The organism is Roseburia rectibacter (genome assembly GCF_014287515.2).
GTDB lineage: Bacteria > Bacillota > Clostridia > Lachnospirales > Lachnospiraceae > Roseburia > Roseburia rectibacter.
This window is the reverse complement of the sequence record NZ_CP092473.1, coordinates 227,844-343,186: the sequence shown is the minus strand read 5'-3', so window position 1 is coordinate 343,186 and position 115,343 is coordinate 227,844. Positions and strand designations below refer to the sequence as shown.

Genomic DNA, 115,343 nt, shown 5'->3' with positions numbered 1-115,343 from the left:
AACCGAACCACCCACAAATTCTGACACTGCATCTCTTATTGGAAATTTCATGGACTGTTCCACAGGATACTCTGTATTTCCCATTACGATCGTATCCTGCTCATATACAGAATCCATCATCACTGCCACACTTCCATCCGGTATATCCGGGATCGTTTCCTGCATATATTCCTCAAAGCCGTCTTTTGTCATAATCTCCAGTACATACATATTAGAAAAATCCATAGCAGATCGATCCAGTGCCGTAATTTTATTTCCGGTCATCGCCACCGCAGTTCCTACATAGCTTCCTTTCTGTTTTCCTGTGATAACTCTTCCATTCTCTTTTATCACACGCTCAATTTCATCTGCCATCCGGTTAAATGTCTGTGCATCCTGCTGTCCATCCGGATCATAAAATATCAGTTCAAGCTCTGCCGGATACTGTGTTTTCAACTCATCTTCGATTCCTGCATACATGCACACTGTCATCGAGATCACAACAAGTACCATTGTAGATAAAATACAGATATTGGCAAGTCCCACTGCATTCTGCTTCATCCGGTAGATCATGCCGGAAACCGTTGTAAAATGTCTGGTCTGATAATAATAACGTTTATTTTCCCGCAGCAATTTTAAAAATGCAATACTGCCGGCATTAAAAAGGAAATAGGTTCCGACAATAACTAACATAACCGCCACAAAAAACAGACTGACCGCTTTTACCGGATTATCCGTTGTAATCGCGATATAATAACCGGTTACAATACATAAAATTCCAAGAACCGCCTGAATGATTTTTGTTTTTGGTTCACGTTCTCCAGTGTTTCCGCTGTGAAGCAGTTCTACCGGATTCGAAAGCCGGATCTGCATCAGGTTATAAAGAAGGATACACACATAAATAGCACCAAACATCTCAGCGGTATGAAGGCATCCCCATCCTGAAATATAAAATGGAATCGCCGCCTCAAGACCGGTCAGCCGGTATAAAAACATGGTAAGTAATTTTTGGAATACGATTCCAGTTATCAGACCTCCGCCAACTGCGATCAAAAAGGAAAATACTGTTTCCCACGCCATAATTTTGGCAACGTGGATTTTTTCCATACCAAGAATATTATAAACTCCAAGTTCTTTTTTTCTGCGTTTCATAATGAAACTGTTCGTATAAAATAAAAAGATGCTGACAAACACACCGACAACGACCACACCAAAATATAGAACTATCTGGACACTGCTGCCCCCGCGCATTTTCGAAAGTCCATCATTTCCCTGGATCGCACACATCGTATAGAACATCATGGCTGACAGCATCCCAGCGATCACATACGGCAGATAAAACTGTCTGCTGTTTTTCAGATTGCTCCATGCAAGCCTCAGATAAAGTCTATTCATGACGCTCACCACCTGTCGTTAAAATGGTAAGTGTATCAGATATTTTCGCATAAAGTTCTTCGATACTCATATCTCCCCTGTACAACTGATGAAATACTTCCCCATCTTTAATAAACAGCACACGTTTCGCATGACTTGCCGCTTTGATGCTGTGTGTCACCATAAGGATCGTTTGTCCGTCCTCATTGATCTGATTAAACAATGACAGAATACTGTCTGTCGCTTTTGAATCAAGTGCCCCGGTCGGTTCATCCGCTAAGATCAGCTGCGGATCTGTGATAAGTGCACGTGCAACTGCCACGCGCTGTTTTTGCCCGCCGGAAATCTCATATGGATATTTTTCCAAAAGTTCTTCAATCCCAAGTTTTTTTGCAAGAGGGTATGCTTTCGGCTCCATCTGCTCCGGTTTTACTCCTGCAAGTACCAGTGGAAGCAGAATGTTATCTTTCAGGCAGAATTGATCTAATAAATTAAAATCCTGAAATACAAATCCAAGATGATCCCTTCTGAATGCAGAGATTTCTTTTTCGCGAAGCGTTACGATATTTTTTCCATTCAAAAGGACCTCTCCTGCAGTCGGTTTATCCAGTGCGGCAAGAATGTTAAGAAGTGTTGTTTTCCCTGATCCGGACTCTCCCATGATCGCCACATACTCTCCTTCTTCCACAGAAAAATTCATGGATTTCAATGCCTCTACCTGGTTTCCTCCAAACCGCGTAGTATATATTTTCTTTAAATTGTTTACCTCTAAAAGTGCCATTTCAGACTCCTCCCTGTCTTTTCTATGCTCAGATTGTTCCTGCAGTCATCATTATTTTTATCACAGCAGTCTTGTTTCATTTCCTTAAGGACTGTATCAAGTATAACAAAAGAGGGAAATGCAAGCTATCGAATCAGCTTACATTTCCCTGCTGTATCTTACATTATCGTAAGATTGCATTTTCTGTTATATGATACTGCTTTATTTTTTGAAATAATAGTTTTAACCGATTTTTACGACTGTCCCAACACCCTCTTTTGATGTGATCGCAAATGTATGTCCCAGTTTTTTCAAAATACGACTGCACAGATACAGACCGATTCCGCTCGAATGCTGCCCTTCATGTCCATTACATCCGGTATATCCCATCTCACAGATACGGGGCAGATCTTCTGCACGGATTCCGATTCCGGCATCTTCGATGACAAGGCAAACCGAACTTGTACTGCCGTTTCCCATTTCTGTCTTTTTTGCATGGGCGATTTCAGGCAAAGGCACCGACATGGTTCCATCTCCATCTTCCAGATAAATCTTAATGCTTCCTGTCTTTGTGTATTTAACTGCATTTGATATTACCTGTTCTATAACAAATGAAAGCCATTTTTTATCCGTAACTACGCTTGTTTCAACCGGTTCATAACATAGACTGATTTTTTTTGCAATAAACTGTCTTGCATATTTTTTTACAGCCCCCCGTATGATCTCATCCAGATCGGTCTCTTCAAATACAAAATCCGTTGTTTCTGAATCGAGACGCTGATACTGCAATGCCATTTCCACATACTGTTCAATATCAAACAGTTCGGAAAGTTCCTCTGTCATCTTTCCATCTTCATTTTTATTCTGAAGCAGAAGACGCAGCGCAGCGATCGGCGTCTTGACCTGATGCACCCACATGGCATAATATTCCTGCATATCTTTCTGTCTGGCAGCCGCCTGACTCTGCAGTCCCGTATATTCATCTGCCAGTATCCGAAGCAGCTTCTGATACTCATTTCCCAGCAGATCTGCAGTTTCCGGCATTCCATCTGTGGAAAGCATGATGCTATGTTCCAATTCTTTTATTTTCTGATAATGCCTGTAATACCTTGCTGCATCAAAGACCAGAAGGATCAGCAATAAAAATAACGAGATAAATATCCCATAGAGGATCTCTGCAAATGCTATTTCATTGAGCATCATCGTTGCGATCATGATCACTTCACACACAATGACAATGCACAGCCAGCCAATACTTCTTTTTATATAAGCAATAATACCTCTCATCCGATCTGATACCCGATTCCTTTTCTCGTTACAATAAAATCATAAAGTCCAACAGATTCTAACTTTTTCCGTAACCGGTTGACATTAACAGAAAGTGTATTTTCATCCACAAAACTGTCACTCTCCCACAATTTTACCATCAGAGTATCTCTTGAAACGACTTTCTGCTTATTTTCCATAAGTACCTGTAAAATCTTAAATTCATTTTTGGTCAATTCTATTTTTTTCTGTTCATAAAACAATGCTGCCTCTGTCAGATTCAGCATAGCTCCCTTATGCTCTAAAACAGCACTCTGCCCGGTAAAATCATAAGTTCTCCGAAGCATCGCCTGCACCTTTGCCGTCAACACTTCAAGGTCAAATGGTTTTGCAATAAAATCATCTCCACCCATACTGACCGCCATCACAATATTCATATTATCCGATGCGGACGATAAAAAAATAACAGGTACTTTTGAAACTTTACGGATCTCACTGCACCAGTGATAGCCATTAAAAAAAGGAAGTTTGATATCCATCAGAACAAGCTGTGGATCAAATACCGCAAATGTGCCGGTCACATTTGAAAAATCTTCGGCACAGCATACTTCATAATTCCAGCTTTCCAGATGGGTCTTTACACTTCGTGCTATACTTTCATCATCTTCTACGATCAAAATCCGATACATATTTTTTACCACAGTTCTGCCAGTTCATAAATGAGTTTTTCTGTTTTCTCCCAGCCAAGGCAAGGATCTGTAATTGACTTTCCATAGCAGTGTCCTCCGACTTTCTGATTTCCATCCTCTATATAACTCTCGATCATAAGTCCCTTGACAAGTTTATGAATATCAGCAGACATCTTACAACTGTGCAGTACATCCTTACTGATTCTGATCTGCTCCTCAAATTTCTTGCCGGAATTAGAATGGTTGGCATCAACAATCACTGCCGGATTGGCAAGCGGATTGCTGGATGAGTTTGCATCCTCATAATGCTCTAACAGGTTCTGCAGATCTTCATAATGATAATTCGGGATATTTCTTCCAAATTTATCTACATAACCTCTTAAAATAGCATGTGTATATGGATTGCCCTGCGTTTTTACCTCCCAGCCACGGTATAAGAATGTATGGCTGTTCTGTGCCGCAATGATGGAATTCATCATAACAGCAATATCACCGCCTGTCGGATTCTTCATACCTACCGGTATCCCCACACCACTTGCTGTCAGTCTGTGCTGCTGGTTTTCCACAGAACGTGCACCTACTGCTACATAAGAAAGCAGATCTGATAAATATCTGTGATTTTCCGGATATAACATCTCATCCGCACAGGTAAATCCTGTCTCCTCCACTGCACGTTTATGCATCTGGCGGATGGCTATGATTCCTTTTAACATATCAGTCTCTTTCTCCGGATCCGGCTGATGCAGCATACCTTTATAACCGATTCCAATTGTTCTTGGTTTATTGGTATAAATACGCGGAATCATAAAAATCTTATCAGCAACTTTGTCCTGCACTTTACGAAGTCTTGATATATAATCAATTACCGCATCCTCATTGTCTGCGGAGCACGGTCCGATCACCAGAATCAATTTATCTTCTTTTCCCTCAAATATTGCGCGGATCTCATCATCACGCTCTGCTTTCGTAGCAACGACCTGTGCACTTACCGGATACTCTTCCTTCAGCTCTGCCGGTGTCGGAAGTTTCCGTAAGAACTCCATTTCCATTTCCATATTATCCTCCGTTTCTGCGCCTTCTCTATCTTCTTTTATGTCACTGTTATCCTCACAGGACTTCTTTGTTATCTGCGCACTGCTTTTTTCACATTAGTTTTGCCCGTAAAACTTGCAATCTGTTTTTCATGCCGCTTTTTCTTTTTCGCTTTAAAGCATTGCAGTATGAAGTTCCTTTAAATAATACTGTGTTCTCTCTGATCTGTCAATCCCTTTTAGGGATTTTCATGAGCTGCCCGGAGGGCTTTTTAATTCATAGGACATAATTTCCTATGAATTAAAAAGGGCAGGTATCTCATTAAAATACCTGCCTGAAAATAAATATCTATATCTTAGTAAAATACATGATTTCCGATCACAACACCAGCGCGTCCGGAACTTGCTCTTGAAAAACAGGTTGCACCGCCTGTATTATCGGAACCACCTAATGCCTGCTGTGCTGCCTGTACGCAGCTGCTCTTTGGTCCGTTTGCTGCAATGCTTGCAACCATTCCCTGCCCTGCTGGTGGGAACTGTCCGCTCTGGTAAATAACACCGGAAATACTTGATGGATATGCACCTGAACGAAGTCTGTTCATAACAACTGCTCCAACTGCAAGCTGTCCCTCGTAAAGTTCGTTACCTGCTTCACACTGGATCAGTGCTGCAAGAAGTGTTACATCATCATAAGATGCTGAAACTGAAGCATTCTGCACAGTAGTTGTCTCTTTTGTCTGTGCTGCTTTTGCTGCTGCCTCTTCCTCAGCTTTCTTTGCTAATGCCGCCTTTTCTTCTTCTATCGTAACTGCCTCACCGAGTGCAAGTTCTGTGGTAACATAATCCGCACTGACATATGCAGTCTGTCCTTTATATTTAACAGCAACCCATCCATCCTCTGTCTCAGCGTCTGTATCAACTGTCAATGTTGTTCCCTCTGAAACAGCAGTGATAACAGATGCATCCTCCGATGCAGCATTTCTGACACGAAGTCCATTCGTATTAACCTGTGCCTCTGTCTCAACGTTTTCCTGTGCATAGGCAAGTGCATCCTCGCCGGATACACAATAATCGTTGTTTACATATCCATCAACATCGCCGGATACGACATGGATCCATGTATCTCCATTCTCAACGACATCTGCCACATCACCTTTATATAATTTACCGATAATCTCTGCATCCGCATCCCCAGATGCTCTGACATATAAAAATTCATCAACATCTGCCATCAGACGATTCTGCCACTCGGCATTTTCGGTATTCTGAATATTTTCTGTATCTTCTATATTTTCCGTCTCTTTTGTATTTTCTATATCTTTTGTATTTTCTACATCCACTGTATTCTCAGTGTCTGTTTCACTATCCACATCTGCATTCTGCACATCTTCTACGGCATCAGCTTCCTGCGTCGTTTCATCTTCCTTAGAATCAGCCTGCGCAGATTCCTCTACGGATACTGTTTCTTCCTGTACTGCTGATGTTTCTTCTGTATCTTCTGCTACCTGCGCTTCCTCATCTGCCGAAGCAACAAGTATCGTCTGGGAGTTCTCAACTCCTGCTGCTGCCATCTCTACTGCATCTGTACTTACCTGATTTAACTGTGCAACAACACCTGCTGTCCCATCTGTAGCTAAGTCCGTCCTTGTGTCTGCTACAACCGATACTGCTTCTGCTGAAACTGTACTGGCTGCATCTGCAATCGCGCACATCACTACCATAGAACCGGCAAGCATGATTCCGCTGATTGCTCTTTTTCTTAAATTCATAGAAAACCTCCATCAGTGTTTACCATCTTATGTAAATAGTATTACACCTTTGTTTCGTTTTATTCATCTTTGTTACAATTATTACGGATTTATTACAATGGGGATTATAGCAAAGCAATACTAAAATGTCAAGTGTTTGACATTTTCTTCCTTTTTTAAGAAAAAACCTCCTCTATAACATCACGGATTACTGTCACGGACTCAGCATCCTGATCACTTTCCTGTTTTTCCTTTTCTAATGTATTTTGTGCCCTGCTTTCTATTTGCTTTTCTGCCTGTTTCTCTGTTTGTTTCACACATCTATCATTTTCTATCTGCTGCAGTTTTTTTTCGATTTCTTCGTTCATCAAAAAGCTTTTCCGCTCCACTTTTTTTATCCTGTGTAATACATAAATCAGCAGGATCAGCATCAGTATACCGCTTCCTATATAAAGCCATTCTGCATATTCTGCTATAAAGATTCCTATCTGTTCCATGTATACCACCTCTCTTTTCCGGACTTATCGATAGATCATACTGTCCTTTTTCTTATTAATTATAGAAAGAACAAGTCCGTTTGAAAAGGTCTTCTGACTGTTTTTTGACCGCAACTTTTGACATTTTCGGTCATTTACCCGCCTGCTTTTTATGCCCCTTTTGTCTGCTGTTTTCTATTTTATAAGTCTTTTCTTGACTTTTACGCATAAGGGTATTATAAATAGGGAAGTGCAAAATGTTACAGGAAAGGGATTATTCTATGAAAAAAATCGTAATGACCGGGGGCGGTACCGCAGGGCATGTCACACCAAACATCGCATTAATGCCAGCCTTGCGAAATGAAGGTTTTGAAATTTCTTATATAGGTTCATATGAAGGGATTGAAAAACGGCTGATTGAGGAACAGGGTGTTCCTTACTATGGCATTTCTTCTGGAAAATTAAGACGCTATTTTGATCCTAAGAATTTTTCAGATCCATTTAAAGTATTAAAAGGGTATACACAGTCGATCCGGCTTTTAAAGAAGATAAAACCAGATGTAGTTTTTTCCAAAGGCGGATTTGTCTCTGTTCCGGTAGTTTTAGCAGCAAAACACTGTAAAGTTCCTGCAATTATACATGAGTCAGATCTGACTCCGGGACTTGCAAATAAACTTGCTATTCCAAGCGCAACAAAAGTTTGCTGTAATTTTCCTGAAACACTTTCTTATCTTCCGAAAGAAAAAGCTGTACTGACCGGTTCCCCAATCCGTCAGGAGCTTTTAACAGGCGATGCTGAGCATGCTTTTTCACTCTGTCATTTTAAAGATCACAGTAAACAGACAATACTCATCGTTGGCGGAAGCTCAGGCTCCCGTATAATAAATACAGCGATCCGTGGTCTGCTTCCTGAACTTCTGAAAAATTACAATGTTATTCATCTCTGTGGAAAAGACAATCTGGATGAAACATTAACCGAAACGACCGGATATGCACAGTTTGAATACGCAAACAAAGAGCTTTCCGATATGTTTGCTCTTGCAGATCTTGTTATTTCCCGTGCAGGTGCAAATGCAATCTGCGAACTTCTGGCACTGCGCAAACCAAATATTTTAATTCCTCTTTCTGCCGCTGCCAGCCGTGGAGATCAGATTCTGAATGCAAATTCATTTCGTTCCCAGGGATTTAGTTATGTGTTAGAGGAAGAAGATCTGTCAAATACGACACTTCTTGAAGCAATTGAACATGTTTTCCAGAAAAAGGAAGAATATATTAAGGCAATGGAAAACAGCAACAGCCGTAATTCCATTGATACGATCATCGGATTGATCTTAGACGCATCTAAAAAATAATTTCTGATATAAGAGGAACGGATATGTACTTTATAATATCTGTTCCTCTTTCATTTTGTGATTATAAGCTAGAAAGCTGCTTTTCCGGCAACATTCCCTACATCTTCAGAGAATCTCTGATCTCTGCCATTTCTTCTGGTGTAAACTCCTCATGATCCCAGATCAGAATATCATTATTTTTTGCATTTTTATAACGTGGGATCAGATGCATATGAAAATGAAATACCGTCTGTCCCGCAATTTCATGATTATTTTGTACAATATTAAATCCATCACACTTTAAAACGTCCGTCATATGTTTTGCAAGTTTCTTCGCAAGCTGCATTGCATGTCCTGCTGTCTTTTCATCGATCTCATAAATATCTGCATAATGTTCCTTTGGCAGGATCAATGCATGTCCTTTTGATGCCGGACTCGCATCCAGAATCACTTTGAATTCATCATCCTCATAAATCGTATTGGATGGAATTTCTCCTCCAATAATTTTACAGAAAATACAATTTTCGTCTCTCATATTATCCTCCATTTTCTGTGCATTTGCACTCCTTTTTATTTGCGCAATCGACATATTTACTACAACATCCTGCAGATTTTCTATATCAATGTGTAAACTTAAACATGGTATCTAACATACGCAGAATCTTAAAATTTCCTTTTGCCGTCATTTCTCCTGTCATGAATGCCCTCTGAAATGTCATCCTTCCATCTACGATACCATCCATAACTTCCGGTTTTAATTTCGCATAGACATCAATATTTTCTTCCTGTCCATAGTGAATTGTAAGTTCACCTTCATTTACTTCTAAAAACAATGGCTTTTTTCTGCCTTCTATGATAAACAGGTATCGTGCCTTAAATTCAGGCTGCGGTGCAAACTGTTCACGGAATGTCTCAATATAAGCCTCTTCATCTTCTTTTTCTGACTTTCCAAGCATCCCCTTAAACATTGTTGCAAGTTCTTCGATATCTTCCTTCTGCTTTTTCACATACGTATCATCTGACACATACTTTGACAACTGCTCGCTCTCCTGTGGTGTAAGTTCTAACTGCGGAGTTCTTAATATTGTCTGCTTTACCGCCTGATTGCTGGTCGGAAGACATTTTACTTTCTGTGAAATCGTCCGGTAAAGATTCTCCGCCTTCTTCTCTATTAAAACGGTATAATCTTTATTCATCTCAAAACTGACCAGATCCTCAACGTAACCACAAAGTCCCGGACATGGCTGACCACCTAAGATCTCCCAGGCACTCTCTAATGTCAGTTCACCTTCCCGTTCTCCATATGTCGTAGACATAACAATTGGCTGCATATAGGTTGTTTTTATCTTTTCCTTATCGCCATACAGCCAGCAGGCATCCAAAAACTGCTGCATATAGCCACCTATTCCAAGCCACTCAACAGTTGTTGCAAGAATGATACCATCGGCATCTTTCATCGTCTGCGGAAGCGTGGCAATCTCGTTTTTATGCTCATAGATATTAATACGCTCCACCGTCACGCGAAGTTCCTGCAATACTTCTTCCATTTTATTCAACACATATAATGTAGGATCATCTAACAATCCCCGTCCACCATAATAAATGTTTACTTTCATATTCTACCTCTTCCTGCATGTTCACCAAATACTGTTTTCAGTATATAAACTTTTATTCTTATAATCAACAATTTTCCACTTTTTTGTGGTATAAAATCATTGCCGCAAGAAATCCGGTAAGGATTCCACCTACATGACACCAGTTATCAATTCCAATTGTGGAAAAACCATAATACAAACTTAACGCTGCCATAAGCATCATCCCTTTTACTGTTAAACCTTCAAATCTGCCCCGGTGTCTTATCACTACCCAGATCAGACCGCCAATCATTCCAAACACTGCACCTGATGCGCCTGCAGATACAGCATAATCTCCACTATACAGCATCATAAAATAGGACAATATTCCTCCACCTATTCCTGACAGCATATATATTACAAGCATCTTTAAATGGCCGACTGCCCTCTCAAGTCTCGATCCAACACAGCAGAATATTACCATATTATTTACCAGGTGCGGCAATCCGAAATGGATAAACATCGCCGTAATGATCCGCCACCACTGATGATTGACCTGTAGGAATTCCGGATACATCCCACCATGTGATGCAATATAAAACGGATCCTGCGTATCTCCCAAAATTTCCAATATCAAATATACGATCACATTTATGGCAGCAATCGCTATTGTCGTATAGGAAAGTTTCTTCCATTCAAAACCGGTATTTATATTTCGGGTAACTTTAGAATCAACCCTGCAATTCTCCAATGCACTTTTGAGTCCCCAGAAATCTCCCGGCTGATTTTCATAAATTATCAGTCCCCCCTGCTTCGTCTCATACCCCCATACATTCTTTTGTACACTGCATAACTGATGCATCATATCCGTATTTCTTCCAGCCAGCAGTGTAAGCAGTTCCACATGATAAACCGGATAACCTTCCGGGAAATCTGCAAGCCTTCCCTGCGGATGATAAAAAAGATCCATAACTCGTTCCTGCATTACCTGATGCTGTTCTATGGTCAAAGTTTTTGTATCGTCTAATGATATCATCATCACAACATGAAATCCCTGCTGATAATATTTATAAAATACTCCGACATTCTCCGGCTGCACCGTACAAAATCGATAACCTTGTGCAAGTATCACCTGTTCTATCTCTCTGTTCATATATTTGCCCTCTGATTTGATTATAACGTGTTTGTTGTGCAGGATTTCTGCACATAATATGAACTCGTCAAAGTTCATTATAACGTAGCAAAATAAGATTGCAAATATGTATGCCTCTTTATTTTCTTAAATAAATCTAAACTTCTCATCCGCAAACATAACTGTTTCCTGCGTCTGAAGACTCATTTTTACCCTGCAATTCAACAACTCCCCACCTACCATGGTTCCATTGGAAGAATTCAGATCTTCTATAAAGTAAACCTCCCCTTTCCTGGTAATCCTCGCATGATGTCTGCTTACGGTTCCACTTGGTATCACACCGTCACAATCCGGTTCACTTCCTATAATATATGGAGTATGATCTATTGAAAGCTCACTGCACGCACCATTTCCCTCATATTTTAATATTCCATATTCCTTTTGGGGAAGATTAGAAAGTAAAACGGTTGGATTCTGCTGATGTACGGCAATCTCTGGTTCCGGTTCAAACACAAAAGGTTCCAATTTTTTTTCCTGTTTTTTCACCCCGCGTAATAAATCTCGCATTTTTTCAACCATATTCTGTTTTTTTCCGCTCCATAAATGCCTAAACCCTGTTTTTTTATTTTCTAAAGGTAATGTTCCTTCTTCCTGTTCCTCTTCCTGCCACATTGTATCCGGAATCTTTTCCGGTACATCCTCTAAATATTCGGACTTCCTTAATATCCTTTTTATTTCTGCAATACAGTACCCTTCCATTCTGGTATATTCAAATAGCTCATACGCCATTTGAACCCCATCTGCACTTTTATGATCTAATTTTGCCAGAAGATACTCTAACAGCTCATGAAACGATTTTCCTATATCTTTTTCATTCCCAAAGTAACAGCAAAAGCTGATATTTCCAGTCTGATTATCGAAAAAAATACATTCCGGTCGCAGTAACAATATATCAGGGGATATTAACAACCCATCGAGTATCTCCGACATTGTAACAACAGATTCACATATTTTCATAAAAATATCATGACCAATATCTGATAATTCTGCCAACATGTCTACCGCCTGTTTTCCAGTTATGTCATACCATAGCTGTAACTGCCCATTTTTACTATTACATTCTGGTAATATCAGACCTTTGGGTGTATTTCTCCAGAGCATTTCTTTTTCCCATTGTTCTCCTTCCAATGCCGGCATTAAAACCATATGGCTGGAATGAATATTTCTATAGTAGCTAATCTGAATACTCAAAATAATCCTTTCACCCTTTCTATCTCATAAAATAACTTTAGTGCATTTAAAGTTTCCTCCTTTATCACATCTTCCGCAAGTGTTCTTGTCTCACCATACAGTTGCAATCCCAGTTTCATGACGATCAAAAATAACAGCATCGCCATTGACATAATGATTGCAGCCTCAATAGTAATAGATGCTTCTTCCCATTCTTTCATCCCATTACCATCACGAACAGATAACCCACCAGCAAAAAAGGTGCAAAAGGAATCCTGTACGTTCGTCCTTTCTTTTTGAATACCGATAAAAATAATGACGTTATTCCTATTAAAAATAAGCCGGCAAAAAATACCTCCATATTTTTTTCAAATCCAAGGAATATACCACTAACGACCAGGATCATTCCATCTGCAAATCCAACACCCCCACCTAACAGAAAACCCCAAAATAAGATCATAACTCCAATTCCCATGCCAAACAAAATCTCTACTATATCTAACTTCATGCTATACAAATGAAGTAAAAGCCCTATAATGCCTCCTGTCAGTAAAAAATATGTATTTATTTTTCTTTTTTTATAATCCTGGTATGCAGATATTGAAAAAATACCCAGCATTAATGTATTTTGTAGCATTTTCCCCTACCTCTCCTGTTTTCTAATTTATGCATCTACTGCATTGTTTCCTGTTTCCCACTTCCGATAAACGTATCATATAAATCGTGCGCTTAATTCCACTGCAATTTAGATCATAATGAAATCTGTTTCCCTGATCGGTAATAAACACGGTGTCCTGTTTTTGTTTTTCCGCACATATTTCACATTCGCGGTACTTTTCTCCATATTTATTCCGTTTTTTCTCTAATTCTGTACAACTAACAGAAGATACTGACAATGCTAAATATGTACACTCTCTTGATGTATGATAAACACTCCCTCTTTCTGCCACATACACCCATACTTCCTGATCAGCACTATTTCCCGTCCACCCGGTCCATTTACGGCATACTGCATGCTGGCTGATTTTAAGTTGTGATTTTCCAGACATCCACACTGGTATTTTTATACGATAAGATGCTACCAGATTTATCTGATCTCCTGTAAATTTTGACTTCGCCAGACTAATACCTGCCGCTTTATTAACTACATAGTGGTTAATATTATCATTTTCTTTTATATTTTTCTTAAAAAGAACATTTGCGGCAGCAATGCCAATCTTTGCCGCATCTTCTTCATTTTCAAGAACAGCCAGTACTGCCATCCTGCGCCCGGTAACATCTAATGCCTTCTGGACTTCCATCTGTACCTGCATAACCCGGAAAAACATTAAAATCATCACAAAAAACAATGTCATAACCGGCAGTATCACAGCCGCCTCTAACGTAAATGAGCCTTCCAGCCAGGAACATGGCGGTGTCTCCTGACAGCGGCAGGCCTCCGCCTGATGAGAAAGAATATTATCATTTTCCGGGAGAGATCTTTTTTTGTATATTGTATTTTTTATATTCTCTTTCTCAGTAAGAAACACCGCCACATCCCCTCCTTATTCATTGCTATATGACATTTTCTGGTGCTTAACAAAAGTATATCTGCCTAATTTCTGCCCTCCATGCGAATTGCTTTTTGCAAACAAAGGCTCCGCTTCAAATCGCATCTCACAGGTCATGTTCCCTATCATATGATCCATTCTGGCGTTTTTACTATTCTCTTCCTTTTGTATGGCAAATTCCATGATATCCATCATACGGTATGCTATTTTCTTTTCTTTCACTGCAAATAACAATTGCTTTACATAGCCCTGATAATTCAGTCCATCTTTACATTCTTTGGCTTTTCCCCCATCAGTCACGAGTTCTCCAATCTTTTTTATATCAACATTCCATTCTGATGAACTTTTCATCAGTGCAATTTTCCCGCCAGAGAGAAGTGTGCGCAGATCAAGTATACTTTCTACATATGCCCACGCAGCCACGACACCGATCTGTACAATCTTAACGATCACCGGATTACCGGAAAAACCGGCAAGTGATGTTGCAATAATTAACGTCTGATTTAATTTTTCTCTGTCTGCTATAATGTGAGCAACGTTTGCGGCTTCCCTCATAAGCATCAGACGTTCCACTGACGACTCTAAGTTTTGTCTGTCTGTTTCTTTCCCACACAGAATATACTCCATTTCATATGCCAGATCTCCCTTCCCCGGCTCTGTATAACTTGAAAAATACTTTTCAATATACTCCAACACCATAACACGGTCAAAAACATTAAGTTTTTCTGTCTTTTTTGCGTGATACGTTCCGGTTTCACACTGCCTTTTCGAAACTGTATCTTTTAGTTCAACCGCATTTGATGACACTGATGACATATCCGGTATCGTCATGCCAAGAACAGCATTCTGCTTTAATTGCAAAACGACCTGAATAGGACTTTCTGCTTTCTCTTTTTCTGCATCCTGTACCTGATCTTCATTCGCTTTATCCTGTACAATGTTATCTTCTTCCTTCTCCTTTTTTGCATTTACGATTGCCTGATCCGCATCTTCCACACTGTAATCTGTTTTTCCATTCTCCTGTGCCTGTTGTCCATCCTGATACTGCTGATACATTTTCTTTGCAATGTCTTCAGGCAGATGTTGCTTCATGTATGCTGCCGCCTGACGCAGCATCCCTGTTCCTTCATTATCTGTTGCCAACATATATTCCATCAGCGCAGCCTCACATAACTTTGTCCGAAACATGCTGTTTTCTCCGGATTTTGACAAATTTCCAGCAACATATTCCATTACACGTGAACTCACTTTATGTTCCTCAAACTGCTCTGATCCATATGCACCATCCAGATACAGCAGATGATATTTATTCCACAACACAGGCTGATATTCTGCTGCAACACAATCCATCCCTGTTTCTGCCGCGAGAGTGTCCATCATCTTTAATCCTGATACCCTCGCCCCCTCTAATAGTGCAAGCAGAAACGATAAGATCAGCAGCAGACTTAAAGCAGAAAATATTGTCAGACTTCCTTCTGCCTCTGTTTTCATAATATCTTATTACTTTCCGTTGTGATCCTAGTAAGAATTTTGTTATTTAAAATCGTAATCTTATTCTTGAACACAACTACAAGTCCGATCAGTATAACCAGTATCAACACGATCTCGATAATAGCTACTCCCTCTTCTTCCCTGAAAAAATCTTTAAGTCCCTTCATAAAAACCTCCATTTCTGCGCTGTACTTTGCGCGATCCAAGTTTATGTGCAAACACGAATCTATTTGCAGGAATCATAATTCCATAGAATGATAATTCTATAGAGTCATAATTCTATAGAATGCATAGCTGGAAATGCCAGTATCAACATAACTGCACCAAGCATCAGAATCATTGGAAACAACATTTTTGTCCCCGCTTCCTCTCCCAGCTTGCGTGCCATACTTTTTCGTTCTTCAAATGCCTCTTCTGCTTCCTGCTCTAAAAGGTTTGTCAATCCTCTGCTCCCTTTTCTTAAATTCTGTGCCAGAAGATTACCAAATTTGCGATAGCGGTATCCTCCACACCTCTCTCCAAAACGCTCATACGCACGTTCCTCCCCCATTCCATTTTTTATTTCATATACCGTTTTTTGCATTTCCTCATAGATTTCTTTTTTATAAATTGCTTTTTTATGCCGCTCATTAAAATAATTCGTTGTTAGTCTGTTCCATGCAGAAGAAACAGTCATTCCTGCCCCCAACAGAAGCGCCAGATTGCTTACCATATCCGCATACTGTAATTCCAGTACTGCTTTCCGTTTCTTTTCTTTTTCTCTTTCACGCGACTGATCTACAAATGGAAGAAGAATTACAATCACGATTCCAAGAAAAAGGATTTTTTCCGGCAAATACTCTTTTTTCGTGCTCCAGACCAGTTTTTTCCCATCAATCTGATTTGGGAGTTTCAGTATATTTTCTGTGCTCTCTGTCTGTCTTTGCAGATAGTGTTCAATTTCCTGAAGCATTTTCTGTTCTTCATTAAGAGCCTTTGGCATTACCCGGAAATACCGTTCACTAAAGCACTCCGAAGATTCACACTTTAACGTCACTTCAGCTTTTACCAAAATTCCCTCATCTGGTATATTTTCTGCAACCACCACGCCCTCATCATCAACTACATCATACGGTTCAAATATCCATTCTGCACTTACCTTTCCTTCCTGATAACTTCTTTGAATTTGTACTTTTTCCTGCACTTTGTCACTATTTTTTGCAAATTCTTCATCAATCTCCTGCTGCGCAGCCTCTAACATTCTCTGCTCATCCTGCTTTGAAAGTATCTGTTCCGGAACCACTACATGATAGGAATACTCTTCTAACACATCTTCTACATCAAGGGTCATTTCTTCCTCATAATCACCTTCTCCATATGCCGGACGCACAAATTCTGGTTTTACATCACTATTTTCATCCATTACCTCTGAAAGATGCACAAAAATCGCCAGGACAGATACCAAAATCATCACCCCTGCTGCACGGCTTGTCTTAGGCGATGCTCTTTTTCCCCCTATAATTGCCACAAAAACTGCTGCACACAAGACTCCAATATACAAAACCATTCTTTTCTCCTTATACTTTAATATCTGAAATTCGTCTGTTTATTGCCATTGCCCCTGCAAAAATCAATAATGCTGCACTCATGACAAATACCCCTGACAGATTTCCATATAAAGGATCGATAAATTCTTTCGATGCAAGGTTCAGATATGTAAGAATGAGAAATGGCATTACGCTCATAATCTTTCCTTCCAGTTTTTTCCCGGCAATAACTGTGTCCACTTCCCTCTCCACTTCTATTTTAGCTGAGATCCGCATTGCAGTCGTCCTTATAATTCCTGCAAAATCTCCTCCACTTCTTTTCGCAAAACCAAAAATCTCTGCAAAACTTTCAATTTCTTCCACCCCGCTCCGCGTTGCCAGATCATGTAAAATTTCTTCCACATTCCGGTTCAATTTAATTTCTGTATTCATCCGGATCAATTCCTGTGTGATCATTGCCTCTTTTCCATACAGCCCCATAACTTCCCGCTCTGCTTCTTTCCATGCATTCTCAATGGAATATCCTGCAAGCAGTGCTGCTGCAACAGACTGAATTGCATCCCGAAATTCTATCATTAATTTTTTTGCGCGTTCATCTTTTTTCTTTTTTTTGTAATATGAAACGATCAGATAATTTACAGGTATGACTAACACCATGCCATACCATGAACGGTAAAACAGCCATGAAATTGCTGCTGTTAATATTATTCCCGCTACAACACACCCCAGTCGTTCCCACAGATTGCACTGGTATTTACGATAATCCATTTATTCCCCCGTATCTGTAAGCGTAATTCCTGCCCTTTTACATTTTTCCTGGTTAAATAGTGTTCCCATCTGCTGTAATTTTCCACAAGCCATTTCCACATCCGGTGATTTTTCCACATAACGATACAGGTCTTTCAACACAATCTCCCCATCCTGCATGCCGATTACTTCTGTAATTGCCAGCACTTTACGGCTTTTATCTCTCATTCTTCCAAGATGGACCAGAATATCTAACCCTGATGCAATCTGACTTCGTATCGCAGCAAGTGGCAGCTCCATTCCCATCAGCACCATTGTTTCGAGCCGACTCAACATATCCCTGCATGAATTTGCGTGCCCTGTTGATAAACTTCCATCATGCCCGGTATTCATTGCCTGCAGCATATCAAGTGCCTCTTCTCCCCGGCATTCACCAACCACAATTCTCTCGGGACGCATTCGAAGAGCCGTCCTTATCAGATCCCGTATAGTAATGGGCTTAACCCCGTCAAACATCTGATTTCTTGTCTCAAGTCTTACCAGATTGGGTTTATCAACAAGCCGGAGTTCTGCAGAATCTTCAATTGTGATGATTCTTTCTTCCCGCGGAATATACTGTGACAGTGCATTTAAAAATGTCGTTTTCCCAGAACCTGTCCCTCCTGATATAAATATGTTATATCCTGCTGCCACAAGCACCTTTAAAAATGCTGCCGCTTCCTCTGTAATCGACCCTATCCGTATCAGATCCTCCATCAGAATAGGCGTTTTGGGAAATTTCCGGATAGATACAGCGGCGCCATCTATGGAAATTGGTGAAAGAACAATATTTACACGTGATCCGTCCGCTAATCTTGTATCCACGATCGGAGATGCCTCATTTACCATACGATTACTGTTTCCCGCCATCTGTTGTATCACATCACTCAATTTTTGTTCGGAAGAAAAATGTGTCTGTGCCTGAAACAATTTTCCTTTTTTTTCATAAAAAATATGTGATGCTCCATTGATCATAATCTCCGTTACATCTGCGTCCTCTAATAATTCCTGGATTGCATCATACTTTCTCAAAGAATTAAATAGTAAATGTTCTAATTGCTCCCTTTCTTTCAATGTCAGCAGGTTATTTTGGGAATATTCCTCCACTTCTGTTTCAATAAACCGGTAAATCTCTTCATCATTTTGCTCTCTGGACAAGTCCAGCGCAGCCATGATATCTGACCTCAGTTTTTCAAATATCTCTTCACTCCACCTATATTTCTCCATAAACATCCCCTGCCAGATATTCTCTTATATAGTCACCAAATTCACTCCATATAAGCTGTTCCAACATATTTCCACCACCACGGATTCCCTTCGCAGTAAAAGGAAGATTTACAAATTGCAATCTTTTGAACAGTTCTCCTTTCTTTGCCAGTTCCAGGTAATGAACAAATTCTTCTTTCTGACACTCATAGAAATACCCTTCTTTTACCGGACAATAAATGCTGCTGCAATGTTCCAGAAAAACTGCAATGGAATAAACCCCGGTTCCAAGATCAAACACAACCGTATCAAACTCCGTGTTCTCTTCCAAATATTCCAACAACTGCAGGTAATCGTTCATCTGAAACTCCCCAAGCTGTTCCGGATTACGAAATGGTGCAACATATGAAAAATCTCCCATTTCATATACATTCCGCAAAAACTGTCCAGATTCTATTATCCCTTTTCTCAGTCGAAGAACCAAATCCCCCATATCGTATTCTGCCTGACTGTCAAACAGCTTTAAAAATCCGGTACTCTGCATCAGATTGATATACAATACTCTCCTTTGTTTTGCCAGTATAGAAGACAGTACCATAGAAAACGGCATCTGCATTTCATGACGGATAGGAGAATATACTCCTATGATCTCCAATTTGCCAAACCTGTCTGTAAATATCTCCTTTCCTGTTTTTTTTCCTCCTGTCACTGCCATTATTTCATGAAGAATCATCTCCATCGGCTGATATTTAAAAATAACAGTCCGCTTTTTTCCCGGCTGCAGATAAGTATTATCCTCTGCCAACTGTTTCGGCATATTTTCTGACAGAATCAGTATCGCCATTTCCAAAAGCTCTGCCTGTTCTCCCAGTTCCAAAAAGCCACTTCCAAGTATGACCAGATCATATTTTTCACTCTTTATCTTCTGTAAAAACAGTTCCGGCTCCCGAAATAAATGAACCGTAAATTCTTTTGCCTTATGTTCCATCAGATATGTAGCAAATCTTTCCCCATACGTTTCATTCGTATCACAGAATGCCACATCAAGTTTATGCAATAGCCCACCCCCAGACCACGATAAAATATCCAATTAAAATTGCTGTTGAAAAATGCATGAATGTCTTTGTTCCAATTGCATAACCAACCGTTAATTTTTTATAAACGATCTTTCCTGCTCCTATGACAGCCCCTACCACAAACGCTGCAGGTATCAGATAACAAAGCTGTGTCAGTGTCAGAAAACCTCCTGCAATGGAAAATAACTTGATATCGCCTGCCCCCATTATGTGCAGACTAAATAAAAGAAATAATAAGATAACCGGAATAGAAATATTCATCAGAAAATGAACTGCACCTGCACTTCCTTCCCCCAGCAGTCGAAATGCAAGTCCCCAAATTAATCCGGAAACAATCAGCCGGTTACTGATCCTGCCGTTTCCGAAATCCATCACCACCGCCATCGTAAGATGCGTCAGCAATGTAAGATTCATTAGTCCCCCAATTCATCACCTCTTTCGTAGTTTGTAAGTCGAATTATAGCAACGCTTTTTTTATTTGTCTACACTTTTCTCAAAAATAGCCTATCTTTGTAGACTATTCACAAAAATTTACATGCCAAAATTCCGTAAAGCAGCGCAAACCCGCCTATACCAAGGATTCCAATTGTCAAAAGGCTGACCGGATTTAATCCAACACTAATTGCAATTTCCTGCGACGCCAGAAAATCATTTGCATAAATAATTCCAATTCCACCTAAAACAACACGAATCATAAAGTTTAGTAACATCTGCATTTTTTTCCCAATCACAACGATAAAAAGTACAATTCCAAGTGCCCCTATAATTGCCCATTCTCCCTGTATCTGTGACATATATATATTTCTCCTTTTTAGCACGATCAGCTCTCAAAGGCTGTCTCTTCTTTTTATCAAATTTATTCATCCAGACACATTTTATGCAAATAGTTTTTTACAATTTTTCCGTTTTTTGTATAGAATGGAAATTTTGTGATTATACTAAGAATAAAGAATATTTCAGACGGAGGAATACTATGTTTCGTTTTTTTCAACCAGAAAAAACAAATGATGCGCATTATACGGTGCTAATGAATGACCTCCATCAGACTGCGCAGGATCTGCAGGATGCATACCGAAATTTAGAAAATGTAATTGATCCGGATATGATCGACTGCTGCATCTATGAATTATATTCTGTGCAAATGCGCTATAAATTTTTACTTGCAAGCATAAAAAAAATAGAGGATTCCTATACTAAGAATCCTCTGGAAGTATCTAAATCCTGATAAGTCTCAACCAAATCATTTTTTCCGTACGTATATCCGGCGTAAACCTGCTGTGTATTACGCATAAGCGGCGCGGAGGTATCTTCTTTCATTACCTCCGCAAATGCCGTATAAAGTTTGTTCATCAGGCTCTCTGCAAGTTCGATCTCTTTCAAGTCCCTTTTATACATCGCTTTTGCAAGTGTTTCCCTGCAAAATACATAAATACGGTATAACTCTCCCGCAAGTTCATAAGAAAAATCAAGCGACGACATCAATTCGCTGACAGCCTTTGTGGCATTCCGTAATGCCGTCTTATAATTTTCCCATTCCTTGTTATCATATGCCTCTTTTGCATCTTCAATATACGCGAAAAAAATATCATAAATTACAATGACCAGGCCGCCTCTGTTACTCTGGCTGATCCTTCTTGTAAAATCCATTATCTGTTCTTTTTTCAAAACAGATCCCTCCTGTTACTGCAGAATCTGCAATACCTGCTGTGGCAGATCATTTGCCTGTGTCAAAACAGAAATTGCTGCCTGATTCAATACATTCTGATGTGTATAATCTGTCATCTCTGACGCCATATCCGCATCCGTCAGACGTGACTGGGCTCCTGTCATATTTTCCTCAAAAGTATCCAGACTTGATACTGTACTCTCAAGGCGGTTCTGGTATGCACCAAGTCTTGAGCGCACTTCGCTGACCTTTGAAATAGCATCATCAAACTGTGTAATACCTCTGCCGGCACCATTTACAGTTGTTACATCTACATCATCAATATACAGACTCTTGCAGGATACTTCCGGAATGCGCACTTTTGTCTCCTGATCCTCGTTTGCACCGATATGAAGTGCCATTGTTCCAATATCTGTAACATCAAAATCCAAATCACCCGTATAACCTGCATCAGCAAGAAATGACATCTCAAATCCGGCTCTGTCTGTAACCGTAATCTTATTTCCATCCGTTTTTACCGTAGCTGTATCACCAAACCCGGTTCCATCACCCGGTTTTGTGAGCGTTACTTCGGCATCCGTACCGGAAGGTACGATCACTTTGCCATTCTGAATCTGTCCGTATACATAGCTGCCTTTATTCTCTGGATCTTCTACAACACTGTTTCCTCCGGCTGCTGTAAATCCAAGTGCATTAGCAAGCTGCTTATCATCAAATGCGATCTCTAAGATGCTTGACATTCCGTACTGTTCTGCGGTAAATGAAAGTGCTCCATTCGTTTCAATCTTAACGGTTGTTTCACCAGTCTCTGCAGCATTCCGGATCTTCTCAAAAGCCTCCGCATAAGTGTCAGTTGCCTCTATCTCTACTTTAGAACCATTAATACTCATCGTTCCGGATGCGCCGATCGCTGCTGTGGAATTATAATTCTGATTTGCTGTCACCGGTCCGGCCTGTGTAGCTGCAGTATCAATGGAAAGCTGATACTGTCCTGCTTTCACATGATCAGAAATGTCCACTCTTGTTGCATTTTTGGTGTAAACCCTGGTATCTAATGAACCATCTAAAAGTGATTTGCTGTTATATTCTGTATCTGTAGAAATACGGTCAACTTCATCTTTTAATGAAGTGATTTCTTTCTGGATTGCTTCTTTATCCGCCGGTGCCATTGTTGCATCACTCGCTGCCTGCACGGAAAGTTCTCTCATACGCTGTAAAATACTGGTCGTTTCACTCAGAGCACCATCCGCAATCTGAATAACAGAAATACCATCCGATGCATTCTGGGAAGCCCGGTTTAAACCATCAATCTGTGCTTTCATCTTGTTGGAAATAGCCATTCCTGCCGGATTGTCCTTGGAATGGTTGATCTTAAGTCCCGATGAAAGCCGTTCCATCGATGCACTTAAATTATCCTCAATGCCAAGTAAATGTTTATTCGCAATCGCTGCCGACACATTGTAATTAATTCTCATTTCAAATTCTCCTTCTACCATCTCTGTCAGCATCCATGCTGTATTTCCGACACTCCATGTCCCAATTCTCTGCTGTATATATCGGTTTCAACACTCTTTCTCTAAAGAGCGAATTGGTTTTTTCCATGTTTATTTTTTCATACTTCCCCCCGAACTGATTGCAATCCCCGCCAATTCGTATTATAATGACCACATCCAGGCATAATAAGCTGTGATAAAACTAAAAAAACCTATTTTTATAAGGAGGACTATATGACACAGGTAACAAAATCTACTATGATCGGCGAACTGCTTCAGATTGACGAAAACATCGCGCCAATTCTTTTAAATATCGGTATGCATTGTCTCGGATGCCCATCTTCCCAGATGGAGACCATCGAAGAAGCTGCCATGGTTCACGGAATTGAGCCGGATGCTCTCGTAAAAGAGATCAATGATTTCCTTGCAAAAGATCTTGCATAGTCATTCCCACTTGCGGGAAAACACTCAAAAAGGATCGCGAAAATGTCATCATTTTCACGATCCTTTTTGATATCAACCCGAATCTGCAACCCGGGAAAGTACAGTCTGCCATTTATAATGCTGCAAGCATCTGCAATGCTTTTCCTTTTATGACCAGTCTGTAATGTTCACCAAAAAATGCCTCTGTCGCAGGTGAATATGCCTGCTGTGCTCCATACTCAGATAAAATATTGCAGACTTTATTGAATTCCTCTGGTGACTGGCTGCTTTTACTTACCAGAAGATAGTATCTGTGTGTCGCAGCATCCTCGTACAGATCATTTTTTCCCTTATAAAAATCACCTAATACAGCAGCAAGTTTTGAGAGTTCCTTAAGATTCTGGAACATAAATAATTTCGTAATGTCTACAAGGACTTTGACCGGATCTTCTTTTTCTTTCTGACCGCCATCTGACGGTACGAAATTGTCATTCTGCTTTGCTTTTGCTGCATTTCTTAATTCCTGCTGTTTTTTAAATATTCCAAGTATATCATCTGCTCCTTCGGAAATCGGAGCATTCGCACCAACAATGGCATCGTCATATAAATCCTCTGGATCCGGATCAGAAAACTTGGAAAATCTCGTATCAAGCTCCTCCGGATACTCTACCTTCGTAATGACTAATATAATGGTATCTGCCGACAACGGAATCGCTTCTATCATCAGCGGAATATCATCTGCCTCAAACCCAAACTCGTATGCAGCCTGCTGCATCATATCACGGAACAGCATCTTTGCCTTCTCCGTACCGTATGCCAGCTCACTTAACTTAATCTGGCGCTCTGCTAAATCTTCTCTCGTCAGTGTGCAACGAATCTGATTATCATTTACTTTTTCAATTTTCATACAATCACTTCCTTTTATCCGGGAAACCCTGTAAACTGTACATCTATTATAAACAAATGCAATATCGATGTAAAGTATACCATTATTAAAACTTTCTAAAACCATAACGACCTTTTACGCATGAATAACAACTCTTTTTTCTGTAACATATGCTGTATTATAAGCATTAATCTTTGTCTATATTACACAAACATTACAAAAGAAGTTGCAATGTAAAACAATTCATGATATAAACTATGCATGAGATGCGAATATGACACGCCCGGAAAGGAGCGGATATCGCATAGATACCAATTTATTGTTTGGCAAATACCGCATTATTTCGACTCTTGGTGCCGGCAGCAGCGGCACTGTCTATCTTGCCGAACATCTCAAACTGAAAGTTTATCGTGCCATTAAGTGTATCCCCAAAGACACTGCACGAAACACTTCCAACTTTTCAGAAGAACAGCTTTTAAAAGAGGCCTGCCTTCTGAAGAATCTTAATCATCCTGGCATCCCCCTCATATATGATATCGACGAAGATGATCATTTTTTTTATATGATAGAAGAATTTATTCAGGGTGATTCATTGGAGGATTTTATTCTCCATCAGGAAATAATTCCAGAGGAACAATTAATAAATTACGGACTGCAGATTTGTGCCGTTCTTGATTACCTGCATCATCTATCTCCATACCCTATCCTGTATCAGGATTTAAAACCGGAGCATATTATATTATGTGGAAATCAGATAAAATTAATCGACTTTGGAATCGCTTCATTTATTACCGTTTTTGGTAAAAATTTCCAGTTATACGGAACAGATGGATATGCTGCCCCGGAAGCTCTTAATGGAAATACTGTAACTACTGCTTCCGATATCTATTCTCTTGGGAAAGTGTTAGAAATACTTTCCAGAACATGCACACCAGACTGTTCCGAAGCACTCACGCATATTATAGAAAAAGCTGCTGATCCAGATCCAAACACCAGATATCAGACAGCCACTGATCTTATGTCTGCACTGTCAGAACCAACTGGTCAGGAAACTCCAGCCAGGAAAAATTTTATTTTCAGACAGGCATTCAAAAAAAGAGATTCTGCGTGTCATTCTTTTACACATCTCATAAAAAACATAGCCGTGATCGGCAGCCGTTCCGGTGCCGGTGCAACATTTTTTTCAGTATCACTGGTAAACACTCTGAATCACAAACATATTCCCTGCTGTTATATACCAATGGACCATTCTGACAACCTTATATCCATGACACAGGCAGGTTTTCTGCCCACAGAAAATCAGGGCATATTTCAGTCAAAAAATTTTTCTGCCACTCCCTGTTACGGTCCCGGAATAGAAGATCCTGTTTTACCATCTGTAATCCGGGTAAGGGATTTCGGTATCCATACCAGTGAATACCTTGACTTCGGTCACTTTGACCTGACATTTATCCTGTTAAGCGGCAGTCCATGGGATATTGCAGATACACTTGCTTTTACCAGCCAGCTGAAAAGTGCCGGCACTCACGTATATATCTGTAATCATGGCAATAAAAATGCTGCCAGAAAGTATGCCAGGTATCTGAAAAATCCGGTCTATTGTTTTCCTGAAGACACTGATCCTTTTCATGTGACTTTAGAGAAGGAACGTCTCATTATGCAAATCCTACAACGAAAGGAGCTGATACATCATCCGGAACATCGGAAAAACTGATTTAAATAAGAGACTTACCATAGGCATTTCAGGCAGTACAGCCGGTGCCGGTGTTACACACCTTGCAATTGCGCTTTCAAACCTGAGTCATTCAAAGCTGCATAAAAAAACTGCACTGTTAGAGCTTCATAAAAGGAAAAATCTTTCAACGATTCCTTCTGAAACCACGCTCCCGTGCAGATGTGGATTTATGGACAGCCGTACCATTTTTAACATTCACGGAGTGGATTACTATCCGGATGTGACACCGGACGAATTGCCGGGTCTGTATAATCAGGGATATCAGATCCTGCTCTTTGATTTTGGCAATTTTGGTGAATGCTGTATCCATGAATTTCTACGCTGTGACAGAAAGCTTGTCATCGGAAGTCTCGCACCATGGAATATCAGGCAATATCGGGATCTATTAGAATCGCTCAGTCACTATACAAACCTTGGGGAAGGTTTTTACTGTCTAACGCGAACGGAAAGTCCAAAACAGATTCGTGATTTTTCCCGTTTTTACCAGATTTCTGTAAGCAGTATTCCGTCTATTCCGGATCCATTTTATATAAAAAAAGAACATTTTTCCATCCTGCAGAAATTTATCTGCTGAAAAGTTTCTGCAGAAATTATTTTATAATATATCACACAATTGCAACCAGCGAATTTCCTTTTGGGAATAAAGGATTTTAATCCGCTTTGTCATACAGAAATTGAAAACGGGGGATAACAATATTGGATTCTGAACATATGAAAAAGCTTTACTTAGAGCTCTCTTCCTTAGAACATATGGGAACAACCATCTGGTTTGAAGGTGTGCCGAGCAATTCAAAAGAGGTCACAAAGGAGCTTTCTGTCACAGAAGAAAATTCTTATATGAGAGATTATGTATTCAACGAGGGGGTGCTTACAGAATTACATTTTGATAAAATCAAAAAAACAAATATATGATGATCTGAATAATTGACAGGGATGGAGTACCTCAATGCCCACCCAGTCAGAATATAAAACGACTATCTAAGGCAACATACAAATCCGAAAAAAAGAAACGGCAGGGTTTTACCGAACATAAACCCTGCCGTAAGGAAAGCCTTCCGTATGCGGGAGTTTTTCCTTACGGCAGTTTTTTAAAAATTCTAATTCTTTAAAATAAAATGAATGATTCCTTAAAATAAAGCAAATAACTTTGAATTTACATATCGTTATGCTACAATAGGGGCACATACGATAATTCTTAAGAAGAAGAGGGTTCTTTATATGAAAAAAAAATTTGTCCCTGTTTTAGCTGCCGGTGCTCTGATCGTCGTCATTATCTGTTTTATGCTTCTCGGAAGCATCATTGAAAAATATACACCTTCCAAGGAACATATGAACTTATCTGATTACTATAATCTGTCCAGTGAACAGGACGTAGCCCTGATCCTGAATAACCAGGTTCTTGATGCAAAAGGAAAACTCCTTAACGGAACTGTCTATCTTGATTATGAAACAGTACGTTCTAATCTTAATGACCGTTTTTACTGGGATCACAACGAAAATAAACTTCTTTATACAACTGCGACAGATCTCATTTCTGCAGATGCAGACAGCACCAGTTACTATGTAACAAAGGATTCCCATTCCTTAGATCATGCAGTTGTCAAGGCAGATGCACAGACTGCATATATTGCAATTGACTTTTTAAAACTGTACTCTGATTTCTCATATGAAGTACTTGAGTCTCCAAACCGTGTAATTCTTACAACTGCCTGGGGCGATTACACAACTGCACCGGCTAAACAAAAAACGCAGGTCCGGCAAAAAGGCGGCATTAAGAGTCCGATCCTTGCAGATATCGATAAAAATACGGAAGTTACTGTCTTAGAGACAGGTGATACCTGGACAAAAATATCCACCGCAGATGGCATCATTGGATACGTCAAATCAAAAGCACTTGGCACCACATCTGCCAAAACACTGACCAGCGATTACGTTTCAGAAGAATTTACACATATTAAAAAGGATTTTAAGATCAACATGGCTTGGCATCAGATCACAAATGCGGATGCCAATACAACCATTGCATCTGTGCTCCAGAATACCAAAGGGATCAATGTTATCTCCCCTACCTGGTTCTATCTGAATGACAATAACGGAAATATTGCTTCTCTTGCAAGCTCCGACTATGTAAATTACTGCCACCAGAATGGTATTGAAGTGTGGGCACTTGTAAGCAATCTGGAAAACAAAGATGTCGATACCACATCCGTTTTAACTTATACTTCCAAACGCGAAAATCTGATTAATAACCTGATCTCCGCAGCCATTCAGTATAACTTTGACGGTATCAACGTCGATTTCGAGGCATTAAGTTCCGAAGTCGGCGACTCTTACATTCAGTTTATCCGTGAACTCTCATTGAAATGTGCAAACAACGGAATCGTCCTTTCCGTGGATGATTATGTTCCTACCAGCTATACTGCGTTCTATAACCGTGCAGAGCAGGCGGTTTTTGCAGATTATGTTGTTGTCATGGCATACGATGAGCACTATTCCGGTTCTGAAGAAGCAGGATCTGTAGCTTCCATCAATTTTGTAAAAGAAGGGGTTGCCAATACCTTAAAAGAAGTTCCTGCAGATCAGTTGATCTTAGGTATGCCGTTTTATGCCCGTGTATGGTCTGAGACACCTGCTGACGACACTACAGATGCTGACGACACTACAGATGCTGACGACACTACAGATGCTGACAGTTATCAGCTCTTTACATTAGACTCCTATGCAACCGGTATGTCAGAGATCCAAAAACTGATCAGTGCCAATGCAGCCGAGCCGGTATGGTCAGATGCAGATGGTCAATATTATGTTCAGTATGAAAACAATGGGGTCACTTACAAAATATGGGTGGAGGATGCTGCTTCCCTGGAAGAGAAGTTAAAAGTTCTTCAGGAAAACCAGCTTGCCGGTGGTTCTTTCTGGAAACTTGGTTTAGAGCTGCCTTCTACATGGGACACTGTTATAAAATATATTAACTAAATACATGCATGAACTATATGATCTAAATGCATAAACTAAATACATACATGAGATCATGACATAAACCCTGGAGATCGTGAATATTTTATAAAAACGATACTCCGGGATTTTTTATGAAAAAAAAGATAGAACTTATAATGGCTGTCTGTCTGGTGATTGCTGCTTTTTTTCTTGGAAGCCAAAGTGCCATACTGGTACAAAACAGTCACGCGGACACAGGAGAACTACCCGATACGCCAGGCACAGATTCCGTTTCTGATACAGAACTTGCCGGAAACGGGCAAAATGAATCATCTTCCGATGGTTTATCGATCGTGATCGATGCCGGACACGGAGGTATCGATCCCGGCAAAGTCGGCATTAATGATGCATTGGAAAAAGATATCAACCTTGCACTGGCACTGAAACTGCGCGATAAATTCAGTCAGGATTCCATCCGGATCATTTTAACACGTGACTCTGACACCGGTCTTTATTCTGAGGGAAGTACAAACAAAAAAGCGGAAGATATGCAAACCCGCTGTAAGATCATTTCAGATGCCTCACCCATTTTTACCGTCAGCCTGCATCAGAACAGCTACCCCTCTCCGGAAGTCTGCGGTGCACAGGTATTTTATTTTGGTCAGTCACAGGACGGAAAAAAACTTGCCGATATGATTCAGGACAGTCTGATTTCAAATGTTGATCCCGATAATCACCGCGTTGCAAAGGCAAATGAAAGTTATTATCTGCTCAAAAAAACACCCACACCTACTGTTATCGTAGAGTGTGGGTTCCTAAGCAATCCGACAGAAGCGGATCTTCTTTTGACAGATGATTATCAAAATCAGCTTGTCGATGCCATATATAACGGTATACAGAATTATCTGTCGGAATCAACATAGTTCAAAATAATAGCATCGATCCTGCATCTATCTCTAAACTTCTTTTGTGAGTGTTCCTTTTACCGCTTTGATAAAATGTTCCGCAATTCCATACAAACGTGAAGTCTGCACACGATAAGTATCACGGTTCTCAGCTTTCTGAGAATCGGAAAGCTGCGTTTCCTCCTTTGCATCGACTCCAAATGCCCCCATGGAAAAATGATTCAGATCAAGATCCGGAATATGCGCACAATGTAACTCTGTGACATCATCATTTTCTCCCCCAAGCAAATCCGAAAGATCCTGTGTCTGTCCCTTAAAAAGTTCTGCCGTCTCCTCTGAATCTGTGGCGATCAGTCCATGTATGCCATCTTCTTTTGCCTGGAATGTCGCCGCAATTTTTCCGCGCAGTTCACTTTCCATCATGATATCGACAATACCTTTTTTGTCCACGCCGCGCACGATCTTAACAGAAACATTCATGAGTTCATCATTGACCATCACCGGAACAGCATACTGTTCTTCTTTTGCAAGGATACTGTTTACAGAAAGCTGTGCAGAAAGCATTTTCATATCCCGTACATCAAGGCTTGTCACATGATCGCTGTTTATCATTGTTTTCATCACATTTTCCGCAAGCTCTCCTAGCTTTTCCTGCGCAACCGCCATATCTGCCGGTTCCGAAACAGCCTCTCCAAATTCTTCCAACAACTCCTGTTTAATTGCCTCTAAGTCCTCTGCATCTACCTGATCATCCCCATTGTGGTCTGACGTACTGCTTCCAAAAATCTTCCGGAACATCTGGTTTCGCTGGTTCAGCATAGATTCCATTGCCAGTACATTCGACACGGTATTTGGGATATCATATTTATCCAGAATACGATAAATGCTCTCATCTGCATTTGCTGCCTGTTCTAACTGTGCAAGCTGCTCTTTTGCGTAATCCGCATCGATACTGCTCTCATCCGCCTGTTCACCTGCCTGTGTCAGTACTGCCTTCAATTCCTCCGGTGTCATATTCTCCCATTCCATATCCTGCTCAAATAGAACTTTTGCACGCTCCGGCGTCAGTAATTCGGATGCATCTTTTAAACAATTATTCTGATATGCTGCCTCAATCTGATCCGTAATAGAGCTGCCTTTCGATGTACCGGATACACCCTCGAAATTGTAATCTACGGAATAATCCATCTTACTGCTGCGTTTTTCGGAACGCACAGCTGTCAGGAGATTTTTCATGGTAAGCGGTGCTCCCTGCTGTATCAATGCACCGATCGCTGCACCGTCCGTATTTTCCACCTGTCTGATCAGACGATAGATTCCTATATAAGAACTGCGTTCTTCCTCGCTGATCTCATGATTCTGTTCCATTTTCCAGAGATATTCACTAAATTTACGGTTATCTTCCCCGCCAAGCTCCTCGCTTTTGATACTCTCTGCCTCCTGATTCAGCGATGTAAAATCCATTTCCAGTGGATTTATTCCACGTTTTATCATCTGTGTAACAACTGCCGGTGTCATGTTTTTAAAGACACGCTGCACTTCTTCATCTGCCGCTTTCATCGTAAGCACAGAATCCTGCGTAATATCGATACTATTATATCCAAGGATACGCACTGCGCGGCGGTTCTCATCCGTCAGTTCCATGCCAAGATCATTTAAAATATCATCCACATTGCGAAATGCCTTCTGGATGGAATCCCCCAGATCAGCTCTCGGTGCTGTCATCAGTGTCTCATACTGCCGGCTTGCTTTTTCAAAGGAGGTCTTCAGTTCCGTTCCTGCCTCATGGACACCATTGATCGTCGACACGTCAGCATCTTTCATTCCGAGCACATATGCCGGGACATAACGCATGTCGGTAACTTTTTTATCAACCTCTCCAAAGAGTTCTACCTGCTCCTTAGTCGCATCCACACCCTCAGACATTAACAGATTTCTGTAATATTCATTTTCCTGATCCTTTAACTGCTCCACCAGTTTTACCAGCGGCTCTGTGTCAATGGAAATACCCTGTTTTAACAAACGGTAATTTGCTTCAGCAGTCATGGCAAGACGGATCTCCTCTAACTGCCTGCGTGCAGTCAGAAGCTGCTGCCCTTTTTGTGTATAATTTCCGTCTGCATCCTGTACTGTGCTTCCTGATACCCTGTTTGTCGCAGCTTCCCTTAAGCTGTCTAATGTGAGAGGAAGTCCTTTTTCCACAATATAAACAAGGTCTTCATCCGTTGCATTTTCTACAGTATCCACAGCATTTTGTGCCTGCTCCATCCATGTGTAACCGGAAAGTATCACCGCATCCTGTGCGCTTTTTCCTTCACTGACCGCCTCCGCTGCAAGTGCAGCAACATTTTCTGCACTTGTAGTAAGTTCTGTCTGACGCAGTGCCTGCGCATAGGTAAGATTTTCTTTCGTCAACGGTATATCGTTTTCTAACATCCACTTACTGGTTGCGATTGTATCATCATTTACTTCCAGCCCTGCTGATGCGATCACATTCTTCACCTGTGGAAGGAAAGAAGAAATATCCTGCTGTTCTGCCGGCATATAGCCTGCGCTGGCAGAATGTCTGGCAAAATAAATATTCTGCACAGTAGGTTCTAACTGGTTATCAATCAGATATTTTACGGCTCCATCATCCAAGGACGATAAAGAGTCTGCCATATCTACTGTCTCTGCGATCTGTTTAAAATTATCATCTGTAAGCGGCAGATCTGCCTCCCGCAGACTGTCTGCAATCTGCGCTGCAAGTTCCGGGCTTCCCGTGATCTGCGCAAGCTGTTCAAAATCAAGATCATCTCCGAATGCAGAAATATCCACCCCTGCTTTTGCAAGCTGTGCTTTGATCTTATCCGTCACGGTCACGATCTTATTACTTGTGGTATCATCCAGTGAAAAACCTTCCTCCTGCATTTTTTTATAGTCTTCCGGTGAAGTAGTCTCCGCAAGCACTGCCATCTGAGCTTTTCTCTCCCCTGCATCCATAGAGCCTGACTGCTCGATCTCATCTATGATCGTCTTTTTCTCTTCTTTTGCCGGATTCAGATAAGTAACCTCTTTTGCCTGAAAAGACGTGGTTCCTGTCGCTTTTTTACTGCTCTCCGTCTTTACCGCATCCGCAAACAACTGTATCCCGTTTTTTTCTTCCACCGCTCCTGTCTGCGGCATCAGATCCATTACTCCCTTATTCTGTTGCTGTTGGTTATCTATTCTCATGATCCGACTCTCCTTGTTATCTCTGTCATTTTGCACCGGCTGATGTAAATTCCTTCATTCATCTGTATCCGTTTTTTCAAAACATTTGTCCCATAGTCTCTGATATCAGGACAAAAGAATGGCGCATACTTTCATTTCCCTGAAATATCTGCGCCATCCATAGCTGATGTATATATCGGATACATCAGCGTATTTATTAAGTTTTTCGATATAATTCCAGCTTCTGTCCTGCTTTTTTACAGAATCTCAATAACGGAATACCGCTACACCAAAACCCGGAAGCGGATATGCGAACGAATAAGGTCTTCCGTCACATTCCTGCCGAACAGCTTTATAACTTACCGGACATTCTTTACCATTTCCACCAAATTCCGCATCTTCACTGTTTAAGATCAGTTTATAAGTCTTTCGTTTTGGTACGCCGACACGGTAGTCCTTGCGTTCCACCGGTGTAAAATTACATACAAAGAGCAGATTATTCTTTCCATCTTTACTCTTTCTGATAAAACTGAAAATACTGCGGTCAGCGTCGTTGGCATTGATCCATTCAAATCCGCCCCAACTGCTGTCAAGCTCGTAAAGTGCCGGGTTTTTCTGATAAATATGTAATAATTTCTTTACCCAGTTCTGCATATGTTGATGATCCGGATTTTCCAACAGATACCAGTCTAATTCTCTTGCCTCACTCCATTCCTGAAGCTGCGCAAATTCCTGTCCCATAAAAAGAAGTTTTTTGCCTGGATGTCCCATCATAAATGCATAACCGACCATCAGATTTTTAAATTTATCTTCCATCTCGCCAGGCATCTTATTGATCATGGAACATTTCAGATGTACCACCTCGTCATGGGAAAGCACAAGGATATACTTCTCGCTCTCATTATAGCTCATGGCAAAGGTCAGCTTGTGATGATTGTCCTTACGGAAATATGGATCAAGTTTCATATAATCCAGAAAATCATGCATCCATCCCATATTCCATTTATAGCTGAAATTAAGCCCATCGTCTTCCACGCGGCCAGTCACCTTCGGCCATGCTGTAGATTCCTCTGCGATCATGACTGCCCCCGGATTTCTTCCAAGGATCAGCGTATTGACATGCTTAAAAAACTCCACTGCCTCAAGATTCTTATTATCGCCATACTTATTCGGAACCCACTGTCCCGGCTGCTTTCCATAATCCAGATATAACATGGATGCCACCGCATCCACACGCAGTCCGTCAATATGATAATGCTCGATCCACATTAATGCACTGCCGATCAGGAAATTCTTGACCTCATTCTTGCCATAATCAAATATCTTTGTACCCCAGTCCGGATGTTCTCCTTTTCTCGGATCTGCGTATTCATATAGACATGTCCCATCAAACTCAGTCAGTCCATGTGCATCTTTCGGAAAATGTGCCGGCACCCAGTCTAAGATCACGCTGATCTTATGTTTGTGACATTCATTGATAAAATACGCAAAATCCTGCGGTGTTCCATAACGGGAAGTCGGCGCATAATAACCCGTCACCTGATATCCCCAGGAACCATCAAATGGATATTCCGAAATACCCATCAGCTCAATATGTGTGTATCCCATTTCTTTTACATATGGGATCAGATACTTCACAAGATCCCTGTAACTGTAAAATCCGTCATCCTCTCTGCCCGGATGTCGTTTCCAGGAACCCGGATGCACCTCATAGATTGCCATAGGTTTTGCATAGATATCTTTGGTCTTAGCACGCTCTTCCATCCATTTTTCATCAGTCCATTTAAAATGATCTATATCTGCGACTGCAGATGCTGTTCCCGGACGAAGTTCCGCATAATTTGCATATGGATCTGCTTTATAAAGCCGCTTTCCATCTTTCGTCTCGATCAGATACTTATACAGAGCCCCTTCCTCTATACCAGGAATAAACAATTCAAATATTCCCATCGTATCCGGCTCAAGCCTTGTCATTTCATCTGCCGTTTCATCCCATCCGTTAAAAGAACCGATTACCCAGATTCTCGCGGCATTCGGAGCCCATACATCAAAACATACACCACGGATTCCATACTGATCCGTAAAATGTGCCCCCAGTTTGCGGTAAATCTCATAATGCGTCGCCTGTCCAAATAAATAGCGATCCAACTCTGAAAAATTAGCCATACCCTTACACCCCTTTATTTTTATGTCATGATTATAGCCTGTATATTTTAGATTCCAAAATCTTTTTCGCGAAGAATCACATAATCTTCATCATCATATCTTCTGGATGTGATGATACTAAATGCTTTTCGTAAACCGCCCTTTTCAGATTTACTGATCGCATCATCCACGATTTCCTTTACCTCTGTGAGTGTTGTTGCCCTGTCATACTTCTGAATATTGCTGATACTGTTGTAAAGTGCCAGAATACCCATCTCGTCTATTGTATATCCAAGTTCATTTGCATATGCTTTTGCAAATGAGACAAGCTCATCACTGGTAAATATCGGAATATTGATTTTCTCAGAGAAACGGGAAGCAAATCCCTCGTCCCTGCCAAGTGCTTTCTCAATTCCACGATGTGTATCTTCCATAATGACAAATAATCCGCTTGTATCACTTTTAAGAAGAAGTGACAGCCGGACTGCTGTTTCTTTGGAAATATCGCCTGCTTTCTCAATGATCAGACACCCACCGGAAATCTTCTTTAGTAACGATGCAACATCCTTTTTATTTAATGCAGATGCTTCGATCTTTCCAACCTTGCCCTTCGGCCTTCCGGTTTCCTTCTGTAAGGCTTTTACCATAGCCGTTGCAAGAACTGTTTTTCCACTTCCGCTTCCACCCTGGATCACCATGTTTCCGGTGGAGGCATCCTTCCCTGTTTTCAGATGTCTTGCCGCACCTGTAAGTGCCTGACATATCTGCTCTTCCATTCCTTTTATCGAAACAAAATAAGTAAATATCCCTCGCAGTTCTTCACTCAAAGATGTAACCGCCTCAAAATCTTCCTCATCTTCAGGCTCACTGATCTGTGGAAGAACACTTTCCGCGTCAACAGTATGTTCTACTGTCTCTGCTAATGTCCGATCCGTTACCACTTTTCCAAGGTCGATCGTATCGGCAGTAATTACATCATAATCATCTGCCGACTGCTCTTGTGCCCTTACATCCGGCATTTCATCTTCCTGATCTGCTTGAGAAAAATCTTCCTTTTCCTCTTCTGTCCAGGATTCCTGTAGCTGATCCTCCTCAGGAATTTCCATATTCTCCGGGGTCTGCATCATCTCTGATACTTCTTCTGCGATCTCATCCTCATTCACTTCCAGTTCTGATGGTTCTTCCTGCCCGGACGTTTCTTCCTCTGATGCAGCTGCCTGCAGTGCGGTTTCCGCCACCGATCCGGCTATCTGCGGTGCAGTTTCCGTCGCCACCGATCCGGCTATCTGCGATGCGGTTTCAGTCGCTGCCGATCCGGCTGCCTTTGCAAGCTGTTTATCAATGTCTGCCGTCTCAGTCGAGATCCGTTCGATCTCTTCCTGCAAGATCTGATTCATATTTGCAACCATAGCTGCTGCCCTGTCATTTTCCAGCGGCTTGCCTTCTATATACTGATCCTGCAGTATATCTTTCGGAGCAATGCCTGCATCAAGTTTTGGAATAATATCAGCAAGGCGTCCCATAATTTCTTCAGCTTCCTGCAGGGCGCGTGCCTTTGCCGATTCAAGTCTGCGCTGCTTTGCATCTTCTAATGCAACTTCGGCAGCATATTTTGTTTTTTCCCACTCGGCAAGAACTTCTTCAATACTCATCTGACCGGTAATCTGATGCTCTAATGCCGTTTTTTCCGGCATATACATTCCAAGCTGTCCGTCATGTTCTTCCGCAAGCAGCTCTTTAAAATTTATCTTTAATGAATCATCGATCTCGTGATCCGACTCTATATGTGCCAGATTATTTTCATCTTCCCCGGACTGATCATATTCTTCTTTCGGAAGCTGCAGATAAGGGATCTCCTCCACGAGTTTTTTGATATTATCCATACTGTCCGTGACGGTTTCTTTTTCCGTTGCCTGCATGATCTGCTGCATGCTTTTTTGTAATTCTTCCTGCAGATTCTGTGTATTAAACCGCTCCGGTGAAAGTTTCACATCCGGTATCTGCACGGTTTCATTAACGATCTCCCCCGAATCAAGTTCCTCCTCCGGTCTGACCTCAACAACACCTTCACGTTTCTGACAGAATCTCCGGTACTTTTCTTCCTGCTGTTTATTTAATGGCTGATAGATCATCTTCAGTTCTAAGGCACGCTCCACATATGGACCTTCTCCAAACCACAGAACCAGCTCATCACATGCCTCCACACACTTATCTGCCATACCCGCTTTATGGTACAGACATGCAAGTTCAAATGCCCATTCTTCGGTATATTCCTGTTCTTTTAACTCCTCTAAAATTCCGATCAGAGTCTCTATATTTGCACCCTGCGCTTTGCAGATCTCATATTTCAGCACATATTTTAAATTATCATGCGGCGCGATCTCCACAAACTCCTGATAATAATCCTTCGCCTCATCAAAATTTTTCATTTTGATTGCAACCTTTGCCAGACGGAAAATGATCATCCTTCCAATCGGTGATCTATCATATGCCATGAGCAAAACTTCACGGCTGTCCTCCAAACGACCGGTATTCTCATAAATTTCTCCAACTTTTACAAGTGCATTTACATTTTTTATTTTATTCCAGTTGATCGTATCAGCTATCTCTGCTGCCTTTTCATAATTATGTTCGGCAGTCAGTGATTTCATCTGATCCAGTTTTAATTTATATTCATATTTATCCAAAATTATGCCACCTTTGAACGCGCTATTCTTTTGCTGCTTCTTTTGTTCTTAGTTTATCATACGCACATATAGATGTCAAAAATTAATCTAAGAAAAAATGCTATGATACACGCAAAAAAAGGGGGTTTGCAGTCTGCTCCCCCTCTTTTCTATCATTGATCTTTTTCTTCTTTTTTACTCTCTTCTATATGCTTTTCGCGATGCTTTTTCAGCTCTTTTTTGGTCGGATTCTTATCATAAACCGGCTGGTTGCTCTCCCTGTCAACTTTTGTCAGATATACATATGCCGATGTATCTGCTGTAAGTCCGCGTTTTTTCAATAAATAAGACACTGTTTTCTGTGCAATATAATAAATTACTGCCATAAGTGGCACTCCGAGCAACATTCCCGGGAATCCCCATAATCCGCCAAATACCAGAATTGCAAACACAACCCAGAATGCCGATAATCCGGTAGAACTTCCAAGTATCTTCGGTCCAATGATATTTCCGTCGATCTGCTGTAAAACAACGATAAAGATCAGGAAATATAATCCCTGTATCGGATTCTGCAGCACAATAATGATAAAGGACGGCACCGCACCGATAAACGGACCGAAAAACGGTATAACATTGGTGACACCGATGATCACGGCGACTAACACCGTATCCGGCATCTTCATGATTGCAAGCACGATATAGGCGAGCACACCAATGATCGCCGAATCTAATATTTTACCACTGATAAATCCACTGAAAATCTCATTGCTCTTACGGACAGTATCAACAATGACATTAGCACGCACCGGTTTAAACAGTGCATATACGATCTTTTTCGCCTGTCCGGCAAAATGTTCCTGGTCCGCCATCACATAAACTGAAATGATCAGACCGATGATCACATTTAAAACAAACTTGACTCCATAGATGACACCGCTTGTGATCGATGTAAGATAGGTCTGTACCTTTGAAAAAATATCATCTTCAAAAAAGGTCTCAACCGTATCCGTTATTTTGTCCACGCCCTGCTGTATCATGGACGCAAATTCCGTATCACCGTTTGTCACCTCGTCTACCCATTTCGTCAGATCCTTTGCTTCCTGTGGAAACGATGTGATCATGCTCTGGATACTCTCAGAAATAGATGGAACAATCGCCGCCACCAAAAGCACACAGATTCCCACTAAAAATACCAGCGATCCGGTAATTGCAATTCCCCGTGACGTCTTTTTCGCTTGACGTTTGCTTTTCATCCGCGGCTCTAAAAACTTAAACAGGTGTCCCTCTAAAAATTTCATGATTGGATTTAACAGATATGCGATCACTACACCGATAATGATCGGCTGTAAGATCAAAGACAGCTTCTTCCAGAAGTCTGTGAATCCATTGTAACGGTAGATCATAAAGAAAAACAGTATGCAACAGCAGAAAGTCACAAATACGACCAGTGCGATGATGACATACTGTGGTTTTAATTCCCATTCTGTTTCCTGAGATGTTTTTTTTATCTTCTCCTGTTCGTCCAAATTGCCATCCTCCGTCTTATCTAATATTTTCATTATAACCTTCGCAGACAGGTAACGCAATCAGATTTTGCTGAAATTTTTATTAATTACTGGATTTTGCAAAAAGGGACACCGGTGCTCATGCGCCGATGCCCCAAAATATCAGTCTGCGGTTTTACCCTCTGTAATAATTGATCAGACAACCCTTTAAGATGATTTCTCTCTCATCATCGGTCATCGCACCAAGTCCAAGTTTAAATTCTTCTGCTTTTCCATCTTTGATCACATATGCCGTAATCTCAGACTGCTTGTCCTCAACCGCCTTACGGATATTTGGAATATATAAATAATCAAGATTCTTAAACGGCAGCCCGCCTTCCGGAATAATGAATGGAAGCATACCCCAGTTGATCAGGTTCGAGCGGTAACGTTTCGTTGCATACTCATTTGCAATGTTTGCCCAGCCGCCAAGTACTTTCTGGCAGGAAGCAGCCTGCTCACGTGCAGAACCATCGCCCGGTTTTACTGCAAAGATCGTACTTCCAAAACCGATCTCACCATTGGAATGGTTATCCTCAAATTTTGTTTCCGGGAACACTTTATCGATGACATCCATAACCGGTTTTAACTCTTCTACTGCCTCTAACGGACAGTTTCCGGCTTCTAACGCTTTCTGCGCTTTCTGGATCTCTTTTGCACGGCCAACATACTGTGGATCTTTTCTGGAAAGTGCAAACTCTGCAAGTCCAAGCGGGTTAGAACGGAAGGAAGATGTCTCTCCGGATGGGATCAGCTCATCGGTAGTCGTTACCGGATCGTGGATCTCGGATACAACCTTTAATACTATATTTTCCGGTAATGCACTCATTGCCGGCCAGTCTTTGATGTTTGGTCCAAACTGGATCTCAACGGAAGGATCGGCTACACCCTTGCTGTCAAAGACACGGTTTGCATAAATATTTTTATCAAAGAAATACTTCGGTTTGGTGAAGTTCACATCAACGTCTGTTGCAGCTGTCAAAAATCCTTTATTTGCGGCTGTTGCAGCAATGGAACGGGCGTCCATGAGAGCAACGGAAGCAACCTGTCCTTTCTGTACCTTAGAACCTTCACGGTTCGGGAAGTTTCTTGTAGAGTGGCGGATGGAAAATGCATTGTTTGCCGGTGTATCGCCAGCGCCAAAGCACGGTCCGCAGAATGCAGTCTTAACGATCGCACCTGTCTCCATCAGGGATGCAACTGCACCATTCTTTACTAATTCCATGTAGATCGGTGTACTTGCCGGGTATACACTTAAAGTAAACTCATCCGGTCCGATGCTTGCGCCTTTTAAGATGTCTGCGGCATCACAGATATTTTCAAATCCACCGCCTGCGCAGCCTGCTATGATACCCTGGTCTACATACAGTTTTCCATCTCTTACTTTGCTCTTTAAGTCAAGTTTGACCGCACCATCAAAACTTACCTCTGCACGTTTCTCACAGTCATCTAAGATATCCATCAGGTTGGCATTTAACTCTTCGATCGTGTAAGTGTTGCTTGGATGGAACGGCATTGCGATCATTGGTTTGATCTTTGAAAGATCGATCTCAATCATTCCGTCATAATATGCCACGCTGCCCGGATTTAACTCTTTGTAATCCTGTGGTCTGCCGTGGATCGCATAAAATTCTTTTACTTTGTCATCTGTCTGCCAGATGGAGGAAAGACAGGTTGTCTCTGTGGTCATAACATCCACACCGATTCTGAAATCGACGCTTAAATTTGCAACGCCAGGTCCGACGAACTCCATGACTTTATTCTTTACATACCCCTTGTCAAACACTTCTCCGATAATAGCAAGTGCAATATCCTGCGGTCCGACACCTTTTGCCGGTGTTCCTGTCAGATAAACACCGATCACACCCGGCATGTCGATATCATAAGTCTTATTTAAAAGCTGTTTTACAAGCTCCGGACCACCTTCCCCGACTGCCATGGTGCCAAGCGCTCCGTAACGTGTGTGGGAATCAGAACCAAGAATCATCGCACCGCCTGCTGCAAGCATCTCACGTGCAAACTGATGGATAACTGCCTGATGAGGAGGTACATAAACTCCGCCGTATTTCTTTGCACAGGTTAAACCAAACATGTGGTCATCTTCGTTGATCGTTCCTCCGACTGCACAGAGACTGTTATGACAGTTGGTCAGTACATATGGGATTGGAAACTTCTCTAATCCTGATGCCCTTGCTGTCTGGATAATTCCGACAAATGTGATATCATGGGATGTCAGTTTGTCAAACTTGATCTGAAGTTTGTCCATATTGCCGGATGTATTATGATTTTTTAAGATGCCATAAGCAATCGTATTTTCTGCTGCCTGATCTTTTGTCACTGCTGCACCGGTCTTTTTTCTGACCTCTTCAATGGCATTTGCACCATCCTGCACCAGTTCATTTCCATTTACGAGATATACACCTCTATCGTATAATTTCATGGTTTCCTCCATTCTTTTGCCCATTTTTCTATTATCTTGAATTATATAGACAGCATGAATAAAAATCAAGTACTTTTACACGTTAAACCGAAAGCATTTGAAAGTACAGATTGCTGTCTGGCGGCAGCTATCTTATTCATCTATATCATTTTCCTGCTGTGTTTCTCTGTAAAGCGGGAACGTGATCGATGCCTTGAACAGATCCCCGTCCACGCCGATAAAAAAGATTCCTCCCATAAGCTGTGTCAGGCTTTTTGCAATGGAAAGTCCAAGTCCGCTTCCTTCCGTTGTCCTTGAAGCATCCCCACGGATAAAACGCTCTGTCAGATCTCCCGCATTGCTGTTTTCCAGTGCAAGTGAACGCTCCGATACATTTTTAATGGAAAATGTCACTTTTTCCTCAAGCACATGCACATCCACATAAACTCTGGTTTTTTCCAATGCATATTTTGCAACATTATTATAAAGGTTTTCGATCACACGGTACAGCTGTCTGCCGTCCGCACGGATCATTACTTCCGTTTTCGGAAGTTTTGTAACGATCGTCAGCTCTTTTGCCTCAAATTTTTCGTTAAATTCACCTGCGGTCTGATAAATGAGTTCCACCAGATCTATCTTTTGCATATCCAGTTTGACATTTCCGGACGTAATACGTGATGTCTCGACCAGATCTTCGGTAAGCTGCTTTAATCGCTGTGACTTGGCATCTAAGATCCTGATATAGCCATTCACTCGCTCATTATCAATCTGTTCAAGTTTAATCAGGTTAACATAATTAATAATGGAGGTTAACGGTGTTTTAATATCATGTGAAACATTCGTGATCAGATCTGCTTTCATACGCTCGTTTTTCGTACTGTCATCCACCGCATGTAAAAGACCGCTGCCGATATTGTTGATCGCCTCTGCAAGTTTTTTATCTTCTCCATGCAGCCCTTCTGTGTCAATCTTATTGCTTAACACACCTTCTGTAATTTTCTCCACACCCTCATACACCTGATAATGCTCAACCGCAGACCGAAGCAGCGCATATGCCTCCATTCCGCTGAAGATCAGAAGCAGCACCAGACAGATCACCTGGTGGTAATAAAATGCTCCCATGGCAAGCACAAAACAGACGATCATGTGAACTGCAAAGACAACAAGCACACGTACCGTTACCGTCCTCTTCTCAAAGAACTTATCCATTCCCCTTACAAGCCAGCATGCAAGACTGTTTTCCCACATCACTTCCGCCTTCATCCGGCGTACCATACTCAGGTAAAAAATAAGAAACAGAACATCAATTAAGAGACTGACCGTTCCCGATGCAACAAGAAGTCCTGATACATTCCATGTTTTATTATTTACATGGGACAAAAGCATGATAAGTTCACTGGTTGCTGCAATAAAAACGGCGGTCACGATCTCCGTTTTTATCCGGTCGATAAAATTAAGATGAACTCCTTCTTCTCCATCCCTGTGTCCGGTCGCAAGTGTCAGATATACAAGACTTAACACCCATCCCATCAGACTGACCAATGCCGCAACGATACTGACTTTGATCCACGGATGCAGTCTTACATATTCCACCTCGGCATCATACAGATCATCTTTTGCCGTCAGATCCGTATCCACCCCGATCACAAGCACCACATTTTCTAACGGCAGATACATCTGATTGTTGTAACTGCCAAAAAAATAATTTTCCATGCCGCGGATATCGGTGCCAAATTCCTTTTTCTCCATATCATAGAGCAGATAATCTCCCATGGTCTTTGCCTCCATGAGAACGGTCTGTGTATCAAACTCCTGACCTTCCACTGAATCCGGCTGGTTGGTATACCACACCCCATTCTGTTTATACCAGTAACAGAAATTGGTGTCTTCACGCTTAAACTCATTTGTATACTGCAGATAACGCTTATCGTCCTCCGCACTCCGCTTATCACCTTTTTGTAACAGATGAAGGTAATCGGTCAGTTCACTGCATTTCTGCTCCATACATTTTGTATAGTATCCGGAATTAAAAAAATCATCTGTTCCGATATCCGTTACCTGCAGAATATTTTTACTGATCAACGATGCCAGAAGATATACGGCGATCGTGAGGATTACCGTAAAAAACAGATGCAGGATCATGCCTGCTAACTTACTGCCATATGTGTATGATTTTTTTTCCATATGAAGTCTCCATCTCCGTGCAGGGTCTTATTCTATATACCAGCGCACGGAATCTCCCCAGAATCAGTTCTTTTCAATCTTATATCCAACACCCCACACAACCTTTAAATAACGCGGCTCCTTTGGGTTGATCTCGATTTTTTCACGAATATGCCGGATATGCACTGCAACCGTATTATCTGCCCCGATCGCATCCTCATTCCAGATGCTCTCATAAATCTGGTTAATAGAAAATACCTTTCCCTGATTTTTGACTAAAAGCAGAAGAATGTTATACTCGATCGGTGTGAGTTTTACAACTTCGCCATCCACCGTAACTTCTTTTAAGTCATCATTGATCGACAATCCTCCCACTGTATACACAGATGCGCTGTTTTCTGCCGCATTTCCAAGCTGGGTATAACGTCTTAACTGCGATTTGACCCTTGCTACCAGTTCGAGAGGATTAAACGGTTTCTCCACATAATCATCTGCACCTATATTAAGACCTAAAATCTTATCTGCATCCTCCGTTTTTGCGGATAAAATAATGATCGGGATACTGCTTTCCTCACGTATCTTTAAAGTTGCACGGATTCCGTCAAGGCGCGGCATCATCACATCCATGATCAGAAGATGAACCTCATTCTCTTTTAAGATTTCCAATGCTTCCTCACCGTCATACGCCTTTAAAATATGGTATCCTTCCTGCTGTAAATATATCTCGATCGCCTCTACGATTTCCTTATCATCATCACACACTAAAATTGTCTGCATAAGAACCTCCGCTTCTTTTTGTGTCTTACTTTAAGTATTACACCAGATTTTACATTTATTTTAACAGGAAAGTTTAAATTGTTATAGAGCGGATTTCTTAATATTCCTTTAAATTGCTGCTGCATATGCAGTATTTCCCACATTTCTTAATTTAATTTAAGAAATTTACCTCAAATTTAAGAAATACTTTATTGCATTAAAAGTACAACCGCCTTATGATATCTTTCGTACCCACACAGGTATAGACAGGAAGTCCGTGACTTTTCCACATCCTTCCTGTAAATACAAAGAGTTTTACACAAAATGGAGGATAGTGTGAAAAAATACATTTTTCACACGCAAGATTTGTGCTTACGCACAAACTTGATATGCAAATAAAAACGTTGTTTTTATTAAAAAGACAGCGCAGGAATGGAGGATTCTTATGAAAAAAAATGTGCACACTGCAGGCAAAAGCAGGAAGCAGAAAAAGATCATGCTCCTTATTCTGGAGTTTGTGATCATTCTGCTCCTCGCCATTGCCCTTTTTATCACAACCAAATTATCTAAAATTGAAAAAAATAAGTTAGACATGAACGATGTCTCCATCAATGATGACCTCTCCGATGAGACAAAAGAATCGATGGCTCATTACAAAACGATCGCTCTCTTCGGACTTGACAATCGTTCCAATGGCAGTCTCTCCAAGGGAAACAGCGATGTCATCATGTTAGCGAACATTGATACAAAACAGCATACGATCAATCTGGTATCCGTCTACCGCGATTCTTATTTAGATACTGGCAGCGGTACTTATCAGAAATGTAATGCAGCATACGCAAAAGGCGGCCCGGAACAGGCACTCTCCATGCTGAATACAAATCTTGACCTTGCAATCACAGATTATGTAACTGTCGATTTTAATGCGATCATCGAATGTGTCGACCTTTTAGGCGGTGTGGATATCACGATCACAGACGATGAGGCAAGCCTGATGACCGGTTATATGAGAGAGTTAAATGAGCTGACCGGCCACAATTCCACCCCACCGGCTTCCGGTGGAACTTACACCTTAGATGGTGTACAGGCATGTGCCTACGCAAGAATCCGTTATGGTGGCGGTGATGACTACCGCAGAACAGAACGTCAGCGTACCGTTTTAACTGCAATGATGCAAAAAGCCCAGAAATCCAATATTCTGACACTCAACAAACTGATCAACGCAGCTTTCGGAGATATTCAGACAAGTTTTTCTAACACGGATCTGCTTGCCCTTGCTGCAAAAATTTTCAGTTATAACATTGGCGATACAACCGGTTTTCCATATGAAAAAACAACACACAAATACGATAAGATCGGTGATGTTGTTATTCCATGTGATCTTGCCTCTAACGTCACACAATTACATCAGTTCTTATTTGATGATAACAATTACACACCATCTGCAACCGTGCTTTCTAACAGTCAGCAGATCATTTCCAATACAGGATATAAACAGGGAGACGGCCATTAAGGCTGTCTCCCTCTGTTTGTCAGTCATTATCCAGTTCATCTATTTTTTTCCTGATGGCATCCATTCGTTCTGCCTCTCCCTGTATTGGCATCTCCAGCTTTCTTTTGCGTCTTTTTACCAGCAGTCCCCATTGTAAAAACAATACTCCGTCAATAATAAGAAACAACGCTGACAGGCTGATCTTTTTGCCTGCCACATACCCGATAAAAACATACAGGATCATCGGATTTATGACTGCAATGGAAATCATCGTTGTCAGGTCACTTTTCCGTCCCGTAAAAACATATAGATTTTCCCATTTTTTGTGAGATTCTTTTTTCTCCTGCTTTTCTAACATCACGTTCTCCTTTTAATCTTTATGATGTCTTGAAAAAAAAGAATGTTTTTCCGGCTTCTTTTCACCGGAATGTTCTTCGCCCTCTTTCCAGTGAAAATACTCAGCATCCAGATTGACATTTACATTTACTTCCGCTTTCGGAGTACTTTCCTCCCGGGTATCTTCCGGAATTTCTTCCACCTGTTCATTTTCCGACACAATTCCCGCTTTTTCAAAATACTCCTGATTGATTCTGATCTCCGGTTTGACCGCAGTATAAGGGGATGGCTCCATCTCACCCTTTTCTTTCGCTCTTTCCTTCTCAATCTCACGGTTGCGATCCTCAATCAAATTTAAATATTTATCCGTATCGGCAAGATTCTGCAGATGCCCTTTCAGATCTGACTGATCACGCCTTACAATATCTTTTTCTTTCTGGAGCTTTTCATTGGCATCCTTATAAATCTCCTGCATGGCATCTGTCGCCCTTTGCATGATCTCCTGCACATGACGCAATGCCTCATTTGTATACATAACGGACGCAGCATACACATCCTCTGCTTTTCCACTGGCATCTTTTAAGATATCTTCCCCAATCTTCGCTGCCTCGCGTCTGGCACGGTCTTTCCCCTGTGTCGTCAGTTCGTACTCATCCATCATGGCATAGATAGCCTTATTTAACTCAGCAAGCAGTTCTAACATTCTTTTTTTATCAAGGATAATTTTACTGCCAATACCGTCATAAGACTCACTGCCTGCAAGCAGTATATGCATCTGTCTTAAAATTTCTTCTGTTCTGTCCTGCGCACTCATGTTAATAACCATGCCTTTCAATAACCTATAAACTTTTTCCTGTTCGATATTTTACTAATTTTAACACTAACCGTATCAGCAAAACAACCAGTAAAATAGCGATCAATACGATTCCTGCGATCATGACGGCATATTTATTCGGATTTTTTATTAATTTTATGAGATCAGACGAATCATCTACCACTTTTCTTTCATGCAATCCGGCATAATATTGTGGAATATCCGCAATTCCATCTCCATTTTCATCCGGAAACGACTCCATATAATGTGCGATCGCCGTCCATGCCTTTAATTCCCCGCCATTATCTGTCAAAATCACATCTTCAAAATTTTCAATCGGTGTTCCATCTGCCTTTTTCGGCACAACAGACAACAGTCCATACGATGTTTTCGTCACCGCAGACAGCATCTGCCCACTGTAAAGATCTGCCACCACGCGATACATTTTATCATCTTCTAACTCCCTGCGATTGCCATCTGCATCCAGCAGATACACATCGGTAACACGGTTTAAGATCATACGATGCGGGTTGTAAGTAAACTGCAAACCGTACATATACAAACGTGCAGATGTCATCAGATCAGACACGGATGCGTCGATTTCTGCCACAGTTTTTAACTCTTTTCCTGTCAGATATGCTTCGATCAGCGGATACCCCGGCACACCGTCCGCACCGATTCCAAGTGAAAACGAATTAAACACATCCTCCACCGTAATGTTTCCTTTTGTATAGGTATCACGGATCGTTCCACTCGGCGCGATCGCCACATCCACGGGAGTGCCATTATAATCCGTACTGTTTGTGACCGCATAAGCATAGGCATCTGCGATGAGATCCCCCAGATTATGCTCGGTATGGATGTTGTAGAGATCCTCCAGGCTGTCAAATGCTACATCATTTTCCGCAAGTACCTGTTCTCTCGTAAACCCAAACTGTGCCAGATAATCGGTATCCACCGTCGCCATAAAAGAATTGATTTCTTCCTGTGTTGCAGCATCTTCCGCAATATCTGTCTCGATCGGAGTAAGTTGATATTCTTTCATGCCCCATCGCCCATCATCCTTTTGTTCCAGCGATAAGGAACCTAAGTACTTGCCATATTCCCCTGCGGAAACGATATAGGTATCCCCATGTACAATCGGCTCCTCCAGTTTTGTATGCGTATGTCCACTGATGATCACATCCAGATCCGGCACTTTTTTTGCAAGAATTTCATCCTCTGACTTTGACTCATCTTCTGAAGTTCCACTATGGGAAAGACAGATGATAATATCCGCATCTTCGTTTTTCTTAATTTCAGCTACAGTCTTTTTTACTGCTTCCACCGGATCCGTAAACTGCAGTTCACAGGTCGGTGCACATGCCAGTGCATCTTTTCCGAATACGCCAAGCAGCGCCACCCGGACATCGCCCTTTTGCACCATCACATAATCTTTCGTACCGTATTCCGTAAATGCATCACGGATCTGCTGCTGTCCTTCTGAGAGTCCCTGCTGTTCCATGGCATCCCAGTTGATATTACAGACAAGAAGCTCCGGCACGGTATCTCCGCTTTCCGCCGCGGTTTCAAGCATCTTAGCAAGTCCCTTTGAACGATAATCAAATTCATGGTTGCCAAGTGTTGTCGCCTCGCAGCCCAGTGCCCCTAACATCCGAATCTCTGCCGCCTGTGTCTCAAAAACGGTCTGCACCAGCGTTCCCATGGAAAAATCTCCACCATCCACTACTAATGTATCCGGATTTTTCTCCTTTTGTTCATCGATCAGCGTCTTGATCCTTGCGAACCCGCCGATCATTTCCTGTTTTTCGTCCACTACCGTTGAAAAACTGTTCAGATGGGAATGTGTATCATGCACAAACATGATATCAATCATTTTAGAGTCCGTCTGGTCTGCCGCCTTCACACTGCCGGACATCCCCATCATTCCCAAAACCAGAACAAAAACAAGGACTGCAGCCAGTCCCATTTTCCAATTTTTGATCTTTTCCCGTAACATATAAGTCTCCCTGTCTTACAAAGCATAATTTTGCTTTTTTTACTTATATTTTACTTGAACTTTTAAAATTAGTAAATGGTGGTGCAGTCCTAATTTTTACTTTATCCAAAATATTTTTTACAATAGATTGATCCTGTCTATGCAACCGTAAATTTCTTTGTGTCCTTCCTCAACATCAAAGATGCCTCCTGCGTCTGTTTCATCAGTTCACGCATATCTTCTGCCTGTCTATCAACATTGGTAACACGCTCTGCAATGCTTCCGGTACTTGCCGCACCATCATTTGCAGCTTTCGTTACCTCCTGAATGTTTGCAACCACTCCGCTGACCGAAGCTAAAAGCTGTTCGGATGCCGCGCTGAAATCCGTTACAAGTTCTTCAACATAGTTTGCATCTTCATTATAATCATCTGCCATTTTTTCAAAATCATCAAAACTCTCCGTGACGTCTCCTCCCACAAACTCTAACAGACGTTTTGCATCTGTGGTCAGTCTTGCAACTGCTGTCTGGACACGCTCTGTCACTTCCTGGATATTCCCGACCGTGCTCGCCGACTGCTCCGCAAGATTACGGATCTCATCTGCAACAACTGCAAATCCTTTTCCCGCCTCTCCGGCTCTTGCGGCTTCAATTGATGCATTCAAAGCCAGCAGATTTGTCTGAGAAGTGATTCCCATGATGGACTCCGCAAGAACACCGATCTGCTCCACGACTTTTGCATTTTCAAGTGCTTCCGATAAGCTGTCATTGATTTCCCCATGCACTTTCCTGATATTTGCACGGCTTGCACTGATCTTTTGTTTCGTATCAGCCGCTCTGGTATGGATCTCGTCAACTTTTCCGTTTCCCTCCTGTGCATGCTCTGCAATTCCTTTTGCAGCTTCCTCAATCTCTCCGGACATCGTATTCACTTCCTGTGCAGCTGCTGCGGTCTCCTGATTTCCGGCTGCAAGTTCCTGCGTGATACCAGATACACTGTCGATCTCGTCCGCAAGTTTTGTCAGTGCCGCCTCTGCTGTTCCAACCGTTTCATCCAATGTATCCGCTTCGCGCTGTACATAGCCGATCAGATGTCTCATATTGTGATGAATGTTACGAATGCTGCGTGCAAGAATACCGATCTCATCTTCACGTTTCAGGTATTTTTCCTCCACACGCTGCGTAAAATCGCCCTGTCCCATTTTTTCGGCAAACAGCGCAGATCTTTTGACGCCTAATGTAATGTCGAATGTAAGATACAGTACCCATATATCCGTGAGTATACACATAATAACCATAAAATAGAAAAACTGATCCTGTTTTGCTTTCTTTTCCTGCTGCATTTTCTGCAATATCGGCTGCAGTTCCTGTTGTATTTCTTCCTGGGAATATTCCGGGTGTTCCTCACTTACATATTCTTCCATGCTGGTGATCGCATCATTACGGATAGTACCCATATTTTTTGCTCCGACAACTACTCCATATAATCCGATTATTAAAATCTCAATAATCAGAATCGTCATTTTTACCTTTAATGATACTTTTCCACTTAGGGTCACATCAATATCCTCCTTTGTTCTTTCTGATTTATTCTCATAAACGATTTTATATTAATACCATTCTACTATCATTTAATTTTGATTACAATATACATCTTTGACAATTTATTTATCAGGTTTTTGTTTCCTGTCTGACTGAAAAAATGCGGCACATCCTGCCGGACACACCGCATTTTCATATTTCTGTTTATTTTAATGCTGCAGGATTGATCTTCTTTGTGCGGATATCCTCTTTTAACAGTGCAAGGAAATCTTCCTTGGAAACTGTGGTGGAATTCTGCTCTCCATGCAGTCTGTAGCTTACGGTTCCGTCAGCTGCTTCGTTCTTACCAAGCACTAACAGATACGGCACTTTCTCCATCTGTGCTTCACGGATACGGTAGCCGAGTTTCTCGTTTCTCTCATCGATCTCAACACGGATTCCGCTATCATCCAGATACTTATATAAGTCATGAGAATATGCGTTAAGTTCTTCATCCTCATTCTTGACCGGAAGGATCTTAGCCTGAACCGGAGCTAACCATAACGGCAGGTTTCCTTTTGTCTCCTCTAAAATGTATGCCATGAAACGATCGAGAGAACCTAAAATCGCTCTGTGTAAAACAACCGGTGTTTTCTTGGTTCCGTCGCTGTCAATATAAGACAGGTTGAATTTTGCCGGCAGACAGAAGTCTAACTGGCAGGTTGAAAGTGTATACTCATTACCGATCGCCGGTTTTACATTAACGTCAAGTTTTGGTCCGTAGAAAGCAGCCTCGCCGATCTCTTCTGTATACTCGATACCGATATCGTCAAGCACTTTACGGAGTGCATTCTCTGCGTTGTTCCACATTTCATCGTCATCATGGTATTTGACTTTATCTTCCGGATCTCTTAAGGAGAGTACACAGCGGTAATCTGTGATATTGAAATCTTTGTAAGTATCAAAGATCAGTTCTACTACTTTTGCAAACTCAGATTCGATCTGCTCCGGTGTTACAAACAGATGGGCATCATTCTGACAGAAATGTCTTCCTCTCTCGATACCTTTTAAGGTTCCACTTGCCTCAAAACGGAAGTCATGTGCGATCTCGCCGATACGGATCGGCAGATCTTTATAGGAATGCATTCTGTTCGCATAGATCATCATGTGATGCGGGCAGTTCATCGGACGGAGTACAAAAGATTCACCCTCCATTTCCATTGCCGGGAACATATTCTCTTTGTAGTGATCCCAGTGACCGGAAGTTTTATAAAGATTTACGGTACCAACACAAGGTGTCATAACGTGAAGATAACCAAGTTTGCGCTCTTTCGCTTTGATATAATTTTCAAGTTCCTGCCATACCGTGTATCCTTTTGGAAGGAACATCGGAAGTCCGCGTCCAACCAGATCGTCAGACATAAACAGGTGCATCTCTTTACCGATCTTTCTGTGATCACGGTCTTTTGCTTCCTCTAAGAGTTTTAAATGCTCCTCTAACTCTTCTGCAGTCGGGAAACATACACCGTAGATACGCTGCATTACATGGTTATTTGCATCACCTTTCCAGTAAACACCGGAATATTTGATCAGTTTAAAGTTTTTACATAATTTGGTATTGTCAACATGCGGTCCACGGCAGAGATCCGTGAAATCGCCCTGATCGTATACGGAAATATTTCCATCCTCCAAGCCATCGATCAGGTCAAGTTTGTACTCATCATCTTTAAAAAGCTCTAACGCTTCTGCTTTTGAGATCTCACGTCTGTAAATCTTTTTACCTTCTTTGCAGACTTTTTTCATCTCTTTTTCGATCGCTGCGATCACATCATCATTGACAGCAGTATCGCCAAGATCGATATCATAATAAAATCCTTCTTTTACAACAGGTCCTACCCAGAACTTTGCGTTCGGATATAAGTGTTTTACTGCCTGTGCCATCACATGTGCACAGGAATGGTTGAGCGTATTCAGTCTCTCGTCTTCTTTAAAATCTACCATGATTAATCTCCTTTTCCTAAACTAAAAAGTCCCTTATACAGACAACGTATCTGTATAAGGGACGAATAAACATTTTTATCCGCGGTTCCACCCCGTTTATCTCCATGTGGAAAATCACTCATTTTGATGATAACGGAATCACCGGACCGGATTAGGGCCGCTCAGAGATGGTCTTCCTGAAGTTCCATTTTAAGATACTCACACCAAAATGTATCTCTCTCTTTAAAATTTCCGATCAGTACTCTTCTCTTCAATGCGTTTCTTTGATTTTATTTCATAGAATGCATTCTGTCAAGTTTATTCTTTCATACATCACACCTCAATATATGGATATTCGTGGAAATAATCCATGATCAGTTCCACCATCTCCACATTGATTTCTTTGACCAGCGGACATTCTGTGTAAACATCATATCCACCAGCACCGCTGTAACGGTAATTATTCAGGCATAATGTAAATTTATCTTCATCTAAAACCGGCTTTCCGTCTCTTGAAAGCCCCACGATCCTGCTTCCGACCGGGTTTTTTGGATTGATTTCAAAATCCACACCCATATAATAGTCATAATTATAATGTTCCACCTTTGGAACCAGGAAGCTGTCGGAAACACAGACATTTCCTTCGTTATCATATGCAAAGTATTCTGCACTGCGCTCCATTACTGTCTTTAGCTGTGCACCCGTGATCTCACAGACCACAAGTGTATTCGGATATGGATAAGTGGCTATGATATCGCGTGTGCTCACTTCACTGCGGAAACCTGCGATTTCATTTGCCAGACCGACGGACGATAACATTGCTCCCGAAAAATGAAGCTGGATACGGTTTAAAAAATCGGCGATCGGTGAGCCATACAATGCCATTTTTACCTTTTCTTCCGGCATGATTGCACGGCTCAAATGACCAATTGGCTGATTAAGCCATGCCTGCACGGAATTTTCCGTAGAACGGTATTTATCTGCAAGCCCAGCCCCCTTTGTGGGCTCTGACTGCCGCAATTCGGACCTGATGCTCTTTTTATCCTCTGTCACGGTGACCTCCAGATACTGATATTCTTTTGCATTATCACATGGCTGTACTGTATAAGTTCCAAACAGCTCTCTTCCAGGCACAGACATATGCTGATGTCCGGTCAGTAAGATATCAAAATCCAGTTCCTTACAGATCCTGTAACCCACATTTTCAGTCGTCTTAGAAAGCACCGCTCCGCTTTCTAAATCACACTCAAAACCTCCGTGATAAATGCAGATCGTAAGATCTGTCTGCTCTTTCATCTGGGCAAGTGCCCTCTTCGCTGCCTCAAAAGGATCTGTAATATGGATTCCTTTTAAGTTTTCTTCTTTTTCCCAGATGTTTACATAATCCGTTACAATACCAGCGATACCGATGCGCAATCCGTTTTTCATCGTATGAAGTTTCCATGGAAACAGGATGTTTCCTTCCTCATCCATGATATTCTGGCACACACATACACCGTTATTTCTATTGCGATATGCCGCCTGATAATCTAGTCCGTAATTAAAGTCATGATTGCCAAGTGTATAATAATCGTATCCGCAGTCGTTCATAATATCTGCGATCACTTCCGGAGAGTTTGCAACCTGACGGCAGTAATAAGCAAAGGCGGAGCCTTGTAAAATATCTCCGCCATCTATGATGAGTGTCTCATCATCCTTGTTAAAATCTGCCGCACAGCCAAAAAGTCCTACCGGTTTTACATCCATATCCCCATAAGTCGTCGGATAAAAATATCCGTGCACATCTGAGGTAAAATAAACTTTTAACTTTTTCTGCTGCATGTTTTATCCCTTTCAATAACCTGCAAATTTGAGTATGCGACTCAAATTTGTGTGCGTAAAATCTTTCATATATGGATTTTTCGCACTACTAACCCCTTGCTAATTTTGTACGGATCTTTGATGAGATAACTTCAATAATTAAGATCAGTACGATCAGTCCGGCAAGAATTGCTCCTACCTGATTCCATTTGTATGCACTCATCGCAAAGATAAGCGGTGCACCGATACCACCGGCACCAACCAGACCAAGTACTGTTGCATCTCTTAAATTCATATCAAAACGATAGATCAAAGTAGACATAAAATCTGGGAACAACTGGGATAAGATACCGTAACGGATCTTCTGGAACATCGTACATCCTGCTGCATCTAATGATTCCAGGATCTTAGTATCCAGATCCTCAATGCTCTCGATAAACATTTTACTGATCATACCGATCGAACAGAGTGACATGGTGAGCAGTCCGGCAAATGGTCCAGGTCCTGTCACACGGATAAACATAAGTCCGTATACAAATGCCGGAATCGTACGGATCGCCATAATAAATACACGGAAGATCAGTGCAACCGGCTTCGGCATCAGATTTGCTGCCGCAAGGAAAGAAAGCGGAATGGATAATACTGCACCGACGATCGTTCCTAAGAATGCGATACACATGGTTTCCAGTAACAGATAAGCAACACCGGATGTGGAAAGGTCAAACAGTAAATTCGTATCTGGGTGGAAAATTCCGCTGATGATCTTTCCTGCGACGGAAAGTCCGCTTCCGTTTGATCCGGTAGACTGAACCGTAGAAAGTGACCATGCAAGAAGTGCTGCAACAATCAAAGCCACAATGATCTTTGCGTACCAGGTCTTTGGTTCCTGCTCGTACATTTTTTTGATTGATTCATTCATTTTGCCGGTTCCTCCTACGTTAATTTCTTTCTGATATAATGGCTGATCGCTTCAATAATAAGAACGGTGCCAAAGAGAACGATCAGAATCATTCCTACACTGTCATATTCGCGCCATCCGATCTTTTCATTTAAGATCAGTCCAAGTCCGCCTGCTCCAACATATCCCAGGATCGCTGCGTAACGCACATTTCCCTCGAAACAGAATAAACATACAGACATGTATGCTGGCAGTACCTGCGGCATGATCGCAGAAATAAAGGAGTACGCCTTTCCTGCACCCATGGCTTCCATCGCCTCATATGCCCCCATATCGACCGTCTCGATCATCTCGTATAACTGTTTTCCGACATATGCAAAGGTAAATACTGCGATTGCAAAGGTACCTGCCATCGTACCAAGTCCCCAGATATATGTTGCGATAAGAGCGGCAACCAGCGTCGGGATCGTACGCACGATACTTAAAAATACACGGACCACACCAATCACAACTTTATTTTTGATCAGGTTGCTGGACGCTAAAATCGCAAAAGGAATCGCAAGCACACCACCCACAAAAGAGCCGAGCAGTGACATTTTGATCGTATCAAAAAGTGGTCCCCAGATACTTGAGATGTAACCGACTTTCGGCGGGAACATCTGCGCTAAAATGTCAAAGAAAAACCGTATTCTCGTCACAAGTGTTGTCATGGAAAAACCTGTAACTTTCACAGAGATCCATGTTGCGATCAGAACCAAAAGAATGATAAGCGGTGCACGGGAGCATTTTTCTTCCACAACCTTGCCGTTGGCAAGCACAAGTTTTTTCGGTTTAAATATTTTATCGTATAATCCCATTATGCTTCCTCCGTTTTCTCCGGAATCTTTCCTTCGTAAATTGTGTTCAACACGTCCTGTGTCACATTTTCGGAAGGGCCGTCATAGACGATCTTTCCGGCGCGGATTCCAATGATGCGGTCTGCATATTCAAGTGCTAATTCCACATGATGAATATTGATAAGGATAGAAATATTCATATCCTGATTAATTTTTCTGAAATCACTCATAACCTGTTTTGCCGTTACCGGGTCAAGTGCTGCAACCGGCTCATCTGCTAAGATGATCTCCGGATTCTGCGCAAGTGTACGCGCTAAAGCAACACGCTGCTGCTGCCCACCGGAAAGCTGGTCTGCACGGATATATGCTTTATCCAGAATACCGACTTTATCCAGACTCTCAAGTGCCTGCATTTTGTCTTCCTTTTTAAACACACCAAGCAGAACTCTCCAGAAAGGCATCTCCGGCACTTTTGCCATCAATACGTTACGGATTACTGTTGTTCGTGTGACAAGATTAAATGACTGGAAGATCATTCCAATCTTTCTGCGGAAAGTACGAAGCTCTTTTCCTTTTAAGTTCTTAACCTCTAATCCATCCACCGTCAGAGTTCCTGATGTGATGTCATGCATACGGTTGATCGTCCGCAGTAACGTGGACTTTCCTGCACCGGAAAGACCGATGATCGCTACAAATTCACCCTGTTCGATCTTTAAATTGACATTGTCCAGTCCCACTACCCCGTTCGGATATACCTTCGATACGTCCTTAAACTCGATCATAAATTTAAACCAAACCTTTCTTTCACCTGCTGTTTTTATGGTGTGTGTTTTTTATAGGTGTATACTCATTGAAAGGCTGCCGCAAAGCCGGTTTCCCGGCTCTGCAGCAGCCCTCCTGCTGCCCGTCATACTGCCTGTTATTATTTCGTTGTTACTGTCCACTCCCTGTCAAACGTTCCAGTAACGATTAGTTTGCTGCACTTAATTCCTGGATCAGTTTCTGTGCTTCTCTCTCTTTATCATAATCAGAAGACTGTGCCGGCTCATATCCGTTGTGGCTGTAGATAGAGATAACTGCCTTACCTTCCTCTGTGTTACCGATATTGATGAGTGCTGTCTGGATTGCTGATTTTAAGCCGTCATCCATGATCGGAGATGTCTTGCTGACACAAACTGTATCATTGTAGATCGGATCTGTTACACCGATAACATTTGTCTCTTCCCAGATAGATTTTGTACGACCAAATTCACTTGTCCAGCTTTCTTCATAGTCACGTCTTGCATCTGCATAAGTTACAAGTACGTCGATCTGTCCGGAAGCAAGTCTTGCAAATGCACTTGCGTAGGAATCAGACTGTACTGCAGAAGAAAGATCTGTAATACCTTTCTGGTATCTGTCCTGTAACCATAAAGCCGGGTAAATATAACCTGCCGGTGAGGAAGATGACATAACACTCCAGTTTGCACTGTTTAAATCATCCCATGTAAGTTCTTCGCCGGAGTTTACTTTATCAGCAAGTTCCTGTCCTTTATCAGAAGGACCTGCGATAAATAATGCACGGTAAGAAACTGCCTGTTTGTCAATGCCTTCTGTAGGCTGTCCATCATTCCAGTCTGCAGGATTGTCAGAGTCTTTATTTAAACCATCTCTGGTTGCTGTTAAGATCACATCTGCTCCATCATCATAAAGTACATAGGTACCGCCCGGGATAAATCCTACATCAGCGGTTCCTGCTGCAAGAGCCTCACCTACTGCCTCAAAAGTTGTACCAACAGTGATCTTAACCTCTCCGATATCATATCCTAAACCTGCTAACTCTGTCTGCATTAAATTTGCAAGCGGTTCTGTTGCAGTTACGATCTCGTCCGGATCTCTGGATGGAACAAAGTATACGTTTAACGTATCAATCTTTACGTTGTCAGCAGAAGCTGCCACGTCAGAACCCTCTGTTGCAGCTACTGTATTATCTGTCGTATTATTGTCTGCTGCGCTGCTATCATTTGATGCGCTGTTTCCACATCCTGCAAATGTACCCATGCATAATGCTGCTGCAAGTAACATAGCAATTTTTTTCTTCATAATGAAATGTTCTCCTCTCTCTCCTGCATCCATTTCCATGCAGGCGTGCACACTTTTGTTGTTGCTCTTTCAGGAATTGTCCGGCCAATGATCAGGCACTGTCTCCGAGTTCGAGCTTTGTTGGCAGATACACCTTCATCGTATCTTTTCTGCCATCTAAAATCCGCTCTAAAAGAAGCTTTATGGCAGTCGTCCATACAATATCAGGCAGCATGCGAAGACTTGTATACGTCGGATATTTCGTCGAAAGTGTCTCAATATCACGGTAAATCACCACCGCAATATCTTTTGGAATCCGGTATTTTAATTCTTTGACCGCTTCTAATGCTCCCTCTGCGACCTCATCATTTCCCAGAATAAGAACTTCCGGCACTTCATCTGTCAGAAGCATTTCCTTCGTGAGCAAATATCCACTCTCATGACTGATCTCTCCGACCTTAAAATAGCCTTCCTGATAACAGCCTTTTTTCTGAAGGATCTGCTTTAATCCATTCAGACGACGTGCTCCGATACGCACCATATCATCTTCATATATACCGCCAATATAACCAATGCTGCGATACTCCTTCTCGTCCATCAGATAATGCACCATATCGCTTAATCCCTGCTCGTAATCCATGAGGATCTGATCAAACTCATAATCCTTTTTATCTGAATTAACAAACAGGATCTCCGTGCTTAGTGATCGTAAAAAATCAACTTCCACTTCCGAGAATAAACCAAATGCAATGATACCGTCCACCTGCTTTACCTCTCCGTAAACCAGACGTAAAAATACAATATCTGCTTTCTGTGCAAAACTTCCGGATAAATTATCCGCCGAAGTAATACTCACATCCGGCCTGTCTCTTCTTACGATATGCCAGTCCGCAACTCCGATGACGATCTGTCTGTCTCGTTTGGCATGACGCATCTTAGGCGGGACATATTTCAACTCATGAGCGATCTTAATTATTTGGTTTTTTACCTCAGGTGTCACAGATAATGTCTCATCCTGATTCAACACTCTCGACACCGTCGCAGCTGACACATGTGCCAGCTTAGCAATCTCTTTGATTGTTGCCATATAATCACGCCTTTCTTCTGCATTATATTTCACGATTTTACAGATTTCAATAGCTTTAGTAAAGTTTTACTAAAATTTTACCCAGTTTATACAAAAGAGAGAATATTTATCAGGTACGTTAATAAAAATCATTAATTCTGCTGATAAATATTCTCCCTTTTGCTGATGCTGTGTTAAAATCCTGGCTGCAATTTTTCGAGCTGTCCTACACATGATGGTTTGTTGGGCTATGAGTTCCCCGGCTAAGGGTGGCGTCGCAGTTTTGTGAGTGGCAAATTGCATCAAGCCGGGACTGTTTTGTTTCCGTTGTCCGAAAATAAGAAACTCTAAGCATGCCTGATTCAGGTTGGGGCGGAGTGACGTGTGCGTCCTAAATGTGCCGTCCGGGCACATTAGGACTTGTGCTGCCGTCCATGGCAGCACAACACTGTGTTACGGACAGGCATCCTAAGAGTTTCTAATTTTCTTCCAAAGTCACAAAACAAGTCTCGGCTTGATGCGATTTGCCAGCCGCAAGGTTGTGAACCACCCTTAGCTGGGGAACTCATTTTACAACCTTGGGGGTGCGTAAATTTTTAGTGTTTTGTGTCTGAATCTGATTAAAAAGATATTTCCAAATAACTATATTCAATGGTTTATTATTTGTTTGATAACGTTGGCAAAAACTTCAATGTATCCAACTATGCTCATGTTTATTGCCATACACATTTGAAAAAATATTTTGTGTTATTGATCGGACAATTTACGAAACGATTCTTATAATATAATGTAGCATATAAAAATTCTGGGAAGTCATCAGGCTGAATATTAGTGATACAGCACATTAGGATTTTAAGCATATTTCCATTCGTGCGAATCTCAAAAATCCATACCTACGCCCCATTTTTGAGATGAACCGCCCACTCAAATGGTGTTCACAACCTGACAGCTGGCATCTTGCGCAAAGCCGAAGCTGATTTTGTGACTTTGGGAGAAAATTAGAAAATCTTAGTGTGTCTGTAGTTACACAGTGATGTTCTGCCATGGATGGCAGAACAAGGCAGCATCGAGTCATGGATGACTCGTTGTTGCCGTTCACGTCACTTCGCGAAAATCTAACTCAGACACACTTAGACTTTTCTTATTTTCGTACAACGGAACAAAAATTACTTCGGCTTTGCGCAAGATGCCATTCACAAGCCTATGAAACACCATTTGGACGGGCGATTTATTTCATAAACAAACCATCATTTGGCGGGATACTCGTATTTTAATGCCTGCAACAAACAGCATCTTTTTAAATCATCATGTTCTTAATCGTTCCAACTGATATGTAATTCGAAAGAACCGCTCCGGCATCTGTTCCATCCGCTGCTTCTGTTTCCGGGAGTCCTGCGGCAGAAAAGATAATGCTTCCATCCGGTCTGTCCATCCGCTTATAGTTATCCCTGTAATACTGGTTCTGATCCGGGATACGATTCCACAGGATTCCTTTGTATTCTGCTAATGTGCATCCCGGAAAATTTACATTCCAGATCTCATTTTCCGGCAGCTTTTTAGCAATCAGCTCTTTTGCGACCGATTCTAAATACGCATCTAAAACCTCGCACTCATCTTCCTCTGCAACCGAAAATGCAATCGCAGGGACTCCGCCGCAGAGAGCCTCCATTGCTGCCCCGATCGTACCTGAATATAAAATATCACGTCCGACATTATAACCTGCATTGATGCCGGAAAATACAACATCCGGTTTTTCTTCCATCAGACAGCCCAATGCCACTTTCACACAGTCTGCCGGTGTTCCGCCCACACTATATGCCGTTACTCCCACAACCGGAAAATCATATGGTTTTACTTCTAAATCTCCACGCACAGTGATCCGCTGTGACATTGCGCTGCACTGCGCATCCGGCGCAACCACCCACACTTCACCAAGTCCCGCAGCCATCTTTGCAAGACGATGGATACCAGGTGCTTTAATTCCATCATCATTTACTACTAAAATACGCATATGTTTTCTTATGTATTCTCTTTCCTATTGTAATGTCAATGTCACTGTCACCACGCCGTTTGCAGCAGATGCCTGGATCAGAAGCGGCTGTGAAAACGTATTGGTAAACTTAAGGTCTTTGCTCGTTCCTGCTATCGCAGCATCATATCCCTCCGGAAGATATGTAACCGGCAGGGAATGTGGATACCGCTGTGTTGCCGGAAGTCCTGCATACCGCATTGCAGCATAAAGTGTCGATGATACCTGGCACACACCTCCGCCGATTCCGGTACCAACCGTACCACTGATATAGATCGGTGCTACAACATATCCATTTGCCGCAGTACGCGGTAAAATCGTGGAACTGAATGAAAATGACTGTCCCGGCTGTACCACAACACCATTGATGCGAGCTGCTGCCAGTTCTACGTTGACAGCTCTCGGAACAGTTGCATCATATTCCGTCGTACAGGTACCGATCACGTTTCCCTGTGTTACAACAGTTCCGGATGCAGCCGTATTTGATGTAACTGTACCGGCAGGTACATTTCCGCCTCCATCTCTGCCCTCTGCTTTTCCATAGGACACATAATGGCGACAGTATGCTGCCATATCATTATCAAATGCCTGCTGCAGATCTGTATACTTTGCACGATATGCCTGTGGATTAAAATCTGCAGAACAGCTTCTCCCTTCCTTTAATCCATAATTTACAAAATGATTAAAGAGTGCCGTTTTATTATTTCCAAATGCTGCCGCCACATCCGGATAGGCACTGCGGTAGTAATCAGCATCAAACACCGCCTGATAGGCACTGCGCTCTGCCTGTGTTGCAGCCTCGGCAAACACCGGACTTGTCAACAAAAGACCAGCACATGTGAGAAACGGCAATATTTTTTTCACCCAATATTTTCTTCGTGTCATGATAATCCTCCATTTCTTCGTATAAAAGATCTTCCATATATGGATTTTTACACTGTCTCCCCATGACTTATTTTCACCTGGTACTATAGATATGGATTCATCATATCAGACATGACTATTTTATACAATAGATCGTTTTTTAATCTAACTCAAATTTCCTTTTTACAGCATCCACCAGATAATCGGCTGTGCCCTCTGTCCCAAGCATGCTGCTGTCGATCATGATCTCTTTAAAGCGCTGATCGTTCGGAAGAAATCCTGCATAATGCATATGATAATGATCTCTTGCCTCGTCCACCGCACGGATCATTTTGCGGGCATCCTCTTCATCCATATTCAGATCATTGACACAGTTCGCAACCCGCGCCTCATAAGGTGCATATATATAGATCCGGAGCAGATTCGGTTCATCTGCAAGGATAAAATCCGAACAGCGCCCGACAATGATACAGGATTCCCGTTCTGCAAGGAATTTGATGATATTCTGCTGTGCATCAAATAATTTATTCTGAAGGTCATCCGTCTGCGTTCCAAGCGGATACATCATACGCCGGAAACTGTTAGTTTTTACTTTTTTCTTTGCGCTCTCCTCGATCTCATCAATTTTTGATACCGGAAGATTCAGCTTTTTTGCAGCCTCCTCCACGATATCGCGGTCGTAAAATTCGATCCCCAGTTTCTCACTCATCCGCATTGCGATCGGACGTCCAAGGCTTCCAAACTGTCTGGCTATCGTAACAATATATTTTTTCTTTTCCATGATAATACCTCCATTCCTGCGTGTAAAAAGCTATCGAGCTTATTTTCACATTACCAATCCTAAAATCAAAAATCCGATCACAGATACTGCTGCACCGATCAAAACATATGGAAGCTGTGAACCTGCATGCTCAAGGTTGTCAATTCCTGCACCGTTCGAAGCAAGAACCGTGGTGTCACAGTAAAAACATGCGTGGTTTCCAAATGCACATCCGGAGAGGATTGCTGCCATTACAAGCACGATATTTGCTCCAACACTTGCACCAAGTGGAAGTAAAACAGGTGCAACCAGTGTACATACGCCCCATGCATTTGCGATCATAAATGCAAGCAGTCCTACAATGATAAATGCGATCATCGGGAATACTGCGCCCGACATGATCGGTTTGCACAAATCTACAAAAAACTCTGTCATTTCCATTTCACTTGCGATCTTCTGGAAAGTCAGTGCTGAAATTAAAAGAATAATGATCGGAAGCATATCTGCAAATCCTTTGACAAAGGTATCCCAGAATTCGGAAAATGTCATGATCTTTGCTCCTATATATAATACCATACAGACAAGAATTGCAATGATCGCTGCTACCACAAGATCACCGGTTGCAACTGCAATGTCGACTAACACTGCAAGTGGAATTACAAAGAACCATACGCTTCTTCCTTCTTCTTCGCCATACTCAGAACCAATGTTGTATTTTCTGCTGATATCACTGTATGTTTTCCCGGTTGCTGCAACACGGTCATATGCTTTTTTCATTCCACCCAGTTTCGGGAACCAGCCCATACAGAAAAGGAATACGATAATAAGTGCAACGATCGGGTATACACAATACGGAACCGCCATCAGGTAAGTTTTCATCAGACTGCCGCCTGCAAGACTCTTAACACAGTCCTGCTGAAGGAAAATCGCTCCAAAATAAGCTGCCCAGGAAGAAAACGGAATCAGTACACAGACCGGAGCACCTGTGCTGTCTAAAAGGTATGCAAGTGCTTCTCTCGGCACTTTCTTCTTATCATAAGAACCTTTCATTGCAGTTCCGATCGATAAAACATTTAAATAATCATCCACAAAGATCAAAATTCCTAAAAGAAATGTGGTAAATAACGTCTTTCTTTCCGTACTACAGATTTTTGTGACAATCTTTGTAAAACCAAAACTTCCTTTTGATGCTGTAAGCAGTGCTACAAGACTGCCAAACAATCCACATATCAGAATAACATATGCTTCATCACTCATTACCCCTTCCAGTGTGGATACCCACTCTGTGAGGAAGTTTTGTTTCCATAAGACAAGTGCACCAACCATAGAACCGGCAATCAGGAATGCCTCACATTTTTTTGTCGTGATCGCACCAACCACAATGACAAGTACAATTAACGTAGCAATCAATCCATAGCTCATAACCAATCATCCTTTCCTCTGGCTTACAGATAAAAAAGGACCGGAAGTATTCCTTCCGGCCCCTTTGCCATTTTTTGTATGTAATAAAGTCCTTTATCGTTATACCCATCTTAAAGGGTTTTCCCTTTTGAATCAAGAATGAGCTTTATTTTCGTCTGTGACAGACAAATATTTTTGTACAGTTTTGTTTCCAAAAGACAAATCACTGCTGTTTGCACTATAATTTCGAGTTCTGACAGCAGATCCAGTTTATTCAATATAATAATAGATCATCAGCGCATTATAAAGCTCCTGGCTTTCAAACCGGTTATCAAAATCTCTTCCGGTGATCTGCTCGATCCGCTGAAGTCTGTATTTTACTGTATTTTTATGTGAGAAAAGCCTGTCTGCTGTTCTCTGCAAATTACAGTCACTGCCAAAATACGCCCACATTGTCCCGATGAGCTGCGTATGGTTCTTTTTATCGTATGCTAAAATTTCCCCTAAGACCTCATCTACAAACCGCTTCATCGGCTCTGTATTTTCATAGGACATCAGAAGACGGTAAAATCCCATCTGGTCATAAAACACTACTTCATTTACTCTGTGGATATGCTCTAAAATAGCATTTGTCCTCGACGTCTCATGAAAACTCTTCTGAAGTTTTGAAAGACTGCTGCACTTTTCTCCAATGTTTAACGTATAACAGATTCCCTCATGTTCACTTTGCAAAAAAGCAGTAAATTCATCAAATATCTCTGTGATGATCTGCCTGCATCCACTGCAGTCCTTCATAAACCCTATCATGCGGTCGCCATAACAGGAAATGATCGCCGGGTATTCTTTCTTTGCAAAGAGTCCTTTTAACACTTCTGCATAAGAACGTACCTCATCATTGGAAAGATCCTCCGGATGAAGCACAAATACCTGTTCCATCACGGATATGTCCTGTCCCATCTGCTGGCACTTGTGTTCGATATTATGTACATTAATGCTGTTTCCAAAAATAATCTCTGCAAGCAGACTGTCCTGAATATCTTTCCTGTCATCTAAATAAGCAATCGCATGACCAAGCTCCTCAAAGAAATCCAAAAGCGGCACATCCCATGGCATGGTAAAAAGCGGAAAATCATTCTTTTCCGCTAAATCTATTACCTTTTCATCGATCTGCGTCACATAATTCTCTCCTACAAGAAGCAGTGCACAGGACATCTTAAGTTCGATTGCTTTTTCAATCGTCCGATACAGATCAAAGTTTTTTCGCTGGGTTACCGGTCCACTGATGATCAAAAGTTCCTGACCATGAACCCATTTTTCAAAATTAATATTCTCTGCCTTATAGGACCAGCGAATTCCCCGCTCCATCCCGCCGGTTCCGGCAACCACTTTCGCCTGCGACATTGTCGTAAGCGAAAGCAGATCCTTGCATTGAAACATTCCCCTGTCACATCCTTTTACTATTTCAGTAAATCAATCGCTCCTGTGACCTGTGCAGGTGTCTTTTGAAACAGAAATTCTCCATTTCTTACAGAAGCAGTGATTCCTGCTCTTTCACAGATCGCCTCAAATTCTGACTTTGCATCCAGCACGATAAAGTTTGCCGGTTTGCCTTCTTCGATTCCGTAATGATCCATAATATTCATTGTAATAGCGCCATTTCTCGTCACAAGATCAAGATCATTCGTAATCTCCTCCGGTGACATCATCTGCGCAATATGGATACCATGATCTAATATCATCATCATATTACCGTTTCCAAGCGGATACCACGGATCAGACATGGAATCCTGCGCAAAGCAGACGTTGATTCCATTATCATTCAGTTCTTTCACACGCGTGATACCACGGCGCTTCGGATATGTATCCTGTCTGCCTTCCAGATAAATATTTTCTGTCGGGCAGGAAATAAAATTGATCCCGGATTTTTTGAACAGCTTCATCATGCGGAATGCATAACTGTTATCAGCAGAACCAAAAGAGCAGGTATGGCTTGCTGTTGTCCTTGTTCCGATTCCTTCCATCAGTGCAAGTGCATTTAAAAGCTCCAGAAAACGGCTCTGTGTATCATCTGTCTCATCACAGTGAACATCAATCAGCTTATCATATTTTGTTGCAAGCTCAATGACTTTATGAATGGATTTTTCACCAAACTCTCTTGCCAGTTCAAAATGTGGGATCGCACCGACACAGTCGGCTCCCATCTTTAAACCTTCCTCCACCAGCTCATCGCCGCCTTTATAAGCATACATGCCTTCCTGTGGAAATGCAACTATCTGAAGATCTAAAATGTCTTTTACTTCTTCCCTTACTTCAAGAGCTGCCTTTAATCCGGTAAAAGTCGGATCTGTGACATCAATATGTGTACGGATTGCCTGCACACCATGAAGCATCTCTTTGCGGATTCCACTGTAAATGCGTGCTTTCATCTGCTCTACCGTCATATTTCCCTTTGATTCACTCCAGCGCTGGATGCCTTCAAACAATGTTCCCGAACCATTCTGCTCTCCCATATCTGCGGTAAACACATAATCCAAATGAAGATGCGGATCAACATATGGCGGAATCACAAGATTTCCACCCACATCGATCGTCTCACATTCCTGTGGTATTTCTTTTGCGATTTTTGTAATTTTACCGTCCTCTACAAGGATCGATACCGGCTCTTTTTCCCCTTTTAATCTCACATTTGTAAATTTTTTCATATTTGTATTCCTCGCTTCCATTTTATTTGCATTTCATACAGGCATTTACTCACAGTTCTTTTGTCCTGACCTGCTAACACCATGACATCATCTGTAACTTGTTGTTCTGGTTTGAAAAAAGGCGCTAAGGTATCTGCCTTAGCGCCTTTGCTAACTTGTTTGTTCTTCATGTACAAATATTATCATCCGTCTGAAATGTCGTCAATGAAATGAGAAATCTTCTGTTTCTTTTTATTCCCTGGTACGAATAAAACGCGGTTTATTTGTTCTTAAAGAACAAATTCCTCTCTTTCCTTTATGCTCTGCTGCCTTTATTCGCTTTCTCCTTGATACACCACATTTCCATCAATGATCGTATATAAAATATGAGTATCCACAGCAAACGGATTTTCCCTTGTCAGGACAAAATCCGCATCCTTTCCCTCCTCAATGCTTCCGACGCGGTCTTCGATTCCGATATGCTTTGCAGCATTGATCGTAATTGCTTTTAATGCATCAAACTCACTGAGTCCGTTAAACACCGCACGTCCTGCACAGAGTGCCAGATAACGTTCCTCGATCACCGGCGAATCTGTAATGATCGAAACCTGGCAGCCTGCTTTTGCAAGTGCAGCCGGTGTATGGAATCCTTTATGGCGCAGTTCATATTTGGTGGCATGTCCAAAAGACGGCCCCACTGCAACCGGATATCCTTCTTTTGCAAGATCATCGGCGATCAGGGCACCATCCGTTGTGTGATCGATCCTAAGATCCACATGAAATTCTTTTGCAATACGGATCGCCGTATAGATATCATCTGCGCGGTGCGCATGGGCTTTTAACGGCATCTCACCGCGGATAACAGGAAGAAGCGCCTCCATTTTTGCATCATATGCCGGCATCTTTGAAAAATCTACCTGCATATCCGCGTCCGTTTTCTGTGAATTATCCATCACTTGTTCCTGCGCCTGTTCCCATGTATGTTCCATCTGAAGTTCATTCCAGCCTTCCGGGCAGCCTGCCGCCTGTAACTGTCTGTCATATATTTTTGCCTTTGTCAGTGCTTCACGCAGCTTCGCGGCAACAGACATCCTCGAATAAACACCTTTTTCCTTATAACAGTTTTTAGGATTCTCACCAAAAGCGATCTTCATAGCGGTTTTCTCTTTGACCAGCATGTCATCCACACGTTTTCCGTAAGTCTTGATAGCGCAGAATGTTCCGCCAATTACATTCGAACTGCCCGGTCCGGTACAGACACAGGTCACACCGCCTTCGCGTGCCATCTGGAAAGTCTCATCCTGCGGGTTAACTGCATCTACCGCCGAAAGCTGCGGTGTCACAGGATCCCCTAATTCGTTGTAATCCTCCCCGGCAAATCCGGTCGCATATCCATCTAATCCCATGTGGCAGTGCGCATCCACAAACCCCGGATAAATATCGATTCCCATCGCATCGATCACTTCCGCATCATTGATGATTTTTCCTTCTAAAACCGGCGCGATCTTTTTTATTTTTCCATTCTCCACCAGAATATCTGCCACAAATGGCTCTTCCTCTATGGCATTGTGGATCGTTCCCTGTTTGATCAATAAGTAATTGCTCATGTGCGTGTCTCCTGTTCCTGTTTTTTATACCTGATTATTCTCTGTCTTACATAGTTAATCCCCAGGTCATAATCATATTATACCATAATTACTGCATATGATCTGCCCGGCAAATGCTGGTTTGGGTGTGAGTTGAGTTCCTCTGTGTAGGGTGGTTCCGGGGGTTTTCGATTGGCAAATTGCATCAAGCCGGGACTGTTTTGTTCCATTGTCCGAAAATAAGGCAAGTCTAAGTCAGCCTGATTTAATGTTTCTCGGAGTGACGTGTGCGTCTTAAACGCCCCGTCCGGGGGCATTAAGACTTGTGCTGCCGTCCGTGGCAGCACAACACTGTGTTACGGACAGGCAGACTAAGATTGCCTAATTTTCTCCCAAAGTCACAAAACAAGTTCCGGCTTGATGCGATTTGCCAGCCACAAGGTTGTGAACCACCCTTCGCTGGGGAACTCATTTTACACCCTTGGAAGTGCGTAAATTTTTAGTGTTTTGTGTCTGAATCTGATAAAAAAATATTTCCAAATAACTATGTTTAATAGATTATTATTGGTTTGATAATACTGGAAAAACCTCAATGTATCCCGTTATGCCTATGTTTATTGCCATACACATTTGAAAAAAATATTCTGTGTTATTTTGTCTGGCATTTTACGAAATAATTCATGTAATACAATGTAGCATATAAAAATTCTGGGAAGTCATCAGGCTGAATATTAGTGATACAGCACATTAGGATTTTAAGCATATTTCCATTCGTGCGAATCTCAAAAATCCACACCTACGCCCCATTTTTGAGATGAACCGCCCACCCAAATGGTGTTTCATAACCTGGAGGCTGGCATCTTGCGCAAAGCCGAAGCTGATTTTGTGACTTTGGGAGAAAATTAGAAAATCTATCTCAATCTGATAATGGTCAGATTGAGATTGTGTGTCTGTAGATACACAGTGATGTTCTGCCACGGATGGCAGAACAAGGCAGCATCGAGTCATGGATGACTCGTTGTTGCCGTTCACGTCACTCCGAAAAAATCTAACTCAGACACACTTAGACTTTTCTTATTTTCGTACAACGGAACCAAAATTAACTCCGGCTTTGCGCAAGATGCCATTCACAAACCTACGACTCACCATTTGAGCGGGCGATTTATTTCATAAACAAACCAGCATATGCCCATTTCCCTGATGCATTTTTATTTCTCTGACAGATCTGTATTTCGTATCTTATCCCTGATCCGAAGTATCATAGACGGCGATACGGAAAGTTCGTCAAATCCCATCCGAAGGAATGTCTCTGTGAGCGTTTCATCCGCGCCAAGCTCACCGCAGATGCCAACCCAGCATCCTTCCTTATGTCCGTTATCCACAACCATTTTTAACATCCGAAGGACTGCTTCATGGTGTGAATCATAAATATTATCCAGTTTCGGATTCTGCCTGTCGATTGCAAGTGTATATTGTGTCAGATCGTTTGTCCCGATCGAAAAGAAATCAACCTCTTTCGCTAAAAGATCACTGATCATAACTGCCGCCGGTGTCTCGATCATAATACCGAGTTCCACATCCTTATACGGAATACCGTCGGCATCAAGTCCCGCTTTCACTTCCGCAATGATTTCTTTGATCTTTTTCACCTCATTTACGGAAATGATCATCGGGAACATGATCGCAATCGTTCCATAATAGCTGGCACGGTAGATTGCCCGAAGCTGTGTCTTAAAAATTTCAGTGCGGTCGAGGCAGATCCGGATCGCACGGTAACCCATTGCCGGGTTTTCTTCTTTCTCAAGGCCAAAATAACCGACCTGTTTATCTGCTCCGATATCAAGTGTACGGATAATAACTTTTTTACCCGCCATATTTTCCGCAACTGTCTTATATGCTGCAAACTGTGCTTCTTCTGTCGGGTAATCCTCCGACTCTAAATAAAGGAACTCACTCCGGAACAGTCCGATTCCACCCGCATCATTGGCAAGTACATTTGCCACATCGGAAACACCCCCGATATTGGCATAAAGATTGATCTTCGTTCCATCCCTTGTGATATTTTCCTTACCCTTTAATTCCTGAAGCAGACGTTTCTTCTGCTCATTTTCTTCTTTTAACTTCCGGTATTCCGCTTTCGTATCCTCATCCGGTTCTACGAAAAACTTTGCATCAAATCCATCCACGATACCGAACTGTCCGTCCACACCCTCTTCCGGAAAATCAACTCCGATCAATGCCGGAATATTCATGGTTCTCGCTAAGATCGCCGTGTGGGAATTGGTGGAACCGTGACGTGTTACAAAAGCAAGTACTTTTGATTTATCAAGCTGCACAGTCTCACTCGGTGCAAGATCATCCGCTAAAAGGATAAACGGTTCATCACCGCTTAAGCCTGCATCGCCGTTTCCCTGTAAAATAGAGATCACGCGATTGGAGATATCTTTGACATCCGCCGCACGTTCTCTCATATAATCATCATCCATCGCAGCAAACATCTGCGCAAAATTATCTCCGGTGGAAGCAACTGCAAATTCTGCATTGACCTGCTGGGTTTCGATCATGTTTGTGATCGACTCTACATAGTCGAGATCATCCAGCATCATCTGGTGCATCTCAAAAATTGCCGCATTGACTTCACCGACTTCCCTGACTGCTTTTTCATAGAAAACACCAAGCTGCCTTTTGGCTTCTTCTTTTGCATCCTCAAAACGTTTTTTTTCTGCTTCTATATCCGTTATCTTTGTTCGTTTTACTGCGTTATCCGTCTTATGATAGACAGACAGTCTGCCCATGGCAATTCCGCCGAATACACTTTTTCCGTGCAGTTCCATGCCCGTTACCTCCATTTTAGATTTTTATTTCTGTTTTTATCAATTTTTACAGATTTGCTTTCAAAAATGCCTCGATTGCAGCACTTGCTGCCTCTTCATTCTCTCCATCGGTGCAGACTGTGATCTCCTCGCCGCATTTTACACCAAGTCCCATAACTCCAAAAATACGTTTTGCATCTGCTGCTTTTCCATCTTTTGCAATGGTAATGCTGCATGGAAATGCGGCTGCTTCCTTTACAAGTGCTCCTGCCGGTCTTGCATGGATTCCCCCTTTGTCTGTGATCACGTATTTAAATTCTTTCATGATTTTCTCCTTTCTTTGTACATAACACATTGTTTTATGATTACATATTCACAGGCTCTATATTGTTGCAACATAAAGCCTGCGATTTTAATTACCTTTTCCGTTTCCTATCTTTTTGATACATCCTTCTTTAAAAGTCCAAGGATTACGCATCCTACAACAGAACCAACTGCCAGGGATACAAGATATAACAGTGGATGGCCTACGGTTAAGAATACGAAGATTCCACCATGTGGTGCCATTAATGTACAGTTAAATGCCATGGATAATGCTCCTGCAACTGCGGAACCAATGATACAGGACGGCAGCACACGCAATGGATCCGATGCTGCAAACGGGATTGCTCCCTCTGAGATAAAGGAAAGTCCCATAACAATGTTTGTCGGTCCTGCTTTTCTCTCTTCTTCGGTAAATTTGTTTTTAAAGAACATGGTTGCAAGTGCGATTGCAAGCGGTGGAACCATACCACCGACCATAACAGCTGCCATGATATTGTAATTGCCTGCTGCGATAGATGCGGTACCAAATACATATGCTGCTTTGTTTACCGGGCCACCCATATCTACGGACATCATTCCGCCGAGCAGTGCGCCAAGCAGGATTGCCTTTGCACCATTCATGCTGTTTAATCCGTTGTTGATCATAACGTTTAATGCTCCGATCGGAGGCTCTACCACATAAGTCATGATCACTCCGATCAAAAAGATACCGATTACCGGATAGAGAAGCATTGGCTTGATACCCTCTAAGCCTTCCGGCAGTTTCTCAAACAGTTTCTTTAACAGACGTACCAGATAGCCTGCAACAAAACCTGCAACGAGAGCTCCAAGGAATCCGGATGTTCCGTTTGCCGCGATTGCTCCGCCGACAAAACCGACCGCAAGACCAGGACGATCTGCAATACTCATTGCGATAAATCCGGCTAAGATCGGAAGCATAAATCCGAATGCAACACCACCGATCGATTTAAACATTGCCGCCATCGGTGTGATCGTACCAAAGTTTGAACGCTCATCAAATGGAAGGCTGTTTAAGTCAACTGCAAAACCATCGATCAGAAATGCGATCGCAATCAGGATACCACCGCCGATAACGAACGGTAACATATGGGAAACTCCATTCATCAGGTGTTTGTAAATCTGGTGTCCAACGCTGTCAGATTCTTCCTCACTGTCTGCTGCCTGACCGCTTCCCTTCGCCTGATACAGTGGAACATTGCCGTTTAACGCTCTGTCTAACAATTCTTCCGCCTTACTGATTCCATCAGAAACCTTACACTGGATCACAGGTCTGCCTGCAAAACGATCCATCGGAACCTGTGTATCCGCTGCAACAATAATACATGCAGCCTCTGCAATTTCAGCTTTTGTCAATACATTTTTGGCACCGCCGGAACCTCTTGTCTCAACTTTCACACGGCATCCAAGCTCTTTCGCTTTTTTCTCAATATTTTCTGCCGCCATATAAGTATGTGCGATTCCGTTCGGGCATCCGGTTACAGCGAGGATCAGCTTTCCATTCTCTGTGTTTTTCTCCTCTGCCGCATTCTTTGTATCTGCGCTGTTCTTTTTCTCTTCTTCGGCATCTTTCTCAGCTTCCGCGCGGTCGATCACACTTAAAAATTCCTCAACCGTCTTTGCATTGCGAAGTCCGCTTGTAAAATTCTCATCCATCAGAAGAACAGATAACTTGCTAAGTACATCCAGATGTACGTTGTCTTCCGTATTTGGTGCTGCGATCAGGAAGATCAGGCTGACCTTTTCTCCATCTAATGCATCAAAATCCACCCCGTCTTTGATGACCATTGCTGCAAGACCAGGTTTGCTGACTGCATCTGACTTGCAATGTGGAATGGCGATTCCCTCACCAATTCCGGTTGTTCCTTCTTCCTCTCTGGCGTATACGCCCTTGCGGTACTTCTCAACATCGTTGATCTTTCCGCTCTTAGCCATCAATGCAACCATTGCATCAAGGGTTTCGTTCTTTCCATTAACTTTGCCATTTAAGTCAATACTCTCTACGGCAAGTAAATCCCTGATTTTCATGCTTAAATCCTCCTTGTTTTGCGAAGCAAAATGCGACTGCCCTTGCAGGAGCAGAGGATTTTACTCCTTGTTTTGCGAAGCAAAATGTCTGCTATGCCTGCATAGCATGTGCCCTTGCAGGAGCAGAGGATTTTACTCCTCCTACTTAAATATGCCTTTGTTTTTATCTAAAAGCGCCAAAACTTCCGGTTCTGTTGCCAGTTCCTCTGAAAATGCCGATGCACTTCCAGTACAAACCCCCATCTGGAAAGCTTCTTTATAGCTTCCCGTCTTTAAATAACCTGTTACAAATCCGGCTACCATGGAGTCCCCGGCGCCAACCGAATTGACGACCTTACCCTTTGGTGCCTCCGCCTGAAAGATGCTGCCGTCTTCAGCAACCAGCACTGCTCCGTCGCCAGCCATGGAAACGAGGACATTTCCTGCGCCCTTTTCCTGCATCTTCTTTGCGTAAGTGATCACATCTTCTTTTTCTGTTATTTTCACACCGAAAATCTCACCAAGCTCATGATTATTCGGTTTAATTAAAAACGGATGATACTGTAATACATTTACGAGCAGATCTTTTGTCGCATCCACAACAATCTTTAAATCCTTATCTGCAAGATATTTCATGATATCCATGTAGATGGTCTGCGGCATCACATCCGGGATACTTCCTGCCATAACCAAAACATCTCCATCTGAAAGCCGATCCAGTTTTTCATAAAGTGTTTTGATGTCAGCTTCCGATATCGCCGGTCCCTGTCCGTTGATCTCACTCTCCTCGTCGGAACGCATTTTTACATTGATCCTTGTCATTCCTTCTTTTACCGGAATAAAATCCGCCCGGATTCCTTTTTCCCTGATCAGACGCTCCAGTTCGTTTCCGGTAAATCCGGCATAAAACCCAAGTGCCGTGTTCTCCAGTCCAAGATTTTTTAACACCATGGATACATTGATTCCTTTTCCACCCGGAAAAATCTTCTCCTCTGATGTCCAGTTGACCATTCCGCAGGTGAAATGCGGAACTGTCACAATGTAGTCCAGTGATGGATTAAATGTAACAGTGTAAATCATTTTCTCAGTCTCCTTTCTGCTTTTCCCGCGTTTTTGTTCCGCAGGTCTTCGTATTTTTTATACTTCAATTACATTTTTACATTTACGGTACGCAGGTTTTGTAAGACCTGTCGTGATGACCTTTGCACTCTCAAACGGAGCAAATGTCACACTTGATATCTGATTGAACTTGCTATCATCTGCTAAGATATAACATTCTCTGCAGTTCTCCATGGAGCGTTTTTTTACGAGCGCTTCTTTTAACTCCGGTGTGGAAAATCCGCGCTGCATACTGATTCCGTTTGCTCCCCAGAATCCTTTTGTAAAATTATATTTTTCAACCGAAGAAACAGCTTCCTCTCCAACGATTGCCTCTGTCACCGTCTTGAACTCGCCGCCAAGAATATATACCGTACAACCTTTCTGCGCAAGTTTTTTTGCATGTGTGATCGCATTTGTCACAAACACTGCCTGTCTGACCGTAATAAAATCGATCATCAGATCCGTCGTCGTACCTGCATCAATATAAACAAAATCTCCAGGTTCGATCAGCCCTGCCGCATATTTTGCGATCTTTTCTTTTGCACCTTTGTTCCGTTCTCTACGCTGCATGACTTCGTCATCCTCGGTACTGTATGAGGTGTTTTTTAAAATTGCACCGCCATGGACTTTAATGAGCTGACCATTTGCATCCAGTGTATTTAAATCTCTCCGGATCGTTGACTCTGATGCATCCAGTTCTGTCATAAGCTGCTGAACGGTCACGCTGCCCATACTCTCTAGTATGGATAAAATTCTTGTAAATCTTTCTTCTGTCAGCATATCTTTTCCTCCAATTTCATTCACAACCGTTCAAATTCGTTCATCTTTGATAGCTTTATTATATGATTTCGTTCCGTCATAGTCAATCAAAATCCGTCAAAATCATTCATAAAAATTCATTTTAAAAATTGTGGAAAGTGCAAAAAAACTGTCGGAAGAATCAGTCCTGTTTCTTTACCAGGAAGCCGTTTCTTACGACAGTCTTTATATTTTTGATCTAATTTATACTAATCGCTGCTTTTTCACACTGCTTTCCGTTATTCACACGATCATAAACGCTTTACTCCCCCTTTTGAAAACGTTCGATCGCATCTTTTACATCATCCGCAAAAATTTCAACCACCTCTGCATTTTTCGTCTTATACCGTATGATACCCATTTCCTCAAATGCCTGTCCGGCAATATAACACCGCAATGCCATCAGTACGCCACTGTGCGTTACGATCAACACATCTTCCGTCTCCCGTTCTAAGATCATTCCGAGTGTATCAAGCGCACGCCTCAGCACTTCATTGTAACATTCTCCATGCGGTGTATGGACATAACGCCTGTTGGCATCCCAGTCCTGATACTCTTTCGCATTTTCCTGCGTAATGCTTTCCCAGCTTCTGCCTTCCCAGTCGCCCATATCCATTTCCCGCAGACCATCCGCCGCAATACATGGAATATCAAGCGCGATCGCCGCCTCCTGTGCCGTCTGTGCTGCACGAAGCTGTGGGGATGTATATGCCCGCACAACCTGAAGAGTCCCTTCCTTTTTCCGATCCAGAAGCATGTCCGCAAGCTCTTTTGCCTGCTGCTTTCCTGTCTCATCCAACGGCACATCTGTCTTGCCCTGTATTTTCTTTTTTACATTCCAGTCCGTCTCTCCGTGACGTACAAAATATAAAATCATTGATTTCTCCTCTTTTGGGTGATGTTGTCATAAATCAAGTATAAACAATTCGTTTTGATTTGTCTATGTGAATCCGTGCAACGGCAGATTCTTCTTGCAATTTATGATTTCCCCATGTATACTACATCTATCGCAATTCAATTTTATTTTCATAGAATCATTTTCTGAATACCACTCTTTTCATTCCGGCATTTCGCCAGCTATTTCAGAAAACTATTGTGAAAAACACTTAAATTTTTTATAATTAAAGGAGAAAACTACATGGGGAAAAACAAAGGAAAACGCAGTCACACAAAACATGTTTTTGTGCAGAAGAAGTACCGGGATGCCTTGTTCCGCAGGATTTTTAATGAGAAATCAGTTTTGCTGGAGTTATACAATGCCCTGAATCAGACAGATTACGATGATGCAGATGAACTGATTTTTTACACGATCGATGACGTGATCTATCTCGGATATAAAAATGACGTATCATTCATCGTCCGAGGCACGCTGAATCTGTATGAGCACCAGAGTACCTTAAACCCCAACATGCCGATCCGCGGACTGATCTATTTCGGCAAACAGTATGAGAGCTACATTAAACAAAATAACCTGAACATTTACGGGAAAAAGCTGCTTTCGCTGCCGTTTCCGCAATTTGTTATTTTTTATAATGGGGTTGAACCGTTGGAAGATAATAAAGATTACATAGAGCTGCATCTTTCAGATGCGTTTATATGTGCTGAATCAAACCACCTGACAACAGATGCTGCACCCAGACAGCCAGTCGTTACTACTGATATGCCTGTTTCTGATATTGATGTCCCTGACTCCGCTGCGCAAAATACGTCCAGCCCCATCAGCACCCGCCCCTGCTTAGAGTGCACTGCACGGGTTTACAACATTAATTATGGACACAATCAGGAATTAATGGCACGATGCCGGACTTTAGAGGAATATTCTATCCTGATTGGCAGAATTTCTTCGAAGGTCAGAAACGGTATTCCATTAGAACCGGCAGCGGATGCTGCTGTACAGGAATGTATCAGGGACGGTATTTTGCAGGATTTTCTTATCAAACACAGATCGGAGGTCGTTGGTATGTTATTGGAAGAATTCGATATGGATGAGTATATTAAAATGGAACGCAGGGACAGTTATGAGGATGGACATGAGGATGGCTTAGCCGAGGGCAAACGTCTTGAGCAGTTACACGTCGTCCACAACCTGTTTCAAAAAAGCATCCCTGCCGAAAACTGCGCCGACCTGCTTAATGAAAACACAGATTTTGTCAATAAAATATATTCACTGTGCCATGCTCACCCTGACTGGTCAGATGAAGATATTTACAATGCATTAAAAGAAAAATAAAGCTTTATTAAAATTCCTGTAAGTATATCATTTTATCAATATGTTACTGTTCACTCGTACCTCGTTCCAGTAACGGATTTTGCCGATGCTTCGCATTCCAAATCGGCAAAATCTGCTGCCACCACTGTATCATACGGCATTTTCAGTTCAGAAAATGCCTGCCTGTGAACAGTAACATCAATATCCCATACTTGCAGGGATCTTTTCTTTCTATTCTACTTTTGTATAATAATATCTTTATGTTATACTACATCTATCGCAATTCGATTTTATTTCCATAAAATCATTTTCTGAATACCACTCTTTTCATTCCGGCATTTCGCCAGCTATTTCAGAAAACTATTGTGAAAAACGTTTCAATTTTTTATAATCAAAGGAGAAAACTACATGGGGAAAAATAAAAGAAAACGCAGTCACACAAAACATGTTTTTGTGCAGAAGAAGTACCGGGATGCCTTGTTCCGCAGAATTTTTAATGAGAAATCGGTTTTGCTGGAACTGTACAATGCCCTGAATCAGACAGATTACGATGATGCAGATGAACTGATCTTTTACACGATCGATGATGTGATCTATCTCGGATATAAAAATGATGTGTCATTTATCGTCCGAGGCACGCTGAATCTGTATGAGCACCAGAGTACCTTAAACCCAAACATGCCGATCCGCGGACTGATCTATTTCGGCAAACAGTATGAGAGCTACATTAAACAAAATAACCTGAACATTTACGGAAAAAAGCTGCTTTCATTACCGTTTCCGCAGTTTGTTATATTTTATAATGGATTTGAACCGTTGGAAAATGATAAAGATTACATGGAACTGCATCTTTCGGATGCGTTTGTATATGCCGGATCAAATCACCTGGCAACAGATGCTGCATCCAGCCCCATCAGCACCCGCCCCTGCTTAGAATGTACTGCGCGGGTTTACAATATTAATTATGGGCACAATCAGGAACTGATGGCGCGATGCCGGACTTTAGAGGAATATTCCATTCTGATTGGCAGAATCTCTTCGAAGGTCAGAACCGGCATTCCATTAGAACAGGCAGCAGATACCGCTGTACAGGAATGTATCAGGGACGGTATTTTGCAGGATTTTCTTATCAAACACAGATCGGAGGTCGTTGGTATGTTATTGGAAGAATTTGATATGGATGAATATATTAAGATGGAACGCAGGGACAGCTATGAGGATGGGCATGAGGATGGTTTAGCGATGGGTTTAGCGGAGGGCAAACGTCTTGAGCAATTACACATCATCCACAACATGTTCCAGGAAAATATTCCTGCACAAAGCTGTGCTAAGTTGCTTGACAAGGACGTTACATTTATCAGCAAAGTGTATTCTCTATGTCAGGCTCACCCTGACTGGTCAGATGAAGATCTTTACCATGCATTAAAAGAAAAATGGATTTCACTATAAAAATCTCTGTAAGCATATATCCATTATCGCATACTTACAGGGATTTTTTCTCTATATATTCTGCTTGTCTATAATAGCATCTTCATGCTATACTACATCTATCGCAATTCGATTTTATTTCCATAAGATCATTTTCTGAATATCACTCTTTTTCATTCCGGCATTTCGCCAGCTATTTCAGAAAACTATTGTGAAAAACGTTTAAATTTTTTATAATCAAAGGAGAAAACTACATGGGGAAAAACAAAGGAAAACGCAGTCACACAAAACATGTTTTTGTGCAGAAGAAGTACCGGGATGCCTTATTCCGCAGAATTTTTAATGAGAAACCGGTTTTGCTGGAGTTATACAATGCCCTGAATCAGACAGATTATGACGATGCAGATGAACTGATCTTTTACACGATCGATGACGTGATCTATCTCGGATATAAAAATGATGTATCATTTATTGTCCGTGGTACATTAAATCTGTATGAACACCAGAGTACCTTAAACCCAAACATGCCGATCCGCGGACTGATCTATTTCGGCAAACAGTATGAAAGCTATATCAAACAAAATAACCTGAACATTTACGGGAAAAAACTGCTTTCACTGCCGTTTCCCCAGTTTGTTATTTTTTATAATGGGGTTGAACCGTTGGAAGATAATAAAGATTACATAGAGCTGCATCTTTCAGATGCGTTTATATGTGCTGAATCAAACCACCTGACAACAGATGCTGCACCCAGACAGCCAGTCGTTACTACTGATATGCCTGTTTCTGATATTGATGTCCCTGACTCCGCTGCGCAAAATACGTCCAGCCCCATCAGCACCCGCCCCTGCTTAGAGTGCACTGCACGGGTTTACAACATTAATTATGGACACAATCAGGAATTAATGGCACGATGCCGGACTTTAGAGGAATATTCTATCCTGATTGGCAGAATTTCTTCGAAGGTCAGAAACGGTATTCCATTAGAACCGGCAGCGGATGCTGCTGTACAGGAATGTATCAGGGACGGTATTTTGCAGGATTTTCTCACCAAACACAGATCGGAGGTCGTTGGTATGTTATTGGAAGAATTCGATATGGATGAGTATATTAAGATGGAACGCAGGGACAGCTATGCGGATGGACATGAGGATGGCTTAGCGATGGGTTTAGCGGAGGGTTTAGCGGAGGGCAAACGTCTTGAGCAATTACACATCATCCACAACATGTTCCAGGAAAATATTCCTGCACAAAGCTGTGCTAAACTGCTTAACAAGGATACTGCTTTTATTGATAAAGTATATTCACTGTGCCAGGCTCACCCTGACTGGTCAGATGAAGATCTTTACAATTCACTAAAAGAAAATTAAACTCATTATTTCAAACAACAGACTACACACTCCACGCATATTCTATTTTCAAAAACACCTGTAATTACATGCCCAACAACATATAATTACAGGTGTTTTTATTACTGAAATATTTCTTTTTTACAGATCACATAGGAAATCCCTGCCACGACCACTTCCGTGATCCAGAACGCATGCCAGACGCCCGCAGCCCCCAATATTTTACTCAAAATAAATGCCAATGGTAAAATAACTGCTATGTACCTGAGCACAGAAATTACCAACGATTCTTTTCCCTTTCCCAGTCCTTCCAACGCACCTGATACCGTGACGGAGACCGATGACGCAATAAATCCAATGCTGATCAGACGAAGCGCCTCTTTTCCAAATTGTATCGTCTCCGGATTACTGGTAAACAATCCAATGAGCGTCTGCGGCACTGCCATACAAAGTATCGTTCCGATTACCATGACCCCCGCGATCAATACCAGCGCTGACCGGAAAATTTCTCTGACACGCTTTGACTCTCCCGCACCGTAGTTATATCCGATCAGAGGACGCATCCCCTGCACGACACCATTTCCTGTCAGATATAAAAATGTCTGTAATTTAAAATAAGCCCCAAGTACAAGTACATAGCTGGCAGAATAAACCGCAAGAATCGCATTTAATGCAGAGACCTGTACAGACGGCAGCGCGATGCTCAATGTTGCCGGGACACCGATCGAATACATTTTCCTGCTAAGTTCCGCTTCCGGTTTCATATCTTTCCATCTTATCTTTACCGGAATCGGTTTAAAAAAATAAAACAGCAGATAGCTGACAAGAGAAGCCATCTGACCGATCCCGGTTGCGATAGCAGCTCCCCGGATCCCCATTTCAGGAAAGAAACCTATTCCAAATATCATAAAAGGATCTAAGATAATATTGGTCACACAGCCGATCAGCATACAGAGCATGGACGTTTTCATGCGCCCTACCGACTGAAAAATCTTTTCAAAACAAAGACCTGCCGCATTGGGTACTGCAAAAAGAAATACGATCTGCGCGTATGCTGCGCCCATGTCTATGATCGACCTTTTATCTGTAAACATGGCAAGAAAAGGTGCTGTGGCTGCAATGCAGACTACCGCTAAGATCAGTCCGTGGATCATATTAAAAAGTGTTCCAAGCGACGCCGCCTTATCCGCCGTGTTCTGCTTTTGTGCTCCAAGAAAATATGCGATTGTCGCATTGATTCCGATTGCAAATCCGATAACAACTGCATTGACCAGATTCTGCAATGGGAACACCAAAGAAAGTGCCGTCATCGCATCTTCGCTGATGCGCGCCACAAAATAACTGTCAATGATATTGTAGAGCGCATTGACTAACATGGAAAATGTCATTGGCAATGCCATGGAGATCACAAGCGGCATGACCGGTTTCTCTTTCATAAAATTCTGGTTCATTTTTCATTCCTTTCGTTTCATGACATGAGGACACATCGTGGTTTCAGACTTCTTAATCGGCAGATTCCACAAAACCGGGACTGCTTATGTGCAATCTGACAACAAAAAAACGCCACACAGTTGCAAATCATTGCAGCTGTGTGGCGAAAAATAGAGTTCATCACTCAAGAAAAGTCCACTCCATAAAATGGTTTTGGAGCTATATTATAACCAGTAAATTTTATTTCTGTCAAGTAAATCTTATTTTGCAATATCAATACGCACCAGTGCTTTGCGAAGTGCAAATTCAGCACGTTTGACATCGATTGCCTCTGTCCGGTGGGCAAGCCGTTCCTCAGCGCGCGCACGCGCAGCTTCAGCACGGTTCTTGTCGATCTCATTCGGCCACTCTGCAATCTCTGCGAGAAGTGTTACCTTATCCGGCAGAATTTCCGCAAAGCCGGAATGTACTGCCGCGATCACGTCATCTTCACCCGTCTTGTGGATCTTTACGATGCCGGGTGCTAACACGGTCGTGAGCGGAATATGCTTTTTATACACACCGATCTCACCGGAGGCAGTGGTAAACTCGATCATATCACCCTCACCTGTATAAAAAACACGATCCGGCGTAATGATCTCTACCTGAAAGAGTCTGTTTTCTTCTGCCATACACACCCTCCATTATTACTGCATCTTTGCGCGGACATCATCGATCGTACCTGCATTTAAGAAATAACTCTCCGGTACATCATCATGCTTTCCTTCAAGAATCTCCTTAAATCCGCGGATTGTCTCTGCAATCGGAACATATTTTCCATCCAGACCGGTAAACTGTGTTGCAACGAAGAACGGCTGGGATAAGAATCTCTGTACCTTTCTTGCACGGCTTACAACCAGTTTATCATCCTCGGAAAGCTCGTCCATACCAAGGATTGCAATGATATCCTGCAATTCTTTGTATTTCTGTAAGATCTCCTGCACACCGCGGGCTACCTCAAAGTGCTCCTGGCCAACGATACGCGGGTCTAAGATACGGGAAGTAGAACCAAGCGGATCTACTGCCGGATAAATACCGAGCTCTGCGATAGAACGCTCAAGTACGGTCGTTGCATCCAGATGTGCGAATGTGGTTGCCGGAGCCGGGTCGGTCAAGTCATCCGCAGGCACATAAACTGCCTGAACGGAAGTGATAGAACCGTTCTTTGTAGATGTGATACGCTCCTGCAGAGCACCCATCTCTGTCTGTAATGTCGGCTGGTAACCTACGGCGGAAGGCATACGTCCTAACAGCGCGGATACCTCAGATCCTGCCTGTGTAAAACGGAAAATATTGTCAATGAAAAGCAATACATCCTTACCGCCTTTATCACGGAAGTACTCTGCCATCGTAAGACCTGTTAATGCAACACGCATACGTGCTCCCGGCGGCTCGTTCATCTGTCCGAACACCATGGTGGTCTTATCGATAACTCCTGATTCTTTCATTTCATAGTAAAGGTCATTTCCCTCACGGGTACGCTCACCAACGCCGGTAAATACGGAATATCCACCGTGCTCGGTTGCGATATTGTGGATCAGCTCCTGGATTAAAACGGTTTTACCTACACCGGCACCACCGAACAATCCGATCTTACCACCTTTCTGGTAAGGGCAGAGAAGATCTACGACCTTGATACCTGTCTCTAACATCTCCTGGGATGTTGCCTGTTCCTCAAATGCCGGAGCAGGTCTGTGGATCGGCCATTTTTCCACACCGGTCGGAGGATCGATCTCATCGATTGGATCTCCTAATACATTAAACATTCTGCCTAACGTATTCTCACCTACCGGCACGCTGATCGGTCCGCCGGCTGCAACTGCATCCATTCCACGGACTAGTCCATCGGTCGATCCCATTGCGATACATCTGACTGTATCATCGCCCAGATGCTGGGAAACCTCAACGGTCAATTCTTTTCCCGACTGTTCACCTTTTAACGGAATACGGATCGCATCGTTGATCTCCGGCAGATTGCCCTCTGTGAATTTAATATCCAGAACGGCACCGATAATCTGGGTAATCTTACCGATATTATTTGCCATCGCTTCTTTCTCCTTGTAATCATATTTTTATGCAGATTCCTGCGAAATATTTTTCCACTGTATCTGCCTGAACACAGCCGGCAATATTTCCTGATATAAAAATCTGCTATCCAGAGATTGCCGACGCACCGGCAATGATCTCTGTTAATTCCTGTGTAATCGAGCCCTGACGTGCCCGGTTGTATTTGAGCGTCAGATCACTGATCATATCCTCTGCATTGCTCGTTGCAGAATCCATCGCCTGCATTCTCGCACCGTTTTCACTGGCAACTGCCTCCACAAGTGCCCCGTAAAACAGGCTTGTAACGTATTTTGGAATGATCATATCAAGTGCTTCTGTCTCATTCGGCTCATAATTCATCAGAACGTTTGCCTCTGCTGCTGCACCAAGTTCTTCTTCATCAAACTCGATCGGTAACAGCTTCATCAGCTTCGGTTCGTGTACGACTGTATTTTTAAAATGTGTATACACCAGATAAATCTCGCCGATCGTGCCATTGGTGTAATCCGTAAGCACCTTCTTGCAGAGTTCTGCCGCATCATCATAGGATGGTGACTCGATGATATAAGAATCATCTTCCTTAATATGATAACCACGGCGTTCTAATACCTCACGTCCTTTTCCACCGATAGCATAGATCTCTACATCATCTTTGGAAAAGTCACTTCCGGTAACCAGCTTGATCAAATTGGAATTGTATCCTCCGGCAAGTCCACGGTTGGATGTGATCACAACGATCGCTTTCTTTGTGGAAGTGCCTTTTTTCAGATAAGGATGGTCAATCCCACCTGATCTTGCAAGCATGGAAGTAACGGTCTGGTACATATAATTCGAATATGGATTCGTCTGTTCTGCCCTGCTTTTTGCTTTCTGCAGTTTTACGGTTGAAACAAGCTTCATGGCTTTTGTGATCTGCTGCGTACTCTGTATGCTGCTTTTTCTTCGTTTAATGTCCCTCATTGAGGCCATAACAACTTCCTCCTTTTTTTGGCGAAGTCCTGCTTGTTACGCTTATTTCAAGAAATCTGCCTTACATTCTTCAATCGCTTTGACGAGTTTTGCCTCTGTCTCATCACTGATGACTTTCTCTGTGCGGATTGCTTCCGGTACATCCGGATATTTGGTATCCACATACTCAAACAGTGCTTTTTCAAACGGTAAAACCTGTTCTACCGGAATATCCAGAAGGTATTTTCTGGTTGCCGCATAGATGATGATGACCTGTTTTTCAACCGGCATCGGCTGATACTGCGGCTGTTTTAACATCTCACGGATTCTGGCACCCTGTGCTAACTTCTCTGTCGTGTCGGCATCGAGTTCAGAACCAAACTGTGCAAATGCTGCAAGCTCTCTGTACTGTGCCAGCTCGACACGGATCGGTGCTGCAATCTTCTTCATAGCCTTGATCTGTGCGGAACCACCTACACGGGATACCGAAAGACCAGCATTGATCGCCGGACGGAAACCGGAGTTAAACATCTCTGTCTCAAGATAGATCTGACCATCGGTAATGGAAATAACGTTCGTCGGAATATACGCTGAAACGTCACCCGCCTGTGTCTCGATGATCGGCAATGCAGTCAGGGAACCTCCGCCAAGTTTATCGGAAAGTCTTGCTGCACGCTCTAAGAGTCTTGAGTGAAGATAGAATACATCTCCCGGATAAGCCTCACGTCCTGGTGGACGTTTTAAGAGTAAGGAGAGTGTACGGTATGCGGCCGCATGCTTACTTAAATCATCGTAAACAACGAGAACATCCTCACCATTCTCCATCCATTCCTCACCGATCGCACATCCTGCATACGGTGCAATATACTGTAATGGTGCAAGCTCACTGGCAGTAGAAGCAACCACTGTCGTATAAGACATTGCTCCAAATTCTTCTAATGTTTTCACCAGAGCGGCAACAGTGGACGCCTTCTGTCCGATGGCAACGTAAATACATTTTACGCCCTGTCCCTTCTGGTTAATGATCGTATCGATCGCGATCGCTGTCTTACCGGTCTGTCTGTCACCGATGATCAGCTCACGCTGTCCACGTCCGATCGGCACCATGGAATCGATCGCCTTGATACCGGTCTGTAACGGTGTATCTACGGATTTTCTCGAAATAACACCCGATGCGACACGCTCGATCTGACGATATTTGTCCGTCTCGATCGGTCCTTTGCCGTCGATCGGCTGTCCTAACGCATTGACAACACGTCCTAACATGGCGTCACCAACCGGAACCTCTACGACTCGTCCGGTGGTCTTTACGGTATCACCTTCATTGACATTGCGCTGTGCACCTAAAAGTACAGCACCAACATTATCTTCCTCAAGGTTTAATACCATTCCGTATACTTCTCCCGGAAATTCCAGAAGCTCACCCTGCATTGCGTTGTCAAGACCGTGAATACGTGCGATACCATCTGCTACCTGAATAACGGTACCAACGTCAGCTACCTCTAACTGCGCTGCATACCTTTTGATCTGTTCTTTAATTACGGAACTTATTTCTTCTGGTCTTAAATTCATGAAGCGCATTCACCTGCTTTCAACTGTATTTTTGACAATTCGCGTGTCAGATCATTTAATTTGGTCCGGACACTGGAATCAACGACTCTGTCGCCGATGCGAATCACCATTCCGCCTATCAGTGCGGAATCCACTGCATAATGCATCTCAAATTTCACATACTTTGTAGTCTCTAACAATCTTTTCTCCACTGCTGCTTTCTGCGCTTCGGATAATTCCATTGCCGATGTCACATAAGCGGTTCCGATGTTCTTATACTCCTTGACACAGTCAATGAAATAATCCAGCACCGTATCCACTTTTGCGAAATGACCTTTTTCTACAATCAGGCGGAGCAGTCCAACAAACTCCGCGGAAATCTTTTCTGCAAATATGTCTTCTACGATTTTTACTTTTTCTTCTTTAACGATTTTTGGATGACTCATTAATTTGAAGAGCTCAGGATTCTCATTCAAAGCGGCTTTTACTGCCACTGCCTCATCCCGGAATTCATCCATCCTTCCGCTCTCTAGCGCAACTTCAAACAATGCATCACCGTATGTTTTTGATACTAGCTTTGCCATGTCGAATCACCCATTTCTTTCAATGTTTCTTCTACCAGCGTATCCTGCACGGTCGCATCGATATTTGCTGCAACAACTTTTGCCGCCATCATGGATGCAACTGTGATCATTTCCTGTTTTACTTCATCCATTGCACGCTTCTTAGAAAGCTCTGCTTCTTCGTTGGCTCTCTTTATGATGCGCGCCGCTTCTTCTTTTGCGTCACTCTCAATGCGGGCTGCATTTTTCTGCGCCGTCTTGCGGGCCTCGCTTAAGATCTGCTCTGCCTCTTTATCGACTTCTTTTAACTTCGCATCATATTCTGCTTTGAGTGCTGCTGCGTCCTGTTTGTCCGTTTCTGCAGTCTTAATATCGGCTGCGATACGGTTCTTTCTGTCATTCAGCAGCTTGCGTGCCGGTTCAAACAGCATCTTGGACATGAATAAAAATAAGAAAAATACTGCTAACGCCATCAAAACCACATCATGCAGTAACTGAAAATCCAGTCCAAAAAGTCTTGTCATTTCCTCCAAGGTTCGGCCTCCTTTCCAATTTTTTTATTCCAAGAATGGAGCGCCATTCATTAGCCTAAAGGCTGTACGAACAGTAAGAGCATTGCGATCAAGAGTCCGTAAAGACCTGTTGTCTCTGCAACTGCCTGTCCTAAAAGCATGGTTGACATGATATCTCCTTTTGCACCCGGATTGCGTCCAACTGCTGCTGCACCATGTCCTGCTGCGATACCCTGTCCAATACCAGGTCCGATACCGGCGATAACTGCCAGACCTGCACCGATAGCTGAACATGCCATAATTAAATCGTGTCCTGTGATATTCATATTAATCCTCCTAAATAAAATAAATTATTCTTGTTCGTAGTTCTGACCAATGTATGTCATTGTCAACATACAAAATACATACGTCTGAATTGCTCCTGAGAACAAGTCAAAGTATACATGGAGTGCTGCCGGCCAGATGATTGCTATTTTGCTCAGCAGTCCATAAACTAATGCCATCATAACGGTTCCTGACAATACGTTCGCAAAAAGACGAAGCGACAATGAAATCGGCACTGCGATCTCACTGATCACATTGATTGGAAACCAGATTGGCAGCCATGGTGGCAATGGGGAACACATATCTGTCCAGATCTGCTTGATCGGCAGATTCTTAAACTGCGTGATATGGATCAGGAAGAATGTAATAAGACCAAGTGCCAGTGTCGTACCATAGTCAGCCGTTGGTGGTCTTAATCCAAACAGACCTGATATATTACTCATAAGAATAAAAATAAAAATGGTACTGATATAATTGACAAACTTCGGTGCTGCCACCTTTCCCATGGTGCCGCTTACCATGTTATCAAGCATCTCAACCATCAGCTCGATAACATTCTGAAATCCCTCCGGGATCTCCTTTGCATGTTTGATCGCACGGTTTCCTGCAATGGCAAGTGCCATCATAAGCAGCATAACGATCAATATGCAGACATGCGATGTTGTGATCCAGACTTTATGTCCGAATATCTCGTACTGAACGATACCATGTATCATAAAGTCGATATTTTCGGCTCCGGATGACATCAGAATTGCATGATTCACTCTCTCACCTCCCTCATATGAAATTGTTATCTTCACTGTCTGAAGATACATCACCTCTTCCTTGCAGTTTTTGTATTACTCTATGTGTAAAGGGCTGTAAGTACGCAGATACCTTAAGTCCCAATACCCCGATAAACGCAGTGATCAGATTTCCGAGATTCCATTCCATCATAATAAAGAAAACGATCACAACAACAGCATAGCGGAGCAGTGATTTTACAATGATCTTCTTCTTTGCATTGTCCTCTCCATACAACTCCACCGCATCTCTTAATACAGTTGCGATGTTGACTGCCATACCGCACGCTAAACCGATACCGATCAGAAGTCCCGTGGTGTACCTGGCTTTGTCGGTGACAAACCAAACACCTGCTAATTCCACGATCACTCCATACACAATAATTCCCAAAACAAGTCCCGGCAATGCATCATTGATTCTTCGTAACATTATTTCTGCCACCGTCCTGTCCGTAAATCTTTTTTGCCATTTTAAAAATATTGGTAAATCCGGCCAGAGCACCCATGATAAACAATGGGATCACGATCCAGAGCATATCATATTTTCTGCCGATCCATGTACCAAAGAGAGTGCACATCACGATCGGAACGATCATATTCAATCCAAACTGCAGGATCAGTGTCAGTGCCTGAAACACCTTTCTGTTTTTTCTCACTTGCATCGTTCCTCCATAAAGTACAATCTTTATTCATTATAACATTTTTCGCCATTTTGTCTATCAAATATCCGTCATTTTGTATAGATAATATTTCCTTTTTGTTAAGAAATATTTCAAATTTGTCTATTATCTGCACTATATTATAAGTAACCCGATAAATGATGGTTTGTTTATGAAATAAATCGCCCGTCCAAATGGTGAGTCGTAGGTTTGTGAATGGCATCTTGCGCAAAGCCGGAGTTAATTTTGGTTCCGTTGTACGAAAATAAGAAAAGTCTAAGTGTGTCTGAGTTAGATTTTTTCGGAGTGACGTGAACGGCAACAACGAGTCATCCATGACTCGATGCTGCCTTGTTCTGCCATCCGTGGCAGAACATCACTGTGTATCTACAGACACACTAAGATTTTCTAATTTTCTCCCAAAGTCACAAAATCAGCTTCGGCTTTGCGCAAGATGCCAGCCTCCAGGTTATGAAACACCATTTGGGTGGGCGGTTCATCTCAAAATCGGGGGCGCGGGTGTGAATTTTTGACATTTGCACGAATGGAAATATGCTTAAAATCCTAATGTGCTGTATCACTAATATTCAGCCTGATGACTTCCCAGAATTTTTATATGCTACATTATATTATAAGAATCGTTTCGTAAATTGTCCGACCAATAACACAAAATATTTTTTCAAATGTGTATGGCAATAAACATGAGCATAGTGGGATACATTGAAGTTTTTGCCAACGTTATCAAACAAATAATAAACCATTGAATATAGTTATTTGGAAATATCTTTTTAATCAGATTCAGACACAAAACACTAAAAATTTACGCACCCCCAAGGTTGTAAAATGAGTTCCCCAGCTAAGGGTGGTTCACAACCTTGCGGCTGGCGAATCGCATCAAGCCGGGACTCGTTTTGTGACTTTGGAAGAAAATTAGAAACTCTTAGGATGCCTGTCCGTAACACAGTGTTGTGCTGCCATGGACGGTAGCACAAGTCCTAATGTGCCCGGACGGCACATTTAGGACGCACACGTCACTCCACCCCAACCTGAATCAGGCATGCTTAGAGTTTCTTATTTTCGGACAACGGAAACAAAACAGTCCCTGCTTGATGCAATTTGCCACTTACAAAACTGCGACGCCACCCTTAGCCGGGGAACTCATAGCCCAACAAACCACAATTTATCGGGCAATGCATTTTATGATCTGAGCCATCGGAGGTCGTTGGAATGTTGTTAGAAGAATTTGATATGGATGAATATATTAAGATGGAACGCCGGGACAGCTATGAAGATGGATTATCTGAAAGCTTATCCCAAGGTCACATTAACGGCGAGTACTCACACCGTATACACACTGTCTATAACATGTTTCACAAAAACATTCCTGCAGAAACCTGTGCCAATTTACTCAACGAAGATATTTCCTTTGTTAATAAAATCTATCTCTTATGTCAGACGCACGCAGAATGGTCAGAAGATACTCTTAAAAAATCTTTAAGCGAAAAATAATGCTGTTGAAAAAATAAGTCCCAAAAAAAGCATGCCGGAAAATCTATCCAAATAATATTTTCCAGCATGCTTTTCGCCATTGAAGTTACAATTATGGACAATGTAATAATTGCAGCTATACTCACAGTTCCAATTCAATCCTGCGATTCGTGTGTTCATAACGCTGCAGCACAACCCCCGCTGCTTTCAGCATCTTCTTTGATGCCACAACCGACGGTGTTGTCTCATATTTGTCGCTGTCATACACGATCCTGCGGATTCCTGACTGGATGATTGCTTTCGCACATTCATTGCATGGAAACAGTGTAACGTAGATCGTCGCGCCCTCTAAACTTCCGCCCCGGTAATTTAAAATTGCATTCAGCTCACTGTGTGTAGTGTAGAAATATTTATTCTCTAAAGGCTCGCCCTCTCGCTCCCACGGGAAATCATCATCCGAGCAGCCGGTCGGAAACCCATTATACCCCATTGAGAGTATCTTGTGATCTTCGCTGACAATGCAGGCTCCCACCTGTGTATTCGGATCTTTTGAACGCATTCCCGAAAGCAGTGCAACTCCCATAAAATATTCATCCCAGCTGATATAATCTTTCCTTTTGCCGCTCATGTTGATCTCCATTCTGCAGACGTTTTCCTGCATCAGAGAAACCGCAGATTAATTTGATTCTGCGATAAAACTGCTTTGTGACGTCTGCGGCACAAACAGCCATATAAAAATATGCTGTCAATTATTTTCATACTATTTGGTTCCAAAAATACGGTCTCCGGCATCTCCAAGTCCCGGAACAATATAACCATGCTCGTTTAAATGATCATCTAAAGCTCCAATGTATACATCTACATCCGGATGATCTTCCTGCATTTTCTTCACGCCTTCCGGTGCTGCGATAATACACATCAGGCGAATATTTTTAACACCTTTATCCTTTAGCATCTGGATTGCTGCCGATGATGAACCACCGGTTGCCAGCATCGGATCTACCACAAATACCTCTCTGTTTGCGCAGTCTGCCGGAAGTTTGCAGTAATATTCTACCGGCTCTAATGTTTCCGGATCACGGTAAAGTCCGATATGTCCTACTTTTGCTGCCGGGATCATTGCCAGCATACCGTCCACCATGCCAAGACCGGCACGTAAAATCGGTACAACAGCAAGCTTTTTGCCCTTTAACTCTTTCACAGTCGTTTTGCAGATCGGTGTATCGATCTCCACATCTGCAAGTTTCAAGTCTCTGGTTGCCTCATAGCACATCAGCATTGCAATCTCGCTGACTAAGGTACGGAAATCTTTTGATCCGGTTTCCTCTCTGCGGATGATACCGATTTTGTGCTGGATCAACGGATGATCCATTACTACGATTTTTCCCATTTTAATTTTCCTCGCTTCCTTCGTTACTTTCTTCATTTAAAAGAGTGACCAGCTTTTTGATGGTCTTTCTCATTGTTTCATAGCATAGCCCATATGCCTGCAGACTGCCGCCATACGGATCTAAAATCTCCAGTTCATCTCCGACAAGTTCCGTGAGAACATATACATTCTCCGGGTTGGCTCTCTCGTATTTTTCCAGAACCTTTTCTAACTGGGCGTGTTCCATAACAAGAACTAATGTGTCCTCTGTAAAATCTTCTTCCGTCAGCTGTGCCGACATATAGCCATCCAGATTGATCCCATTGCTGATCATGACTGCTTCCGCTTTCTGATTGAGCGGCTCCGGAAATAAAACGACCATTCCTCTCGCACCGATTTCAACCGGATGTTTTAATACATACTCCCCAAGTATGCCCGCTGCCATCGGAGCACGGCAAGTTCCATTCTCCGCGACAAACAGGATTCGATTATATTGTTTCATGCGTTATCCTTCCTTCTCCCATCAAACCTGAATCACCTGATGTCCTGCTGCTTTCATTAACCGGTTCATGATTGCCTGACCGATTCTCGGTGTTGAAAAACTTTCTGAATAAATCGCATCTACATTCCAATCATCAAATTCACGCAATATTTTATATAAATGTCTGGCAATGGCATCCTCATCGCTCCTCGCTCCGATCGTCACCACATAATCTGCCTGATACAAAGATTCTGTCTCATCCGTTGCAACAACACCGACCTTTAGTCCTGCTGCCTGTTTTTCCCTGACTAATGCATTGATCTTTGCAACAACAGCCTCCTGTTCTCCCTCAACCAGCACCAGATCTGCCTTTGGCGCATAGTGTTTATACTTCATTCCAGGCGCTTTCGGCTTCTTTGTGGAATCCGCAGCAATGATTCCCGGATCAATGCGCACTTCTTCCCCGAGTACTTCCTCTAACATCTCTTTTGTAATATAACCCGGGCGCAGAATCATAGGTATCTTTTCCGTCAGATCAATGATTGTAGACTCAATACCGATTCCAACCGGCCCCCCATCCAGTATCATCGGTATCTTACCATCAAGATCTAATGCCACATGTGCCGCTTCTGTCGGGCTCGGCTTTCCGGAAGTATTGGCACTCGGTGCCGCGATCATACAACCGCTCTCATCGATCAGTGCAAGCGCAACAGGATGATTTGGCATGCGGATTGCCACCGTATCCATTCCACCGGTGGTCTCATACGGAACCTTTTCATTCTTCCACACAATCATGGTAAGCGGTCCCGGCCAGAACACGTCTGCCAGTTTCTTTGCCTGCGGCGGAACCTCTTTTGCAATGGATAAAAGTTCTTCAAATCTGCATATATGAACAATCAACGGATTGTCCGAAGGACGTCCCTTTGCCGCATAGATCCGTTTTGACGCCTCCGGATCAAGTGCATTTGCGCCAAGTCCATAAACCGTTTCCGTCGGAAATGCTACCAGCCCGCCGGATCTTATGATCTCTGCCGCCTCCTGCATATCCTCCTTATTCGGATCGTCTGCGTCTATTTTTATTAATTTTGTCTGCATATATCACTACTTCTTTTCTAATATAATTCTTATTTTTATTTTTCCCAAACATTTGTATTATCGCACATTTTATCCAAATAGGCAACAGAGTGTGCATAATTCGCGGATTTGTACCTTGATTTTCCAGCAAAATTACCATAGAACCCGAACTGTAACTTGCTATGTTTCCGTAAATGTGGCATAATTATTACTGTTCATCTGCAAACAGTTATGTTTGGAAAGGGGGTTTTCATGAAAATTACAAAATCTGATTTTGGTACAACAAACGCAGGAGAAAATATTAATATATACCATCTTGAAAATGAGGCAGGTGCCTATGTAGAGGTTCTGAATTTCGGTTGCCGTCTTGTAAAGATCGTCGTTCCGGACCGTAACGGAAAACCAACAGATGTCTGCCTAGGTATGGATACAATGTCTGCCTATGAAAATGATGACGCAAGTCTTGGTGCCGTAGTCGGACGTGTTGCAAACCGCATCAAAGACGGTCATTTTACTTTAAATGGGAAAGAATACCAGCTTGCCGTAAACTGTGGAACCAATCATCTTCATGGAGGTCTGATCGGTTATGCCTCCAAACCATGGGATGCAAAAGTAAAGGATGACAAACTGATCCTGACTATGAATTCTGCCGACGGTGAGGAAGGTTATCCGGGCAATCTGACCCTGACAGTTACCTATGGCTGGTCTGAAGACAATGAACTTTCGATCGTATACGAAGCATCTGCTGATAAGGATACTTTGTTTAATGTCACAAACCACGGTTATTTCAATTTAAACGGTGAGGGAAGCGGTGATATCCTTTCTCACGAACTTTATATTGATGCAGATTCCATCACAGAGCTTGATGATTCACAGGCACCTACCGGAAAACTGATCCCGGTAGACAATACGCCATTTGATTTCAGAGTGATGCACACGATTGGGAAAGCCTATTACTCCGAATATGAACAGCTTCATAAGTTTGGCACTTACGATCATAACTTTGTGATCAACGGAACCGGTCTTCGTGAAGCAGCCGTATTACAGTCCAAAGACAGCGGCATCCGTATGACCTGTTTTACAGATCAGCCTGGCATGCAGCTTTATGTCGCTAATCAGCCGCTCAAGCAGCCTGGTAAAAATGGAAAAGTTTACGACAGCCGCACCAGCGTATGCTTAGAGACGCAGCATTTCCCAGATGCGATCAATCATGAGAATTTCCCGAGTATCGTACTTCATCCGGACGAGCCGTTCCATTCTAAGACACTGTATCATTTTTCTACGTTTTAGTGTGGCAGATCCGCAGAGTCCAATTATTTTGTGCTGATTTTTGTACATGGTTTTTTCGGGTTTTGACTTGTAATACCATCTTTTTTGTATTAGAATAATCTAAAGCTACTGAAGCGGTAGCGAGTCTATGATTTTATTTTTAAGGAGGGAATACAAATGGCATTCGTAATTTCTGATTCTTGCGTAAGCTGTGGTACATGCGAACCAGAGTGCCCAGTAGGAGCTATCTCTCAGGGAGACAGCCAGTTCGTAATCGACGCAGGCGCTTGTGTAAGCTGTGGTACATGTGCAGGGGTTTGCCCAACAGGAGCTATCAGCGAGGAATAATACTTAAAGAGTTTTTGCGAGTAGAACTCTTGCGGGAAACCGCAAAAAGAAGCTGTGAAACTATGTTTCACAGCTTCTTTTTTACTTAGACAAGTCCACTTAGATCAATCTCATAGATCATCTTTTCCGGTTCCCTTTCCTGTTTATAAAACAGGATCATATACCATGGTAAATACAGGATTTCCCCTTCTTCCACCACATTTGATTTTGAAAATACAATATTTTTTTCAAACTTCCATTGTTCTACTTTCATTGCATGATCCATTGCCAGATGCTTTTTGAAGTCATTTCCTGACTTGATCTCTACAAGTTCTGTGTGAAGTCCTTTTTGTAATACAAAATCTAATTCTCCAATTTTCTTAGAATCATAATAATGAAGTTCAAAACCGTTCGATTTCAGATTTTGCGCAAATGCATTTTCCAGAATACTTCCCATATTGACGTCAACATTCCCCATCAGAAGATCAAACTGGATATTTTCCATACAGGAAGCACAAAGCAGTCCAACATCATTCATATAAAGTTTGAACAGGTTTCGTTTTTCACTTAACTGCAGCGGTGCCTGTGGTTCTGTCACGTTATAACATGGCAACGCAACGCCCGCATCCGCTAACCAGTTAAAGCTGTCCTCATACCTGATATGCCTTGCGGAAGCGTTAATACTGTTTAATTTAAATCTCCGGTTCTTCTCATTTAACTGGGCGGGAATGCTGTCAAATATTGCCTTGATCTTTATTTTTTCATTTTCTGTAGCATATTTTGCAATATCCAGGCGGTAAAGATCTAAAATACTTCTCTGATTCAGCACCACTTTTGCAATATCATGCGTATCAACATAAATCTGTACGGTTTCGGGCATTCCCCCAACTACAAGATAACTGTAAAAAAGTTTGCAAAGTGTCTCATGTACTGTCTCAGATACTTTTTCCTTTTTGTCATAACACGATTTCAAATACTGCAGTGTATGATTCTGTATGCCATTCGCCCACAAATATTCCTCAAAATCCAGCGGATACATTGGTAAAATCTGTTCAAAGCCAACCGGATAAGATGTGACATCCTTGTACCGCACACCAAACAGCGAGCCGGATTCTATATAATCAAATCTTCCATCCTCCAATATTAGGATTTCCAACTCTCTGCTCTTATATTAACATTTTTTCTTTGTTTTTCAATGTATATTGTAACATTTTTCAGTACATTTTTCTTTAATTTTTATATGATATCTGTAACATTTTTTAGTACATTTTTCTTTTATTTTCAGATAGTATCTGTAACATTTTCCAGAAAATGATCCACATCTTTGCTGCTGTCAAGAAAATCAAACGGTTACATAAACTATGCTGCACAAATTATATGATGCGCAAACGGTGCAAATCAGTTATAATAGTCATGAATAATAAAAATTTAAAAATGGAGTGTTATTGATTCGATGTGTCAATTAGACCCGGCAATAAAAAAAGATATTATAGCCTGCTGTAAAAAATATAATGCAAATAAAGTCATTCTATTTGGCTCCCGTGCCAGAGGAGATAACGGACCTTACAGTGATATCGACCTTGCAATTAAAGGAGCTGATAACTTTGACCGTTTATTTGCCGAATTAAAATACAATGAATTTACGCTGCTTGACATGGATATTATTGATCTGGACGGCAGGGTAAGTGAACCTTTGATGAAAGATATTTTAAATGACGGACATATTTTATATGAGAGGACAGGAAAATGAACCGAAAAATTGATTCTTATGGCTGCCCTTACGCGTGGATTGATCGAAGATGAAAATGCATGGCTTCGCATGTTACGGCTCCGGAATGACGAATCACATCATTATAATCAGGACTGTGCCATTGAACTGTGCCGCATGATTCCAGAGCTTCTTCCTTACTTTGATGATCTGAAAGAGAAAATAATTATTTTCGGATATGGCGAATGATAAAAAACGCTATTGCACCAGTTATCATACTGTAATGCAATAGCGTTTTTTTATGCTTTTTCTTTTTTATTTCTGCCCCATCTTTTTTTGGGTTCTTTCTTTTTCAGATTCCCGCGGATCGCCGCATCCAGTTTCCGGAAACGTTCCTCATCCGCCTCATCCTGTTCTCTCATAAGATAATTCATTTCCTTGATGACCTGTTCCCCCACATCTTCGCTGATGCAACGGCTCAATTCCTGATTATTTGCAGCAATCGCTGTTCCGACGATCTGCGTCATCAATTCTGTAAACTGTGCCATTTTATCGGTGTTATCAAGTACACTCTGATTCTCATGCTGCGCAGATACTGGCATATTTCTGCCTGAATCTGTGTATGGATTCAAATCTGCATGCTGATCCTGTTTTGCAGCATATCCATCCTGAATGCGCGTAACCTGACCAGACTGATGCTCCGCCTTGACAGCTTTTTCATCCTGCGTATATGCAACCTGGTGCAGATCCTGTTTTATTCCCGGATGTGCAGTGCCAACCTCTGCCTGCGCATCGGGGGACATATTATGTACGATCATACGGATCGCTTTCAACTGATATCCTTGTTCTTTTAATTCCTTGATCCTCTGGAACTCCTGAATGTTTTCCTTTGTGTAATACCGGTGCCCAAGTTCATTTCGCGGAACATTAAGCTCCAGTTCATCCTCCCAGTAACGTAATACATGTGACTCTACATTTACAATATTTGCAGCGTCGGAAATCATGTAACGTACCTTTTCCATTCCGGTTCCTCTCCTTCCTTTTATCTGCTAACCTATATTATAAGCATTCGAAAGGATGTCTACAACGAAAATCGCTCGTCTTATTCCGACAGGATGTGCGAAACATTTGCTGTTGGCAGTAAAAGGTGTGTCAAAATGTAGCGACTGGTAAATTGCACAAAGCGTAAAATTCTTTTGTGACTTTGGTAGAAAATTAGAAAAACTTAGTATGCCTGTTCTAAGCTCAGTGTTTTGCTGCCACGGATGGCAGCAAAAGTCTTAACGCGCCACGGATGGTGCGTTTAAGACGTACACGTCACTCTGTGAACACACCTCGCAGGCATACTTAGCTTTTCTTATTTTCGGACATTGGAACAAAACGGATATACGCCTTGTGCAATTTTCCACTCAAAAAATTTAGCTACACCTTTTACTGCCAACCGCAAAATGCTCAGGTTAACCTGAGCATTTCATTATTTTTCCATATTGGCAAACTTCGTATACTGCGGCAGCCATACCAGATTGACGGTACCGATCGGACCGTTTCTCTGTTTGGCAATAATGATCTCTGAGATTCCTTTCATCTCAGAGTCATGGTTATAGTAATCGTCACGATAGATAAACATAACAACGTCGGCATCCTGCTCGATCGCACCTGACTCACGCAGGTCAGAAAGCATTGGACGGTGATCCGGACGCTGTTCTACGGCTCGTGATAGCTGGGACAATGCAATCACCGGCACAGAAAGCTCCCTTGCAAGTGCCTTTAAGGAACGGGAGATATCTGAGATCTCCTGCTGACGGGAATCAGATCCCCTGCCGGAACCGGACATCAACTGTAAATAGTCAATGATGATCAATTTTAAGTCGTGCTCTAATTTGTATTTCCGGCATTTGCTTCGCATTTCTGCAATGGAAATACCCGGCGTATCATCAATGATAAGCTCTGAGTTGCCAATTGTTCCGGCTCCCTCAATGAGCTTCTCCCAGTCAGAGTCTGAAAGATTACCAGTTCTGAGTGCCTGTGCATCTACCCTTGACTCCAACGAAAACAAACGGTTTACAAGCTGTTCCTTTGACATCTCAAGCGAGAAGATCGCCGTACACATATGTTCGTGAAACGCTACATACTGCGCAATGTTAAGAACAAACGCCGTTTTACCCATGGACGGACGCGCTGCGATCAGGATCAGATCGGACGGCTGTAAACCTGCGGTCCGGTAGTCAAGGTCAATAAAACCTGTCGGGATTCCCGTAACGGTGCCGGATGTTTTTGCTGCGTTCTCAATCTTTTCGAGTGCGTTCATAACAACCTGGCGGATCGGTACATAGTCCCCGCCACCACCGCGGGTGGAAAGCAGATCAAATACCTTTTTCTCGGTAATATCCATGACCGTCTCTACACTCTCTTTTCCCATGTAGCACTCATTTTCGATCTCTTCATTTAATTTGATGAGTTTACGCCGCATGGAGTTATCTTTTACGATCTGGGCATAATATTTTACATTTGCCGATGTTGGAACTGCATTTAAAAGATCCCTCACAAACTCTAAACTTGCAATCTCTGCCGGTACATCTTTTTCTTTTAATTTATTCTGCAAAGTGACCAGATCGACCGGAAGTCCTTTGCTGTATAATTCGACCATGGTATCAAACAGGATTCCATACTGTTTGTAATAAAAATCCTCACTGATGAGCATTTCCATTGCAGTGAGGATCGCATCTTTATCCATGATCATAGAACCGATGACCGACTGTTCCGCCTCACGGCTGTTCGGCATCGTGCGGTTGATCAGTGTTTCTTCCATTCCTATCCCTCTACTACATGTACGTTAAATTTACCTACTACCTTCGGGTGAAGCTTGATTGCAACTTCTGTCACGCCAAAGGTACGGATCGGCTCCGGTAACTGCATTTTCTTTTTGTCAAGTTCCATGCCAAGCTGTGCTTTGGCTGCAACAGCAATTTCTTTGGTGGAAACGGAACCGAATGTACGTCCACCCTCGCCGGCTTTCATTTTTACGGTAACTTTTTTATCTTTTAATTCTTCCGCAAGTGCCAGTGCAGCTTCATACTGCTCCTGTGCCACTTTGTCTGCGTGCTGGTTCTGCAGTTTTAAATCATTAAGGTTTTTTGGTGTTGCCTCCACACCTAACTTTTTCGGGAAAATCGCATTGCGTGCATAACCATCGCTTACATTTACGATCTCACCTTTTTTCCCTAATGCTTTTACATCTTCTAATAAGATAACTTTCATATATCTGATTTCCTTTCTCTTTTCTGTTTCTTTTGCTGCTTTTGTCTGGTCTCTATCTGATGTTACTCTGATATATCGCCCTCTTTTAACATCTCATCGATCGTATCCTGAATGATATGTTTTGCCTGCTGCAGTGAGCAGTTGGTGAGCTGGGCTCCGGCAACGTTTAGGTGTCCGCCGCCGCCAAGGCGCTCCATGATAAGCTGTACATTGATCTCATCAATGGAACGGGAACTTACATAAATTTTTCCCTGATATTCTGTGAGCACAAAAGACGCTTTGATGCCCACGATATTTAAAAGTTCATTTGCAGCCTGTGCACAGACGATTGTCGGGCTTTCCACCTGATCCGCCGGACAGATGGAAATCGCAAACGAACCACGATAAACCTCCGCATGGCGGACTGCCTCCGCCCGCGCCTTGTAAGCTGCCATATCGTTACGCAGCATCTTACGCACTCTCGTTACTTCCGCACCCGCACGTCTTAAATAAGCTGCCGCTTCAAAAGTACGTACACCTGTCTTTGTCATAAAGTTGTTGGTATCGATCAGGATACCGGCATAAATACAGTCTGCTTCACATGGGGCAAGACGGATATTTTCGGAAAAATACTGCAGTACCTCGGCGATCATCTCGCAGGCACTCGAAGCATACGGCTCCACATAGGAAAGTACCGGATTCTCGATCACCTCGTTCGTCTGTCTGTGATGGTCAAATACACAGACAGTCTGTGTGCGCTTTAACAGCTCCGGACATTCGGTGTAACTTGGACGGTTTACATCCACAACAACCACCAATGTATTTTCATTGGTAAGCATAAGTGCTTCTTCATTTTTGATAAAAAGATCTGCCGGGTATCCTTTTTCCACGGTAAAACACTCTACCAGCGGCCGCAGGGATGATGTAATCTCGTTTAACACGATCTGTGCCTTCTTGCCAAGTACTTTTGCGGCACAGTAAATACCGATCGCTGCACCAAGGGAATCGACATCACTGATGCTGTGTCCCATAATGATCACATGCTCCCTGCTCTCGATGATCTCACGGAGTGCATGTGCTTTTACCCTTGCCTTGACCCTGGTGTTGCGCTCTACCTGCTGTGTTTTGCCACCATAATATGTGACTTCCTCGCCGTCACGCACAACGACCTGGTCACCGCCACGTCCTAATGCAAGATCAATGGACATACGGGCATACTCATAATTCTGTGTATAGCTGGCACCGTTGGCACCAATACCGATGCTTAGTGTCACAGCCATTTCATTACCGACTTTGACTGTCTTTACATCCTCGATCAGACTAAAACGGTCTTCGCGGAGTTTTGCAAGATACTGATACTTAAATACGACAAAATATTTATCTTTTTCAATTTTGCGGACTAATGCATCAAGCTCTGTAAAATATTTATTGACTTTCCGGTCGATCAGGGCAACGAGAAGAGATCTTTTGACATCTTCAATACTGTCAAGTGCCTCGTCATAGTTATCGATATATACAAGACCAGCAACCATTTTCTGTTCCTGGTTCTCTCTCATGTACTGATTCTTTTCTGTCTCATCAAAGAGATATACCGCCGTCAGATATTCGTTACTCTCATCAAGTGTAACAAGACTGTCCACGCTGTTTAACTCTTCAAAGTAGATTCTTTTTAAGGCAACACGAAAATCCTGTTCTTTCAGCGTGAGGTTTATGGATTTCTCTCCATCACTCTTCTGCAGAAGTTCCTTTGTCAGTGCCGGAAAAATCGTCGTGATCGATTTGTGATATTTTTTATCCTTACCGGTCAGTTCTGTAAACTGCTCATTGACCCATAATATCTTTGCATTATAATCGACGAGTGCATACGGTATTTCAAACTCATTTAAGAGCTGCTTTTGTACTGTTCCGTACTGCGTTGCGAAGTTGATCAGTTCATTAACCAACACCGGCTTATTCCTGACATACACGATCATGGAAACAACAAAATAGATTGCCGTAAATATCGAAAACATAATACCTGACAATATATCTTCCGTATAGATGACAACATTCATACATACCAGAAGAATCGTCATGAACATCGGCCAGTAGAGAGATTTACGAAGTCTCCCTCTGAGCTTTACTTTATTACTTTTCATAGTCTTCTCCTAAATAAAAAGAAACCTACGGCAGGAAATGTGCTCATCACTGCTTACTTTTCCATCCGTCTTGGAATAGTCTTTGCTAACAATTATAGCATTTTGCCCCCTTAAGATAAAGTACTTTTTAAAAAAGGAACCGACGCAGTCACCTCATCTGCCCGATTCCCTTTTCTTTCCATTTGCAGTCTGATCCTGCTGTATTCAGTTCTGGCTCTCCGTATCACGTGGCGCGATCGTCAGATAATTGTCAGTATCCATATCATTGATCAGATTATCCGATAAAATCCTGTCACCGGAAACTTTTGGTTCTTCCCGCACAAAACTTTCCTCGTCGAGCTGATACCCTGTTCCTTCCGTATAAACTGCACTGATAAATCCGGATTCCTGACCACCGCCATAGATTGGAAAAATAATCGTATGCCAGCCATTTTCCAGCTCATCACTGATCATTACCGGCGTATGGATCTGTAGAAATGTTCCAAGCACCTCAAACTGACCGTTTTCTTCCGGTCTTAAAACAAGTGCCGCATCCCCACGTGTATCTGATGTCGTATCACCGATCGTAACCGCAACGATCTCATCCGTTCCATCTTCATCAAGATCCGTATAATTATAGTAATACCGTGTCTCTTTGCACTCTTCCTCCGGGATCTGATAATATTCCTCTAAAAATGCTGCAAGCTCCGGATATTCCTCATCTTCAGAAAATTCTTCCAGCACATTATAATTCTGTTCATCCTGTTCTGCCGAGAAAAAATGTTCTTCTAACGTCTGTTCTGTCTGCTCCGTCTGATTATTTTCCTGTGCAGTTATATCTGCAGTATTTTTCTCTCCACAGCCCGCTGTGCCTGCTAACACTACCAGGAAAAATACCATTCCTAATGTCCGTTTCATGCTCCCTCCACCTGTCTGTACTGCTCACCGCTTCGGTTTACCATATATATTATATGATTCTGTGCATAATTCCAAGACATTCTTAGCAAGTTTAAGAAATACTTTCGAAATAGTTTTGAATCTCTTCTAGGGACGGCATCACGCGCAGTGCACCTTTTCTTGTTGTGATGATCGATGCCGCTGCGTTTGCAAATGTAAGCATATCTTTTAACTGTTGTTCAGTAAGTTCCATTAATCCATACTGTAATATGTAATGCAGGCAGCATGCACCGAAAGTGTCTCCTGCACCGGTTGTTTCGATCGTGTTTTTCTGTAAAAATGCAGGTACTTCCACAATCATATTTTTATAATAGACTCTGCTTCCGTCCCGTCCCATAGATAACAGAATCAGCGGGATCTGATATGTCTGCTGCAGCATACGGATACCTTCTGTATAATCCTCTTTTCCGGAAAACCACTGGATCTCATTGTCTGATATTTTTAAAATATCACAAACGGACAGTCCATAAGCAGTCTGCTCTTTTGCTTCCTCCATGTCCTTCCAGAGCGGTTCCCTGATATTCGGATCAAAGGAAATGAGTGCACCATTTTCTTTTGCAACAGCAATCGCATGTTTTGTCGCACTTCTGACCGGCTCATTCGTCATGGACAATGTACCAAAATGAAAGATTTTTCCGGCTGCAATAATATCATCCCGGACTTCCTCTTCCCGAAGCATCATATCTGCGCCCGGATTCCGGTAAAAAGAAAAGTCTCTGTCACCGTCCGGTTTTGTCTCAACAAATGCAAGGGTGGTGCGCACATCTTCATCCGTCAGAAGTCCTTCCACATTAATCCCGGCTGATTCCACGGTGGAACGGAGCTGTCTGCCGAAGATGTCATTTCCGACTTTTCCTAAAAATGCGGTCTGATGCCCTAATCTGTTCAACATGGAAAGCACGTTGCAGGGTGCTCCGCCCGGATTTGCTTCATAAACCGGGTTGCCCTGACCACTGGTGCCGTTTTCTGTAAAATCAATTAATAATTCGCCGAGGGCGACTACATCATATTGTTTATTCATTGTGTGTGCTCCTTTCTTCTGCGTATGCTGGGGATGAAGTTCTGGTAGAGGTTGTTGGGACGTTACTCAATTTTCCTGCATTTCTTTTATATACATCTGCCATGCACGGTACTCGTTGTCCATGCGTGGGATTGGCACGCCTGCATGTACAAGCTGTGCTCCTGTGAAGTAATCCGGTTCAACTGCGTTCGGTGTTTCATTGATGTGCTGTCCGTTTGTACCATCTGTCTTTGTTCCGACAACCTCAACCCGGTAAAATCGAAATAGGTTGCCTCCCAGTTATTGATAAGTACCGGTCTTTTCGTATCACGGTATGCACTGCGGCAGATATGGCTTCGGATCAGACGGTGCAGATTCCAGGAAAGCGCAGAAAAACCATCTGCAGAATAGCTTAACACTGCCTCCGGTGTATCAAATGTCTCTCCCGGCTCTAATCTCCAGGAAAACATTTCATCGGATAAGCCCATCACAAGCCTTGTCTGCTCATACTGGTCTTTTTCTGCCTCTGCTTTGAAATTGCCGCTGTATAAAAGCATACAGCCATAACATTCGCCGGCATCCTCCCCTGTCTGTTTTCCAGCCAGCATCACAAATGGATTCTGCTGGTGGCTCGAAGCGCCACGCCTGCTGCCAAATACCTGATTGCCATGCTCCACGGACGTGCGTTCAAAAATCCGCTCCATCCCGTGTCTGCCATGAAAATGAATGACATCAAATTCTCCATTCATAAAATCAAGCACAGCACTTGCAGATTTTTCAATATGGACGGTCTTATCGCCATGATTGGTAATCTGAACCGCCCTGGTAATAATATCAAGTTCTGCAAATACACCGTAAAGCAGTGTTACCTGCACGCCGCTTACGGCATCCTCTAAATATACCTTTAACGTTTCACTCTCTGTCCCGGTCTCATCATAAACTGCCGGAAATCCCGGAATCTGGTATTTTCCTTTACATACCTCACAGGATACGAACCGCAGATCGGCACAATAGCTTCCATCTGCATTTTTCAGCACAAATGCCGGGCTGCGGAAATCCCCGGTTCCAAAACACGGATATTCCTGCGGCAGTGCATCCATGGAATATGTCTTATCGCACTCTGCCTCATACGGATTGCCGGAACCCCCCCTGTCATAATAGGTCAGAAGATACCGCATATCACCGTCTAACCGCGGTCCGTAATACAGATGGAGCAGTTGTCCATAAGCGCCGACAGCCATCTGATACGTCGTATTTTTTGTGTGCAAAGTAATTGTATGCGGTGTGAGCAGTTTCTGCTCCTGATCTATGATGATCGCCATAATTTTCCCCTTTCCGAACAAAATATATCATTAAGAAGTGCCACTTTTTATAATTGGTAAAATTCAATGGTAAAACTTATTTCCGGTAAAACACCTTTGCCTCATATGGTCTTAAATGAATCCCATGCTCTGTTTTTACAACATCCTTATAATTGCTGATCAAAACATCCTCTTCACCGGTAAAACCGTCCTCTAAGGCAAAGTCCATCTCCTGCTCCCTGAAGTTGCAGACTACAAACAGCTTTTCTTCTCCAAGTGTCCTGGTGTATGCAAACACATCCGGATGTTCGATCACCTTACTCTCGTATACACCATACACAATGATCTCCATCTGATGACGCAGTTCGATCAGCCTTTTGTAATAGGAAAATACTGATTCCGGATCATTGATCTGTGCTGCCGCATTGATCTTTTTATAATTTTCGTTGACCGAAATCCACGGTGTACCTGTCGTAAATCCTGCATTATCGCTGTCATCCCAATGCATTGGGAATCTCGCATTGTCACGACCGATAGCATTGACAAATTTTAACATCGTTTCTTCATCTAAAATACCGCCGCCGACAAAATCGCGGTATGCATTTTTAATCTCAATATCACGGAACTCCGAAAAATCTTTACATTTGCGGTTTGTCATACCGAGTTCCTCACCCTGATAAATATAAGGTGTTCCTTTCATAAAATGCAGGCAGGTTGCAAGCATTTTTGCGGAAATCTCGCGGTATTCTTCACTGTCATTTCCAAATCTTGAGACGGCTCTCGGCTGATCGTGGTTATCCCAGTAAAGGCTGTTCCATGCCACACCTTCAAGTCCATCTTCCCATTTTTCAAATACTTTCTTTAACTCAACAAGATCAAAGCTGCCATCACTCCATTTGCCATACTGTGTCTGTCCGAGGTTGACATGCTCAAATGTAAAAATCATATCCAGCTCACCCTGATCTGCCCCGGCATAGCGTTTCGCATCCTCCACGCCTGCACCGGCACCCTCGCCGACCGTCATCCAGTCAAACTTGGAGATTACTTTTTCATTCATCTCTTTTAAATATTCGTGCACGCGCGGTCCATTATTGACATACGGGGAAGAATCTCCAAATCTTTCATTGCCATGCACGATGCCGTCCGGAAAACGCTGATCTTTTGAAATCATCGTAATGACATCCATGCGGAATCCGTCGATACCGCGTTCGCCCCACCAGGTCATCATGTCAAAAACTTCCTGTCTGAGTTTCGGATTCTCCCAGTTAAGATCCGGCTGTTTTTTGGAAAACATATGAAGATAATACATATCCGTCGTCTGATCGTATTCCCATGCCGAACCGCCAAAACAGGAACCCCAGTTATTCGGCTCTTTTCCATCCTTTGCTTCACGCCAGATATAATAGTCACGGTACGGATTGTCTTTGCTTTTTCTGCTCTCCACAAACCACTGATGCTCATCGGAGCTGTGATTGACTACAAGATCCATGACGATCTTAATGCCAAGTTTATGCGCTTCTGCAAGCATCTCATCAAAATCTTCTAACGTGCCAAATTCTGTCATGATATCCCTGTAATCACTGATATCATAGCCGTTGTCATCATTCGGGGACTGATAGACCGGTGATAACCAGATCACATCTATTCCCAATAATTTTAAATAAGACAGCCGGCTCTTAATGCCGCGAAGATCGCCGACACCATCACCATTGCTGTCCATAAAGCTGCGCGGATAGATCTGGTAGACTACCGCTTCTTTCCACCATTTTTTTTGTTCCATAGGAATCCTCCATTCTTGCGCCGGTTTTGCGCATACACTATTTACCTTCCTGCTATATATATGGCTCATATACATATTAAATCAAGTCGTCTCCCTTACTACAAGTGATACCGGCAGAGTAGTGCGGTTCGGCACAAGTTCCCCGTTACCGGAACGGACGAGCAGTTCCACCGCCATTTTCGCCATCTCTTTGATCGGCTGATGGATCGTCGTGATCGGCGGCGTTGTTAATGATGCAATATTGACATCATCGAAACCCACGATCTTCATCTGCGACGGCACATCAATGTTCAACTTATGGCACACCTGAAGAAGCTGTGCTGCGATCAGATCACTGCTGGCAAAAATTCCGTCTGTATCCGGGTTTTCCTTTAGCAGTTTTTCGAGAATCTGATGGTATTCGAGATGATTATATTCAAAGGCCGTGGTATCTGCGATCTGATAAGAAACATTCTGTTTTTCACAGACTGCCCGGAAACCAACTGCACGCTCATCTGCCGGCATGGCTGTCTCGTGGACACCGCTGATATGGATCAGATGCTTACAGCCACAGTTAATCAGATGCTGCGCTGCAAGACGTCCACCCTGCTCATTATCGCACTCTACCTCTGCCGTTCCATTTTCAAGATAACGTTCTATCGTGATCAATGGCACATTTAATCCGGTAAACTTTTCCACACCGACCGTTCCACTGCAAAGGATCACTCCCGCTACACGGTTGCTGGTGCACATCTCCATGTATTCCCATTCCTTTTCGTTTTTTTCCTGAGAATTAAATAGAAGAATTTTATGCCCATAATGATAAGCCTGACTCTCTAAATTACTGATCAGTTCCGCAAAATACGGATGTCTGATATGTGGTACGATCACACCGATCGTATTCGTCGTCTGCTTTGAGAGCGAGCGGGCTACCTCGTTCGGACGGTAATTGAGTTTTTTCATTGCCTCATATACTTTTTTTCTTGTCTCTTCGCTGATATATCCGCGATTATTCAGCACACGGGAAACAGTGCTCACCGTAAGTCCCGTTTCCTTCGCCACATCCTTTAAGGTTGCCATACTACTCCTCTTTCTTGCGTGTAAAAATGTATTTTCACACGACTTCTCATTTCTTCGTCAAATCTATCTTTTTATTATGAAACAAATATCTGTATCTTCTCTGCACTGCCCTTTTTCATGCAAAATTCTTCCACAATCCGGGGCAGTTCAAATATACCTATCATTGTATCACAATCCGCAGTCACTTCAAAGATTACGTCATCAAAAAGCAGTGAAAAATCACGGATTCCGGCTTCTGTCTTAAATGTCTCATCACCGGCTTTTAATTCCCCGGTTCCGGCATTGTATACAAATTCAAAATCCCGGTTCACCTGCACATGCAATATATCTTCTGACTCTGCGCGCGTGATCTGAATCTCTGTTGCAGTATCCGGTGTAAACTCCCACTGAAACATATCTTCCTGCTGCATATTTTTATCTGCGCTGTCATACACCAGCTTTTTCCTGTCCTCATATTCCCTGACCGGCTGCTGTTTTAATACTTTTTCACCGTTTTTATAAGTAACCGAAAACTCTCTCGGCAACCCCATCGCCCCGGTATAATTTCTTCCATGATTTGGAAGTCTGAGCCACGGAACAGAGATCACTCTGTCTTTTGTATTGCTGTAAGTCTGCGCCGCGTAAGCCATCTTATTAATATAAGCCATATGGCGCACACCATCCGTCTGAAACTTGAAACCGTCGAACTCACCCCAGAAGTAAAAGCCGTCTGCGCTCCAGAACATCCAGCTTTCATCTTCGTTTTCATCCTTTAAGCACAGCAGATCCGGGCACTCCCAGGCATCTTTTAAAGTCAGCCTGTCTGTCTGCTCCCAGTTTAACAGATCCGTAGAACGGAAAATGCCAAAATCACTTTCCTCTAACCACAGCGTCATGATATACGCCTGGCTCTTTTCATGCCAGAACACCTTCGGATCACGGTTTTCTTTACAAACCGCCTCAAGCACACCTTTGTCAATTTTATGGAGTGTCTCTCCTCCGTCGGTGCTATATGCAATGCGCTGGGTAAACTGTTTCCCTGCGCTCCATTTATTATTATTTCCGGCTGCCGTATAGAAAAATACCAGCGCATCTTCCGGCAGACCGAGCATCTTATGATCATTTATAATGCCGCTTCCGGAAAACATCGTTCCTGTCTCATCCGGAAAAAGCACCTCATCTTTCTGCTCCCAATACAGCAGATCTTTGCTTACGGCATGTCCCCAGCTCATATTTTCCCACTGCACATCAAATGGGTTATGCTGGAAATATAAATGATAATTGCCATCTGCATATACAAGACCATTCGGATCGTTCATCCATCCGGTCTGCGGTGTAAAATGGATCGAAGGGCGGCGGGAAGCCTCACCCTGCGTATTGCAAAAAGATTGCTCCTCTGCTGCAGGTACTTCCTCATTTCTGATTCCGTCAAAGAAAGCCTTCCCAAAATCCCCTCTTAGAATTAGTGTTTTATCGGTAAATTGCTTTACCAGAAAACGGGCGTAATAACTGACAGGGTATGTTTTCTCCTCTGTGTTCCTGCTAAATCTGCGGTGTCGATATTCCCTGTGCTCTCAGTTCCGGCTGCTGTACTCTCACTGGCATCGCTGCTGTCCGCTGCGTTGCTTCCTGCATTACTGCCTGTATTTGCGCTGCCGGAATTGCTGTTGCTGCCACAGCCTGCTAACATCCCCATTGTCATTGCTGTCCTTACTGTGCCCTTACTTTAACACTGCTTTCTCAGTATGTCAATCGGTTGACATTTTAAATTTTATCAATTCCGATTCCTGTTTATGGTACTGGAAAAACACACACCTATCATGCAAAGCAAAAAGAGGACTTCACAACTTAGTTGCAAAATCCTCTTTCCGGTGTGCCACACATTTTACTGTATGACGGGTATATTAAATTTATTTGGGAACTACTTACTGATCTTTATCTTCTTTGCACTGCTGAAACTTCCATAAACTTTTGCGCCTGTGGAATCTTTCTTATAGGCACGCACTTTGACATAATAAGTCTTGCCTTTTGCCAATTTTCCAAGTGTTTTTGATGTGCCTGATATTGTTACTTTCTTTACATTCTTTTTGAATTGCTTATCCGTAGAATAAACAATCTGATATCCGGCTGCACCTTCCACTTTCTGGACTGTAACTTTTGCTTTTCTTCCCGAAACAGCTTTCATTTTCTTAATTGCAGATTTCTTTACGGTCACTTTCTGCCATTTCGCATATAAAGTAAGATTCTTTTTGCTGCTCTTTGAGATTGTTTTAATTCTCTTTGTATACTTGCTGTCTGTATACCAGCCCTTAAAGACATATCCCTTTTTGGAAGCAGATTTTAAATTTACCTTTTCATTGTAATAATATTCCGGGTTTTTGCTGCTGTTTTTACCTTTTCCTAACTTATAGGTAATTTTATAACCTACTGTGATCTTACAGGACGCGCTTACTCTGCTTCCATCTTTTGCCGTTGCCGTGATCGTGGTCACACCATTTTTCAATGCTTTTACTTTTCCATGCTTATCAACAGTCGCAGCTTTTTTGTTGGAAGATGTCCACTTAACGTCTTTAATATCTGCATCAGATGGTGAAACAACAGCCTTTAATGTAAGCGTTGCACCTTTTTTCATTCCGGCTTTTGTTTTATTTAACGTGATTTTTTTAACTTTTACTTCTTTCTTCTCTGTTTCCGGTTTCTTTTCTGTATCTTTCTCCGGAGCATTTTTAATTTCTCCAAGTTTTACAGTACCAAATACTTCCGGTTTAGACCATCCCATTCCTGTTTCATCGTTCCAGCTCAATGTACCAATTCTTTTGCCACTTGCATCAGCATCATTGATCTGAAATTCAAGTCCGATCTCATCTCCGGCTTTTGGTGTGATATCCGTCCATTTAAATGACGCCTCAACAACATATCCGTCAGAAGTTATTTTTGCCACAGACTTCATATTCTCTTCAAGGCACTTTTTGCCATTAAATGAGTGATCATTTGCATAACTGATCCTGTACTGCTTGTCATCGTCTTCATAAGAGTTGGATTTTCCATTATTTTCGTCGATAAATACTTCTAAGGAATCCTGCTCCCATGCATCACCGTTGGTATTATTGAGGACAGGATCTTTGATCTCGGCATATACATAAAGATTGTCTTTATCCCAGAGTAACTTCGCATTTGCAGAAATATTGGAGCCGAGATTGATTGTAATCGGAATGGTTCCGGCATTATCCCATACCGCATCTTTATCTCCGTCTACGGTAACTGTACCATAGGCAGCTTTCTCCACCCCTGGTTTCATCGTTACTTTCGCGTAATATTTACTGCTTGTTCCCTGTTTTCCTGTCAAATCATTAAATGCAGCTGTTTTATCCCCATTTGTGACCACAACATCCATTCCGATCACTTTTGCAACGGAAAGTCCTGATAACGGTACCTTTATGGTTGCCTGATAACCATTTTCTACTTCTGCTGCCTCGCTTCTTTTTACCGTTACGGTCACTGGTGTGATGTCATCTTTTCCGGAATTTGCAGAATCCACATAAACAGCAACTGCATCATTATCATCTTTTACGGCATCTTCTACCGTAACCTGCACGGTAAGACCATCTTTATCCCACATCGAAATAAAGGAAGCCGTGATATCATTCTGCATGATACTGTATGTCTTTCCTGTCACTGCATCACCTTTTTTCTCTGCAGCAACTACATCCTGAATTGACGGCTGGAGTCTGGATGCATCTACATACGCCCAGTACGCAGGTTTTGCTTTATAATTTCCATCAAAAAGCAATGGGCACTGCGCAGAGCCGTCTGCACCACCACCAACACCAGACTGTTCATGTAACCATGAATTTGGCTCGATGACCCCCCATACGGTCAATCCGGAAACGTTCGAACCATCTGCTTTTAAGCCTTTGATCGCATCGAATAACTGTTTATGACAATATGCAATTTTAGTATACTCGCTCTCTTTTGTTGCCATACCTGATGTATAAGATGCACTTGATTTAAAATCAAGCTCTGTAAGCTGTACTTTTCCTGCAGCTTTTGCATATTTTTCAGCCACTGTTTTAAACTGCGTGGCAGAAAAACTATCCACACTGTAATGTGCCTGCATGCCAAATGCATCCAGTCTGGTTCCATCGGCAGCCTTTACATCATTGATGAGTTTTACAATACCCTCACATTTTGTATTATCCGTCTCACCAAAATCGTTGTAATAAAGCTCTACATTTTTCGGTGCATACTGGTTTGCATATCTGAAGGCATTGATGATAAATTCGTTGCTCTTATATACATGCCACCAGCTTGAATTATTTCCATGACGGATCTCATCGAGACTTTCCGCTGCACTCACGGTATCTGTACGGTAAGAGTTTCCAATGACAGCCTCATTTACAACATCCCAGCCATAAAATAATCCGTCATATTTTCCATTTGCAACTTCCCCGAAGTAATGGTCAAAGACACTTGAAATAAACCATTCAAGACGGCGGTTCATGGTCTCTTTGTCCACATAAGGTTTGGTTTTATCATAATTTTCATGGAAAAACCATTCCTGTGTCTGGGAATGCCATACAAGGACATGACCACGGATACGGATTTTGTTATCCGGATTTTCATTATTCCACTCACAGATTTTATTTATTAATTTATCTGCACGTGAAAAGTCCAAGCTGTCACCGGCTTCATTTACGACCGGGACTTCAAGATCCTGTCCTTTAAATTGGATCGTCTTTGTGTTGACTTTATCCTCTAACTGATAGTTGAACAATGCATCCGGTTTTAATTCGTTTCCAAGTGTAACCGCATTAAAGTGTTTTTCCACCAGTTCCATCAGCGTATCATCATTGATCTCATCACCGGTCACTGCTGTGCCGGCAACTACATCATTGCCTAAAGCAGCTTTCACACTTTCTTTCCAGTCCGGGATGTCCTTCTCAATAGATGGCTTTTCTCTTTCAATCTTATTCATGGACACACCGGTCACATAGTAAGTCCCTTTTACGCAATCGCCCTGTCCATAGTTGGTTCCCTGTTCTATAATACGGATGACCACCTGATCTGCAGCTTTCGGTATTTTGAAAGTTCCCTCATATTTTGTCCATTCTCCAGCTTTTAATGTCTTTGTACAGTCTCCTGACAAAATACCTGCTGAATAACTTCCAAGATATGTTGCCTCACCACCGGAAACATAGAATGGTGCAAACTCCACATTTCTCTGCTCTTCCGGAGCATCTTTGTAATCATCGGACAATTTTGCCCAGAATGAGAATTTGTATGTTTCCCCTTTTTCAACCGCATCCGTGATATCCTGCGAAAAACAATCCCCAGGGGTGGCAGTTTCCTGATTACGTGTAAGTACACCGTATGTTTTTAGACCGGAATCTGCGATCTCTTCTTCCTCTGCTGCAACTGAAACAACCGATTCTCCGGCTGCACTGTTCCATGACTCCACCGCATCAGACGTTGCAAAATCACCGTTTTTTATAATATTATTCCCCAGTTTTGCATCGCCTGCTCCCACTTTCAGTTCAAATGTCACACTGACAAGACTTACCGTTGCATTTTCCGGTTTATCTTCCGTGATCATGATTCCGACTGCATCAATAGCGCCATCCCCCGATGGATTTATCGTGTACTCCGTCTGTCCGTTTAATCCGTACTGTGTATTAGCTGCTGTTGCATCATCTCCACCGTTGTATACTTTCAGACTGATCGGTACTTTCTGATCCGCCACCTGAAATGTAACAGCATTCACCTGTGACATTTCGATACTCTCCGGCAACGTCCATTTCACCTGATTATACTGTTTTGCAAAGGACAATTTCCACTGTCCATCTGCGAGTTCATAATCCGCGTCTCCCCATGCCACTTTCAGCTGATCTGCAGTAAAAACTTTTTTTACCCCTGAATTTTCGTTTTCATCTGCATAGACAACTGCATTTTCAAGATATGGTGTCAGCACAGGTCCTATCCCGGTAAAAACCATAGCACTGCATAAAGCTACGCATACCCCTGCTTTCCAATTTCGTTT

General features: G+C 42.3%; 101 protein-coding genes and 1 other annotated feature (2 of these 102 cut by a window edge). Of the genes, 17 read left to right on the top strand and 84 right to left on the bottom strand.

The genetic code is table 11. The annotated features are described in order from the left end of the window. The 7 genes from H8S51_RS01590 to H8S51_RS01560 form a co-directional block, all read right to left on the bottom strand. Window positions 1-1,374, bottom strand: the 5' portion of a protein-coding gene (locus tag H8S51_RS01590) for an ABC transporter permease (RefSeq protein WP_186900076.1). Its footprint begins 666 nt before the window's first position; only the first 1,374 of its 2,040 coding nucleotides appear in the window; the start codon lies at window positions 1,372-1,374; the stop codon falls past the left edge of the window. After that, a complete protein-coding gene (locus tag H8S51_RS01585) occupies window positions 1,367-2,134 on the bottom strand; it encodes an ABC transporter ATP-binding protein (protein WP_117921694.1) in 768 nt (255 codons plus the stop codon). Before H8S51_RS01585 ends, H8S51_RS01590 begins: the two co-directional genes overlap by 8 nt. 222 nt (window positions 2,135-2,356) lie before the next feature. Further along, window positions 2,357-3,400 (bottom strand): sensor histidine kinase, encoded by a 1,044-nt coding sequence (locus H8S51_RS01580; protein ID WP_117921692.1) that lies wholly within the window; start codon window positions 3,398-3,400, stop codon window positions 2,357-2,359. After that, window positions 3,397-4,068: a response regulator transcription factor gene (locus tag H8S51_RS01575; protein ID WP_117921723.1), complete on the bottom strand. Its 672-nt coding sequence runs from the start codon at window positions 4,066-4,068 to the stop codon at window positions 3,397-3,399. Before H8S51_RS01575 ends, H8S51_RS01580 begins: the two co-directional genes overlap by 4 nt. 5 nt (window positions 4,069-4,073) lie before the next feature. Beyond that, window positions 4,074-5,123, bottom strand: coding sequence for a 3-deoxy-7-phosphoheptulonate synthase (locus H8S51_RS01570; RefSeq protein ID WP_117921690.1), 1,050 nt, complete (start codon window positions 5,121-5,123; stop codon window positions 4,074-4,076). Between the two features lie 332 nt (window positions 5,124-5,455). Then, window positions 5,456-6,868: a cell wall hydrolase gene (locus H8S51_RS01565; protein WP_117921688.1), complete on the bottom strand. Its 1,413-nt coding sequence runs from the start codon at window positions 6,866-6,868 to the stop codon at window positions 5,456-5,458. Between the two features lie 155 nt (window positions 6,869-7,023). Beyond that, window positions 7,024-7,344, bottom strand: coding sequence for a hypothetical protein (locus H8S51_RS01560; protein ID WP_117921686.1), 321 nt, complete (start codon window positions 7,342-7,344; stop codon window positions 7,024-7,026). A 260-nt stretch (window positions 7,345-7,604) separates the two neighbouring features. Here H8S51_RS01560 and H8S51_RS01555 point away from each other — a divergent pair, with 260 nt between their 5' ends. Further along, window positions 7,605-8,675, top strand: coding sequence for an undecaprenyldiphospho-muramoylpentapeptide beta-N-acetylglucosaminyltransferase (locus tag H8S51_RS01555; RefSeq protein WP_186900101.1), 1,071 nt, complete (start codon window positions 7,605-7,607; stop codon window positions 8,673-8,675). A 97-nt stretch (window positions 8,676-8,772) separates the two neighbouring features. Here the strand turns inward: H8S51_RS01555 and H8S51_RS01550 are convergent, their stop codons facing one another. From H8S51_RS01550 to H8S51_RS01480, 15 genes are all read right to left on the bottom strand, one after another. Beyond that, window positions 8,773-9,189, bottom strand: a complete 417-nt coding sequence (locus tag H8S51_RS01550; protein WP_117921721.1) for an HIT family protein — start codon at window positions 9,187-9,189, stop codon at window positions 8,773-8,775. An 85-nt stretch (window positions 9,190-9,274) separates the two neighbouring features. After that, window positions 9,275-10,270 carry an SCP2 sterol-binding domain-containing protein gene (locus H8S51_RS01545; RefSeq protein WP_117921683.1) on the bottom strand — a complete coding sequence of 332 codons (996 nt, stop codon included), beginning with the start codon at window positions 10,268-10,270 and terminating at the stop codon, window positions 9,275-9,277. Window positions 10,271-10,334: 64 nt separating this feature from the next. Continuing rightward, the gene (locus H8S51_RS01540; protein ID WP_117921681.1) at window positions 10,335-11,381 is read right to left on the bottom strand and encodes a rhomboid family intramembrane serine protease; all 1,047 of its coding nucleotides are present in this window, start codon (window positions 11,379-11,381) and stop codon (window positions 10,335-10,337) included. Window positions 11,382-11,507: 126 nt separating this feature from the next. Then, on the bottom strand, window positions 11,508-12,611 hold the full coding sequence (locus tag H8S51_RS01535; RefSeq protein WP_241070842.1) for a DUF6382 domain-containing protein: 1,104 nt from the start codon (window positions 12,609-12,611) through the stop codon (window positions 11,508-11,510). Next, entirely contained in the window at window positions 12,608-12,811 is a 204-nt protein-coding gene (locus H8S51_RS01530; RefSeq protein WP_117921677.1) for a hypothetical protein, read from the bottom strand. The genes H8S51_RS01535 and H8S51_RS01530 overlap by 4 nt, the downstream gene beginning before the upstream one ends. Next, complete coding sequence (locus H8S51_RS01525) at window positions 12,808-13,227, bottom strand: prepilin peptidase (RefSeq protein WP_117921675.1); 420 nt, start codon at window positions 13,225-13,227, stop codon at window positions 12,808-12,810. Before H8S51_RS01525 ends, H8S51_RS01530 begins: the two co-directional genes overlap by 4 nt. A 22-nt stretch (window positions 13,228-13,249) precedes the next feature. Next, window positions 13,250-14,119, bottom strand: a complete 870-nt coding sequence (locus H8S51_RS01520; RefSeq protein ID WP_241070841.1) for a TadE/TadG family type IV pilus assembly protein — start codon at window positions 14,117-14,119, stop codon at window positions 13,250-13,252. A 15-nt stretch (window positions 14,120-14,134) separates the two neighbouring features. Beyond that, window positions 14,135-15,631 (bottom strand): DUF5702 domain-containing protein, encoded by a 1,497-nt coding sequence (locus tag H8S51_RS01515; protein ID WP_186900078.1) that lies wholly within the window; start codon window positions 15,629-15,631, stop codon window positions 14,135-14,137. Then, the gene (locus tag H8S51_RS01510) at window positions 15,628-15,798 is read right to left on the bottom strand and encodes a Flp1 family type IVb pilin (RefSeq protein ID WP_117921669.1); all 171 of its coding nucleotides are present in this window, start codon (window positions 15,796-15,798) and stop codon (window positions 15,628-15,630) included. Before H8S51_RS01510 ends, H8S51_RS01515 begins: the two co-directional genes overlap by 4 nt. A gap of 104 nt (window positions 15,799-15,902) precedes the next feature. Then, window positions 15,903-17,177, bottom strand: a complete 1,275-nt coding sequence (locus tag H8S51_RS01505; protein WP_186900079.1) for a type II secretion system F family protein — start codon at window positions 17,175-17,177, stop codon at window positions 15,903-15,905. 10 nt (window positions 17,178-17,187) lie between these two features. Beyond that, on the bottom strand, window positions 17,188-17,925 hold the full coding sequence (locus H8S51_RS01500; RefSeq protein WP_117921665.1) for a type II secretion system F family protein: 738 nt from the start codon (window positions 17,923-17,925) through the stop codon (window positions 17,188-17,190). Further along, window positions 17,926-19,176: a CpaF family protein gene (locus tag H8S51_RS01495; RefSeq protein ID WP_118209928.1), complete on the bottom strand. Its 1,251-nt coding sequence runs from the start codon at window positions 19,174-19,176 to the stop codon at window positions 17,926-17,928. Further along, complete coding sequence (locus H8S51_RS01490) at window positions 19,157-20,206, bottom strand: P-loop NTPase family protein (protein ID WP_186900080.1); 1,050 nt, start codon at window positions 20,204-20,206, stop codon at window positions 19,157-19,159. Before H8S51_RS01490 ends, H8S51_RS01495 begins: the two co-directional genes overlap by 20 nt. Then, window positions 20,199-20,639: a prepilin peptidase gene (locus H8S51_RS01485; RefSeq protein WP_117921660.1), complete on the bottom strand. Its 441-nt coding sequence runs from the start codon at window positions 20,637-20,639 to the stop codon at window positions 20,199-20,201. Before H8S51_RS01485 ends, H8S51_RS01490 begins: the two co-directional genes overlap by 8 nt. A 107-nt stretch (window positions 20,640-20,746) precedes the next feature. Then, window positions 20,747-21,019: a pro-sigmaK processing inhibitor BofA family protein gene (locus H8S51_RS01480; RefSeq protein ID WP_117921658.1), complete on the bottom strand. Its 273-nt coding sequence runs from the start codon at window positions 21,017-21,019 to the stop codon at window positions 20,747-20,749. Window positions 21,020-21,102: 83 nt separating this feature from the next. Here H8S51_RS01480 and H8S51_RS18340 point away from each other — a divergent pair, with 83 nt between their 5' ends. After that, window positions 21,103-21,450, top strand: a complete 348-nt coding sequence (locus H8S51_RS18340) for a DUF2508 family protein (protein ID WP_334294391.1) — start codon at window positions 21,103-21,105, stop codon at window positions 21,448-21,450. On the opposite strand, the gene H8S51_RS01470 is transcribed toward H8S51_RS18340, so the two are convergent. Continuing rightward, window positions 21,414-21,890 (bottom strand): flagellar export chaperone FliS, encoded by a 477-nt coding sequence (locus H8S51_RS01470; protein WP_241070840.1) that lies wholly within the window; start codon window positions 21,888-21,890, stop codon window positions 21,414-21,416. The two genes, H8S51_RS18340 and H8S51_RS01470, sit on opposite strands and share 37 nt — an antisense overlap. Window positions 21,891-21,905: 15 nt before the next feature. Beyond that, a complete protein-coding gene (locus tag H8S51_RS01465) occupies window positions 21,906-23,366 on the bottom strand; it encodes a flagellin N-terminal helical domain-containing protein (protein WP_186900081.1) in 1,461 nt (486 codons plus the stop codon). Between the two features lie 252 nt (window positions 23,367-23,618). Between H8S51_RS01465 and H8S51_RS01460 the strand changes: the two genes are divergently transcribed. After that, the gene (locus tag H8S51_RS01460; RefSeq protein ID WP_006855380.1) at window positions 23,619-23,828 is read left to right on the top strand and encodes a DUF1858 domain-containing protein; all 210 of its coding nucleotides are present in this window, start codon (window positions 23,619-23,621) and stop codon (window positions 23,826-23,828) included. A gap of 112 nt (window positions 23,829-23,940) precedes the next feature. On the opposite strand, the gene H8S51_RS01455 is transcribed toward H8S51_RS01460, so the two are convergent. Next, window positions 23,941-24,819: an adaptor protein MecA gene (locus H8S51_RS01455; RefSeq protein WP_117921656.1), complete on the bottom strand. Its 879-nt coding sequence runs from the start codon at window positions 24,817-24,819 to the stop codon at window positions 23,941-23,943. 148 nt (window positions 24,820-24,967) lie between these two features. Here H8S51_RS01455 and H8S51_RS01450 point away from each other — a divergent pair, with 148 nt between their 5' ends. From H8S51_RS01450 to H8S51_RS01430, 5 genes are all read left to right on the top strand, one after another. Next, a complete protein-coding gene (locus H8S51_RS01450) occupies window positions 24,968-26,407 on the top strand; it encodes a serine/threonine protein kinase (protein WP_118209926.1) in 1,440 nt (479 codons plus the stop codon). A 190-nt stretch (window positions 26,408-26,597) separates the two neighbouring features. Next, on the top strand, window positions 26,598-27,002 hold the full coding sequence (locus H8S51_RS01445; protein ID WP_186900082.1) for a hypothetical protein: 405 nt from the start codon (window positions 26,598-26,600) through the stop codon (window positions 27,000-27,002). A gap of 137 nt (window positions 27,003-27,139) precedes the next feature. Beyond that, window positions 27,140-27,340, top strand: coding sequence for a hypothetical protein (locus tag H8S51_RS01440; RefSeq protein ID WP_117921716.1), 201 nt, complete (start codon window positions 27,140-27,142; stop codon window positions 27,338-27,340). Window positions 27,341-27,646: 306 nt separating this feature from the next. After that, a complete protein-coding gene (locus H8S51_RS01435) occupies window positions 27,647-29,404 on the top strand; it encodes a glycosyl hydrolase family 18 protein (RefSeq protein ID WP_186900083.1) in 1,758 nt (585 codons plus the stop codon). 113 nt (window positions 29,405-29,517) lie between these two features. After that, window positions 29,518-30,288, top strand: coding sequence for an N-acetylmuramoyl-L-alanine amidase (locus H8S51_RS01430; protein ID WP_117921649.1), 771 nt, complete (start codon window positions 29,518-29,520; stop codon window positions 30,286-30,288). Between the two features lie 33 nt (window positions 30,289-30,321). Here H8S51_RS01430 and H8S51_RS01425 read toward each other — a convergent pair whose 3' ends face one another. From H8S51_RS01425 to H8S51_RS01395, 7 genes are all read right to left on the bottom strand, one after another. After that, complete coding sequence (locus tag H8S51_RS01425; protein WP_186900084.1) at window positions 30,322-33,483, bottom strand: DUF6240 domain-containing protein; 3,162 nt, start codon at window positions 33,481-33,483, stop codon at window positions 30,322-30,324. Window positions 33,484-33,729: 246 nt separating this feature from the next. After that, window positions 33,730-35,628 carry a 1,4-alpha-glucan branching protein GlgB gene (gene glgB / locus H8S51_RS01420; RefSeq protein ID WP_186900085.1) on the bottom strand — a complete coding sequence of 633 codons (1,899 nt, stop codon included), beginning with the start codon at window positions 35,626-35,628 and terminating at the stop codon, window positions 33,730-33,732. Between the two features lie 47 nt (window positions 35,629-35,675). Then, entirely contained in the window at window positions 35,676-38,294 is a 2,619-nt protein-coding gene (locus H8S51_RS01415) for a tetratricopeptide repeat protein (RefSeq protein ID WP_186900086.1), read from the bottom strand. Window positions 38,295-38,446: 152 nt separating this feature from the next. Beyond that, window positions 38,447-39,832: an AI-2E family transporter gene (locus tag H8S51_RS01410; RefSeq protein ID WP_186900087.1), complete on the bottom strand. Its 1,386-nt coding sequence runs from the start codon at window positions 39,830-39,832 to the stop codon at window positions 38,447-38,449. A 121-nt stretch (window positions 39,833-39,953) separates the two neighbouring features. After that, window positions 39,954-42,257, bottom strand: a complete 2,304-nt coding sequence (locus tag H8S51_RS01405) for a hydratase (protein ID WP_186900088.1) — start codon at window positions 42,255-42,257, stop codon at window positions 39,954-39,956. A 132-nt stretch (window positions 42,258-42,389) separates the two neighbouring features. Next, the gene (locus tag H8S51_RS01400) at window positions 42,390-44,420 is read right to left on the bottom strand and encodes a sensor histidine kinase (protein ID WP_117921638.1); all 2,031 of its coding nucleotides are present in this window, start codon (window positions 44,418-44,420) and stop codon (window positions 42,390-42,392) included. A 63-nt stretch (window positions 44,421-44,483) separates the two neighbouring features. Further along, entirely contained in the window at window positions 44,484-45,176 is a 693-nt protein-coding gene (locus tag H8S51_RS01395) for a response regulator transcription factor (protein ID WP_117921636.1), read from the bottom strand. 424 nt (window positions 45,177-45,600) lie between these two features. Between H8S51_RS01395 and H8S51_RS01390 the strand changes: the two genes are divergently transcribed. Then, window positions 45,601-46,668: an LCP family protein gene (locus H8S51_RS01390; RefSeq protein ID WP_117921634.1), complete on the top strand. Its 1,068-nt coding sequence runs from the start codon at window positions 45,601-45,603 to the stop codon at window positions 46,666-46,668. A gap of 19 nt (window positions 46,669-46,687) precedes the next feature. Here the strand turns inward: H8S51_RS01390 and H8S51_RS01385 are convergent, their stop codons facing one another. The 24 genes from H8S51_RS01385 to H8S51_RS01270 form a co-directional block, all read right to left on the bottom strand. Next, entirely contained in the window at window positions 46,688-47,005 is a 318-nt protein-coding gene (locus H8S51_RS01385; protein ID WP_117921633.1) for a hypothetical protein, read from the bottom strand. A 12-nt stretch (window positions 47,006-47,017) separates the two neighbouring features. Then, window positions 47,018-47,809: a hypothetical protein gene (locus H8S51_RS01380; RefSeq protein WP_241070839.1), complete on the bottom strand. Its 792-nt coding sequence runs from the start codon at window positions 47,807-47,809 to the stop codon at window positions 47,018-47,020. 13 nt (window positions 47,810-47,822) lie between these two features. Next, a complete protein-coding gene (locus H8S51_RS01375) occupies window positions 47,823-49,796 on the bottom strand; it encodes a bifunctional metallophosphatase/5'-nucleotidase (RefSeq protein ID WP_186900089.1) in 1,974 nt (657 codons plus the stop codon). A gap of 137 nt (window positions 49,797-49,933) precedes the next feature. Next, complete coding sequence (locus tag H8S51_RS01370; protein ID WP_241070838.1) at window positions 49,934-51,334, bottom strand: methyl-accepting chemotaxis protein; 1,401 nt, start codon at window positions 51,332-51,334, stop codon at window positions 49,934-49,936. Window positions 51,335-51,521: 187 nt separating this feature from the next. Beyond that, window positions 51,522-53,297 carry a threonine--tRNA ligase gene (gene thrS / locus H8S51_RS01365; RefSeq protein WP_186900090.1) on the bottom strand — a complete coding sequence of 592 codons (1,776 nt, stop codon included), beginning with the start codon at window positions 53,295-53,297 and terminating at the stop codon, window positions 51,522-51,524. Window positions 53,298-53,351: 54 nt separating this feature from the next. Then, window positions 53,352-53,560, bottom strand: a binding site (T-box leader). 49 nt (window positions 53,561-53,609) lie between these two features. After that, the gene (locus H8S51_RS01360; protein ID WP_186900091.1) at window positions 53,610-55,097 is read right to left on the bottom strand and encodes a bifunctional metallophosphatase/5'-nucleotidase; all 1,488 of its coding nucleotides are present in this window, start codon (window positions 55,095-55,097) and stop codon (window positions 53,610-53,612) included. A gap of 88 nt (window positions 55,098-55,185) precedes the next feature. Next, window positions 55,186-55,995, bottom strand: coding sequence for a phosphonate ABC transporter, permease protein PhnE (gene phnE / locus H8S51_RS01355; RefSeq protein ID WP_117921623.1), 810 nt, complete (start codon window positions 55,993-55,995; stop codon window positions 55,186-55,188). 14 nt (window positions 55,996-56,009) lie between these two features. Further along, on the bottom strand, window positions 56,010-56,831 hold the full coding sequence (gene phnE / locus H8S51_RS01350; RefSeq protein WP_186900092.1) for a phosphonate ABC transporter, permease protein PhnE: 822 nt from the start codon (window positions 56,829-56,831) through the stop codon (window positions 56,010-56,012). Then, the gene (gene phnC / locus H8S51_RS01345; protein WP_006855404.1) at window positions 56,831-57,592 is read right to left on the bottom strand and encodes a phosphonate ABC transporter ATP-binding protein; all 762 of its coding nucleotides are present in this window, start codon (window positions 57,590-57,592) and stop codon (window positions 56,831-56,833) included. Before phnC ends, phnE (H8S51_RS01350) begins: the two co-directional genes overlap by 1 nt. A gap of 187 nt (window positions 57,593-57,779) precedes the next feature. Further along, on the bottom strand, window positions 57,780-58,892 hold the full coding sequence (locus tag H8S51_RS01340) for a phosphate/phosphite/phosphonate ABC transporter substrate-binding protein (RefSeq protein WP_186900093.1): 1,113 nt from the start codon (window positions 58,890-58,892) through the stop codon (window positions 57,780-57,782). Window positions 58,893-58,983: 91 nt separating this feature from the next. Further along, on the bottom strand, window positions 58,984-59,958 hold the full coding sequence (locus H8S51_RS01335; protein ID WP_173885353.1) for a substrate-binding domain-containing protein: 975 nt from the start codon (window positions 59,956-59,958) through the stop codon (window positions 58,984-58,986). 1,276 nt (window positions 59,959-61,234) lie between these two features. After that, on the bottom strand, window positions 61,235-61,948 hold the full coding sequence (gene surE / locus H8S51_RS01330) for a 5'/3'-nucleotidase SurE (protein ID WP_117922448.1): 714 nt from the start codon (window positions 61,946-61,948) through the stop codon (window positions 61,235-61,237). Window positions 61,949-61,972: 24 nt separating this feature from the next. Continuing rightward, window positions 61,973-62,851: a VanW family protein gene (locus tag H8S51_RS01325; protein ID WP_117922447.1), complete on the bottom strand. Its 879-nt coding sequence runs from the start codon at window positions 62,849-62,851 to the stop codon at window positions 61,973-61,975. A 139-nt stretch (window positions 62,852-62,990) separates the two neighbouring features. Beyond that, the gene (locus H8S51_RS01320) at window positions 62,991-63,611 is read right to left on the bottom strand and encodes a cytidylate kinase-like family protein (RefSeq protein WP_117922446.1); all 621 of its coding nucleotides are present in this window, start codon (window positions 63,609-63,611) and stop codon (window positions 62,991-62,993) included. A gap of 45 nt (window positions 63,612-63,656) precedes the next feature. Continuing rightward, on the bottom strand, window positions 63,657-65,012 hold the full coding sequence (locus H8S51_RS01315; RefSeq protein WP_241070837.1) for a Na+/H+ antiporter NhaC family protein: 1,356 nt from the start codon (window positions 65,010-65,012) through the stop codon (window positions 63,657-63,659). Window positions 65,013-65,261: 249 nt separating this feature from the next. After that, window positions 65,262-66,428, bottom strand: a complete 1,167-nt coding sequence (locus H8S51_RS01310) for a PucR family transcriptional regulator (protein ID WP_186900095.1) — start codon at window positions 66,426-66,428, stop codon at window positions 65,262-65,264. A 20-nt stretch (window positions 66,429-66,448) separates the two neighbouring features. Continuing rightward, window positions 66,449-67,693: a cytosine deaminase gene (codA, locus tag H8S51_RS01305; protein ID WP_186900096.1), complete on the bottom strand. Its 1,245-nt coding sequence runs from the start codon at window positions 67,691-67,693 to the stop codon at window positions 66,449-66,451. Between the two features lie 311 nt (window positions 67,694-68,004). Beyond that, the gene (locus H8S51_RS01300; protein WP_118210813.1) at window positions 68,005-69,279 is read right to left on the bottom strand and encodes an amidohydrolase; all 1,275 of its coding nucleotides are present in this window, start codon (window positions 69,277-69,279) and stop codon (window positions 68,005-68,007) included. Window positions 69,280-70,466: 1,187 nt separating this feature from the next. Beyond that, window positions 70,467-72,092 (bottom strand): phosphoenolpyruvate--protein phosphotransferase, encoded by a 1,626-nt coding sequence (gene ptsP, locus H8S51_RS01295; protein WP_241070836.1) that lies wholly within the window; start codon window positions 72,090-72,092, stop codon window positions 70,467-70,469. A 46-nt stretch (window positions 72,093-72,138) separates the two neighbouring features. Beyond that, window positions 72,139-72,396 carry an HPr family phosphocarrier protein gene (locus H8S51_RS01290; RefSeq protein WP_015561166.1) on the bottom strand — a complete coding sequence of 86 codons (258 nt, stop codon included), beginning with the start codon at window positions 72,394-72,396 and terminating at the stop codon, window positions 72,139-72,141. A gap of 107 nt (window positions 72,397-72,503) precedes the next feature. Then, window positions 72,504-74,441 (bottom strand): PTS fructose transporter subunit IIABC, encoded by a 1,938-nt coding sequence (locus H8S51_RS01285; protein ID WP_186900097.1) that lies wholly within the window; start codon window positions 74,439-74,441, stop codon window positions 72,504-72,506. A gap of 141 nt (window positions 74,442-74,582) precedes the next feature. Then, window positions 74,583-75,500 carry a 1-phosphofructokinase gene (gene pfkB, locus H8S51_RS01280; RefSeq protein ID WP_186900098.1) on the bottom strand — a complete coding sequence of 306 codons (918 nt, stop codon included), beginning with the start codon at window positions 75,498-75,500 and terminating at the stop codon, window positions 74,583-74,585. Window positions 75,501-75,557: 57 nt separating this feature from the next. Further along, entirely contained in the window at window positions 75,558-76,301 is a 744-nt protein-coding gene (locus H8S51_RS01275) for a DeoR/GlpR family DNA-binding transcription regulator (RefSeq protein ID WP_118772774.1), read from the bottom strand. 280 nt (window positions 76,302-76,581) lie between these two features. Continuing rightward, window positions 76,582-77,196 (bottom strand): histidine phosphatase family protein, encoded by a 615-nt coding sequence (locus tag H8S51_RS01270; RefSeq protein WP_186900099.1) that lies wholly within the window; start codon window positions 77,194-77,196, stop codon window positions 76,582-76,584. Window positions 77,197-77,457: 261 nt separating this feature from the next. Here H8S51_RS01270 and H8S51_RS01265 point away from each other — a divergent pair, with 261 nt between their 5' ends. From H8S51_RS01265 to H8S51_RS01255, 3 genes are all read left to right on the top strand, one after another. Beyond that, the gene (locus H8S51_RS01265) at window positions 77,458-78,549 is read left to right on the top strand and encodes a hypothetical protein (protein ID WP_241070835.1); all 1,092 of its coding nucleotides are present in this window, start codon (window positions 77,458-77,460) and stop codon (window positions 78,547-78,549) included. Window positions 78,550-78,936: 387 nt separating this feature from the next. Continuing rightward, window positions 78,937-79,977: a hypothetical protein gene (locus H8S51_RS01260; RefSeq protein ID WP_186900644.1), complete on the top strand. Its 1,041-nt coding sequence runs from the start codon at window positions 78,937-78,939 to the stop codon at window positions 79,975-79,977. A 233-nt stretch (window positions 79,978-80,210) separates the two neighbouring features. Continuing rightward, the gene (locus tag H8S51_RS01255; protein WP_241070834.1) at window positions 80,211-81,326 is read left to right on the top strand and encodes a hypothetical protein; all 1,116 of its coding nucleotides are present in this window, start codon (window positions 80,211-80,213) and stop codon (window positions 81,324-81,326) included. A 101-nt stretch (window positions 81,327-81,427) separates the two neighbouring features. Here H8S51_RS01255 and H8S51_RS01250 read toward each other — a convergent pair whose 3' ends face one another. The 11 genes from H8S51_RS01250 to H8S51_RS01200 all read right to left on the bottom strand — a co-directional run bounded on the left by H8S51_RS01250 (window position 81,428) and on the right by H8S51_RS01200 (window position 90,163). After that, window positions 81,428-82,756, bottom strand: a complete 1,329-nt coding sequence (locus H8S51_RS01250) for an MATE family efflux transporter (protein WP_186900501.1) — start codon at window positions 82,754-82,756, stop codon at window positions 81,428-81,430. A gap of 240 nt (window positions 82,757-82,996) precedes the next feature. After that, window positions 82,997-83,407, bottom strand: coding sequence for an ATP synthase F1 subunit epsilon (gene atpC / locus H8S51_RS01245; protein ID WP_055193396.1), 411 nt, complete (start codon window positions 83,405-83,407; stop codon window positions 82,997-82,999). A 15-nt stretch (window positions 83,408-83,422) separates the two neighbouring features. Next, a complete protein-coding gene (atpD, locus tag H8S51_RS01240; protein WP_117922432.1) occupies window positions 83,423-84,820 on the bottom strand; it encodes a F0F1 ATP synthase subunit beta in 1,398 nt (465 codons plus the stop codon). 106 nt (window positions 84,821-84,926) lie between these two features. Then, window positions 84,927-85,790, bottom strand: a complete 864-nt coding sequence (gene atpG / locus H8S51_RS01235; protein WP_186900500.1) for an ATP synthase F1 subunit gamma — start codon at window positions 85,788-85,790, stop codon at window positions 84,927-84,929. Window positions 85,791-85,832: 42 nt separating this feature from the next. Next, window positions 85,833-87,341 carry a F0F1 ATP synthase subunit alpha gene (gene atpA / locus H8S51_RS01230; RefSeq protein ID WP_117922431.1) on the bottom strand — a complete coding sequence of 503 codons (1,509 nt, stop codon included), beginning with the start codon at window positions 87,339-87,341 and terminating at the stop codon, window positions 85,833-85,835. Next, window positions 87,338-87,904, bottom strand: coding sequence for an ATP synthase F1 subunit delta (gene atpH / locus H8S51_RS01225; RefSeq protein WP_015561154.1), 567 nt, complete (start codon window positions 87,902-87,904; stop codon window positions 87,338-87,340). The genes atpA and atpH overlap by 4 nt, the downstream gene beginning before the upstream one ends. Further along, window positions 87,892-88,407, bottom strand: coding sequence for a F0F1 ATP synthase subunit B (atpF, locus tag H8S51_RS01220; protein ID WP_006855264.1), 516 nt, complete (start codon window positions 88,405-88,407; stop codon window positions 87,892-87,894). Before atpF ends, atpH begins: the two co-directional genes overlap by 13 nt. Window positions 88,408-88,466: 59 nt before the next feature. After that, window positions 88,467-88,721, bottom strand: a complete 255-nt coding sequence (gene atpE, locus H8S51_RS01215) for an ATP synthase F0 subunit C (RefSeq protein WP_006855263.1) — start codon at window positions 88,719-88,721, stop codon at window positions 88,467-88,469. Between the two features lie 24 nt (window positions 88,722-88,745). Beyond that, window positions 88,746-89,534 carry a F0F1 ATP synthase subunit A gene (atpB, locus tag H8S51_RS01210; protein WP_117922428.1) on the bottom strand — a complete coding sequence of 263 codons (789 nt, stop codon included), beginning with the start codon at window positions 89,532-89,534 and terminating at the stop codon, window positions 88,746-88,748. Further along, window positions 89,497-89,931 (bottom strand): ATP synthase subunit I, encoded by a 435-nt coding sequence (locus H8S51_RS01205; RefSeq protein ID WP_117922427.1) that lies wholly within the window; start codon window positions 89,929-89,931, stop codon window positions 89,497-89,499. The genes atpB and H8S51_RS01205 overlap by 38 nt, the downstream gene beginning before the upstream one ends. Continuing rightward, window positions 89,912-90,163 (bottom strand): AtpZ/AtpI family protein, encoded by a 252-nt coding sequence (locus tag H8S51_RS01200; protein ID WP_207724072.1) that lies wholly within the window; start codon window positions 90,161-90,163, stop codon window positions 89,912-89,914. The genes H8S51_RS01205 and H8S51_RS01200 overlap by 20 nt, the downstream gene beginning before the upstream one ends. A gap of 1,224 nt (window positions 90,164-91,387) precedes the next feature. Between H8S51_RS01200 and H8S51_RS01195 the strand changes: the two genes are divergently transcribed. Then, window positions 91,388-91,669 (top strand): hypothetical protein, encoded by a 282-nt coding sequence (locus H8S51_RS01195; RefSeq protein WP_186900498.1) that lies wholly within the window; start codon window positions 91,388-91,390, stop codon window positions 91,667-91,669. Window positions 91,670-91,790: 121 nt separating this feature from the next. On the opposite strand, the gene H8S51_RS01190 is transcribed toward H8S51_RS01195, so the two are convergent. The 4 genes from H8S51_RS01190 to H8S51_RS01175 all read right to left on the bottom strand — a co-directional run bounded on the left by H8S51_RS01190 (window position 91,791) and on the right by H8S51_RS01175 (window position 94,593). Then, window positions 91,791-92,276: a deoxycytidylate deaminase gene (locus H8S51_RS01190; protein ID WP_117920610.1), complete on the bottom strand. Its 486-nt coding sequence runs from the start codon at window positions 92,274-92,276 to the stop codon at window positions 91,791-91,793. Between the two features lie 132 nt (window positions 92,277-92,408). Then, window positions 92,409-93,038: a uracil phosphoribosyltransferase gene (gene upp / locus H8S51_RS01185; RefSeq protein WP_015561153.1), complete on the bottom strand. Its 630-nt coding sequence runs from the start codon at window positions 93,036-93,038 to the stop codon at window positions 92,409-92,411. A 1-nt stretch (window position 93,039) separates the two neighbouring features. Beyond that, the gene (locus tag H8S51_RS01180; protein WP_118209787.1) at window positions 93,040-93,519 is read right to left on the bottom strand and encodes an arsenate reductase/protein-tyrosine-phosphatase family protein; all 480 of its coding nucleotides are present in this window, start codon (window positions 93,517-93,519) and stop codon (window positions 93,040-93,042) included. A 21-nt stretch (window positions 93,520-93,540) separates the two neighbouring features. Next, window positions 93,541-94,593: an L-threonylcarbamoyladenylate synthase gene (locus H8S51_RS01175; RefSeq protein ID WP_118209786.1), complete on the bottom strand. Its 1,053-nt coding sequence runs from the start codon at window positions 94,591-94,593 to the stop codon at window positions 93,541-93,543. Window positions 94,594-94,824: 231 nt separating this feature from the next. Here H8S51_RS01175 and H8S51_RS01170 point away from each other — a divergent pair, with 231 nt between their 5' ends. After that, complete coding sequence (locus tag H8S51_RS01170) at window positions 94,825-95,862, top strand: aldose epimerase family protein (protein ID WP_117920514.1); 1,038 nt, start codon at window positions 94,825-94,827, stop codon at window positions 95,860-95,862. 156 nt (window positions 95,863-96,018) lie between these two features. After that, a complete protein-coding gene (locus H8S51_RS01165; RefSeq protein ID WP_022112022.1) occupies window positions 96,019-96,189 on the top strand; it encodes a DUF362 domain-containing protein in 171 nt (56 codons plus the stop codon). An 85-nt stretch (window positions 96,190-96,274) separates the two neighbouring features. Here H8S51_RS01165 and H8S51_RS01160 read toward each other — a convergent pair whose 3' ends face one another. Then, window positions 96,275-97,309 (bottom strand): ATP-binding protein, encoded by a 1,035-nt coding sequence (locus tag H8S51_RS01160; RefSeq protein WP_241070833.1) that lies wholly within the window; start codon window positions 97,307-97,309, stop codon window positions 96,275-96,277. 312 nt (window positions 97,310-97,621) lie between these two features. On the opposite strand from H8S51_RS01160, the gene H8S51_RS01155 reads away from it, so the two are divergent. Together H8S51_RS01155 and H8S51_RS01150 are read left to right on the top strand one after the other, a co-directional pair. Then, complete coding sequence (locus H8S51_RS01155) at window positions 97,622-97,918, top strand: nucleotidyltransferase family protein (protein WP_006855252.1); 297 nt, start codon at window positions 97,622-97,624, stop codon at window positions 97,916-97,918. Between the two features lie 18 nt (window positions 97,919-97,936). Then, the gene (locus H8S51_RS01150; RefSeq protein ID WP_117920516.1) at window positions 97,937-98,125 is read left to right on the top strand and encodes a nucleotidyltransferase substrate binding protein; all 189 of its coding nucleotides are present in this window, start codon (window positions 97,937-97,939) and stop codon (window positions 98,123-98,125) included. A gap of 50 nt (window positions 98,126-98,175) precedes the next feature. On the opposite strand, the gene H8S51_RS01145 is transcribed toward H8S51_RS01150, so the two are convergent. The 12 genes from H8S51_RS01145 to H8S51_RS01090 form a co-directional block, all read right to left on the bottom strand. Further along, a complete protein-coding gene (locus H8S51_RS01145) occupies window positions 98,176-98,898 on the bottom strand; it encodes a MerR family transcriptional regulator (RefSeq protein ID WP_117920518.1) in 723 nt (240 codons plus the stop codon). Between the two features lie 452 nt (window positions 98,899-99,350). After that, window positions 99,351-100,685, bottom strand: coding sequence for a replicative DNA helicase (gene dnaB / locus H8S51_RS01140; protein WP_117920520.1), 1,335 nt, complete (start codon window positions 100,683-100,685; stop codon window positions 99,351-99,353). 2 nt (window positions 100,686-100,687) lie between these two features. Next, window positions 100,688-101,134: a 50S ribosomal protein L9 gene (gene rplI, locus H8S51_RS01135; RefSeq protein ID WP_118209785.1), complete on the bottom strand. Its 447-nt coding sequence runs from the start codon at window positions 101,132-101,134 to the stop codon at window positions 100,688-100,690. 62 nt (window positions 101,135-101,196) lie between these two features. Continuing rightward, window positions 101,197-103,251 carry a DHH family phosphoesterase gene (locus tag H8S51_RS01130; protein ID WP_117920524.1) on the bottom strand — a complete coding sequence of 685 codons (2,055 nt, stop codon included), beginning with the start codon at window positions 103,249-103,251 and terminating at the stop codon, window positions 101,197-101,199. Between the two features lie 204 nt (window positions 103,252-103,455). Further along, the gene (locus H8S51_RS01125) at window positions 103,456-104,148 is read right to left on the bottom strand and encodes a hypothetical protein (protein WP_118209784.1); all 693 of its coding nucleotides are present in this window, start codon (window positions 104,146-104,148) and stop codon (window positions 103,456-103,458) included. Window positions 104,149-104,239: 91 nt separating this feature from the next. Next, window positions 104,240-105,208, bottom strand: coding sequence for a carbohydrate kinase family protein (locus H8S51_RS01120; RefSeq protein ID WP_186900497.1), 969 nt, complete (start codon window positions 105,206-105,208; stop codon window positions 104,240-104,242). Between the two features lie 86 nt (window positions 105,209-105,294). After that, a complete protein-coding gene (locus tag H8S51_RS01115) occupies window positions 105,295-106,509 on the bottom strand; it encodes a glycoside hydrolase family 36 N-terminal domain-containing protein (RefSeq protein ID WP_241070832.1) in 1,215 nt (404 codons plus the stop codon). 76 nt (window positions 106,510-106,585) lie between these two features. Further along, the gene (locus H8S51_RS01110) at window positions 106,586-108,268 is read right to left on the bottom strand and encodes a glycoside hydrolase family 13 protein (RefSeq protein WP_186900496.1); all 1,683 of its coding nucleotides are present in this window, start codon (window positions 108,266-108,268) and stop codon (window positions 106,586-106,588) included. Between the two features lie 81 nt (window positions 108,269-108,349). After that, entirely contained in the window at window positions 108,350-109,327 is a 978-nt protein-coding gene (locus H8S51_RS01105; protein ID WP_186900495.1) for a LacI family DNA-binding transcriptional regulator, read from the bottom strand. Window positions 109,328-109,401: 74 nt separating this feature from the next. Beyond that, window positions 109,402-110,652: a glycoside hydrolase family 32 protein gene (locus tag H8S51_RS01100; protein WP_256451916.1), complete on the bottom strand. Its 1,251-nt coding sequence runs from the start codon at window positions 110,650-110,652 to the stop codon at window positions 109,402-109,404. Between the two features lie 140 nt (window positions 110,653-110,792). Then, on the bottom strand, window positions 110,793-111,002 hold the full coding sequence (locus tag H8S51_RS01095) for a hypothetical protein (protein ID WP_241070830.1): 210 nt from the start codon (window positions 111,000-111,002) through the stop codon (window positions 110,793-110,795). 225 nt (window positions 111,003-111,227) lie between these two features. Continuing rightward, a protein-coding gene (locus tag H8S51_RS01090) for an endo-1,4-beta-xylanase (RefSeq protein WP_241070829.1) crosses the window boundary here: on the bottom strand, window positions 111,228-115,343 show its 3' portion. 3 nt of this gene lie beyond the right edge of the window; 4,116 of the gene's 4,119 nt are visible here — the last part of the coding sequence; its start codon lies off the right edge, out of view; its stop codon occupies window positions 111,228-111,230.

Excerpts from the sequence above, each read along its gene's own strand:
- H8S51_RS01585 (WP_117921694.1), bottom strand. The coding sequence starts at position 2,134 with ATGGCACTTTTAGAGGTAAACAATTTAAAGAAAATATATACTACGCGG.
- H8S51_RS01580 (WP_117921692.1), bottom strand. The coding sequence starts at position 3,400 with ATGAGAGGTATTATTGCTTATATAAAAAGAAGTATTGGCTGGCTGTGC.
- H8S51_RS01575 (WP_117921723.1), bottom strand. The coding sequence starts at position 4,068 with ATGTATCGGATTTTGATCGTAGAAGATGATGAAAGTATAGCACGAAGT.
- H8S51_RS01570 (WP_117921690.1), bottom strand. The coding sequence starts at position 5,123 with ATGGAAATGGAAATGGAGTTCTTACGGAAACTTCCGACACCGGCAGAG.
- H8S51_RS01565 (WP_117921688.1), bottom strand. The coding sequence starts at position 6,868 with ATGAATTTAAGAAAAAGAGCAATCAGCGGAATCATGCTTGCCGGTTCT.
- H8S51_RS01560 (WP_117921686.1), bottom strand. The coding sequence starts at position 7,344 with ATGGAACAGATAGGAATCTTTATAGCAGAATATGCAGAATGGCTTTAT.
- H8S51_RS01555 (WP_186900101.1), top strand. The coding sequence starts at position 7,605 with ATGAAAAAAATCGTAATGACCGGGGGCGGTACCGCAGGGCATGTCACA.
- H8S51_RS01550 (WP_117921721.1), bottom strand. The coding sequence starts at position 9,189 with ATGAGAGACGAAAATTGTATTTTCTGTAAAATTATTGGAGGAGAAATT.
- H8S51_RS01545 (WP_117921683.1), bottom strand. The coding sequence starts at position 10,270 with ATGAAAGTAAACATTTATTATGGTGGACGGGGATTGTTAGATGATCCT.
- H8S51_RS01540 (WP_117921681.1), bottom strand. The coding sequence starts at position 11,381 with ATGAACAGAGAGATAGAACAGGTGATACTTGCACAAGGTTATCGATTT.
- H8S51_RS01530 (WP_117921677.1), bottom strand. The coding sequence starts at position 12,811 with ATGAAAGAATGGGAAGAAGCATCTATTACTATTGAGGCTGCAATCATT.
- H8S51_RS01525 (WP_117921675.1), bottom strand. The coding sequence starts at position 13,227 with ATGCTACAAAATACATTAATGCTGGGTATTTTTTCAATATCTGCATAC.
- H8S51_RS01515 (WP_186900078.1), bottom strand. The coding sequence starts at position 15,631 with ATGAAAACAGAGGCAGAAGGAAGTCTGACAATATTTTCTGCTTTAAGT.
- H8S51_RS01510 (WP_117921669.1), bottom strand. The coding sequence starts at position 15,798 with ATGAAGGGACTTAAAGATTTTTTCAGGGAAGAAGAGGGAGTAGCTATT.
- H8S51_RS01505 (WP_186900079.1), bottom strand. The coding sequence starts at position 17,177 with ATGGTTTTGTATATTGGAGTCTTGTGTGCAGCAGTTTTTGTGGCAATT.
- H8S51_RS01500 (WP_117921665.1), bottom strand. The coding sequence starts at position 17,925 with ATGGATTATCGTAAATACCAGTGCAATCTGTGGGAACGACTGGGGTGT.
- H8S51_RS01495 (WP_118209928.1), bottom strand. The coding sequence starts at position 19,176 with ATGTTTATGGAGAAATATAGGTGGAGTGAAGAGATATTTGAAAAACTG.
- H8S51_RS01485 (WP_117921660.1), bottom strand. The coding sequence starts at position 20,639 with ATGAATCTTACATTGCTGACGCATCTTACGATGGCGGTGGTGATGGAT.
- H8S51_RS01480 (WP_117921658.1), bottom strand. The coding sequence starts at position 21,019 with ATGTCACAGATACAGGGAGAATGGGCAATTATAGGGGCACTTGGAATT.
- H8S51_RS18340 (WP_334294391.1), top strand. The coding sequence starts at position 21,103 with ATGCAAATAGTTTTTTACAATTTTTCCGTTTTTTGTATAGAATGGAAA.
- H8S51_RS01465 (WP_186900081.1), bottom strand. The coding sequence starts at position 23,366 with ATGAGAATTAATTACAATGTGTCGGCAGCGATTGCGAATAAACATTTA.
- H8S51_RS01460 (WP_006855380.1), top strand. The coding sequence starts at position 23,619 with ATGACACAGGTAACAAAATCTACTATGATCGGCGAACTGCTTCAGATT.
- H8S51_RS01455 (WP_117921656.1), bottom strand. The coding sequence starts at position 24,819 with ATGGTTTTAGAAAGTTTTAATAATGGTATACTTTACATCGATATTGCA.
- H8S51_RS01450 (WP_118209926.1), top strand. The coding sequence starts at position 24,968 with ATGACACGCCCGGAAAGGAGCGGATATCGCATAGATACCAATTTATTG.
- H8S51_RS01445 (WP_186900082.1), top strand. The coding sequence starts at position 26,598 with ATGGACAGCCGTACCATTTTTAACATTCACGGAGTGGATTACTATCCG.
- H8S51_RS01440 (WP_117921716.1), top strand. The coding sequence starts at position 27,140 with ATGAAAAAGCTTTACTTAGAGCTCTCTTCCTTAGAACATATGGGAACA.
- H8S51_RS01435 (WP_186900083.1), top strand. The coding sequence starts at position 27,647 with ATGAAAAAAAAATTTGTCCCTGTTTTAGCTGCCGGTGCTCTGATCGTC.
- H8S51_RS01430 (WP_117921649.1), top strand. The coding sequence starts at position 29,518 with ATGAAAAAAAAGATAGAACTTATAATGGCTGTCTGTCTGGTGATTGCT.
- H8S51_RS01425 (WP_186900084.1), bottom strand. The coding sequence starts at position 33,483 with ATGAGAATAGATAACCAACAGCAACAGAATAAGGGAGTAATGGATCTG.
- glgB (WP_186900085.1), bottom strand. The coding sequence starts at position 35,628 with ATGGCTAATTTTTCAGAGTTGGATCGCTATTTATTTGGACAGGCGACG.
- H8S51_RS01410 (WP_186900087.1), bottom strand. The coding sequence starts at position 39,832 with ATGAAAATATTAGATAAGACGGAGGATGGCAATTTGGACGAACAGGAG.
- H8S51_RS01405 (WP_186900088.1), bottom strand. The coding sequence starts at position 42,257 with ATGAAATTATACGATAGAGGTGTATATCTCGTAAATGGAAATGAACTG.
- H8S51_RS01400 (WP_117921638.1), bottom strand. The coding sequence starts at position 44,420 with ATGGAAAAAAAATCATACACATATGGCAGTAAGTTAGCAGGCATGATC.
- H8S51_RS01395 (WP_117921636.1), bottom strand. The coding sequence starts at position 45,176 with ATGCAGACAATTTTAGTGTGTGATGATGATAAGGAAATCGTAGAGGCG.
- H8S51_RS01390 (WP_117921634.1), top strand. The coding sequence starts at position 45,601 with ATGAAAAAAAATGTGCACACTGCAGGCAAAAGCAGGAAGCAGAAAAAG.
- H8S51_RS01385 (WP_117921633.1), bottom strand. The coding sequence starts at position 47,005 with ATGTTAGAAAAGCAGGAGAAAAAAGAATCTCACAAAAAATGGGAAAAT.
- H8S51_RS01380 (WP_241070839.1), bottom strand. The coding sequence starts at position 47,809 with ATGGTTATTAACATGAGTGCGCAGGACAGAACAGAAGAAATTTTAAGA.
- H8S51_RS01375 (WP_186900089.1), bottom strand. The coding sequence starts at position 49,796 with ATGTTACGGGAAAAGATCAAAAATTGGAAAATGGGACTGGCTGCAGTC.
- thrS (WP_186900090.1), bottom strand. The coding sequence starts at position 53,297 with ATGGTAGATTTTAAAGAAGACGAGAGACTGAATACGCTCAACCATTCC.
- H8S51_RS01360 (WP_186900091.1), bottom strand. The coding sequence starts at position 55,097 with ATGCAGCAGAAAAAGTTAAAAGTTTATTTTACCTCAGATGTGCACGGA.
- phnE (WP_117921623.1), bottom strand. The coding sequence starts at position 55,995 with ATGAATGAATCAATCAAAAAAATGTACGAGCAGGAACCAAAGACCTGG.
- phnE (WP_186900092.1), bottom strand. The coding sequence starts at position 56,831 with ATGGGATTATACGATAAAATATTTAAACCGAAAAAACTTGTGCTTGCC.
- phnC (WP_006855404.1), bottom strand. The coding sequence starts at position 57,592 with ATGATCGAGTTTAAGGACGTATCGAAGGTATATCCGAACGGGGTAGTG.
- H8S51_RS01340 (WP_186900093.1), bottom strand. The coding sequence starts at position 58,892 with ATGAAGAAAAAAATTGCTATGTTACTTGCAGCAGCATTATGCATGGGT.
- H8S51_RS01335 (WP_173885353.1), bottom strand. The coding sequence starts at position 59,958 with ATGGCAACAATCAAAGAGATTGCTAAGCTGGCACATGTGTCAGCTGCG.
- surE (WP_117922448.1), bottom strand. The coding sequence starts at position 61,948 with ATGCGTATTTTAGTAGTAAATGATGATGGAATTAAAGCACCTGGTATC.
- H8S51_RS01325 (WP_117922447.1), bottom strand. The coding sequence starts at position 62,851 with ATGACACGAAGAAAATATTGGGTGAAAAAAATATTGCCGTTTCTCACA.
- H8S51_RS01320 (WP_117922446.1), bottom strand. The coding sequence starts at position 63,611 with ATGGAAAAGAAAAAATATATTGTTACGATAGCCAGACAGTTTGGAAGC.
- H8S51_RS01315 (WP_241070837.1), bottom strand. The coding sequence starts at position 65,012 with ATGAGCTATGGATTGATTGCTACGTTAATTGTACTTGTCATTGTGGTT.
- H8S51_RS01310 (WP_186900095.1), bottom strand. The coding sequence starts at position 66,428 with ATGTTTCAATGCAAGGATCTGCTTTCGCTTACGACAATGTCGCAGGCG.
- codA (WP_186900096.1), bottom strand. The coding sequence starts at position 67,693 with ATGAAAAAATTTACAAATGTGAGATTAAAAGGGGAAAAAGAGCCGGTA.
- H8S51_RS01300 (WP_118210813.1), bottom strand. The coding sequence starts at position 69,279 with ATGAGCAATTACTTATTGATCAAACAGGGAACGATCCACAATGCCATA.
- ptsP (WP_241070836.1), bottom strand. The coding sequence starts at position 72,092 with ATGGAACTGCACGGAAAAAGTGTATTCGGCGGAATTGCCATGGGCAGA.
- H8S51_RS01290 (WP_015561166.1), bottom strand. The coding sequence starts at position 72,396 with ATGAAAGAATTTAAATACGTGATCACAGACAAAGGGGGAATCCATGCA.
- H8S51_RS01285 (WP_186900097.1), bottom strand. The coding sequence starts at position 74,441 with ATGAAAATCAGGGATTTACTTGCCGTAGAGAGTATTGACTTAAATGGC.
- pfkB (WP_186900098.1), bottom strand. The coding sequence starts at position 75,500 with ATGATTTACACTGTTACATTTAATCCATCACTGGACTACATTGTGACA.
- H8S51_RS01275 (WP_118772774.1), bottom strand. The coding sequence starts at position 76,301 with ATGCTGACAGAAGAAAGATTTACAAGAATTTTATCCATACTAGAGAGT.
- H8S51_RS01270 (WP_186900099.1), bottom strand. The coding sequence starts at position 77,196 with ATGATTTTATATTTTGTACGTCACGGAGAGACGGACTGGAATGTAAAA.
- H8S51_RS01265 (WP_241070835.1), top strand. The coding sequence starts at position 77,458 with ATGGGGAAAAACAAAGGAAAACGCAGTCACACAAAACATGTTTTTGTG.
- H8S51_RS01260 (WP_186900644.1), top strand. The coding sequence starts at position 78,937 with ATGGGGAAAAATAAAAGAAAACGCAGTCACACAAAACATGTTTTTGTG.
- H8S51_RS01255 (WP_241070834.1), top strand. The coding sequence starts at position 80,211 with ATGGGGAAAAACAAAGGAAAACGCAGTCACACAAAACATGTTTTTGTG.
- H8S51_RS01250 (WP_186900501.1), bottom strand. The coding sequence starts at position 82,756 with ATGAACCAGAATTTTATGAAAGAGAAACCGGTCATGCCGCTTGTGATC.
- atpC (WP_055193396.1), bottom strand. The coding sequence starts at position 83,407 with ATGGCAGAAGAAAACAGACTCTTTCAGGTAGAGATCATTACGCCGGAT.
- atpD (WP_117922432.1), bottom strand. The coding sequence starts at position 84,820 with ATGGCAAATAATATCGGTAAGATTACCCAGATTATCGGTGCCGTTCTG.
- atpG (WP_186900500.1), bottom strand. The coding sequence starts at position 85,790 with ATGGCCTCAATGAGGGACATTAAACGAAGAAAAAGCAGCATACAGAGT.
- atpA (WP_117922431.1), bottom strand. The coding sequence starts at position 87,341 with ATGAATTTAAGACCAGAAGAAATAAGTTCCGTAATTAAAGAACAGATC.
- atpH (WP_015561154.1), bottom strand. The coding sequence starts at position 87,904 with ATGGCAAAGCTAGTATCAAAAACATACGGTGATGCATTGTTTGAAGTT.
- atpF (WP_006855264.1), bottom strand. The coding sequence starts at position 88,407 with ATGACAAGACTTTTTGGACTGGATTTTCAGTTACTGCATGATGTGGTT.
- atpE (WP_006855263.1), bottom strand. The coding sequence starts at position 88,721 with ATGAATATCACAGGACACGATTTAATTATGGCATGTTCAGCTATCGGT.
- atpB (WP_117922428.1), bottom strand. The coding sequence starts at position 89,534 with ATGTATCTTCAGACAGTGAAGATAACAATTTCATATGAGGGAGGTGAG.
- H8S51_RS01205 (WP_117922427.1), bottom strand. The coding sequence starts at position 89,931 with ATGTTACGAAGAATCAATGATGCATTGCCGGGACTTGTTTTGGGAATT.
- H8S51_RS01200 (WP_207724072.1), bottom strand. The coding sequence starts at position 90,163 with ATGCAAGTGAGAAAAAACAGAAAGGTGTTTCAGGCACTGACACTGATC.
- H8S51_RS01195 (WP_186900498.1), top strand. The coding sequence starts at position 91,388 with ATGTTGTTAGAAGAATTTGATATGGATGAATATATTAAGATGGAACGC.
- H8S51_RS01190 (WP_117920610.1), bottom strand. The coding sequence starts at position 92,276 with ATGAGCGGCAAAAGGAAAGATTATATCAGCTGGGATGAATATTTTATG.
- upp (WP_015561153.1), bottom strand. The coding sequence starts at position 93,038 with ATGGGAAAAATCGTAGTAATGGATCATCCGTTGATCCAGCACAAAATC.
- H8S51_RS01180 (WP_118209787.1), bottom strand. The coding sequence starts at position 93,519 with ATGAAACAATATAATCGAATCCTGTTTGTCGCGGAGAATGGAACTTGC.
- H8S51_RS01175 (WP_118209786.1), bottom strand. The coding sequence starts at position 94,593 with ATGCAGACAAAATTAATAAAAATAGACGCAGACGATCCGAATAAGGAG.
- H8S51_RS01170 (WP_117920514.1), top strand. The coding sequence starts at position 94,825 with ATGAAAATTACAAAATCTGATTTTGGTACAACAAACGCAGGAGAAAAT.
- H8S51_RS01165 (WP_022112022.1), top strand. The coding sequence starts at position 96,019 with ATGGCATTCGTAATTTCTGATTCTTGCGTAAGCTGTGGTACATGCGAA.
- H8S51_RS01155 (WP_006855252.1), top strand. The coding sequence starts at position 97,622 with ATGTGTCAATTAGACCCGGCAATAAAAAAAGATATTATAGCCTGCTGT.
- H8S51_RS01150 (WP_117920516.1), top strand. The coding sequence starts at position 97,937 with ATGGCTGCCCTTACGCGTGGATTGATCGAAGATGAAAATGCATGGCTT.
- H8S51_RS01145 (WP_117920518.1), bottom strand. The coding sequence starts at position 98,898 with ATGGAAAAGGTACGTTACATGATTTCCGACGCTGCAAATATTGTAAAT.
- dnaB (WP_117920520.1), bottom strand. The coding sequence starts at position 100,685 with ATGGAAGAAACACTGATCAACCGCACGATGCCGAACAGCCGTGAGGCG.
- rplI (WP_118209785.1), bottom strand. The coding sequence starts at position 101,134 with ATGAAAGTTATCTTATTAGAAGATGTAAAAGCATTAGGGAAAAAAGGT.
- H8S51_RS01130 (WP_117920524.1), bottom strand. The coding sequence starts at position 103,251 with ATGAAAAGTAATAAAGTAAAGCTCAGAGGGAGACTTCGTAAATCTCTC.
- H8S51_RS01125 (WP_118209784.1), bottom strand. The coding sequence starts at position 104,148 with ATGAAACGGACATTAGGAATGGTATTTTTCCTGGTAGTGTTAGCAGGC.
- H8S51_RS01120 (WP_186900497.1), bottom strand. The coding sequence starts at position 105,208 with ATGAATAAACAATATGATGTAGTCGCCCTCGGCGAATTATTAATTGAT.
- H8S51_RS01115 (WP_241070832.1), bottom strand. The coding sequence starts at position 106,509 with ATGGCGATCATCATAGATCAGGAGCAGAAACTGCTCACACCGCATACA.
- H8S51_RS01110 (WP_186900496.1), bottom strand. The coding sequence starts at position 108,268 with ATGGAACAAAAAAAATGGTGGAAAGAAGCGGTAGTCTACCAGATCTAT.
- H8S51_RS01105 (WP_186900495.1), bottom strand. The coding sequence starts at position 109,327 with ATGGCAACCTTAAAGGATGTGGCGAAGGAAACGGGACTTACGGTGAGC.
- H8S51_RS01095 (WP_241070830.1), bottom strand. The coding sequence starts at position 111,002 with ATGGGGATGTTAGCAGGCTGTGGCAGCAACAGCAATTCCGGCAGCGCA.